The following is a 115343-nucleotide window of genomic DNA, read 5'->3' on the forward strand; positions in this document are numbered from 1 at the left end:
ACCATCATCGAGCGAGGTCAGATCGGTGAGACGTATCTGATCGGCGCCGACGGCGAGGTGAACAACCGGACCGTCGTCGAGACCATCCTGGAGCTGCTCGACCAACCCGCCGACGCCTTCGACTTCGTCACCGACCGACCCGGGCACGACCGGCGCTACGCCATCGACTCCACCCGCCTGCGCACCGAGTTGGGTTGGCGCCCACAATATGTGGACTTCCGAGCGGGGTTGTCGGCGACCATCGACTGGTACCGCGACCACCCCGACTGGTGGCAGCCGCACAAGCAGGCCGTCGAGCAGACCTACGCCACCACCGAGAAGGTCATCGGCTGAGGCCCTCGCACCACCCGACCCCTGAGGAGCCTCCGAGCCTGCGAGGATGCGTCACGAAGGGTCACTCCAGCGGAACCACCCGATCGAGGAAGTCCACCTGGTCGGCGACGACCTCTTCGAACGCGTCGCCGACATAGATGTCGAAGTGCCCCTCGGGATAGCGGATCAGCCGTGTCGTCGGGCCGCGCCGGGCGTAGCGCACCGTCTGCCGCGGCGGCGCCACCGAATCCTGATCACACACGCAGACGAGCACGGGGCAGGTGAGGTTCGCCAGGGCCCGGCCGGGGTGGTGACGTGCGATGGTCGGCACCACCCGCGCCGCGACCTCGTTGGTGAACGGATGGCCCTCCGGAACCAAGGGCAGGTAGCCCGGCACGACGTCCGGAGCCGTCATCAGCGCGGCGTCTCCGGGCTCGCCCGCCAGCGCGACCATCACCGGCTTGCGGCGCAACACCGCGGCCCCGAGGTCGGCGACAGCGCGTGCCGTCACCTTGACCGTGGTCATCGGGTCCATCGCGAGGACCGACGCCGTCCCGCTGGTGAACGGGCACTGCGAGATCACCGCCGCGATGTCGCCGTCACGGGCGGCCGCCACCATGACGTGCCCGCCGCCGAACGACGTACCCCACAGCACGACGCGCCGCTGGTCGACGTCGGGGATCGTGCGGGCGTAGGCGACTGCCGCGGCCCAGTCGTCGAGCTGGCGCCGGATGGACAGCAGCTGACGCGGTTCGCCGTCACTGGCGCCGAAATGCCGATAGTCGAAGACCAGGCAGGCGTAGCCGGCGTCGCAGAAACGTTCGGCGAACGCGTCGAGCCGCATCTCCTTGACCGCACCCAGACCGTGGGCCATCACCATGATCGGTGCAGGCCGGCCCGTGTCCGGCAGGTACAGCCATCCCCGGCATCGGTCGGGTCCCGACCTGAACTCCACATCCGCCCGCGTCACACGCCGACCGTATCCGCTGGATATGAGGCGGACAACACAGGATCCCCGGGGCCGATCCCCAGGATCGGCCCATACTGTGGAGCCATGCGAGTTCTCGTCAGCGGCGGCGCCGGCTACATCGGCTCCCACACCGTCATCCATCTCGTCGAGGCGGGCCACGACGTCGTGGTCGTCGACGACTTCAGCAACGCCAAACCCACGGTGATCGGCCGGCTCGAAGCATTGACCGGCACGTCGATCCCGGTGCATGCGATCGACCTCGCCGACGTCGACAAGACCGAACACCTCTTCGCCCACGAGCAGATCGACGCGGTCATCCATTTTGCCGGGTTCAAGGCCGTCGGCGAGTCGGTGAGCAAGCCGCTCGACTACTACCAGAACAACCTCGGATCGACGTTCGCACTTCTGCGCGCCATGGGCCGCCACGATGTGCGAACGCTCGTGTTCTCGTCGTCGGCGACGGTGTACGGGGCCGAGCCGAAGCTACCCATGACCGAGGATCTGCCGACGTCGGCGACCAACCCGTACGGCTGGACCAAGGTGATGATCGAGCAGGTGCTGCGCGATGTGGCGGCGAGTGACGACCGGTGGCGCATCGCCGCGCTGCGTTACTTCAACCCGGTGGGTGCGCATGCGAGCGGTGACATCGGCGAGGACCCCAGCGGCATTCCCAACAACCTGATGCCGTTCGTCGCGCAGGTGGCGGTCGGCCGCCGGGAGAAGCTGTCGGTGTTCGGCGACGACTACGACACCGCCGACGGCACCGGCGTGCGCGACTACATCCACGTCGACGATCTGGCCGCCGGGCACGTCGCCGCGCTCGACACCGTCAGCGCGGGCAAAGATCCCATGTCCGTGTGGAATCTCGGTACCGGACAGGGAGTTTCGGTCCTCGAGGTGATCAAGGCGTTCGAGCGGGCCAGCGGCCGGCCGATCCCGTATGAGATCGCCCCGCGCCGTGCCGGCGACATCGCCGCCTCCTATGCCGATCCGTCGCGGGCCAACGCCGACCTCGGCTGGCGCGCGACCAAGACGATCGACGACATGTGCGCCGACACCTGGCGGTGGCAGTCGAAGAACCCGAAGGGATTTCCGGACGCGTGATCGCTCGCCGCGTATCGAGATCACGCGCACCGGGTTTCGATACGCCACGGGCTCGCACGCTCGCACGAGGCTACTCAACCAGCGGTAGGGACGACCGGCCACCACCCGCTGATCGAGTAGCGGCGAACGAAGTGAGTCGCGTATCGAGATCCCGCACACCAGGTTTCGATACGCCACGGGCTCGCAAGCTCACACGAGGCCACTCAACCAGCGGCAGAGACGACCGGCCACCAACCGACGATCGAGTAGCAGCGAACGAAGTGAGTCGCGTATCGAGATCCCGCACACCAGGTTTCGATACGCCACGAGCTCGCAAGCTCGCACGAGGCTACTCAACCAGCGGTAGAGACGACCGGCCACCACCCGCTGATCGAGTAGCGGCGAACGAAGTGAGTCGCGTATCGAGATCACCCAGCTGCGGCGGGCTCGTTCACCCGATAGATCGTGACGTTGCCCTGCTGGAACACCGGCGTCAGGCCGGGCGCGCCGTTCTGACGCAACGCGAGGAACGGGTCGCCCTGGACGCCGTTCTCCGGGTCGGGCACCCCGTTCTGGAACTCCCAATAGCTCGGCGGGCTGTCAATCACGTAGTGCACGTTCATATCTCGCACGATGCCGTCGATGTACGGGTCTGCGCCGATCTGCGACACCCCCCAGAACAGGTCGCGCTGCCGCTGCGAGAAGTCATTGGCCCGGTAGAAGGGGAACATCGGGGTGACGCCGGTGGCGGGGTACAGCCACCCGGTGCCCTGGTCGAGGTTGTTGAGCACCAGCACGTCGTCGGCGTCGGGTTGATCTGCCAGCCAATCGTAGGCGGCAAGATCGTCGGGTCCGATGAACTTGCCGCCACGTTCCTTGGACGCGATCTGCGCATCGGCCGGGTAGCGCAGCACGCCGGCGCCCGCGATCAGCACCATCAGTACCGCAACCGCGGCGGGAAGAGCCCACTGACGGACTCGCGTCGTCGTCTGTGGGCGCCGGGCGACGCGATCCGCGACGGTGACCGCCAACGCGCCCAGCGCACAGCCGACGGCCGCCGCCGAGAACATGGCCACCACGAACGTCAGCCGATGCGGCGAGTTGTAGAAGTAGCCGCCGATCGCCCCGAGCGGGTACGACAGCACGCTGAGTGCAACCACCGAGTTCGCCGTGATGAGCACGAACACGAACCAAGCCGCGAGCCCGGCCCAGCACCGCATCCACGCGAGGACGCCGAGGCCCAGCACGGTGAGGAGGATCAGACCCCAGATCGGGTAGTGGTCTTCGAGCGGGATCGTGCCGTTGAACGCCGCCTGCCCGAGGCCGGTCAGCACACCGACACCTTCCTCGCGGAAGTCGAAGAACGGCAGTTCGTTGGTGTCGGCGACCTTGATGGTGCCGTACACGACGGGCGCGATGCCGACGACGGTGATCAGCCCCGCCACGGCGAGGGTCCCCAGGTCGCGCAACCGGCCGTAGGCCGGACGCCACAGGCCCTCGAGCAGCAGCCACAGGCCGATGATCACGCCGGCCAGGATCAGCCCCGACGGGTGTGTCGCGGTGACGCCGGACATCGCCGCGGCCGCCGCCAGCACCCGCCGACGATCGCGGACGCAACTGATCACCAGTACCGCGGCGATGGGGGCCATCGACACGCCCACCGCGTTCGGCACCGAAGTCAGCTGCACCTCGACGTAGGGCAGCGACGGGAACAACGCCGACACCGCGCCGGCCGCCCCGGCCAAGATCGCCGACCGTGACGTGCCGAAGCGGTGCCGCGCGAACCAGTACGCGAGCGACGCGACACCGAACGGGACAGTGATCGCCAGCACGGCAGGCGAATACGTGTTGTAGAGCTCGACCGGGTCGGCACCGGTGACCGGGAACAGGATGGCGCCCAACGCATGCCACGTGTTCGGGTAGTAGTTGAACCCGTGGGTGTCGTAGTTCATCAGTTCACCCATGCGCAGCGCCGAACCGATGCCGGTCTCGTCGATCCAGCGCAGTGAACTGGCGTGCCACAACGAATCCCACACCTGCGAGATGTTGCCCAGACCCGCGAAGGTGTTCTTGATCAGCGGTCGGATACAGGTGATGGCGATGATGACGGTGCCGATCCCAATCCCGGCCGCCATCGGGGCCGTCGAACGCCACCGCAACGGCGGATCGTCGTCAGGGGCCGGCGCGGGTGCCAGGCCGGCGAATCGTCGGCGAGCGAGGATCGCGGCGTAGGCCCATGAGAACAGCAGCGTGACCACCAGCGCGAGCAGCGCGGTGATGATGTTCCACTCGAAACCGATCGCGGAATAGAGCACCGTGAAGACGCTGACGACGGCGAAGGTGATCGGCGGTCCGGCCGCGATGGCGACCGGCCATGGCAGCACCATCCGGCGACCGACCAACGCGCCGGGCACCACCAGCATCAGGGCCGTCACCACGGTGACCCACGCCCCCAGCACCATCGCCCGCAACCTCCCGCGTCGTGTCGAACCCCGACGAGATTACCGGGCGGCGCCGTCTACGACGTAAGGCGCCGATCCGTCCGATGTCCAGCGACGACGATCGCCAGGCAGACCAGGGCGGCGAGGACGCCCACACCGAACATCATTGGATAGGTGATCGACGGGTACGTCTCGGACAGCCACGCGAGGATGACCGGCACGGCGAAACCGAGATAGGTCACGCTGTAGAACACCGCGGTCAGACCCGCGAGGTTGCGCGGACCCGCGATGCGCTGGACCTCCAGCAATCCCGCGATCATCGCCATGCCGTAGCCACATCCCAGGACGGTTGCCGCGAGCAGCGACATCCAGATCGTGAGCAGGTGGGCGGCGACCGCGGCGAGCGCCATCCCGACCGCGAGCATGATCAGTGCGAGGACCGGGCCGCGGGCGCGGCCAGGATCGTCGAACCGCCGGCCGAGTGACTGGACACCGAAGCCGGCGCCCAGGCCGAGCACGCAGCACAGCGCCGCGAACGCGATCGGTGCGCCGGAGGTGCGCGCCGACATCAGCGCCGGGATCACGGCGTACGCCGACGCCGCGGCGCCGAACACCCACGGAGCCACCGGGACGACCACCAGCAGGAACCGCCGGTTCGTCGCGCCGCGGACCCGCAGATCGTCGATGAGCCGCCCACGAGACGCCGCGACTTCCCGCGTCTCGGGCACCCGCTTGAGGGCGACCGTCGCGCCGACTGCCAGCACGATGTTGATCGCGTACGGGGTCACCGTCGGCCACGGGCCCCATTCGGCGACGACGCCCGCCACACCCGCACCGACGCCGAAACCGGCGGTCAGACTCATCGCCGCGCGGCGGGCGCCGACACCCGCGCGGTCGCCGTTGCGTCGGCTGATCTCGGCGAGCCAGCTGCCACCGACAGCCATCGCGAGACCGAGCGCGACTCCGCTCGCCACCCGGCCCGCAGTGAGCAAGCCGATCGAGTGGGGCCCGAGTGCCAGCAGCAATGACCCGAGGGCCGCGAACAGCGGGGCCGGCATCATCAGCAGCTTGCGGCCGTGGCGATCCGAGAGCGGTCCGCCGATCAGCAGCGCGGGGATGATGCCGAGCACGTAGGTGAACAGCAGACTGTCCACGGCCACCGCGGACAGATTCCCTTCCTGGCGGTACATCACCAGCAGCGGGGTGAACTCGTTGCCGCCCCAGGCCGCTGTGAACATCGCCGCCGCGACCGGTGTCCAGCTCGTGGCGCGCCCCACGGTTTCGGGAACGGTGGAGTGTTCGGTGACGTCGAGGGTCATGCCGGAGGTGTCCTTCGCAGGTCGTGCACGGCGGAGAGGTGGGCGGCGAGGGCGTCGGCGAATGCGTCGGCGTCGCCGCGCGCGAGCGCGTCGAGGAGTTCGCGGTGATCGTCGAGGATCCGCGACGGCACCGCGTCGTCGCGGCGCACGCTGGTCGTCGTCATCCGCCGGTGCCGCTCCCCCAGGCTGACGAAGAAGTCCGCGAGCAGCGGGTTGTCGCCGGCCGCGACGATCAGCTGATGGAATTCCGCGTCGATGCGGGAGAACTCCGCGACGTCGGCCGGGTCGGTGGCACGGTGGGCCGCCAGGTTGCGTTCGAGCCGCGCCACGAGCTCATCCCGGGAATCCGCGTCGTCGACGATGACCCGCACCGCGTGCACTTCCAGCAGGGTCCTGGCATCGACCACGTCGCGTGCCTCGCGGTCGGAGACCGGAACCACCAGGGCTCCCCGTTTGGGGTAGAGCCGCATCCAGCCCTCGGTCTCCAGTCGGAGGAATGCCTCGCGGACGGGAGTGCGACTCACATCACACTTCGTGGCGATGTCACCTTCACTGATCAGCTCACCGCCAGGGATCTCGTTTGTGAGAATTTGGCCTTTGACCTCGCGATATACGCGCTCAGCTGCCGATTCACCGGTTGCCCACGACATAGATACAAGTTGTACCTTATCGACCCGAGCGATCAATCGGGGGGCACCTTGCCCGGCTTGCGGAGACGGTGCGACACTGAGCGAGTTCCGCGCCCGGGAAAAACCGTGATCCGGGCCGTGACGGTTCGCTCTAGTGGCGGAGCTCACACCGCTCCGCTCCCAGGACCGGCAGTTGTAAGGGGCGCCCCACCGTCGTGGCGCCACCGTAGGCACCCGCTGTCCGACGCGGGTAATCCAGGAGGAACACCGTGGCCAGCACGGCAGACAACGTCCCCACCCACCGCCAGGCTCCGTTCAACGAGCCGAATCTCGACGAAGTGCCGATCACCGACGAGGAGATCTTCATGGCACACGTCGGCGGCAAACTGTCGGTGGAATTGCGTTCGCCCATCGACACCCAGCGCGATCTGTCGATCGCCTACACCCCGGGTGTGGCCCAGGTATCCCGCGCGATCGACAACGAGGCGGCACTGGTCAACAAGTACACGTGGACCGATCGGCTGGTGGCCGTCGTCTCCGACGGTTCGGCCGTGCTCGGCCTGGGCGACATCGGCCCGCGGGCCTCACTGCCGGTGATGGAGGGCAAGTCCGCCCTCTTCCGCACCTTCGCCGGGCTGAACTCGATCCCCATCGTCCTCGACACCCAGGACCCCGACGAGATCGTCGAGACACTGGTGCGCATGCGCCCCAGCTTCGGCGCGGTCAACCTCGAGGACATCTCCGCGCCGCGCTGCTTCGAGATCGAGCGCCGGGTCATCGAGGCGCTCGACTGCCCGGTGATGCACGACGACCAGCACGGCACCGCCATCGTGGTCCTGGCCGCACTCAAGGGCGCCATGGCACTGCAGAAGCGCGACCTGCGTGACCTCAAGGTCGTCATCTCCGGCGCCGGTGCCGCGGGTGTCGCCTGTGCCAACATCCTGGAACACGCCGGCGTGACCGACGTGGTGGTGCTGGACTCCAAGGGCATCGTCAGCTTCCACCGCGACGACCTGAGCGAGGTCAAGCAGGAACTGGCCGAGCGCACCAACCCGCGCAGCCTGGCCGGGGGACCGGCGGAGGCGCTGTCGGGGGCCGATGTGTTCCTCGGTGTGTCGGCAGGCAAGATCGACGAATCGCTGATCGCGTCGATGGCCGACGATTCGATCGTGTTCGCGCTGTCCAACCCCGATCCGGAGATCCACCCGGAGGTCGCGTCCAAGCACGCCGCGATCGTCGCGACCGGACGCAGCGACTTCCCGAATCAGATCAACAACGTGCTCGCCTTCCCCGGCGTTTTCGCAGGCGCCCTCGACGCCGGTGCCCGCCGTATCACCGAGCGCATGAAACTGGCTGCGGCGGAAGCCATCTTCTCGGTTGTGGCGGACGATCTGCGCGCCGACAAGATCGTGCCGAGCCCGCTCGACGGCCGGGTGGCCCCCGCCGTCGCGGCCGCGGTCGCCGAAGCCGCCAAGGCCGAGGGCGTCGCCTGAGTAACTCGCTGCTTGACTGAAATCGGCTCTGTCAGGCCGGTCCGAGGGGAATATCCCCTCGGCGACTCCTGACAGGGCCGATTTTCGTCATCGTGGAGCCGAATCGGTCGCCCGTGCGTCGAAGTCACATGAGACTCGACCTCACCGACGTCGCTGACGGTGTCTACAGCCGAGCGGAGTTGCTGGCACTCGACTATGACGATCCGACTCTGCGGCGCCTGGTCCGCAACGGCTTGTTGACTCAGCCGCGCCACGGTTGGTACGCGACTTCGGCAGCCGACCCCGACTGCGTGGAAGCAGCGCGCCGTGGAGGCTGCCTGAGTTGTGTGTCGGCGCTACGCGCACACGGCTTCTGGCTCCCGCCGGGCTACCACACCCTCCATGTGAGGGCGTCACGCCATAGTGGCACCAAGCGTCAGGATTTCTGTCGGTTGCCCGCCGGCCCACTGCCCGTACTCACCTCCATCGACGCGTTTCCGGTCGCCCTGGCCTGCGCGGCCCAATGCATGTCTGCCGAGGACTGGATCATCACCGCCGATTCGGTGCTCAACAAGTCGGGTATGACCGTCGACGAACTCCGCGCCGAGATGCCGCAGGTGAGCAAGAAGATCGAGAACATGCTGGCAAAATGCGATCCTCGTTCGCAGTCGGGCACGGAGTCCGCGGTCCGTCTACGCCTTCGTGCCCTCGGCTTTCACGTCGAGGTTCAACCCGCCATCGTCGCGGTCGGACATGTCGATCTCAAGGTCGGGCGCCTCCTCATCGAGTGCGACAGCAAACTGCACCACACCAGCCTGGAGAACTACCGCAAGGACAGGCGCCGCGACCGCAAGTCCCTGGGCCAGCAACTGCTCCCCATGCGACTGACCTACGACGACGTGATCTACGGGTGGGAGGAAACCCTGGCCGATATCCGGGCGATCACCGATCTCGATCGCCATAGGCTGCCCCGGCGACGAAAATCAGCGTCGTGAGAGGTCTCCGAGGGGAATATCCCCTCGGAGAGGCCTGAGCACGCAGATTTCAGTCACTCCCGGCCGCGCCACGTGCACAGACAGATCTCGTTGCCCTCGGCGTCGGCGAGTACGTACCATTCCGGCGCGAAGTCGTCGGAGACCAGGCTGCCGCCCGCACCGATCGCCGCAGCGATCCGTTCCTCCACCACGTCGTGGGGCACCCACAGGTCGACGTGCACCCGATTGCGTTCCGGGCGCGGCTCGTCCATCTGCTGGAACCACACCCCGGGCAGGATTCCCGCCGAATCGGAGATGTCCACCGACGTCTCCTCCGGCTCGTCGTCGTAACCGAGGACCGCCTTCCAGAACGGTCGGATCTTATCGATGTCGAGTGCGTCGATACCGAGTTCGAATCGAGCCGGTGGCGCCGCCGCGGGTTCGAGGTCCAGGTCACTCGCGATCGCCGAGATCTGATTCGCCAACGCCACATCGGCCTCGGTGAGCCGGTGTGCGCTGTGCGTGGTGAGCGCGAGGTGGACTGAGCCGTACCGCAGTTCGACGTCGGGATGGTGCCCGGCCGCCTCCGCGGCCTCGATGATCTTGGCGACGAAGTCACCACCCCGCACCATGTTCTTGGTGCGAAATGCGGCGTAGACGGTGTCGGCCATCACCCGCCACGGATCGGAGAGCGCCTCGGTCGCCGCGGCAGCGCTGACTGGTGTTCCACTGGATCCGGTCATGACTCGACCCTACGGACGCCGACCGATCCTGGGTACCCTCACGATGTGCTGCTACCGGTGCGGACCGCGCAAGGTGTGGCGGACGGGTCGATCGACCTGGCCTTCCGCCGGTGGAAGACGCCGCGGGTCAAGCCGGGCTCGACGTTCATCAGCTCTGCCGGGGTCATCGAGATCGTCACCGTCGACCCGGCCGACGCCGACGACATCTCCGACGACGACGCACGTCGAGCGGGATTCGCGTCACCTGCGGAGGTGATCTCGAAGCTCCGCAAGAACGACGACCCGATCTTCCGGGTCGGGTTGCGATGGGTGGGACCCGACCCCCGGATCGCGCTGCGGGCGGACGCCGACCTCTCCGACGACGATGTGGGCGATCTCGTCACACGGCTGGACCGCCTGGATGCCCGGGCCTCGTACGGACCGTGGACCCGGGCGACCCTCGACGTCATCGCACGACGCCCGGCGGTCGTGTCCACCGAGCTCGCCGCCGAACTCGGCAGGGAGCGTGCGGAATTCAAGCTGGACGTGCGCAAGTTGAAGAAGCTCGGACTGACCCACAGCCTGGACGTGGGCTACGAGTTGTCGCCGCGCGGGAGGGCGTTGCTGCTGCGGCTGGACGACGAGACCTCACGTCCGGATGATTGAGCCCGCCCGGCACCGCGCCGGGCCGGTTTGGTCGCTCACCACCCCGCTCGCTACACTCGTGTGCGCTGCCGCGCGCAGCACGCCGCCCTAGCTCAGTCGGTAGAGCAATTCACTCGTAATGAATAGGTCAGGGGTTCGATTCCCCTGGGCGGCTCCACCGTGTGCGTGTGGGTCATTCACGCGAAGGACACCCGCCATCCGCGCCCGAGCTTCGCCTAGAGTCGTGCCTCGTGAATACGAAGAAGATCATCGCGGGGGCCCTGATCGGCGGCGCAGCCATCATGGGGATCAGCGTCGGGGCCGGTCACGCAGAAGCGAAGATGGAGCCTGGGCTCTACAAGCACCAGGGTTACTGGCATCAGTTCCCGATCTTTCCCGAGTCGAATGTGAAGATCGTCGGGGACAAGATGTACTCCGACGTCTACGGGATCACGCCCATGCAAGGACCGTCGACCATCTTCCCACGCAAGAACGGCGGAACCGTATCCACCGCTGACAACCCGGTCGCGCTGTGGGCGGGTCGTACGGATTACACAAAGACGCCGTATGGATATCTGGGAAACACCTACACGTACGGAATCCCGAGCATCGGGTCAACCTTGACCAAGGTCGACTGAACAGTCCGACACGGCTGCTCTCGGCGCGACTACAGCGTGCTGATCGCGGCGAGCGCCGCCCGCGGATCCAGGCTGCCCGGCGCAAGCCCCTCGCGGATCAGACGAGCCGTCTCCACGTGGACGAGTTCGTTCGCCGGAGTCGGAACCCCGTGTAGGCGGCCCAACAGCACGATCTCACCCGTCAGATAGTCGATCTCGCTGTCGGGAGCACCCCGGGCGATGCTCTGCCAGGTGGAGCTCCCGATGCTGTCCTCACCGCTGTCGCGGCGCACGATCAGGTCGCCGCGTCGTTCGCGGTCGACCGCGTCGCTGACCACGTCGATGCCCGCGGCGACCAGCACTGCTTCTCCCTCGTCCCGCACGCGCCGCATCAGTTCGGCGGTGGCGTCGCCGTCACGCCGATAGGTGGCGTCGACACCGTTGCCCAGGTTGAGGACGAGCTTGCGGTACTTCCAGGCCATGATGTCGGCACGCGGCACGGATTCGAACCCGGCCGTTGCGAAGTCCGATGAGATCTCCGCGGCGACGTCGTCGGTCCCGACCGGGAAGCGGCCGATGTCGAGGATGCCCGGTGTCGCCGACGATCCCTGCACGACCACCCCTGGCTCGAGGTGCAGCGCGGGCAGCATCACGCAGATCGAGTATGTGTTCGGGAATCGCCGCAGGATCGCGGACTCGTTCGCCACGCCGTTCTGGGCCGACACGATCGGTGTCGTCAGTGGGGCGTGGGCCTGGAGGTCATCGAGTACGGCCGCCGTGTGCTGGGACTTCACGCAGATCAACACCACGGTGTCGGAGGTCCAGTCGATCTCCGACGCATGCGCCACCGCCGGGACGGCGAGCGTCTCGGCCCCCTCGGCGAGGTCCAAGGTGAGCCCGCGGTCGCGGATCGCGTCGAGGTGGTCCCCACGGGCGATCAGGGTCGTCGGAATCCCGGCCCGAAACAGCTGACCGCCGACGACGCCGCCGATCGCGCCGGCCCCGAAGATGACGAAACGCATGGTCACCAGAGTAGGGACACTCGCCCGAGGGTCGGGGTGTCGGCCGGTCAGGTCACCTGTCGAGGCAACTGGCGTCTGGCGTCACGAGCACCCGACCGTCACGGCGTGGACCGTGAACTCGCCCAGATACACCTGTCCCGTACGCGGTGTCACCTTCCACGGCGTGCGCCCGACGATCTGTGTCTCCGAGCCGTACCTGAAGGTCGACCCATCCGCCCGGCGATGGGTGTGGCACGACCCGTTGGTGTACGAGACCAGGCCTTGATAAGCCTTGTGCGGCAACAGCCCCTTGTAGATCATGCAGCCGCTCGGGGCGGTGTTCAGTGTCTTTCGTGGACCGAAGATGTCCCGAGTCACCAGCGTGACCGGCCCGACGTAGGGTTTGCCGTCCGCCCACGTCGCACACAGCCGCACCGATGGGGGCGCAGCGGCATCCGCCGAGCCGGCGCCCACCCAGACACCCACCGTCGTCATCGCCGCCACCACGATCATCACGAATCCGACGACCCGCACCCGCATGTGTTGCTCCGTCCCCCGCGGTCACCAACTGCCAGGATCGAGGCTAGCCGTTTCGAACCGACGGGTCCGCCGCGCCGGACACGTCGTCGTTCATCCGAACGACTCCACGACGCCACGCCCCCGGCGCCACCCCGACGTGCCGCTTGAAGGCCCGGTTGAACGCCGACTCCGACTGATATCCAACGGTATTCGCAGCGCTTGCGACCGTTGTCGCCCCGGACTGCAGTAGCCGGGCCGCGAGCTGGAGACGCCACCGCGACAGATACGTCATCGGCGGCACACCGACATAGGCGGTGAATCGATCGGCGAACGCCGACCGCGACATCCCGACGTCGCGGGCGAGCCGGTCGAGGGTCCACTGCTCGTCGAATCGGCCGTGCATGAGCCGGAGGGCGGCACCGACGTCCCGGTCACGCAGCCCGGCCACCCAACTCCGCGCCTCCGGTGGCAGCCCGTCGATGTGTGAACGAATCGCCTCCAGGAACATCAGCTCGGACAGCTTCGCCAGCATCGCCTCCTGACCGGCGTCCCGATCAGCACTTGCCGCGATCGCGGTGTCCAACAGCGAGGTCATCCACCCCCAGCTCCGACTGGACACCGGCGCCAGGATCATCCGGGGCAGTGAGTCCAGCAACGGATTGAAAGGCCCGCTGTCACAGGCGAGGTAGCCACAGACGATGCGACATCGCTCGGAATCGGCGTCCCCGTTGATGTCGATCACGAAGGGCAGCGCCTCAGTCACCGGACGGTAGTACTGCGACATGTCCGGCTGCCCCCGCATGCCCGGTGCCGACGACAGGATGTTCCCTTCCCCGGACGGGAAGATGACGATCTCCCCTGCCCGCATCAACGCTGCGGGCTCCGGTGCCTCGACGGCCTCCACCCAGCAACTACCCGACGTGAGGACATGGAATGCGATCAGATGCTCGGCGTCCGCAGCCACCTTCGCCGCGATCGCGGCGGTCGGCGGGCTCTGTGCGACGAACGGCGACCGCGCGTCGATGTCGTAGTACACCGCTCCGGTCATGCGCACCGCGAGCAGCACGTCGGACAACACGTCCATCACGCACCTCCGCCGACGCCGGGCGATCCCGGACGAACGGGCAAGACCCCCGGTAGCCAGGACATTCCGGCACGAACCCGATCTCCGTAGCGTCGCTTGCACACCGCGTCCCACGCCATTCTCCCACCGGCGGGCGCCCCGGAGAAGGAGCCGATCATGTCCACAGTCGAAGCAGGTGGCGGCACCGTCGCCGACGAACTACGCGCGGCCGTCCGAGGTCCGGTGATCGGTCCCGGCGATACCGACTACGACGACGTCCGCAAGGTCTACAACGGCGCCATCGACCGGCATCCCACCGCAGTCGTCCGAGTCGCCGACGTCGCCGACGTGATCACCTGCGTCGACTTCGCCCGCCGCCACGCGATGCCGCTCGCAGTCCGCGGCGGCGGCCATCACGGAGCCGGTTTCGGCGTCGCCGACGACGCCCTGGTCATCGACTTCCGGGATCGCCGATCGACCACCGTCGACCCGGTGGCAGCGACCGTACGGGTCGACGCCGGATGCACCTGGGGCGATGTCGACCACGCCACGGGCACGTTCGGGATGGCGACCCCGTCGGGATTCGTTTCCACCACGGGCGTAGCCGGACTCACTCTGGGAGGTGGCACCGGCTATCTCACACGGCATTTCGGACTTACCATCGACAACTTGCTGTCGGCTGACGTGGTCCTCGCCGACGGGACGTTCGTCCGGGCGAGCAGCGGATCGCATCCCGATCTGTTCTGGGCCCTGCGTGGGGGCGGCGGCAATTTCGGGGTGGTCACTTCGTTCACGTTCCGTTGCCACCGCGTGGGTGACGACGGTGAGATCATCGGCGGGCCGGTGCTCTACGACATCGCCGATGCCGACGAGGTGTTCGGCTGGTACCGCGAGATCCTCCCGTCGCTGCCCGACGAACTCAACGGGTGGATCGGTGTGCTCGAGGTCCCGTCCGCGGCACCGTTTCCCGAGGAGCTCTGGCGGCGTCGGGTCTGCGGGATCGTCTGGTGCTATTCGGGATCACGCGCGGATGCCGACGAGATCCTGAGGCCGGTCCGCGAGTTCGGATCGCCGCTGCTGTCGGGTATGGCGCCGATGCCCTACCGCGCACTGCAGCAGGCCTTCGACGGTCTGCTGCCGTCCGGGCTGCAGTGGTACTGGAAGGCCGACATCTACGAGGAGATCACCGACCACGCCATCGCCGTGCACCGGCAGTTCGGCGAGGACATCCCCACGCCACTGTCGACCATGCACCTCTACCCCATCAGCGGAGCAGCCGCCCGGGTCCCCGAGGACGCGACCGCCTTCGCCTTCCGGCGCGGCGGATGGAACGGGGTGATCGCCGGAATCGACCCGTCGCCGGCCAATCTGCCGAGGATCTCGGCGTGGGCCCGCGACTACTGGGCGCAGCTGCATCCCACCTCCGCCGGCGGCGGCTACGTCAACATGATGATGGACGAGGGCGACGAGCGTGTCCGGGCCGCCTATCGCGGCAACTATGAGCGCCTCGCCCAGGTCAAACGCCGCTATGACCCCACCAACCTGTTCCGGCTCAACCAGAACATCGCGCCCTGTTGACCGCTCGCTCCGCCGGGTCCCAGGCATCGGCTCCTATAGTGGAACCAGGGTCACCGGTCCGCGGCGTTGCCACCGGCAGCAGAGGAGAAGACGATGTCCGACTTCATCAACAAGATCAGAGAAGAAGCCAAGGCAGTCTCCGCCGCGATCGACCAGGAGCTGACGGTTCTCGAGGGGGTCGACGGCTACGATCCGCTGCGCGAGGAGGACGACACCTCCGACGAGCGGAGCGACCCCGGACCCGACACCGACGAGACCCCCTCCGACGACACCGAAGGCGGCGGGACCCCCGTCGAGGAGTAGAACGCGTGGTCGCCCGCCGGCTGCCCGACATCGCGGCACTCGACATCGTCGTCACCGTCGCCCGTCTCGGCAGCATGGGTGCGGCCGCCCGAGATCTCGGCATCAGCCAGCAGGCCGTCAGCGCACGGGTGCGCAGTGTCGAACGCGAACTCGGCGTGGAGATCTTCATCCGCTCGGCCGGCGGCGTCGACGTCACCGCCAACGGGATGGCCGTGCTCGAATGGGCCAACGCCCTGGTGGAACGCGCAGCGCAGTTCATGGCCGGCGTCGACTCCCTCGTCGACGCGCGGCATGCCACCCTGGTCGTGGCGGCGTCCAAGACGGTCGCCGAATATCTGGTCCCGCGCTGGATCACCACACTCACCCACCACAGCGACGTGCGGATCTCGGTGCGCCCGATGAACTCCGCCGAGGTCATCGACACCGTCCACCACGGCGACGCAGACCTCGGATTCATCGAGAGTCCTGGCCCGACAGGGGATCTCGACGATGCGCTGGTGGCCCGCGACGAACTGGTGGTGGTCGTGGCGCCGCCGCATCCGTGGGCCCGGGAACGCACGGTCACGGTCGACGAACTGGCCGCGACACCACTCATCCAACGGGAGCCCGGCTCCGGAACACGCGTCACGTACGAAGCCGCACTGGCTGATTCGGGTGCGATCCCGACCGAGCCGCTCATCGAGCTGCGGTCGGTGACCGCGATCCGGTCGTCGGTCCTGACGTCGTCGGGGGTGGCGGTGTTGTCCCGTCTGTCCGTCGACGACGACATCGAAGCAGGCCGGCTGGTGCGGGTGGAGGTGACCGGCCTGCGGATGATCCGGCCGCTGCGCGCCGTGTGGTCGTCGAACATCCGGCTGCGCGGGCCGGCGCGGGATCTGCTCGACATCGCCCGTCAGACCGGCCGCGCCACAACCGATCTCAACGCTTGAGATCAGGATTCTCGGCGTACACCTCTTCGATCAGCGACATGTCGAAGATCTGCTCGGGCTTGATCGAGTAGCCGGCCTTTTCGAGTGCGATGATGTTCTCCTCGATGAGTGCGTCGGACATCGTGAGCAGCCCGTTGGCGTCGGTCTCCTCCGACACGACGAGCTCGTTCTGTGCGATGGCCTCCTCGGTTTGCTCGGCCTCCTCGAGTCCGAGGTCGGCACCGTACTTGGTGACCGCGAGTCGTGCCGACCCCGCCGGGTCGGCCACGGCGTCGTACCAGCCCTGGATGTCGGCCTTGAGGAAGGCCTTCACCTTGTCGCGTTCGTTGTCGATGGTCTCCTGGCGCACCACGAGGGTCTCGGCGACCAGCGGGAGGTTGAAGTCGGCGAACAAGAAGTTGGTGTTCTCGAATCCGTTCAACCGCAGCATGATCGGCTCGTTGGTCACGTAGCTGACCCAGCCGTCGACGTCGCCGGTGGTCAGCGGCGTCGGATCGTATTGCACGGTGATCTTCTGCACGTCGGACTCTGTCATGCCGTTGGCGGTGAGCAACGCCTTGAAGACGTTCTCGTTGGATGCCTGAACGCCGATCTTGCGCCCGGCCATCTCCTGCGGAGTGCGGATCGGCCGTTCCGCCGACGACACGATGCAGAAGGGATTCTTCTGGAATGTCGCCGCCACGGTCATCAGCGCGGCTCCCTGCAGGATCACCGGCGCGGTGAGTTGCGGAGCGGTCATACCGATCCACACCTTGTTCGACGTCAATCCGGTCTCCACGCCGGTGCCGGCGCCACCACCGGTCAGCAGTTCCGGTGTCCCGAGGCCTTCCGCCTCGTAGTATCCGTTCTCGATCGCCCAGTATTCGCCCGCGAATTCGATGTTCTTCTGCCAGGACAGCTGAACCTTCGGATTCATCGACGATGCACCCGAACCCCCGGAATCACCGCTGCCGCTGCTGCACGCCGCGAGCGCCCCGGTGGCGCCGAGCGCTCCGATCGCGCCCCCGGCCGTCAGTGAGTACCGCAGGAAGGACCGCCGGTCGAATGTGGCGCGGCGCATCGAGTTGCTCATGTGTTCCCTTTCTTCTCCCCCCGGAATCCGATCCGGAAGATCAGTTCTGCTGCATGCCCATTCGGGTGAGCACGATGGTCTCGGCGACACCGACGAACGCGTAGACCACGATCGAAGCGACGGTGATCACCAGCACCGACGCCCACAGCTCGTCGTAGGCGGCGGCCGGAAGTGCCTGCTGCAGTGTCGCTCCCAGCCCTTCGTTGGTGCCGAGCCATTCCGCGACCGTGGCACCGACGATGGCGCCCGGGACGGACACCTTCGCCGCGCTGAACAGCGACGGCACCGCAGCCGGAATCGCCGCCATACGCAGCGCAGTCATCTTCGACCCGCCGTACACGGTGATGACGTCGTTGATCTGCCGTGGCGCGTTGGCCAGTCCGGTCATGATCATCACCAGGGCGGGGAAGAACACGACGATGCCACCCATCACCGCCACCACCGCCACACCGCGTCCGACGATGAGCGTGATGAGCGGTGTCATCGCCACCAGGGGCACCGACCGCAGCAGCATCGCGATCGGCATGAACGTCTGCGCGGCGGGACGTGACAGCACGAACAGCGCGGCGGTCGCGACGGCCGCGGTCATGCCGACGACGAAGCCGATCGCCGCGTCGGTCAACGTGATCCAGAGATTGTCGAGGATCTCCGCGCGTGATGCGGCGGCGTCCGGGTCGGTGAAGAGGTACCCGAAGACGTCGACCGGGGTACGACCGATGATCGGTCCGATGTCGGGGAAGGCGAGCAGGAACAGCCACCAGATCACCAAGATGAGGACGAACGACAGGAGAAGTGACCCGAGGAAACGGCCGATGCTCCACAGTCCCGCCGCGGTCATCGCAGCACCGCCAGCCCCGACGACCACCGCGTCGCAAAACGCGCCAGCACACTGATCACCGCGTAGCCGATGCCGGCGATCGCACCGCTGATCAACGCGATCGCCCAGACCTCGGGGATGTCGCCGCGTTGCTGGGCGACGATCATCGCCGGCCCGGCGCCGGTGTCGGGCATCGCGAGGAACTCGCCCAGGACCGCTCCGAGCACTGCCGCAGGTGCCGCGATCTTCACTGCCGCAAGGGTGTTGGGCAACGCCGACACCGACCGCACCCGCCACAGCTGCGCGAACCGGCCCCCGCCGTACACCTTGACCAGATCGAGGCTGCCGCGGTGCGGCGACCGCAGCCCGCTCAGGGTGCCGATCATGGTGGTGAAGAACACCGAGATCGCGGCGAGAAACACGATCATCGTCTGCACCTCGGCGAACGCCACCTGGATGATCGGCGCCACCGCGATGATCGGAGTGCAATAGGAGATGATCGCCAGCTGGGTGGCGAGCCCTTCGATCGGCGGGATCAGCACGACGAGGACGGCCAGTGCGATGGCCAGGCCGTTGCCCCAGAGGAACCCGCGCAGCGCGAGTTCGACCGTGGACGAGAAGTTGTCGACGTAGAACGCGGTGCCGGTGTCGGCGATGGTCGAGATGACCGCTCCCGGAGTGGGAATGGTGCCGCTGAACCACTCCAGCGCACCCGCGAGCCACCACAGGCCGACCAGGGCGGCGATGCCGATGAGCCCGGCGTACCAGCGGTTGGCACCGCCGAGGTCAGCCACGTGTGGCCTCGGCGGGCTGTCGGGGGCCGTCGTCGGCGTTGGTGCCGAACAGCAGCCCGGACAAGTGGTCGTGAATGGCGTGGAACTCCGGGGTGCGCATCATGTCGGGCACCCGGGGGCGCGGCAGGTCGATGGTGACCATCTCCACGACCTTGCCGGGCCGCGGGCTCATCACCGCGACGACGTCCGAGAGGAACACCGCCTCCGCGATGCCGTGCGTCACCATCAGCGTCGTTGCCGGTTTCTCGGTCCAGATGCGCAGCAGTTCCACGTTGAGCCGTTGCCGCGTCATGTCGTCGAGGGCGCCGAAGGGTTCGTCGAGCAGCAATGCGGTCGGTTTCACCACCAACGCCCGTGCGATCGAGACACGTTGCCGCATACCGCCGGACAGCGTCGCCGGCTTCGACTTCTCGAACCCCGACAGGCCGACGAGGTCGATCAGATCGGCGACCAGGTCGTCGTCGGCCGGCATACCGCCGACCTGCAACGGCAGCTTGATGTTCGCCTCCACCGATCGCCACGGCAGCAGCGCCGAATCCTGGAACGCGATCCCGAGCTGATGGTCGCCTTGCAGCTCGGACGGGGACTGCCCGTTCATCAGCGCGGTCCCCGACGTCGGCTCGTCGAGCCCGGCGAGAATCCGCAGCACCGTCGACTTGCCGCAGCCCGACGGACCGAGCAGCGACAGGAACGCGCCTTCGGATGTCGCGATGGTGACGTCGTCCAGTGCGGTCACCGACGATCCACCGCGCAGCGATCGGGTGGCGAAGGTCTTGGTCAGACCCGAGATGTCGATGCCGGTCCCCGGTGGCCGCGACTCGGCTGCACTCATGAAGCGTGAGGTTAGGAGCCGGGTGTTGCTTGCTGATTACCGCTGAATTATCAGTGACCGCATCCGAAGGATTGTTCGACAGACGGTCGGACCCGCGACCCACGCGGACCAATCTGAACACACCGTGTGTCAGTCCGCCTAGAGTGGCAGCCAGAGCACGTGGTGTGTGACAGATACAACAGGAGGCAGCCGCCAATGGCATCGATCCGCGACCATCTACAGACACTCTCGGACACGTTCGGTGCCATGCGTGTCCTGCAACGGGCGGGTGCGCTGGACTTCAAGAAGCCGCGCGAGGTCGTGAAGGCGGTCAAGCGCAACGAGACGGTGGGTGCACCGGCAGCCATCGTGATGCACGGCGCCGACGAGTACCCCGACGCACCGGCTCTCACGGACGAGCGCGGAACCCTCACCTTCGCCGAACTCGACCGGCAGTCCAACGCATTGGCAAACGAATTGCTCGCGGCGGGTGTCGCCCCGGGCAGCGTCATCGGCGTGATGGCCCGCGATCACCGCGGACTCATCACCGCCCTCAACGGCGCCGGGCGGGCCGGGTTGCGATTGGCGATGATGAACACCGGATTCGGTCAGACCCAGTTCACGGAAGTGGCTGCGCGCGAGAAGATCGCGGCGATGCTCTACGACGAGGAGTTCTCCGAGATCGTCGAGGGACTGCCGAGCGACGTGCCCCGCTACCTGTCGTGGGTCGACGGAGCACGTCCGGTGCCCGAGGGTGTGAAGGTGCTCGACGACGTGGTGACCAGCGGTGACACCAGCACGCCACCGGAACCGGAGAGCTGGGCGGGGCTGGTCATCCTCACCAGCGGCACCACCGGACTGCCGAAGGGTGCGCAGCGCGGCAAGGTCTCGCCGTTCACCAGCGCCCTGCTGCTCGACCGCATCCCCATCCCGGAACACGGCACGATGGTGATCGTCTCGCCGGTGTTCCACTCCACCGGTTTCGCGTTGTGGGGTGTGGGCACCGCCTTGGGCAACAAATCGGTGCTGATGCGTCGTTTCGACGCGGAGAAGACCCTCGCGGCGATCGCCGACAACCGCGCCGACATGCTCGTCGCGGTCCCCACCATGCTGCACCGGATGGTCGCGCTCGGGCCCGACGTGATCAAGAAGTACGACCTGTCATCGCTGAAGATCATCGTGATCGCGGGATCGGCGTTGTCGCCGACACTCTCCGAGGCGGTCCAGGACGCATTCGGCGACGTCCTCTACAACCTGTACGGCTCCACCGAGGTGGCGGTGGCATCGGTGGCGACCCCGAGTGAGTTGCGACAGGCACCCGGCACGGTCGGCCGAGCACCAGTGAGCAGCCACCTCGCCCTGTACGACGACAAGGACCAGCGCATCACCGAGAACGGTGTGCGCGGACGACTCTTCGTCAAGAACGGCGCACCGTTCGAGGGCTACACCGACGGCCGTCAGAAGCAGGTGATCGACGGCTACATGTCCACCGGCGACATGGCCAGATTCGACGAGAACGGCCTGATGTTCATCGAGGGCCGCGACGACGACATGATCGTGTCCGGTGGCGAGAACGTGTACCCCCTCGAGGTGGAGAACCTGCTCGCCGAACACCCCGACGTCGCCGACGTCGCGGTGGTGGGCGTCGAGGACGACGAATTCGGAACGCGCCTACGCGCTTTCATCGTCCGCAGTGAGGGCGCCGACCCGCAGATCGACGACCTCAAGAAGCACGTGAAGACGAACCTCGCGCGCTACAAGGTGCCCCGCGACGTCGTCTTCGTCGATGACCTCCCCCGCAACCCCACCGGCAAGCTGGTACGCCGCCTGCTGCCGACGGGACCGCTCACGTGAGATCACCCGCTCCCTAAGGTCCCCCCGGTCCCTGAGGTCCCCTCGGTCCCTGAGGAGCGAGCTTGCGAGCGTCACGAAGTGCGCCCGTGATGCCCCTTCGTGACGCCCCTCCGCAAGCTCCGGGGCTCCTCAGGGAGCGAGTGTGGGATGGCTCCTCAGGAAGCAGTGGCGACGCGCCGGTCGTTCATCGCCAACCCGATGGTCGCGACCATGGCGTCGACGGCGAACTTGGGCTTCACGTTCACATCCAGCGCGGTGCGGCAGTCCAGCACCGCCTCGACACAACGCAACAGCTGTTCGGGCGCGGCGTAGGCGGCCATCGGCACGGCGATGTCGTCGGTCTTGTCCGGATGCATCGCGGTCACCTGCGCACCGACCGCGAGGACCAGCGCATCCCGGAACAGCGCGGCCAGATCGACGAGCGCGCGGTCGAGCATGTCCCGCGAGACGCGGGTGGCCCGGGATTTCTGCCGCTTCTCCAGTTCCTTCAACGCGCCGGCCGTGCCGCGTGGCGCGCGTGCGGTGCCCTTACCGGTGCCGCCCGCGCCGAGGGCGGTCTTCATCTCCTCGGTCTCGGCTTCGTCGAGCTCGGCGCTGATCGCCTTGGCCGCGTCCTCGGCCGACCGCACCAGCGCCTCGGCCGCCGCATAGGCGGTGGAGTCGCGAGTCGCGGCCCGTGCCAAGCCGAGGGCTTTCTCGCGCTGGGCACGTGCCTCGTCGTCGGTGGCCAGTCGTTTGGCCCGACCCACATGGCCACCGCACACCCCCGCCGCCCAGGCCGCGCGCTCCGGGTCGATGCCGTCACGCTCGATGAGCACACGTTCGATGTCGGCGACCGCGGGCGTGGCGAGCGCGATGTGCCGGCAACGGGAGCGGAGTGTCACCGAGATGTCCTCGGGATCGACCGATGGCGCGCACAGCAGGAACACGGTGCGCGACGGCGGCTCCTCGACCGCTTTCAGCAATGCGTTGGCGGCCTGCTCGGTGAGCCGGTCGGCATCTTCGACGATGACGATCTGCCACCGCCCGGTGCCCGGCCTGCGCGCCGCCGCCTGCACCACGTCGCGGGCCTCCAGCACCGAGAGACTCAGCCCCTGCGGCACGACGTGACGCACGTCGGCGTGTGTCTGCGCCATCACGGTCACGCAGGCGCGGCACTCCCCGCAGCCGATCTCGTCGTCGGACTGACATTGCAGTCCGGCGGCGAAGCATGTGGCAGCCACCGAACGTCCACTGCCGGGCGGTCCGGTGAACAACCAGGCATGCGTCATCGAGGCACGCTGGGCGCCCTCGAACTGGTCGCTGCCGGTTCCGTCGTCCCTGGCGAACAGGGAGGTCGCGCCCGACGCACCCTCGTCGAGGCGTGCCGCGACACCGCGGGCAGCACGCGCCGCCGCACGCAGTTCGTCGGCGACCGCCGCCTGCCCGGTCAAACGATCGAAGACATTTGTCACACCGCCAGCGTAATGCGCAGTTCAGACACCGCCGGCGGACCGGCGCGTGTGTAACAACTGCAAGCAGCCAGCTACCGTTGTTACGTGATTGAACGTCGGTCCCGGTGGTCAAAGGCCCTGCATCTGGGCCGATGGCTGGTGCACACACCGTGGCCGATCCTTGCCCTCGACATGCTCCGCGCGAACGTCGTCGGGGCCCTGTTCACTTTCGCGTTCCTCCGGTTCGGGATGCCGCTCGAGGATTCCATCAGCCTCGACGAGATCACGGCACTGAACCAGGCGATCTTCGCGATCTATCTGGTCGGCGCGATGCTGGTCGGCGGCTTTCTCAGTATCCAGTTGTCCCTGCCGGTACTCGTCTGGCACCGACGACGCACGCGGCTCGACAACGAGAACGCCCGCCGCCGCGCGTTGAAGCTCCCGCTGGTGTTGTCGGTGGTGAACCTCGGGCTGTGGACCGTGGGCGGCGTGCTGTTCACGATGGTGAACTTCTCCGTCTCGCACAAGAATGCGTTCATCGTGGCCATGGCCAGCGCGGTCGGCGCGCTGGTGACCTGTGTGCTCTCGTATCTGCAGGCCGAGAAGGTGCTGCGGCCCATCACCGTCGCGGCGATGGCCAACGAACCCGATGCGGCAGTGGCCCCGAGTGTCACCGCCCGCATCGCGGTGTTCTGGGTGGTCAGCGTGGTCGCTCCGCTGGCGGTCATCATCGGGCTCATCATCTTGCAGCGGCTCGGCTGGATCGAGACGGACCCGGAGGGGTTGCAGCGCCCGATCCTGTGGATGTCGGGCGCGGCGCTGGCATTCAGCGTCATCGCCATCGTGCGCGTGGTCGCTGCGATCAACGACCCGATCAAGCAGTTGCGGAAAGCGCAGAGCGAGGTCAGTGCCGGCAACCTCAACGTGGCCGTCAAGATCTACGACGGCAGCGACCTCGGCCTGCTGCAGGCCGGCTTCAACGACATGGTGGCCGACCTGCGAGAACGACAGGACCTGCGCAATCTGTTCGGCCGGTACGTCGGCGAGGACGTCGCGCGGCGGGCCATCGAGACCGGCACCGAACTCGGCGGTGAGGAACGCTACGTCGGGGTGCTGTTCGTCGACATCGTCGGCTCCACGCGGCTGGCGGTGAACCGGCCGCCGCGTGAGGTGGTGGAACTGCTCAACGAGTTCTTCCGGGTGGTGGTGGCCGTGGTCGGACGCCATGGCGGGTTCGTCAACAAGTTCCAGGGTGACGCGGCGCTGGCGATCTTCGGCGCCCCCCTGGACCTCGACGACTTCGCCGGCCGGGCGCTCGCATCGGCCCGGGAGCTACGCACGGAGCTGTATCAGACCCTCGGTGACACCGACATCGGGATCGGGGTGTCGGCGGGCAAGGCGATCGCCGGCCACATCGGCTCGGAACAGCGACTCGAGTACACCGTCATCGGCGATCCCGTGAACGAGGCCGCGCGGCTCACCGAGCTCGCCAAGGACGAACCGACCCGCGTCCTGGGTTCGGCGCGTGCGGTGTTCCTCGCCTCCCAGACCGAGGCGGAGAACTGGGAGATCGGCGAGGGCGTCGAGCTGCGCGGTCGGGGAATCGAGACCCTCCTCGCGCGGCCACTTCTCGAGCCGATGGGTGTCTGACGAGGCCCGATCACACAATCTGGGTGATGCCCGGTTTCGTCGGCGACCGATACGTTCGGAACGTCACCGGTAACGACGACGGGATCGAGGAAGCATGAGCGACAGGAATTCGGTCATCGGAAACCCCCTTCCGCCCACCCGGACTCTGCCGTTCCCGCCCAAACAGTCGGGCAGCATCGCCGGGCGGACGATGCAGGAGTCCACCTACTCGCCGAAACCCCCGGAGCCCCACCTCCCCGACAACGCACCGAATGTCCTGGTGATCCTGATCGACGACGCCGGTCCGGCGCTGCCGTCGACGTTCGGCGGCAAGATCCGAACCGACACCCTGGATCGCGTGCGGGAGAACGGCATCGGGTTCAACCGCTTCCACACCACGGCGATGTGTTCGCCCACCCGGGCATCCCTGCTCACCGGCCGCAACCACCATCGCGTCGGCAACGGTCAGATCGCCGAGCTGGCCAACGACTGGGACGGATACTCGGGCCGCATCCCGAAGAGCAGTGCGACGATGCCCGAGGTGCTCCGCAACTACGGGTACGCGACGGCCGCCTGGGGCAAATGGCACAACACGCCCGCCGAGGAGACGACGAAGGCCGGCCCCTACGACAACTGGCCCACCGGCGTCGGCTTCGAGTACTTCTACGGCTTCCTCGCCGGCGAGGCCTCCCAGTACGAGCCGAACCTGGTCCGCAACACCACCTCGGTGCTGCCGCCCAAGACGCCCGAAGAGGGCTATCACCTCAGCGAGGACATCGCCGACGACGCGATCGGCTGGCTGCGCGATCACAAGGCGTTGTCACCGGACAAGCCGTTCTTCATGTATTGGGCGACGGGATGTCTGCACGGCCCGCATCACATCATGAAGGAGTGGGCCGACAAGTACGCCGGTAGGTTCGACGACGGGTGGGACGTCTATCGCGAGGAGTCGCTCGACGGCGCGAAGGCCGCCGGCTGGGTTCCGCAGGACACCGAACTGACGCCCCGCCCGGAGAGCCTGGCCGGATGGGACGAGATCCCCGAGCATCAGAAGCCCTTCCAGCGCAGGCTGATGGAGGTGGCCGCCGGCTTCGGCGAACACGCCGACGTCCAGGCAGGTCGACTGCTCGACGAGTTGGAACGGCTCGGCTACAGCGACGACACCGTCGTCGTCTACATCTGGGGCGACAACGGGTCGTCGGGGGAAGGCCAGAACGGGACCATCAGCGAGCTGCTGGCGCAGAACCAGATCCCCAGCACCGTCGACCAGCACATCGCCGCGCTCGACGAACTCGGCGGGCTGGATGTGCTCGGCTCCCCGGCGACGGACAACCAGTATCACGCGGCGTGGGCGTGGGCCGGTTCGTCCCCGTATCAGGGTATGAAGCTGCTCGCGTCCCACCTCGGGGGTACGCGCAATCCGATGGTCATCCAGTGGCCGGGCCGGATCGAGGCGGATCCCGATCCGCGCACGCACTTCACCCACGTCGTCGATCTCGCTCCGACGATCTACGAGATCCTCGGCATCTCGCACCCCGACACGGTCAACGGCATCCCCCAGGATCCGATCGACGGGACGAGTTTCGCGTATGCGATCGACGACAAAACGGCTGTGGAACCGCGTCGCACCCAGTACTTCGAGGTGATGGGGAGTCGTTCCATCTATGCCGACGGGTGGATGGCGTCGGCCCTCGGGCCACGGCTGCCCTGGGTGCCGGGGTCACCTCCCGGGATCACCACCTGGACGCCGGATCAGGACCGGTGGGAGCTCTACCATCTCGACGAGGACTGGAGCCAGGCCCATGATGTCGCCGAGCAGAACCCGGAGAAGCTCGCCGAGCTCAAGGAACTGTTCGCGATCGAGGCGGCGCGCAACGACGCCCTGCCGATCGGCGGCGGCCTGTGGGTGCTGACTCACCCCGATCAACGAATCACCCCACCGTATTCGGAATGGGAGATGAGTGGCGACACGGTGCGGGTACCGGAGTTCTGCGCACCCTCGCTCGGCAATCGTCCGAACACGGTCCGCATCGACCTCACCGTCGGGGATCGCGCGAACGGTGTGCTCTACAAGCTCGGCGGCGCCGGCGGCGGGCTCACGTGTTTCGTGCTCGACGGTGTGCTGACCTACGAATACAACCTGTTCCTCATCCAGCGGACCAGGATCGTCGCGGACACACCGCTCGAGGCCGGTGAGCACACCGTCGAGATCGCGACCGCCTATGTCGAGCCCAAGCCGGGTGGGCCACTCGCAGTGACCATCCGGGTCGACGGCACCGAGGTGGCGTCGGGGACCGTACCGGTCAGTGCCCCACTGCTGTTCAGCGCCAACGACTGCCTGGACATCGGCCGGGCCTACGGTGGTGCGGTGTCGCGTGCCTACGTCGACAAGATGCCGTTCGCGTTCGACGGCGCGATCGATCGGGTGCACATCGAGTACGTGGTTCCTGCGGGGTCATGAGGATGTTGCAGCACAGGGGGTTTCGATACGCCCTCCGCTAGCGCTCCGGGCTACTCAACCAGCGGGAAGGGGCGCCCCCCCACCCCACCCGTTGATCGAGTAGCCACGTGCGAGCGGCAGCGAGCCCGAGGCGTATCGAGATCCTTGGATCGAGTAGCCACGTGCGAGCGACAGCGAGCCCGAGGCGTATCGAGATCCTTGGATCGAGTAGCCACGTGCGAGCGACAGCGAGCCCGAGGCGTATCGAGATCACTCCGACTTCTTCGCCGTACTCTTCTTTGCCGCAGTCTTTTTCGCGGCGGTCTTTTTCGCGGCGGTCTTCTTGGCGGCGGTCTTCTTGGCAGCCTTCTTGGCCGGCGCCTTCTTGGCGGCCTTCTTCGCCGACTTCTTGGCCGGGCCACGAGCACGACGATCCGCCAGCAACTCCATCGCCCGCTCCGGGGTGATGGAGGCGACCTCGTCGCCCTTGCGAAGACTCGCGTTGGTCTCGCCGTCGGTGACGTACGGCCCGAAACGACCGTCCTTGATGACCATCGGCTTGTCCGACACCTGATCGTTCTTGCCGAGCTCACGCAGCGGCGGCGCGGCCGCCTGCCGGCCCCGTCGCTTGGGTTCGGAATAGATCTTCAGTGCCTCCTCGAGGGTGATGCCGAAGATCTGATCCTCACTGGTCAGCGAGCGAGAGTCGGTGCCCTTCTTCAGGTATGGGCCGTAGCGACCGTTCTGCGCGGTGATCTCCTCACCCGACTCCGGGTCCACACCGACCACGCGCGGCAGCGACAGCAGCTTGAGTGCGTCGTCGAGGGTGACCGTCGAGATGTCCATCGACTTGAACAGCGACCCGGTGCGTGGCTTCGGGCCGGCCTTCTTGGCCGTTTTCTTCGCGGTTTTTTTGGCTGCGGTCTTCTTGGCCGCGGTTTTCGTTGCGGTGCCGCCGCTTCCGGTGTCGTCGAGCGGCACGACGTCGCCGTCGCCGCCACTGCCGGAACCACCACCGTCGCGTGGCGTGGGTCCCGCCGGCACCGTCGCCGGAGCCTTGCCGTCGTCATCATCGTCGTCGGACGGCAGGATCTCGGTGACGTACGGACCGAAACGCCCTTCCTTGGCGACGATCTCGTTGCCGCTGACCGGATCGAACCCGAGCGAACGACCTTCCTGCGGAGTGGCGAACAACTTCTCCGCGACCGCCAGGGTCAGTTCGTCGGGGGTGATGTCGGCCGGCAGATTGGCGCGCTTGAGATCCGGTTCGGCGTCCGGCCCCGCGACGTTGCGTTCGAGGTACGGCCCGTAGCGCCCGACACGCACGAAGACCGGGCGGCCTTCCTCGTCGTCGAACAGCCGGATCGAATTGACCTCGCGCGCATCGATTTCCTCGAGGTTCACGCCGACCAGCTTCTTGAGGCCACCGAACTTCGCGATCTCCGACTTGACGCTCTCGGCGTCGGCCGCGGTGTCCCCGAAGTAGAAGTCGCTGAGCCACCGGGTGCGATTGGCCTGCCCGGTGGCGATCTGATCCAGGTCGTCTTCCAGGGTGGCGGTGAAGTCATAGTCGACGAGACTCTGGAAGTAGGCCTCCAGCAACCCGACGACGGCGAACGCGATCCACGACGGGACCAGCGCGTTGCCCTTCTTCACCACGTACCCGCGGTCCTGGATGGTGCCGATGATCGACGCGTAGGTCGACGGTCGGCCGATACCGAGTTCTTCGAGCACCTTGACCAGCGACGCCTCAGTGAACCGCGCCGGCGGGTTCGTAGAGTGACCGTCGGCGTCGAGTTCGGTCGCCGTGAGCTGCTGGCCCTCGGTCAGGTTGGGCAAGCGGTTCTCGGCATCGTCGGCCTGGCCGCCGGCCAGTTCGTCGACGGTCTCCACGTAGGCCGACAGGAAGCCGGGGAACGTGATGGTGCGACCCGACGCGGCGAACGTGCAGCGTTCGCCGGACGTTGCGGTGCCGGTGATCCGCAGGCTCATGGTGGTGCCCTTGGCGTCGGCCATCTGCGATGCCACGGTGCGCTGCCAGATCAGTTCGTACAGCCGGAACTCGTCGGCCTCCAGCTGGCCGCCGACCTGACCCGGGGTCCGGAAGGTCTCGCCCGCGGGACGGATCGCCTCGTGCGCCTCCTGGGCGTTCTTGACCTTGCGGTTGTACTGACGCGGCGTCGGATGGACGAACGACTCGCCGTACAGCTCACGCGCCTGGCTGCGCGCGGCGTTGATGGCCGACTCGGACAGCGACGTCGAGTCGGTACGCATGTAGGTGATGTAGCCGTTCTCGTAGAGCCGCTGCGCGATGCGCATGGTGCGGTCCGACGAGAAGCGCAGCTTGCGGCCGGCCTCCTGCTGCAGCGTCGACGTCATGAACGGGGCGTACGGGCGTCGGGTGTACGGCTTCTCCTCCACCGACGTGACGGTCATGTCGGCGCCGTCGAGGGCGGTGGCCAGGCTCGTGGCGCGCTCACCGTCGAGGACCAGCACCCCGTCGGTCTTCTTCAGCGCGCCCCGGGCGTCGAAGTCGCGGCCCGTGGCGACCTTGGCGTCGTCCACGGACACCAGTCGGGACGAGAAGGTCCGGGGGGTCGAGTCGCTGTCGGCGCCCGCATCCATGGTGGCGGCGATGTCCCAGTACTCGGCGGAGACGAACGCCATCCGCTCGCGTTCGCGGTCGACGATGATGCGGGTGGCGACCGACTGCACACGGCCCGCCGACAGCTTCGGCATGACCTTCTTCCACAGCACCGGCGACACCTCGTAGCCGTACAGGCGGTCGAGGATGCGGCGGGTCTCCTGCGCGTCCACCAGGTCGATGTCGAGGTCGCGGGGGTTCTCGGCGGCGGCCTGGATGGCCGACTCGGTGATCTCGTGGAACACCATCCGCTTGACCGGGATCTTCGGCTTCAGGGTCTCCAGCAGGTGCCAGGCGATCGCCTCCCCCTCGCGGTCACCGTCGGTGGCGAGGTAGAGCTCGTCGACATCCTTCATCAGCGACCGGAGCTCGGTGACCGTCGACTTCTTGTCCGCCGACACCACGTAGAGCGGCTCGAAGTTGTCGTCGACGTTCACGCCCAGACGGGCCCACGGCTGACCTTTGTACTTCGCGGGCACGTCGGCCGCGCCGCGCGGCAGGTCACGGATGTGGCCACGGGAGGACTCCACGACGTAGTTCGCCCCGAGGTACCCCGCGATCTTGCGGGCCTTGGTCGGCGACTCGACGATGACGAGTCGTCGGGTCGAGCTCCCCGTGGTGGGAGTTGCGGTGCTGGTATCGGCCACCGGGCGTCCTTACTGTGCTTCGCTCTTGCGTCGGAGGAGGGAACGGCCTCGTCGAACGTACGGCGCTCGATGAGGTTTGTACCTTATATATAGCGTCGTCTGCACACTCAGATTCCCTTCGCAAAGGGCCAGTGTGACAAATTGATCAGAAGAAGTCAGAAAATCCCAGGTCAGCGGGGTGCGTCGGAACCGTATGTCCGACGCCTGGTGCGTTGGTCGAGTGCCTCGATGTTCCGGTACAGACTGGTGGTCCAGTACATGTCCAGCGGGAGAATGACCGCAATCACGACGATCAATCCGATCATCAGGTTGCGGTACCCCGTCTGATCCCAGACCAGTCCGGCGGCCAGCACACCGAGAGCGGCCACCGCCCCCATCACCTGCATCTGCGAGCGTTGCCGCTTCCGCAGGTTGTCCAGGGACCGTCCTCCCAGATAGGCGCGGCCGAGACGAACCGCCGCCTCGGCCACCGAGCGGTCGGCGGGAACGACGCCGTGCAGAAGTGCGGAGACGGCCTCGGAGCGGCCGGAGTCGTCCAGCGCGAAAAGGGTGCCGGTGAGTCGCCGATGTTGATCGCTGCCGCGATAGGCGAGGTAGGCGCCGAAGGGGATCCCGGCAATGATTCCGCCAGCGGCAGCGATCATCGGCCGATTGCCGTTCATCCAGGTCAGCAACCCGAAGATCACGCCGAAGATGGTGGCGTTGATGAGACCCTGCACCCATGGCGGAGCCAGCATCACGCGGAATCGCATGGTCGATGAGTATTCCGCACGCTGGGGATCGTGGTAGTTCGAGCGCCTGATATTCGACCGAACGGATGGCTCTCAGAACCCGACGACCGCCGGCCAATGCGCAGCCGCTTCGGGCGTGGCGGGCGGCTCCCCGATGTACTCCAGCAGATGGGTGAGCCGCCGCTTGCCCGCGATGCGCAGGGCGTGGGCGCGCCCGTGCGTGCCGACCAGCGTCGGCGCCACACCCACCCGCATCAACGCTGTCGCCAGTGCCGGATGAGTGTCAGGGGCGTGCGGGTCGAGGCCCAGCAGGAACCGGTCGCCGTCACGCTCACCGGCCGCGATCGTCCACAGGCGGAGCGCCCGGGGTGACGGCACCCACCCGGTGGGCATGGACTTCACGGCTCCGGACGACCAGCGTCGGTGCAGGTCGTCGAGCTCGTGGCTGTGCGTGGTCCGCGCGATCGGGTTGCCCTCGTCGGTGTACACGACCTCGGCGGCGGCTCCGGTGGCCGTGATCTCGTCCACGAGGGCCTCGGCGCGCCAGACCTGGGTCACGACCACTGAGACCCGCGTACCGGAATCTGAGCGGGATGCCTGGCCGTGGGCGGCCAACAGCCCGGAGAGATCGTCGTACGCGGGTTGGTCGATCTGTGCCGAGAAAAACGACAACTGGCCCACACACCGAGGTTACTGTGTACCTCCCCGCGCGCGGCGGTACACAGAACCCTCGACTGATTCCGGCCAAAAGTACTCAGCCAAAAAGTTGCTCCCGGTCACCGCTGTGGTGACCGGGAGCAACTGCGCTCAAGCGTGCTTCGCAGCTTGCAGGAGCCGACTCCTAGACGGCGCGAACGCCAGTGGCCTGCGGGCCCTTGGTTCCCTGGCCGACCTCGAACTCGACGCGCTGGTTCTCCTCGAGGGTGCGGAAGCCCGACCCCTGGATCTCGGAGTAGTGGACGAACACGTCGTCGGACCCCTCATCAGGCGCGATGAAGCCGAAGCCCTTTTCCGCGTTGAACCACTTCACAGTTCCCTGTGCCATTACTGCAATCCTTTACTGACATTCCAACAGACGCGACACGACGGTCTCGTGTCGTGGTCGGTTCCGACCGCCATACCTCGTTCTCGGCGGTGAGTTTCCAACAGGAGCCCCCGCAAACCAGCCTCAGTACCACGGCCACAACACGATCTCGGGAGATCACCGGGGTTCCGGCGGCTCACGAAAGCTGCGACCGTCCAATAGTCAATCACGTTCGGGGCCCGCGCGATAGTCACCCCAACCAACGTGGTTGTTAAAGGCGTGATTTTCCCCGTCCCGACATCCGGCAGTAACATCGAGGCCTACGCCGCCGACCGGCGCGCAACGATTGACTTACCAAAAATGCAGAAAATCACCTTCGGGTCCGAGCTGCTCCGCCGCAGCATGGCAGGAACCGACCCGACCACATCCCCCCTCACCCACATGTCCGTGATCGACTCACGGACAGCGACTTTCGCGGATTGGCCGTCGTGGATGCCGCCGGAGCTGACGGCGGCGTTCGAGGATTCGGGAATCGACAAGCCCTGGGCACATCAAGTCGATGCCGCGCAACTGGCATTCGACGGACAACACGTCGCCCTCTGCACCGGAACCGCATCCGGGAAATCCCTGGCCTATCAAATACCCATTTTGACCACGCTGTTGAAGGATCCGAATTCGACGGCGTTGTATCTTTCGCCGACGAAGGCCCTGGGGGCCGACCAGATCCGTTCGGTCGCATCGGTACTCAGCGCATCGCCCGCGGGGCCGTCGGACGCGGCGGCAGGTGTTCAACGGCAGTTCACCCATCTGCAACCGTGCGCGTACGACGGCGACACCGATGTGGAGATCCGGCAGTGGGCTCGAGCACACTCCCGGTGGATCTTCACCAACCCGGACATGCTCCACATCGGCATCCTGTCCGGGCATGCGCGGTGGCGGCACTTCTTTCGTCATCTGCGCTACATCGTCGTCGACGAGGCCCACCACTACCGCGGGGTCTTCGGCTCACACACCGCGCTCGTGTTGCGCCGATTGCTGCGCATCGCACGCTCGGCCGGCGGGAATCCCGTGGTGATCGGGACGAGCGCGACGATGGCGGCGCCGGCCGAGGCCCTCACCCGCCTGATCGGCGAGCCCGCGGTCGCGGTCACCGAGGACTGTTCGCCCCGGGGTGAGCGGACGGTGGCCCTCTGGGAGCCTGACTTCCTGCCGGCGGTGACCGGGGAGAACGGGGCACCGATACGCCGGTCGGCGGGCGCCGAATCGGCGCGTCTGCTCGCCGATTTCGTCGTCGAGGGGGCACGCACCCTGTGCTTCCAGCGCAGTCGTCGCGGCGTGGAACTGACCGCCCGGCAGGCCCGGCAGTTGTTGGCGCAGACGGCACCCGAGCTCGTCGACCGGGTGGCCGCCTACCGTGCCGGGTACCTCGCCGACGACCGTCGCCGCCTGGAGAAGGCGATCTCCGACGGCGAGCTCGTCGGCGTCGCGACAACCAACGCGCTGGAACTCGGCGTCGACATCAGCGGACTCGACGCGGTCATCGTCGGCGGGTACCCCGGGACCGTCGCATCGTTCTGGCAGCAGGCTGGACGAGCAGGACGCCAACGGACATCCGGGGATTCGTTGGTGGTGCTCGTGGCCCGCGACGACCCGCTCGACACCTATCTCGTGCATCATCCCGAGGCGCTGCTCGGGCGCCCGGTCGAGGCGACGGTGACCGATCCGACCAACCCGTACATCCTCAAGCCGCATCTCCTGTGCGCCGCGGCGGAGTACCCGTTGCGCGAGAGCGAGATCGAGGCGTGGGATGCCGGCGAGGCGGTCGCGGAGCTGACGGCGGCGGGCATGCTCAAGAAGCGCAAGGCCGGCTGGTATGTGGCGGCAGGTATCGAACCGCACGCCGACATCGACATCCGCGGCGGCATCGGCGGTCAGGTCCTCATCGTCGACAGCACGACGTCGCAGTTGCTCGGCACCGTCGATTCCGGGCGTGCGATGTCGACGGTGCATCCCGGTGCGCTGCACATCCATCAAGGCGACTCCTACGTGGTCGACGAGCTCGACCTGACCGACGGTCTGGCCCTTGCCCATCCGGAGGAACCCGATTGGACGACGTCAGCTCGGGAACTCACCGACATCACGATCACCGACGTGGTGGCGCGCAGTGAGCACGGCGACCTGACCGTGTCCCTGGTGGACGTGGACGTGACCCATCAGGTCATCGGGTACCTGCGGACGATGCTCTCCGGGGAGGTGCTCGATGCGGTGGAACTCGACATGCCGCCGCAGACGCTGAGCACCCGCGCGGTGATGTACACGCTCACCCCGGAGTCGCTGGAGGATGCCGGGGTCACCATCGGCGACTTCCCCGGTGCCTTGCACGCCGCGGAGCACGCCATGATCGGACTGCTGCCGTTGGTCGCGTCGTGCGATCGCTGGGACATCGGTGGGCTCTCGACCAACCAGCACCCCGACACCGGACTCCCGACGGTGTTCGTCTACGACGGCTACATGGGTGGCGCCGGGTTCGCCGACCGGGGATTCGCCACATTCGGAACCTGGGTCGCCGCCACCCGCGACGCGGTGGCGAGCTGCCGGTGCGAGAGCGGCTGTCCGTCCTGCGTGCAGTCTCCGAAGTGCGGTAACGGTAACGATCCGCTCGACAAAGATGGGGCGATCCGGGTTCTCGGTTTACTCGGTCGGCGATACTCGGAAGATGACTGACGACCGCGCAGACGGCGACGCGGCCTTCGGGCACACGATCACCTCCGTGCGCCCGGCGTGGTTCCTGCTCGCACGTCCGACCCAGAACGCCGACGACCTGCCGGCCACCATCGGTGAGCAGGACGTGTTCTTCGACGACGCGACCGCGATGGACGCCCTCGACCTGCACTACGCGTGGTGCGCGGCGCAACGCGGCGGCTATCACGCCGAGGCCGTGCGTGGCGCGCAGTGGTATCTCCAGAGCGCGATGATCGGACCGCAGGTAACGCCGGGACTCGGCCAGGTGTACCTGGCGTCATCGGATCCGCTGGGTGGTCGTCGGGCGGTCGGTGGCGGCTTTCTCACCGAGGGCGAACTGATCCACTGGACCGCCTTCGTCCGGGCGGCGACCCGCTACATGCCGGCCGGGCCGACGTCGGCGCCCTTCGAGCTGGCCTACCTCGGCGACGACGGCGTCGACTTCGGACACATCTGGTTCTCGCCGCTGCAGTCCCGGCGCGTGTTCCCCCAGCGGATCGTGGTCGACCCCGACAACTGACAGTCGACAACTGACTGCTGCGGTAGGTCAGCCGTTCTGGCTGCGGTAGGCGCTCACCACGGGCTCGAGTTCGGCGGGGGTGGCGCCGTGCATGATCACCGTCATCCGTTCGCATGACTCGATGTCCACCTCAGCAGCATTCTGTAAGCTCATCCGGGTGTCGGGGTTCGAAGTAGACACTGACGGCGCGGAACTACTTGAAGCGGGGCGACTGCTTGCTACCGGGTCGACAGCATTGGTCGAGGCAATCAGGGTGCTCTGTTGCAGCACCCTGTTCTTGGAGCGGCCACGAGGGCGGTACGCGAATCTCAACGTCTACACTGTGCGCGGCGACGAGTGGGTTATCGCCTTCTCGACATTGAACAGATTGGTCAACGCGCTCGGGCCGTGTCAATGGATCGCTCTGACAGGCCGCGATCTTATGGACAACATGCCGCCGGGCGTCAACTTGGGAATTGACATCCAGGACGACCATTCGTTCTCGGTGCCATCGGCCTTGATCGCGGCGCAAACGTTCACTCGAAACGGAGAAGGCCTTTGAGCGTCGATACCTTCAGAGTACTTCTTGAGCAGGTCACGGCCGCATCGATCGGCATCAAGTCCACACTCGACGACATGAAGACCATCTCGATCGACAAGATCGACGGGCCTTCCGGTCAGTATGGACACGACGGCCTCGCATCCTCGTTCCAGTCCTTTTGCGACCGGTGGGACGGAGGAGTAAAGGACCTCATCTCAGACGCCGAGGGCTTGGCTGACGCACTCGATCTGGCGATTGCGAACTACGCCCGGCAGGACCAGGCCAGCGCCAGAGCCCTGGGCATACCGATCGTCGAGTAGAAGGTGTTCCGTGGCTGAACTCGGCGAAACAAGTGACCCGAAAGCGCTGATCCCTGGCGATGCGGATGCGATCGATGAGAATGCCGTTGCGATCGGTGGTCGGGGCAATTCAATGGCATTGGCGGGTTTGGCCTTGCGCGGCATTAACACTGGTGACTATTGGGACGGAGAAGGCGCCGAGGCTTTTCGAGAGGTCTTCAAGCAGGAACCGGTCAAGTGGCTTGAGGCTGCGGATGCATTCATCAACACGGGGCGAACGCTCGGCCAGTATGCCGGCGTCGTTCGATGGGCGCAGTCCGAAGCTCAGGGTGCGATCGACATGTACGACGAAGCGCAACGTGCGACGGCTCAGGCCGTCACCGACTACAACAATGCTGTCATCAGTGCGAACGCTTCGAACACTGCGAACGCCGCCGCTGGCAGTCCGGTACGGGTGACCGTGCCGCCGTTTGACGATCCCGGTATCGAGGGGCGAGCTGCCGCTCAGGCAAAGCTGACCCATGCTCGTCAGCAGTTGCGAGACGCGGGCGACACAGCGGCAGACAACGTCCGAAGTCAGCTGGAGAAAGCCCCGGAGGGGCCGGAGAAGCGTAGCGGAATCTGGGACTACATCAAAGAGTTCGGCGGCGGACTCGGCGACTGGGTGACCGGGTCGTGGGACGCGCTGAAGACGATTTTCACCACCAACCCCATCGATAGTGCGACGGGCATCTGGAACGCCATCTCGCAAGATCCGAAGCAGTTCGGCAAAGACCTCATCGATTGGGACACATGGGCGGAGAACCCGGCGCGCGCTGCTGGGCGTGTGGTCCCGGACGCCATTCTGACTGTCGCGACAGCTGGTGCGGGCAGCGTCGCACGACGCGGAGCTGTCGAGTCCGTCGAAGCCGGCGCAGACGTCGCGGATTCCGCTTCACACGCCGTGCCTAATGGGCCCACGCTTCAGATGAAGTACAAGGACACGTGGACTGATGCACAACGAGCCGAGATGGACCGAAAGATCGACTCCTTCAACGAGAAGGTGAAGGAGTCGGGGTTCGAAAGACAGCCAGGCCCATTTGTGCGGGATCCGAAGGTACGCGAGGAATTCTTGGAGTCGCAGGGGTTGACGCGTCCACCCACTGGACTGCAGGTAGACCATGTGCGTGACCTCCAGGCGGGTGGTGTGGACGAAGTATCCAACTTGCAGTTGCTCGACGGTAGCGTCAACACCAGCTTCGGATCGCAACTGCGCAACCTGATGAGCCAGCAACCGCCAGGTACGGTGTTTGGCGCAGTGGAGATGCTGCGAGAGTAGTGCCGTTTGTGTCGCTGCCGCCGGTTAGACTCGCGGCGTCGGAAGGGTCAGCAATTATGGAATGGACATTCGAACGCCTGTCACGAAGCCTCTGGCAGCCGAGCTTAGTCGGCTCGTACTTTGCGGATCGCGGTCTGTGTGGGGTTTCGGGGAATAGCGGCCTGCTGCGGTTTCATGACAGTGATTCCGGGCTGATTGCTCAGCGCTTTGTCGATGGCGCTTTCGGAGGCCGTGGCGTCCGAGCCGATGTTTTTGCATTCGACTGGCGGGCAAGACAGTTCGCGATCAGTACTTGCTTCGACGCTGACGGCAATTACACAGGCGGGGGGCAGCCGGGCATGATCGTCGCGCTCGATCCGTTCGATATGGTGACGGAACCATGGGGCCTGACGATTGACAAGTTCGAGTCCGCGCTGACCCTCAGCGCCGTACAAGATCAACTGAATCCCGAGTTGTTCCAGAGTTGGCGAGACAGTCATCAGGTCGAACCGTTGACGTTGACGACCTGCGCAGGGGTCGGTATGCCGGGGTTCTACGGGGGAATACTCGAGGTCGAAAACCTGGAGCTGAACAACATCGAGGTCTACTTGTCCTTCATTGAGCAGCTGTGGACGCGAGCAGTCGAGCAGCAGCCTGGTGAACCCGCGCCGAAGTTGAATCTCTGAGCCATGCCGACAAAGCCCACGACGAAGCAGTGGAAAGACCTCAACGCGGAACTCATCCCGCAGGTCGCGGAGTGGCTCGATCGTCATGACTCTGCCCTCACTGATAAAGGGAGGAAATTCGCCCTGCGGGCTACGCAGAAGGCGAACCTCGCGGGAGGAGCAGGAACACGAACACTCTTCGAGCCGGTGCTGCTGGTGGCGACCGCTACCGAGCCGACTGACGTCGACGACCTGTTCGCAGTGTGCGACCGGATTCCCTTCACCGGGGACTACTTTCAGTGGGACTATGTGCGCGCCACGTACGCAGCTGCGTACCGCATCTTCACACGCCGCGGCGATCCCGAGCGTGCGCAGCATCCGTTGCAGATGCTCTCTTTCCCCGAGAACGGCGAGCAACTCGCCGACCCCTTCGCATCCGGCCTTCAGGCAATCGTCAACAGGGCGAACGGTAGCGTTCTTGGACGTAGTGCCGACTATCCGCGGCCGGCAACGACGACTCCAGCTCTGCAGCACCTTCTCGGCGCAGTTCGTGAGTGGAACATCATGTGGAGCTACGGCATTTCGCCCGACTGGACGCGGGACAAGATAGACACGGAGCTTGTCCAAGCCCTCGCCGCCGCGTCTAGCTTTGTGCACACAGCCTGACCCGTTTGGTGTTGCGTGGCAGATATGTCCTTACGCGCGAAGTCACCGTTTGCCTAGAGCTTGATGCCGTCAGTAGCGTGCTCCGACAGCCATTCACGACGATTCACGGCATCGTCAGACGTCTGCGCTCTGAGAGTTTCCGATGTCGGCCCCCCGAGCAGGCATGTTCTCTTGGGGCCAACCACGACAAGGAAGATCAGTCAGGTCGAGACGTAGGCCTTACACGCTGTCAGCCGCCTTGCCGGAGGTAGGCGCTCACCACGGGCTCAAGTTCCGCGGGGGTGGCGCCGTGCATGATCACCGCGTCGGCGCCGTGGTCGAACTCGCCGCGGATGCGCTCGGCACACCTGTCGGGTGAGCCGGTCGCGGCGGGTTCCAGCCATTCGTCGGGGATCAGACCGGCGATGTGTTCGATCTGTTCCGCCGTGGCCTTGTGGTCGATGCCGCCGGGCACCGACGTGACCACCGGGTCGTCCCGGAACCGCTTGAGCACGGCCGGATCCCAGTCGTTGGTGCGGACCAACAAGTCGCCGTATCCCTGCAGATACGTGGCCAGCCGACCCACGGTCTTCTTCAACCGCAGTTCCTCCGGCAGATGATCACCGACCGTCGCGAAGCACGACCAGACCCGCACCTCGTCGGGGTCGCGGCCCGCCTCCTCGGCCGCCCGCTTGACGGTCGCCACGCTGCGCCGGACGGTCTCGGGTGTGAAGAACGTGTGCAGGATGACGTCATCGAACCGCCGACCTCCGAGTGCGAGTGTCTGCGGGCCGAACGCCACCAGCGCCAACCGGATGTCCTCGTCGAAATCCGAGTCCAGGTACAGCAGGTCGTACGTGCCGATCGGACCGTCATGACCGAAGATCATCTCCCCTCGCCACAGCCGGCGCATGACCTGCGCGAAGTCCTCCATCTGTGCGGTGGTGACGGCGGGCACGCCGAAGGCCTGGTACATCGCCGCGATGCCGCGGCCGAGCCCGAGCGTGAACCGGCCGCGGGAGAGTCGGTGCATGGTGGTCGCCCACGATGCGGTGATCAGGGGGTGACGGGTGTTGTGGTTGGTTGCCGCCGTCGCGATCTGCATCCGCTCGCTCACCGCGCACGCGGCACCGGTGAGCGACGCCGCCTCCTTGACGTTCCATCGTTCGGAGATGAACGCGGTCCCCAGGCCGAGCGCCTCCCCCTGCCGGGTCTCCTCCACGAGGGACGCCGGCCCGTCGCCGCCCGCACCCGCCAACAGGTAGTACCCGAGTTCGTCCAGCGATCGAGCCTCTGCCACGCCACACCCCTGTTCTGCACTCCGGACGATTCCGCGTCGAGCGGTTGCGAAATCTCTGCTGATCACGAACGGTAGATGTCGAGCGGACGGCGGACAAGAGCGCGACGGACGGGCTTTGCTGGGCGGGCCGCGTTCACTGCACCGGACCCGCCCGCGCCGAGGCCCGGGCATCGCGTATCCCGAACGGACCGAGGTGCACCGGCACCGCGACAGCGACCACCACGTCGATTCCGTCGACGCGGCAGTGCTCGAGCCGCGCACCGACGCGTTGGGCGTCGGCGATCGCCCGCGCCGCGACACACGGATCGGACTCGGCCATCACATGCTGCCGGGCTGCGGCCAACGCGGCCAGGTCCGCCGCCGATTGCGCCCGATGGCGTGCCACCACGGCACCCCCGACGTACAGCACCGCCGCTGCGATCGCCGTGACCGCCGCGATGGCGAAGGCGCCGAGAACCGTTGCGAAACCCCGGTCGTCGCACCATCGTCGCATCAGGGCGGTTCCTCGGCCTCGATGTCGTCGTCGCCCGTGACAACCCGATCCGCCTCGCTGTCCCCCGTGGCCTCACTTTCCGGTTCTTTCGCCGCCACGGCACGTGCGGACAGTTCGATCGCGGGCAGCAGGGGAACGTCGTCCCGCACCTCCGCAACCACCTGTGAACCACTGTCTTGCAGACTGATCCGCGCGTCGTCGCCTGCGATCCGAGTGGCCACCTGCACCGCCGAGGCGTCGCCGATGGCCGCAAGCCTGGCCGCCTCCCGGGCCGCGTCGGTACAGCGAACCTGGACGGTGGTGCCCGCGACCGCACCCACTCCGATGACGACGGTGGTGACGATGGCCGCGATCGAGTAGGCGCCCTCGACGGTGACCATTCCGTGGTCGTCGACGCAGGATCGCTTGATATCGGCAATGATTCGTCGCATACTGCCCACGTGATCGATCTCAGCCCACCGACGTGTTGAGCGCTTTGCCGATGATCCCGGTGAGGCCGCTGACGATGTTGTCGCCGGTCACGACCGTGTAGAGGATCGCCCCGAACGCGGCGGCAGCTATTGTGCCGATGGCATATTCGGCGGTGCTCATCCCCTCGTCGTCGGTGATGAGCCTCAGAAGTTCTGCCGACGTCCGCTCGACCGGTCGGCGAAACATGGTGTACATCATGAGTTCTGACCTCCTCTGGACGCCCCCTGCGTCCTCTGGTTCTTTTGACGCATCAGCGGCCGGTTCGGATCCACCTCGGTGGAAATCGGCTGTCGCGGATGGGCGTCACCCACCGAGTACCGATCCGGCCAGACCCAGAACCACGGGCACGATGCCCAGGCACACGAATGCCGGGAGAAAGCACAATCCCAGCGGCGCACTGATCGCGACGCCGGCCCGTTCGGTGGCAGCGAGAGCGTCGTCGTGAGCTTGGCGACGGATGCCGTCCGCGAGCTCGGTGAGACCGCCGGCCAACGACGACCCGGCCCGCGCCGACCGGCGGGCCAACGTGGCCAAGGCGTCGAACCGCTCGACATCGATGTCCTCGCGTCGGGCGGACTCCTCGACTGCCCCTGTCGCCTCGAATCGTCGCCACGCATAGTCGGCGTCCGCGCCGAGGGCGAGAAGATCGGCTGTCACGGTGAGCGGCCGGGCGAGTCCGGGCGGTGCCGCCTCTGCCACGAGGGCGGCGGCCGGGCCCACCGGCAGGCCGGCGCGGAGACATACCGCGAAGAGGTCGATCGCCGATGCGACCGCGAACGGATCGTCAGGCGATCGACTGGATGCGGCGGGCTGCGACGGATCGGGTACCGCACTGACCCGGTGCAGCGTCCACGCCGGCCCCGGTAGCAGCCACAACGCCACCGCGATCAACGTCGCCGCAGACACGGTCCAGGTGTTCATCGGGTCGCCGCGCGGTCGGTGATGCGTTGCGACCAGGCCCATCCCGCTATCGACAGGACTGTTCCCAGATTCAGCAGGATACCGCCGACACCGCCGCCGAGCAGCACAGTCAGGGGGTCGGCGCCCATCATCTGACCGAGGATCACGCCGATGACGGGCAGGCCGGCGAGCACCGTGGCGGTGGCGCGCGGACCCGCGAGTCCCGCCCGCGTTCGCGCCGCGAACTGTTGGCGCGCCAACAGATCCGACCGTGCCGACTCCAGCAGCTCGATCATCGGGAGTCCGTGTCGGTCGGCCATCTGCCAGGACACCGCGATGCGGTGCCACGCGAGGTCGTGCCCGGCTCGTGCATCGACCACGACGTCACCGCCGAGTTCGGCGCGGCTCGCCATTGCCGCCAAACCGTCGGCCACGGCGTCGGAATGCCCGTCGCTGGAACGTATCTCCGCTGCAGCGGATGCGCACGCCCGCGGCGGAGTCGCGCCGACCGAGAGTTCGGCGATCATCACCGACAATGCTCGTAGCAGGTCGGCGACCTCACGGTCGTGCCGACGGGATCGCCTGGTACGACGCAGATGCCACATCACAGCCGCCGACATCATCGACGTCGACAATGCGGCCGCCACCCCGGCGGCGACCAGCGCCGCGACCGGCACGAAACCGGCGATCAGGGTTCGGACCGGCACTATCCGGCCACGCCGGTGTGGCCCCCCGAGACGGGCCAGGCGGTTCTCCGCACGCGTCGACGGCCACCACAGCACGCCGAGTGCGACGGCGAGAAGCACCGACGTCACCGCGATCGCCTCCGGATCAGGTCGGTCAGGCCGTCGGCCTCGTCGGTGAATCCGTTGCCGCGAAACCACACCGGCCGGATTCCGACGAGTCCGTCGACGCCGCGCGCGACCATGCCGATCTCGGCCAGTCCACGCGTGCCACCGGGGGTCCGATCGACGCCGAGCACCACCTGCACCGCCGCGGCGAGCTGACTGTGCAACGCGGACCGTTCCATGCCCCCGAGAGCGGCGAGCGCCTCCATGCGCGCGGGTACCTCGGCCGTCGAGTTCGCATGCAGGGTGCCCGCGCACCCGTCGTGCCCGGTGTTGAGCGCGGTCAGCAGGTCGATCACCTCGGCGCCGCGCACCTCACCGACGACGATCCGGTCCGGCCGCATCCGCAGGGCCTGCCGGACGAGTGCTCGTACCGGGACTTCCCCCGCGCCTTCGACGTTCGCCGTGCGCGCCACGAGCCGCACGACGTGCGGGTGCGGGGGATCCAGTTCGAGGGCGTCCTCGACGCAGAGGATTCGTTCGGTCTGGGCCATCTCCCCGATGAGCGAACCCAGCAGCGTGGTCTTTCCGGACCCGGTGCCCCCGACGATCAGGAATGCCAGACGCGCATGCAGAATCCCGCGCAGCACATCCACGACCTCGGTGGGGATGGCGCCGAGGGACACCAGTTCGCCGAAGTCGCGGGTCGCGGTGCGAAGAATCCGCAGGGAGATGCACGTGCCGTCGGTGGCCACCGGCGGAATCACCGCATGCAGGCGCACGGTGTGCCCACGACGTCCGACGCCGCTGAGCTGCCCATCGACCCAGGGCTGGGCGTCGTCCAGACGCTTGCCCGCGTTGAGCGCGAGCCGACCCGCAAGTCGTCGCACCGCCGCCTCACCGGTGAACCGGACATCGGTGCGCTGCAGTCCAGTTCCCCGGTCCACCCACACGTGGTCGGGCCCGACGACCAGGATGTCGGCGATGTCGGGTTCGGCCAGCAGATGCTCGAGCTTCCCCGCGCCGATCAGTTCGGTCTGTAGGAACCGCAGTGCGGCAAGAAGATCGGTGTCGCCGAGCATGCCACGGGACTCGACGCGGATCGCGTCGGCGATGACGGCGGGAGTGGGTTCGGCGGCGTCGGCGGCGAGCCGGTCACGGACACGTTCGAGGAGCGCGTCGTCGGCGGTCATGTGGCCGACCGTTGTGCGGGGTCGACGGCCTGATGTACGGCGCGCGCCGCTCGGGCGAGGGGGCTGCGCGGCGACAACTCCAGCGGTCCGGCATCGGTGCGCCCGGGAAGGCCGGGGTCGGGTCGATACGCAACGACCAGCGGCAGCCCGACCGCGTCCGCTATGTGCGCGGCACGGAGGCCACTGGGTGCGGGTCCGCGCACCGCGAGTCCCGCGGGGACGGCCGACGGCAGCACCCGCGTGACGACCGAGCGAACCGACGCGACCGCGGGCACCGTGGCCGTGGTGACCAGGACGACGAGATCCACGCTGTCGAGGACCGCCTCGGTCACCGATCCCGTTGCTCGGGGAAGGTCGATGACGACGGTGTCGCCGTCCGCGCGACCGGCATCGATTGTGGCGATCACGGCGTCGGCGGTGATCGGCTGGACATCGTCACGGCGCGGTGCCAACACCGACAGCCGATCATGCACCTTGGGCAGTGCGTCGTGGAGCGACTGCGCACGCATCGTCCCACCCGCGACGGTGAGATCCTGCCAGCGCAATCCCGACCGGTCCTCGATGCCGAGGGTGAGATCGATCCCGGCGCCGAGGTCGTCGACGTCGAGCAACAACACCCGTGACCGGTCCGCTGCGACGAGCGCGACGGCGGCGGCGAGGGTGGTCGCGCCCGCGCCGCCGTGCCCACCGACCAGCGCCACGGCGGTGGACGAGCCCACCTGGGGGACACGGAAATCGGTGAGAAACCCCACCAGATCCGATTCCTCTGCGGGCAGGGACACGACGTACTCCGCGCCCAGCGTCATCGCCGACCGCCACGTGTCCGGCGGGGGCTCGCCCGCGGTCACCATCACGATGCCCGAGCGCCGTGGCGGGGCGGTCTCACCGAGGACGGTCAGTGCGTCGCCGTCGACCGCAACCGCTGTGGCCCGCAACCATTCCCGACGACATTCGGTGGGCGAGGCGGGCACGATCCGGTAGCCGGCCGCGGCCGCGCACCGCGCCACGTCATCATGCAGCTCGGGCCCCACGAGCGAGAGGAGTTCATCGGTCACCGGGCCATCGTGTCCGTTGGTCCCGGCCTTTCTGGGCCCGCGGCCGAAACAGTCGACGATCTGTGCAGTACTGGCGCGGTTGGGGACAACCGAGCCGAGACGTTCAGCCGGTGAACGGCGGCACGTACTCGCACGGGACCCGCACCGGGTGGGCGGGGTCGAGCGCGTTGAGCACCATGAACGCGGCCCGCCGCGACCCGGCGATCGCCATGTGTTCGCTGTGGTCCTGTTCGCAACCGTCCTGCACTACGATGTTGCGGACGCTCTCACCGTCTCGCCCGTCGACCTGACCGGCCGTGTACGGCACCACGAACTCGTCGTAGCGGGTCGAGATGTTGGTGTAGTCGATGCCCGGAACATAGGGGCTTCCACCGCTCCAGATCATCCGGTTCATCGGCGATCCCGCGGCCATCTGGCCACATCCTGCGCAGATCGGCAGGTCCGCGCCACCCAGCAGTCGCTCGGTGAACTCGGTGAACGGGGCACCCTCGAACGATCCCCGCCACAGCGGTGCGAGCGAGACGTACTTGCTGACCTTCGGTGCGCCACCGAGTTGCTTGAGGTAGTAGGTGGGCATATAGGTCCCCTGCGAATGCCCGACGAGATCGACGGTGTCTGCGCCGGTGGCGTCGAGCACCCGGTCGACGAATCGCGACAGCTGTGCCGCGCTGGCCTCCATCCGGGTCATCCCGCCGATCGCCGAGATCGGCCAGGGCGCACCGGGCAGCGCGCCATAGGTGAGCGCGAAGACGCAGTAGCCACGATTGGCGAGCATGGCGACGTAGGCGCCCCAGTTGGTCTGCTGCGACCCGCCGGTGCCGTGGACCAGGACGACGGGACGCGGATGTCGCGGCGTCGGTCGGCAGCCGAAGTCGTTGGACCCGGGCAGGGAGCCGCCGGGGTCGGCCAGCTCGGCGGGAATACCGGCGAAGAAGTTGTATGTCTCGGGCAGGGGTGCGCGCGGGGCGGCGTCGGCGTTCGGGGCGGTTGACGCCGCCAGAACACACACGATGGTGGCCACGAGAGTGGCCGCCCATCCCACTCGCGTGCGGATACGTCGTGTGAATGACATGCCAGGCCTCCCCTTCGACGACTTCGTCGAACCTTCTTCGAAACCTAGCAACAGTGTGGGTCGATCGTCCCGGTTTCGGGCGCAACCCATTGCTGCGATCCAGGTGGGAAGCCAGAAAAGGCTGTAGACAGAGGACGACCCCGGCCAGGGGGGGAGGAGGCCGGGGTCATCGCGTTTCAGCCCCGGGGGGTCGGGCTGAAAGGCACCGGTATCAACCGGTTAAGGCCGACTATACACACGGGTTTTCGACGATTGCAACTACAATCATCGAGGCGCGGAGATCACATTTTCATATCGCTGCCTGGGCTTTCACGCTGCATTAACGTTGCATCGACACCTATCGGTCGCTCGGTGCGGAACGCTAGTCTGACGGTGTGACGGACACCTCGTCGACCGGCCGCCGCCGACCGGACTCGACCGCACCATCCGCCGCAGGACGCCGAGTCGCCGCATTCTTCGACCTCGACAAGACGGTCATCGCGAAGTCCAGCGCCCTGGCGTTCACCCGGCCCTTCTTCGCCGAAGGCCTCATCAACCGACGGTCGGTGCTCAAGTCCAGCTACGCACAGTTCCTCTTCCTCGTGACCGCGGCCGACCACGACCAGGTGGAGAACCTGCGTCGACACGTCACCGAGATGTGCCGCGGCTGGGATGTCGAGCAGGTGCGGTCGATCGTCGAGGAGACCCTGGACGACGTCGTGAACCCGCTGGTGTTCGCCGAAGCCGCCGAGCTCATCGCCGACCACCAGGCCCGAGGTCACGACGTCGTCCTGGTCTCCGCATCCGGCCGCGAGATGGTCGAACCGATCGGTCGGATGCTCGGCGTCGACCACGTCGCCGCGAGCGCGATGGAGGTCGTCGACGGCCACTACACCGGAAATCTCGAATTTTATTGCTACGGAACCGAGAAGGCGACCGCGGTCGCCGGTCTGGCCGAGGCCTACGGCTACGACCTCGCGTCGTGCTTCGCCTACTCCGATTCGATCACCGATCTACCCATGCTCGAGGCGGTCGGTCACCCGAATGCGGTGAACCCGGATCGGCAACTGCGCCGGCGGGCCGTCGAGGCCGGATGGCCGGTCCTCGGATTCCACCGGCCGGTGCCACTGCGCGCCCGCATCCCCACACCGTCGTCGAGGATGGCCGCCGCCTTGGCGCTGGGCGCCGGGGTGGCCGCCGTCAGCGGTGTCGGCGTGCACTCGATTCTGCAGCGCAGGCAGCGCACGCGGAGCGCCTGAGGCCGCCCGACGGCTCCAACAGATGTTGGTCCGAAAGACCCTTGATGTGACTGCGGTCACGGTGTACAAAAGGGGTTACGGAATCCCGGAAGGCAACGTCCGCCCCGGAAGAGAAGGAGCGGACCCCCACGCCGGGCACTTCCCAGCACGGGCGGCAAGCACCCACGCGGAGCGCGCCGCATAAGGCAAAAGCGTTGTGCGCCTGCGACATCGTAGGTCGGCACGGGCAAGCCGGTAACCACAGCGGGCCGTAGAACGGGACACGAAGGATCCCTGCTGGGCCCGGACGAATCGATCCGGTGGACGCGAACACCCTGAGTTCGCCAGACGGAACGAATCGATCCGAACAAGCCCGAACCATTGCGCGGCACCGCAATTCGATGTTGGTTCATACCGGGGCGTACCGACCGGCACTCGTTCCCTCGCCGAGGCGATCCCACAACCCACCCAGCACGCTTGGTAACTTGCGTCCGTGCTTACGCGGGCGGCAGCCTGGCCGGATCACCGGCCGGACGGCCGCCCGCAGTGCGTTGTATGGCCTTCCCCAATGCGGTTCGTCCCCCTGAAATCAGTTCTTCCCCTTGATACTTCAGGAGGACGAACTGATTTCCAGGGGACGAACGAGCTGAGTGGCCAACAAGCCGAGTGGCCACCGTCAACCCGCGCGGGCGGCGTCCGCGATGGAGCGGGCCTCAGCGGCCCCCGCTTCCAGCGCCTCGCAGCACAGCACGATCCAGCCGCCGACACCCTCCGGCGAACCGTCGGCGAACGCGGCCGACAGCTTCCGGTACTCGTCGTGACGGCGTAGCCAGGTCACCTCCGGTACGCCCAGATTGTGTGGGTCGAGTCCGGTGGAGGTACAGACCAGGCGCGACGCCGCGCGCGCCACCACACCGTTGGCCGTCGGGAACGCCGCCACCCCCAACAACTCGCCGTGGACCACAGCAGCGAGAACCGGGGCCGGCGCCGAGGTGGCCCCGGTGATCAGCTGACCGAGCAGGTCGAGACGTCCGGCGACGCCCGGCGAGGCGCTGGGGCGACCGAGCTGATCCGGATCGTCGACGAGATCGGCCGCGGCGAGCATGTGCAGTCGGGCGAACGCCTGCGCCGGGGCCCGGCGGAACACGCTCGTCAACTGTTCGAGGGCGTCGCCGTCGAGCGCCTGGGCGACCCGCATCGACCCGGCCAGCACCGGATCATCGAAGTCGCCATCGCGCCGCAACTCGACGCTGCCACCGTCGATCGCCGCCGACGAGCGACCGGCACGCCAGGACGCCTCGGTGGCGGTCTTGTCCCAGCCGCGGAGATTGGCGGGATGACGATGCACTGCGCTCAGCGCATCCCGCGCCCGGTCGGCGGCATCGGCGACGCCAGGGAGCTCCAACAGTGGTGCCAGCGGATCCGAACTCACGTCTACCCACGATAATGAGCGTGCCGCTCGTCGTGCCCATCGGACCACTCGTCGCGGATGTCCGATGGTCCGGCCGATCGGCACCTGCAACACGGTTCCAACGTGACTACCCTCACAATCAGAACTGGCATGCATGCACGTCACGCCAATGTCGTCGAGAGTGAAAGGCACACCTGACCGATGTCTCCCGCCACCACCACTTCTGCGCAGGGCTACCCGCCGTCGGAGGAATTCGCTGCCCAGGCCAACGCCACCGCCGAGATGTATGACCGCGCGGACGCCGATCGTCTGGAATTCTGGGCCGAGCAGGCCCGCCGCCTGGACTGGGACACCGACTTCGGTCAGGTGCTGGACTGGTCGGACGCGCCGTTCGCGAAGTGGTTCATCGGCGGCAAGCTGAATGTCGCCGTCAACTGTGTGGACCGGCATGTGGCCGCCGGCAAGGGCGACCGGGTCGCGATCCACTGGGTGGGCGAACCCGGCGACACCCGCGACCTCACCTACACGCAGCTGCAGGCCGAAGTATCCAAGGCGGCAAACTATTTCACCGCCATCGGCCTGGTCGCCGGGGACCGGGTCGCGATCTACATGCCGATGGTTCCCGAGGCGATCGTGTCGATGCTCGCGTGTGCCCGCCTCGGGTTGACCCACTCGGTGGTGTTCGCCGGATTCTCCTCGGGCGCACTGCGTTCCCGCGTCGATGACGCCGCGGCCAAGCTGGTCATCACCACCGACGGCCAGTACCGCCGCGGTAAGCCCGCACCACTGAAGGCCGCCGTCGACGAAGCGCTCGGCACCGGCGACGACGCCGCCGAGTCGGTGGAGAAGGTCCTGGTGGTGCGCCGCACCAACCACGACCCGGATCTGAACTGGGTCGAGGGTCGCGATGTGTGGTGGGACGACACCGTCGACGAGCAGTCCGACACCCACGAGCCCGAGGCGTTCGACGCCGAGCACCCACTCTTCCTGCTCTACACGTCCGGCACCACCGGCAAGCCCAAGGGCATCGTGCACTCGTCGGGCGGATACCTCACGCAGGCGTCCTACACCTTCCACAACGTGTTCGATCACAAGGAAGGCCGCGACGTGTTCTGGTGCGGCGCCGACATCGGCTGGGTGACCGGCCACTCCTACCTCGTCTACGGCCCGCTGTCCAACGGCGCCACCGAAGTCGTGTACGAGGGAACTCCCAACTCCCCCAACGAACATCGGCATTTCGAGATCATCGAGAAGTACGGCGTGACGATCTACTACATCGCGCCGACGCTGATCCGCACGTTCATGAAGTGGGGCCGCGAGATCCCCGACGCCCACGACCTGAGCTCGGTGCGGCTGCTCGGGTCGGTCGGTGAGCCGATCAACCCCGAGGCGTGGAAGTGGTACCGCGAGGTCATCGGCGGCGACACCGCACCCATCGTCGACACCTGGTGGCAGACCGAGACCGGCGCCATCATGATCTCCCCGCTGCCCGGCGTGACCGCCGCCAAACCGGGTTCGGCGATGAAGCCGTTGCCCGGCATCTCCGCGAACATCGTCGACGATCAGGGCAAACCGGTCGCCCACGGTGAGCAGGGCTACCTGGTGCTCGACGAGCCGTGGCCATCGATGCTGCGCGGCATCTGGGGCGACGAGGACCGCTACCGCGACACCTACTGGTCACGCTTCGCCGAGCAGGGCTGGTACTTCGCCGGCGACGGCGCCCGCTACGACGACGACGGCGCACTCTGGGTCCTCGGACGCGTCGACGACGTCATGAACATCTCCGGTCACCGCATCTCCACCGCCGAGGTCGAGAGCGCACTGGTCGGGCATTCCGGGGTCGCCGAGGCCGCCGTCATCGGCGCCGCCGACGAGACCACCGGCCAAGGCATCGTCGCGTTCGTCATCCTGCGCGAAGGCGTGGAGAACACCGGCGAGGCACTCGTCAAGGAACTGCGTGAACAGGTGTCGATCGAGATCTCGCCGATCGCCAAGCCCCGCGAGATCAACGTCGTGCCCGAGCTGCCCAAGACCCGATCCGGCAAGATCATGCGACGCCTGCTCAAAGACGTCGCCGAAGGCCGCGAACTCGGCGACACCTCCACCCTCGTCGACCCGTCCGTCTTCGAGGCCATCCGCAAGAAGAAGGGCTAGACGGCGGCGGCGAGCTCAGGCACCCCACTCGCCTGACGGCGGCGACCCGAGGCTCCCAACCCGCCCGACGGCGGTAAGCCGAGGCACCCAACCCGCCTGACGGCGGTCGAGTGGGCGCTGTTTTCCGTTGAGTGGGCGCTCCCCCCTCGTGAGCTGCGCACATTCGACAAGAAATGGCGCCCACTCGACGGAAAACAGCGCCCACTCGACACGAGACATCTCCCCGCCAAGCGCTAAGCCGACTTTGGCATGGCAACATGATCTCGACACCGAGGTACGGAGGATTCTGTGAGCCGCAACGAGCCCGGCCCAACCACCCAGGACGCCGGATCGGCCCCGTCGATCCCGCTGTCGGATCCCACGCACGGCCGCAACGGCGAACCGTCCATCGGGAACCTGGTCAAGGACGCGTCCGCGAACGTCTCGACGCTGTTCCGGTCCGAGGTCGCACTGGCGAAGGCCGAACTCGTCGGCGAGGCGAAGAAGGCCGGCGCCGGGACCGGACTGCTGGTCGTCGCCGGTGTGATGGCGCTCTACTCCAGCTTCTTCTTTTTCTTCTTCCTCGCCGAGTTGCTCGACAACTGGATGCCGCGGTGGCTGGCGTTCCTGATCGTCTTCCTCATCCTGGTGTTCATCACCATCGTGATGGCCGTCGTGGGCTACCTGTTCTTCCGGCGCGTCCGCGGACCGAAGAAGACGATCGCCAGCGTCAAGGAAGTGCCGACGGTGCTGCCCGGTGGCCACTCGGGGTCGTCGGCGAGCCCGGCGAAGCGCACTGCCGACGGCGAGCACCCGGAGCTGCCGCGCGCGCACGATCCCGCCAAGGGATGAGTGTTGGCCGGACCGCCTGATCCGTCGAGCGTCCGCGTCTCCGGCGACTGGCATCACTTCGACGTCCGCGCGAACGGCCTGCGTTTCCACGCGGTGGAGGCGCCCGGGCGGCGGCCGGCCGATCGACCACTCGTCCTGTTGCTGCACGGGTTCGGTGAGTTCTGGTGGAGCTGGCGGCACCAGATCCCCGCACTCACCGACGCCGGATTCCGCGCCGTCGCCGTCGACCTGCGGGGATACGGGGACTCCGACAAACCCCCGCGCGGCTACGACGGCTGGACCCTCGCCGGCGACACCAATGGCCTCATCCGGGCGCTTGGGCACTCCGACGCCACACTCGTCGGGCACGCGGACGGCGGGTTGGTCTGCTGGGCGACCGCGACGCTCCATCCGCGCGTGGTCAGCCGGGTCGCGGTGATCGCGTCCCCGCATCCCCGCGCGCTGCGCCGGACCGTCATCCGGGATCGGCGTCAACGCACCGCCTTCCTCCCCGGGTTCCTGCACAATCAGCTCCCGAGGTTGGGCGAACGACGTCTGGCGCAACGCGACGGGGCCTACATCGCCCAGTACTTCGCCGAACGCGCCGCACCGTCATGGCAGGGCACCAGCGACTACGCCGAGGCCGTCGAACTCAACCGGTCGGCGATACAGATCCCCTATGTCGCACACTCCAGTCTCGAGTACCGGCGCTGGGCGTTCCGGTCGCAGTTCCGCCCGGACGGGTCCCGGTTCATGGACCTGATGAATCAACGGCTGCACATTCCGGTACTGGCACTCCGCGGCGGCGACGACCCCTACATCCTCGATCACGTGATGGCCGCCAGTCATCGGTGGTCGGCGCACCTGGAGTACCGGGAGATCGACGACGCCGCGCACTTCGTCCACCAGGAACAACCCGGTGCGGTGACCGAACGCCTGCTGGACCTGTTGTCGGCCGAATCGATCTAGCGCCCCGCTCGGCCCTGATCAGGCGTGCACGCACGTCTGGGTGCTGACCCGCGCCGACCGCGCCTCGGAGTCGGTGAAGTTCTGCCGCACCTGCTCGGCGGTCAGCACGAAACCGGTCTGGTCGGTGGTGTCCTCGGCCGCGCCGAACACCACGCCGACCACCTCACCGGCGGAGTTGATCATGGGTCCGCCCGAGTTGCCCTGCCGGATCACCCCGCGAACGGTGTACACCTCACGCAGGATCTGCCCGGTGCGATAGATGTCGGGACCGGACAGGTTGATCTTGTCGCGCACACGGACGGCGCTGACCGCAAACGGTCCGGCCTCCGGGTAGCCGAGCACGATCGCGTCCTCACCGGTCGCGGCCTGCCGCTCGGCGAAATCCAACGCCGGCGCGGTCAGTCCCGGGACGTCGAGCACCGCGACGTCGTTGTCGCTGTCGAACAACACCACCCGCGCGGGCAGTTGCTGACCGGCGGGTGAGGTGACGGTGAGCCGCCGGGTCCCGGCGACGACGTGCGCGTTGGTCATCACCCGCTCGGGCGAGATCACGAAACCGCTGCCTTCGAGTGCCTGCCGACAGCTCGGTGCCGTTCCTTCGATCTTGACCACGCTCGGCCGGGTCTGGTTGACCACCGGAAGCTGGCTCACCCGCGGATCGGGCGGACCGACCTCCGCGACCGGAGTGCGCCCGAACGGACCGATGACCTGTGGCAGACCCGAGTTGTCGAGGAGTGCACTGAAGTCCTTGGGGAGGTCTCGCAACCATTGCGGCGCGACCTCGTCGACGCCGCTGAGGACCTTGGACCCGCGGACTGCGGTGGACACCTGGGTCTCCGACGAACTGCTCAGCGGGATCGCGAGCAACCACGCAGCGATCAGCACCGCGACGACCTGCAGGCCGGAACCGATGATGCTGTCGACCCGACGCACCCCGCGTGAGCGGATGCCGCTGCGCGCCGCGCGACCGAGGATCATGCCCGATACCTCGCCGATGATGATCAAACCGACCAGCAACAGCACCCCGACCAGGAGCCGGGTCGTGCGGTCGTCGAAGTTCGAGATGACATGCGGCGCGAGCAGGATGCCTGCGATGGCACCGAGCACGACACCCAGGAAGGCCAACGCAGACGCGACGGCACCCTGGCGAAACCCGCTGGCCGCGGCGAGCAGGGCGATCACCACGACGATGAGATCCACCCACCCCGATCCGGTCACCGCACCCCGCCTTCGTCGCCGTCGCGGCGCATGGATGCGGGCAGGACGGCCGACGGCCCGATCGTCTGGGGGCTACCGGCCGCCTCGATCGCCTCGTCGAGTGGTCGGACGTCGTCCTTGTCCCACGGCACATCCCAGCCGGCGACCTCGCTCATCGCAGCGATCAGGCCGCCGGTGAAACCCCACACGAGCAGCCCGTCCACCATGAACGCGGGGCCACGGTAGGCACGCGCACCGAGCACGCTGCGCTGCACCTGAAACCGGTTCTCCGGTGCTAGGAGCGACCGCAGGTTGACCCGCGCCACCCGCGCCGTCTCCCCCGTGTCGACGACGCGAACCTCGCCGGGCTCGCGCCAATGGGCCAGCACCGGGGTCACGTCGAAGCTCGACACCGGCACCGGGAACGACGGCAGGTTGGCGATGATGTCGACACCTTCGGGGACGAGGCCGGTCTCCTCTGCCGCCTCACGTAGCGCGGTGCCGACCGGGAACTCGTCGCCGGGGTCGAGGCCACCGCCCGGGAACGCGACCTGCCCGCTGTGCTGGCGCAACGTCGGCGCCCGTTCGGTGAGCAGGATCTCGGCGTCGGGGGGAAGGCCGCCGGGGTGGTCAAACGCCTCGTGCCAGGAACCACCGACCAATACCAGCACCGCCGCGTCACGGCGGTTCCGGTCGAGCAACGACGCCCAGCGGGTTCGGTCGCCGCCCCGACGCAGGACCGCCTCGGTGACGGCGGTGACGTCATCGGTGAGGCGACGCATCCACGGCGGGATCTGTTCGGTGGGAACCAGTGGTCCGAGGGTCGGGCCGCCGGCGTGGTCGGCGCTCATGTCGTCACCCCGCTCATGTCGTCACCCCGAGGTATTGCTGCACGGCGTCGGCGATCTCGTCCGGCTGGTGGAACACCTGCGGCAGGACCTTCGCGACCGTGCCGTCGGCGCGGACGAGGATGGTCGACGGGAACACCCGGGGCGCCCCGAGCGCTGCGGCGATCGCGGCGTCGGTGTCCAGCACCGACGGCAGCCGGACGTCGTTCTCGTGCAGGAAACGCAACGCCATGTACGGGTTCTGCGCACCTTCCTGGGCGTGGACGGCGAGTACGTTCACCTGGTCGCCGGCGCGCTCGGCGTAGTCGTCGACCACGGGCAGTTCCCGACGGCACGGCAGGCACCACACCGCCCACATGTTGATCACGGTCGGGCGGCCGGCGGTGCCGGTGCCGACGTCGTAGTCGGCGCCGTCGGCCAGGCATGGGACGGTCACGCCGGCCAGCGCGGCCTGCGGTCCGGCGGGCAGGCCCGTCTCCGGGCACGGCGGCAACGCGGCGTCTATACGGGCTTGCGCCAACTGCGCGTCGTCGACGGGGGCGTCGGTCACGTTCACCCCGGTCGCCGTCGGCGGTGCTTCGGTGCCGCTGCCGCCGTCGTCTCCGCGTGGCCAGATCGCCACCACCAGCGCGAGGATGACGACGGTGAAGACGATGGTCCACCGCGCAGCGGCGGGAAACCGGCCTTCGCGACGCGGGCCGGGCGGTGGGTTGTCGGAATCGTCCTCGGCAGGGCTCGACTCCGCACTCGTCGGGGTCTGATTCACTGCGCCGACAGCCCCGCCAGATCGAGGAGGTGTTCGGTCTCGGGGCCCTTGACCAGCTTCGCCGCCTCGGCCTTGTCCATCGGCCCGGTGCCCGCCGCCGGGCAATCCTTGGCGAGGATGCAGACCCCGCATGCCGGTTTCCGGGCATGGCAGACGCGGCGGCCGTGGAAGATGACGCGATGGGAGAGGTCGGTCCACTCTTTGCGTTCGATGAGTTCCCCGACGGCGTGTTCGATCTTGACCGGGTCGGTGTGTTCGGTCCATTCCCACCGCTGCACCAGCCGGGCGAAGTGGGTGTCGACAGTGATACCCGGCACACCGAAGGCGTTGCCGAGCACCACGTTGGCGGTCTTGCGCCCGAATCCGGGCAGCGCGACAAGCTCTTTCAAGGTGCCCGGCACTTCTCCGTCGAACCGCTCCACCAGGGCCTGCCCGAGCCCGATGATCGAGTTCGCCTTGTTCCGGTAGAAGCCGGTCGAGCGGATCATCTCCTCGAGCTCGGTGCGGTCGGCCTCCGCGTACGACCGGGCGCTCGGATAGCGCGCGAACAACGCGGGCGTGACCTGGTTCACCCGCACGTCGGTGCACTGGGCCGACAGGATAGTGGCCACCGAGAGTTCCAGGGGCGTCGTGAAATCCAGCTCGCAGTACACGTGCGGGAACGCGACCTTCAGGGTCCGGTCCATGCGGCGTGCACGACGCACCAACCCGAGACGGGTCTCGACCTTCCGACGCCGCCCGGTGCCGTCGCGCACCGTCGTCCGCGGTTCCGGCGCCCGGGCGGCGTCGGCGGTCTTGCGTGCACTCACGCATCTCAGGTTAGCCACGTCGTCCCAGAGGAGCCCATGGAGTAGGTGAGGGAGGTCTGTGAACGACCGGTCCGCAGCAAGCTTCGCCTTGGTAACAAGTCAGTGAAGCCGGTCTCTCTGGTTGGCGGGACGCAGATCGAATTGTGTTTACTGGTCCCCATGCAAGGTCTCGCCGCGCTGCTGTTCCCGGCTGTGCTGATGCTCTTCGCACTCGCGATGGAGAAGGTTCAGGCCCGTATCGACCGCCTCGCGGTCTCCCGGGATCACGTGGAAGAGTTCCTGGAGTCGGCCGACGCAGCTCAGGTGGACACGCTGGCCAAGGAGGGTTTTCCGGCCGCGCTCGACGAGTTCCGCAGTCGCCGGACCCGTCCGGAGACAGCCGACACGGACGTCGACGACGTGTTCTCGCCGTCCCCGCAGCGCGCCAGTTGAGCGTGGGTTCACAACAGCGCTCGACAGACACCACTCATCCGACTCGCCGCAATGGTCCGGCCAGTGACCCATTCAACACATATGCTGGGGGCGAGAGTAGCGTTGCACGAGGCAACATGGCTGCCGCCGGTAGGAGAATTGTTTCCGGCGCGTGGTTGCCAGGCGAGTGTGGTTAGGACGAGAAAGGTTCCTTAGGTGGAGGACGTACTGGCGCGGGCGGGCATATTCCAGGGTGTCGAGCCCTCCGCCGTCGCAGCGCTGACCAAGCAGCTTCAACCCGTTGATTTCCCCCGCGGGCACGTGATCTTCCACGAGGGAGAACCCGGCGATCGGCTGTACATCATCCTGTCCGGCAAGGTGAAGGTCGGACGTCGCTCCCCTGACGGTCGGGAGAACCTGCTCACGATCATGGGCCCGTCGGACATGTTCGGCGAGCTGTCCATCTTCGACCCCGGCCCGCGTACGTCGTCGGCGACCACTGTGACCGAGGTGCGTGCCGTCTCGATGGACCGCGACGCCCTGCGCGCCTGGATCAAGGACCGTCCCGAGATCGCCGAACAGCTGCTGCGGGTTCTCGCCCGCCGCCTGCGCCGCACCAACAACAACCTCGCCGACCTCATCTTCACCGATGTCCCCGGACGCGTCGCCAAGCAGTTGCTGCAGCTCGCGCAGCGTTTCGGCACCCAGGAGGGCGGGGCGCTGCGCGTCACGCACGACCTCACCCAGGAAGAGATCGCCCAGCTCGTCGGTGCGTCACGCGAGACGGTCAACAAGGCCCTCGCCGACTTCGCACAGCGCGGCTGGCTGCGCTTGGAGGGCAAGAGCGTCCTCATCGCCGATTCCGAGCGTTTGGCGCGTCGCGCGCGCTGACCTGTTTCCGGTGGTCGAGTAGCCGCGAACGTTTTCCGGTGGTCGAGTAGCCGCGAACGTTTTCCGGTGGTCGAGTAGCCGCGAACGTTTTCCGGTGGTCGAGTAGCCGCGAACGTTTTCCGGTGGTCGAGTAGCCGCGAACGTAGTGAGTGGCGTATCGAGACCACGTGCGGTGATCTCGATACGCCTCCTCGCTGCCGCTCGTCGGCTACTCGATCGGCGAAGGGGGTCGGCTACTCGATCGGCGAAGGGGGTCGGCTACTCGATCGGCGAAGGGGCAGGCCGCGAACCTTCGGGTCAGCGCTCCCGCAAGTACTCCAGCTGCGCCTTGACCGACATCCGGGCCGCCGGCCACAGCTTCTTGTCGACATCCGCGTACACCTTGCGGACAACCTTCATCGGCTTGGCCTTGTCGGCCGACACACCGAGTGCATCGAGGGCGGCGACGATCTGGTCGATGCGCTCCTCGCGGTGTGCCTTGTAGTACCGGGCGACCGGCCCGACCTTGGGATGGTCGGGGCCGTGGGCCGGCAGCAGCACCGCGTCCTCGCCCTCGACGATGATCCGGTTCAACGAATTCATGTAGTCGCGCAACGTGCCGTCGGTGGGGTCGATGACCGTGGTGCCGCTTCCGAGGATGGTGTCGCCGGACAGCAGCGCGCGTTGCCCATCGCAGTCCACGAGGAAGCTCAACGAATCGCCGGTGTGTCCGGGTGTGTGCATCACGGTGATCCGCAGGCCCGCCGCCTCGATGACCTCCCGGTCGGCAAGCGTCGACGCTCCGTGGGTGAACTTGGCCGACCGGGCCCGCACCGGCGCATCGACCCGTCTACGCAGCCGCTTGATGGCCCCGGTGTGGTCGAAGTGGCGGTGGGTGATCAGTACGAGCGCGATCCCCGGCTGCTCCGCGATCCGCTTGACATGCCCCTTCTTGTTCGGCGGCCCCGGGTCGACGATGACGCACTCGGGATGGCCGGGTGCACGCAGTATCCAGGTGTTGGTCCCGTCGAGCTCCATCGAGCCCGGGTTGTTGCACAGCAACACCGATGCGAACGGAGTCACCTCACGGACGACCCCGTACGCCGGGTGAATCGGAGTGCTTCCCGCGCTGTCGTTCTCGGCGGTGTCGTTCTCGGGACTTTCCTTCTGGGCGCTTCGGTCCACACTGTCGGTCACACCGTCCGACACTACCCAGGCGGGGACACCATCAGTGGTTCAGGTCACGCCGACCGCTCGTCGACGTCGTCGGCCACCTCGTCGACGACCTTCGGCACGAACTCCGTCTGCAGGCTCTTGAGCAACGCGGCGCCCTGCGTCACGACACCGGTCATCACCTCGTTGACGCCCTCGGCACCGTTGAACACCGTGAGGTTCGACGAGCCGAGGCCCTTCGCGATCTCGCCGACCAACGCGGGCAGCTGCTCGATGATCTGCTGATCAAGCGCGATGCGGTTGTTCTTGGCGGCGGCCGCCGACTGGATCTCGACCGCCCGCGCATCGGCCTCCGCGATGATCTGCGTGCGCCGCGCCTCGGCCTCGGCCGGTTTGACCACCTCGGAGATCAGTTGCTGTTCGCGTAGTTCGGCCTCCGCCTGCGCCAGCACCGACTGCTCCCGGATGATCTCCTGGTTCACGCGCGCCTCGGCGAGCGGCCCGGCCTGTGCGGCCTCGGCATCGGCCTTGTCGGTCTCCGCCTTGATCTGCGCACGCTTGATCGCGGTCTCGCGTTCGTAGTCGGCCTGGTTGCGCAAGGACTCCTGCTGCGCCTTCGCCGACTCCTGATCGGCGCGTGCCCGCTCGACGGCGGCCTCACGCTGCACCTTCGCGATGTTCGGGGCGGCGAGCGCGGTGATGTAGCCGGAGTCCATGTCGTCGATCGACTGGATCTGGAACGAGTCGACGACGAGACCGATCGACCCCATCTCCCGCTTGGATGCCTCGAGCACCTGACGCGCCAGGGTGTCGCGTTCGCGGATGATCTGTTCCACGGTCATCGACCCGACGATCGAGCGCAGATGGCCGGAGAAGATCTGGCCCGTGAGCTGATTCATCTCGTTCTCCTGCTCCGAGATGAACCGTTGCCCCGCGTTGACGATCGACGCGACGTCGCCACCGACCTTGTGGGCGATGACCGCGCGGACATCGAGCTGGATGCCCTGGGTGGTCACACACACCTCACGGATCTGGGCCTCGTGCATCGCCATCGACAGGAACCGCACCTTGCGGAACAGCGGGATCACCCACCGGCCGTGGCCGACGACGACGTCGAACGGCGCGCCCTCCTGGGTCTTCTTACCCGAGATGAGCATCGCCTCATCGGGTTCGGGAACGTGGTAGCCGAGCATGGGGCCTCCTGAATCGCGTCTGCCGCACGACGTCTCGTCGCACAAGCCAGTCATCACATGTTTGACGCGTGATCCTACGGCTCGGTTCCCGAGTTCATCCGTTCGGACGACGCAGCCACCACCATCGCAGCCGTGCTCAGGCCGGCATCGGCACCCACGGTTCGACGACGACGATGCGTCCGGGACGGACCTCCACCACGAGCACGGTCGCATCGACCACGATCGGCACGGCGGCGACCGCGAGAAAACGCTCGGTGCCACCGGCGAGCGACAACTCGACCTCGCCGAGCGAGTCGCCTCCGCCGACAGCGATCGTCACCACGCCCGTCGTCCCGATCATCATGACCCGCCCCCTGTTCCGTCCGGCCTCAACGCTACCGGCCGGTCGTGACGGTCAGCCCGGTCGATCGGTGAGCACGTACGCGGCCGCGAGCACACTGATCGCTCCCGCAGAGAGCACCAGGACCGGATATCCGAACAGCCCGACGACGACACCGGCGAGCGCACCCGCCACCGCACCGGCCAGACTCATCGCGGTGTCCGAGATGCCCTGCACGCGCGGACGCAGGGCCAGTGGGACGCTCTCGGTGAGCAGGGTCGACCCCGCCACCGTCGTCGCCGACCACCCGAGCCCGAGCAGGACCAGACCCACGACGAGCCCGGACTGGTTGTGCTGCAACGTGAAACCGACGACGCATGAGGCCAGCAGCAGACCTTGTCCGACGACGATGGTCGGGACACGACCGAGCCGGTCGGTCAGCACCCCCATCACCGGGGCCAGGGCGTACATGCCGGCGATGTGCGCACTGATCGAGAGACCGACGAGCGTCAGACTGGCCCCGCCGTGGGACATGTGGACCGGAGTCAGCGCCATCACCGCAACCATGACGGCGTGCGCGGACACGACGGCGATCACCGCGTTGCGCGCCTCGGCGGTCTGCCGGATCGTCCGCCATCCCTGTGCCAGTGAGGGTTTCGCACGGTCCTCGGACGCCGCATCGTCGGCGGCCAGAACCAACGGGTCGGGGCGCAACCCCGCCCACAGCACCGCTGCCGCGGTCAGGCTGCCGACCCCGCCGATCACGAACGGACCGGCCAGCTCGTGGATGTGCGCGAGGTCGGCGAGGTCGGCGCCGAGCGGCAGCAGGGCAGGTCCGGCGACCGCGCCGACCATCGTCGTCCACACCACCAACGACAGATCTCGGCCTCGGGTCCGCGGTTCGGCGAGGTCGGTTGCGGCGAAACGGGATTGCAGACTCACCGCGGTGCCACTGCCGACGCCGGCCATCCCGACGAGCATCAACGGGAACCAGCCCAGGTCGACGGCGATCGCCACCACGGCCGCGCCTGCGGCGGCGATCACGAAGCCGGTGGCGAGCGCCGGCCGCCGCCCGGAGCGCTGCGCCAGCCCGGCCAGCGGCAGACCGGCAGCCGCGGCGCCGAGCGTGAGCACCGTGGTGGGCAATCCGGCCAATGATTCGGTTCCGGAGAGTCGCTCACCGAGAATCGCGCCGAGCGCGAGGGAGGCGCCCATGGCCAGCCCGCCGAGAACCTGCGCGAGGCACAACAGCGCGATCGTGCGGCGTTGCACGCGACGCTGTGTGTCGGCGCCGGCCGACGTCCGGTCGGGCGCGATTCGTTCGGTCATCTGCCCAGCCTGACCCGTCGACGACGTTCACACCAGTGGCATCAATGCCGGTATACCCTGATTTCATGCCAGCCGAGTCGGACGTCCACCGAGTGGTCGTACTGGTCACCGACGGATTGGTCCTCATGGACATGGCGGCTCCCGTGCAGATGTTCGGGCACATCGGGCCGCCCCGTTATTCGCTGACCACCTGCGCCGAGAGTCCCGGTTTGGTGACCACGTGTGCCGGGGTCTCGATCCACGTCGAGCACGGACTCGACGCCCTCGACGACGCGGATACCGTGGTGATCCCCGGCTATCACGACGCGGCGCGGCGTACGCCGTCGGCCGCGGTCGTGGAGGCACTGATCCGGGCGAATCGTCGAGGCACGCGGCTCGTGTCGATCTGCGTGGGGGCCTTCACTCTTGCCGAGACGGGACTGCTCGACGGCCGGCGCGCGACCACGCACTGGCTGGATGCGGACGCGATGGCGACACGGTATCCGCGGATCGAGGTCGACGCGTCGGTGCTCTACGTCGACGACGGCGATGTGCTCACCAGCGCCGGTCTGGCTGCGGGCATCGACCTGTGCCTGCACCTGGTCGAACGCGATCATGGCGGCGACGTCGCGCGAGATTTCGCCCGACGGACCGTCGTGGCGTTCCACCGGCCGGGTGGCCAGGCCCAGTTCATGCCGCCCGGCCACAGCCTGCACGACGAGGCGGTCGACGAGATCTCCCGTGACCGAACGCGACTGAAGGCGCAGGCCACCTCATCGACGGGGAGCCCCGCGCTGGCCGCGACCACCGCGTGGGCGGTCCGGAACCTCGACCGGACCCTGACGACCCGCGATCTGGCCGCCCATGCGTCGATGTCACTGCGTACGTTCAACCGTCGGTTCGTCGACACCTACGGGATGGGCCCGGGCGCATGGCTCACCGGGCAGCGTGTGCGTGCAGCGGCAGCGCTCCTGGAGCGCACTGATGACCCGGTGGATCAGGTCGCGGCCGCAGTGGGACTCGGACCGGAGTCGCTACGCACCCATTTCCACAAACGTATGTCGTTGTCGCCCAGCGCCTACCGCAGCAATTTCCGGCCTCGCTCGCACTGACCGTCACACTCGGTCGGCGACGAGGTCATAGCCGAGTCTGGCGACCATCACGACGACCACCGCGAGCAGCACCCACCGGACGAACACGCTGCCGCGGCCGATGGCCATCCGGGCGCCGATCTGCGCGCCCGCGATGTTGGCGACCGCCAGGCCGAGTCCCAGCAGCCACAGCACGTTTCCCTGCCACGCGAACACCGCCAGCGCCCCCAGATTGGTGCCGGTGTTGATCACCTTGGCCATCGCCGAGCTCTCCAGGAACCCGGTTCCGACCAGTGCGGTGAGGCTGATGATGAGGAATGTGCCCGTGCCGGGCCCCATCACCCCGTCGTAGAACGCGATGACCACCCCGGCCATGACCAGGCCGAGCAGCACCGACCACCGCGGCCGAGCGATCGCGAGACCCGAGCCGAACCCGGGATTGAGCGCGACGAACAACCCGACGGCGACGAGCAGGCACAGGACGACCGGAGTGAACACCTCGGCGGGCAGTCGGCTCGCCGTGAAGGCGCCGAGACCTGCGAACACGACCGCGCTGACGAACACGGGCATCAGCCGTCGGAGGTCGACCGTCAGCCGACGGGCATAGGCGAACGCCGCCGACGCGGTCCCGAAGACCGCCGCCAGTTTGTTGGTGCCCAGAGCGGTGGCCGGCGCGAGCCCCGGATACGCGATCATCACCGCCGGGATCAAAACGAGGCCACCACCGCCGACGACGGCGTCCACCCACCCGGCCGCCGCGGCCGCGGTCAGCAGTAGCGCGATGTCCATCTACCGCAGGGTCGCGGTCAGGACACCTCGACGATCAGCTCGACCTCGACCGACGATCCGAGCGGCAGCTCCGCCACGCCGACCGCCGACCGCGCATGCACTCCGGCATCGCCGAAGATCTCGCCGAGCAGATCGGAGGCGCCGTTGATGACGGCGGGCTGGCCGGTGAACCCGTGTGCGGAGGCCACGAACCCGACGACCTTGACGACCCGGACGATCGCGTCGATACCGACGAGCCCGTCGACGGCCGCCAGGGCGTTCAACGCGCACTGGCGCGCGGCTCGATTGGCCTGCTCCGGCTTCACGACGCCCTCGGCCCCTTCGTGCACCTTGCCGGGCACCTCGAGCTTGCCGTCGATGATGGGCAGCTGACCTGCGGTGTAGACGAGATTGCCGGTGCGGACGGCGGGGACATAGCTGCCGGCCGGGGCAACCACCTCAGGCAGCGTGATGCCCAACTCGACCAACCGCTGCGACCACGACGTTGCCATCGCCTAGCCCTTCGGACGCTTCAGGTACGCGACGTGCTGCTCACCGGTCGGGCCGGGCAGGACAGTCACCAGCTCCCAGCCGTCGGCACCCCACTGATCGAGGATCTGCTTGGTGGCGTGCGTCAGCAACGGCACCGTCGCGTATTCCCATGCGGTCGTTTCACTCATGGTCTAGAGACTAGTGGGTACGCCGTTGTCGATATGGTGATGCAGTGGTGAACGTGACACCGCCCGACGATTCCGGGCACACCAACGAATGGCCGCAGGCCGCCGGACGGGCACGACTGCACTTCGTGTCGGGCAAGGGCGGCACCGGCAAGACCACTGTCGCGGCGGCTCTGGCGCTCGCCCTCGCCGCCGACGGCAAGAAGGTGCTGTTGGTGGAATGCGAAGGGCGCCAGAGCATCGCGCAACTCTTCGACATCCCGCCGCTGCCGCCCACCGACACCCGCATCGCGACCGCATCCGGCGGCGGTGAGGTGTCGGCGCTGGCCATCGACATCGAACACGCCCTGCTCGAATACCTCGACATGTTCTACAACCTCGGCTTCGCCGGCCGGGCGATGAAGCGGATCGGGGCGATCGACTTCGTGACGACGATCGCGCCGGGTCTGCGTGACGTCCTGCTGACCGGCAAGATCAAGGAACGCATCATCCACACCGACAAACAGGGGCGACGCGTCTACGACGCGGTGGTGGTGGACTCCCCGCCGACCGGTCGGATCGGGAGCTTCCTCGACGTGACGAAGGCGATGGCGGACCTGGCGAAGACCGGCCCGATCCGCAGCCAGAGCGACGGCGTGGTGAAGCTGTTGCACTCCGAGGACACCGTCGTCCACCTGGTCACCCTGCTCGAGGCCATGCCCATCCAGGAGACCATCGAGGCCGTCGACGAACTGCACGCCAAGGGGCTCACCGTCGCCACCCTGCTCATCAACCGGGTCAGTCCGACGCACCTACCCGTCGGCTCGATCGACGACATCGCCGAAGGCCGCATCGATGCGCCGCGGGTGGTCGAGCACCTGTCCGGGGCCGGCCTCGCCCTCTCCGACAACGACCTGTCCGGACTGCTCACCGAGACGATCGAGCACGCGACCCGACTGCAGGCGCAACAGGTCGCGAAGGCCCAGCTCGACGAAGCCGAGTTGCCCATCCTCGAGCTCCCCGCGCTGGGCGACGGCGTCGATCTCGGGTCGATCTACGAGCTCGCCAACCTCTTGCAGAAGGCAGGTGCCTGACGATGCCGCTCGACCTGAAGATGGGTTCGGTGCTCACCGACCCGGGCACGCGCGTGGTGATCTGCTGCGGCGCGGGCGGCGTCGGCAAGACCACCACGGCCGCGGCGATGGCGATGTACGCCGCCGAACACGGCCGGAAGGTCGCGGTGCTCACCATCGACCCGGCGCGACGACTCGCGCAGTCGCTGGGGATGTCGGAACTCACCAACGATCCGCAGCCGGTGGATCTCGGTTCGCTCGGGGAGGGCGGTCCGGGGTCGCTCGACGCGATGATGCTCGACATGCGCCGCACCTTCGACGAGATGGTGCTCGAATACTCGTCGCCGGATCGCGCCGCCGCGATCATGGAGAACTCCTTTTATCAGACGATGGCGTCGTCGTTCTCCGGCACGCAGGAGTACATGGCGATGGAGAAGCTCGGGAAGCTGATCGAGGAGGACCGGTGGGACCTCATCGTCGTCGACACCCCGCCGTCGCGGAACGCCCTCGACTTCCTCGACGCACCGCAGCGGCTTGGCTCGTTCCTGTCCGGACGTCTGATGAAGATGCTCGTCGGCGGGGGCCGGGGCGTCGGGCGGATGGTGACCGGCGCGATGAGCCTGGCGATGCGTGGCGTCTCCACCATCATCGGCGGTGACATGCTGCGCGACGTCGCGACCTTCGTGCAGTCGCTGGACTCGATGTTCGGCGGGTTCCAGGACCGAGCCAGCAAGACCTATGAGCTGCTCAAACAGCCGGGCACCCAGTTCGCGGTGATCGCCGCCGCCGAGCCGGACGCCCTGCGCGAGGCGGCGTTCTTCGTCGATCGGCTGTCGGAGGAGAAGATGCCGCTCGCGGGTCTGATCCTCAACCGCACCCATCCGAACCTGACGGCGATCTCGGAGTCGTCGGCGCGGGCCGCACTCGAGCACATCGACGACGAACTCACCCGCGGGGTGCTGGAGATCCACGCCGAGCGTGCGTCGACCGGCAAACGTGAGCTCCACCTGCTGCAACGATTCACCGCCGCACATCCAGCGGTGCCGATCGTCGGTGTGCCGTCCCTGCCGTTCGAGGTCGCCGACGTCGTCGCACTACGTGCGGTCGCCGAACAGATCACCGGGCGCGGCTGAGCGTCCAACGGTCGGTTGCGCGGTCTCGATACGCCTCCTCGCTGCCGCTCGTCGGCTACTCGACCAGCGGTCGGGGGACGGCCGGATCGAGGGGCGACCACAACCGCTGATCGAGTAGCGACGTGCGAGCCTGCGAGCCCGACGCGTATCGAGATCCCGCCTCCGCAACGACAATGGCCGACCCATTCGGGTCGGCCATGCCTGGTGTTCGTCCGTGTCAGGTCACACCGCGTCGGCGCGTTGCCGACGACGCTGGGCCTCGAAGAACTGGGCCCACGAGGTGACCTCGGGATGCTGCCGGAGCAACGCCCGCCGCTGACGCTCGGTCATTCCGCCCCAGACGCCGAACTCGACGCGATTGTCGAGGGCATCGGCGCCGCATTCGAGCTGCACCGGGCAGTGCCGGCAGATGGTCGCGGCCTTGCGCTGCGCCGCACCTCGGACGAACAGGTCATCGGGGTCTCCGCCCCGGCATCGAGCTTGTGACACCCACATCAATCGAGCATCGTCTCCGGTGGACACTGCCGCCATCGCCATTCCGCCGACCCCTGTCTGTCGTTGCGTCTCGCCGGACCCACCGGCGTTTCCGCACCGGTCCGGCGGTCCTGACCCGAATGCGCTCACCTCGTCGTGCGACCGACCTGTGTTCACCGGCGCGCTGGCCACGGTTCACATTCGCTGGACCATTGTTAAGTGAGTCACATTCTGCACTCAATTTAAGGATCTGTGCATGACGGCGCAAGCCCTGGAGCAAAGAAAATGGCACCATCGTCCAAACCTTCCGCGTCTGTGCAGGTCAGAAGCGTGAGAAGGGAACCGGCGCCATCGTGACCTTCCCGTTGCGCGCGCTCAGACGTTCTCGCGGCATGCGCACGTATCCTGTCCGTGTGCCGAAGTCGAAGAAGCTGTGGTCGCTGGGCGGCGCCTGCCTGTTGGCCGGCGTCCTCGTGGCCGGATTGTTGTACCCGGTGGCCAGCGGACTGGGCGTGGTGTCCAACCGCGCCGCCGCCGCGGTGGAGAACGTGTCCTCCGAGTTGCTCAACGGCACGCTGCCGGAGGTCACCACCATGACCGACGCAGCCGGCAACCCGATCGCGCGGCTCTTCGATCAGTACCGCTATCAGGTCGGCTACAACGACATCTCCCCCGACATGATCCGGGCGATCATCTCGATCGAGGACCGGCGCTTTCTCGAGCACGACGGCGTCGACTGGCGAGGCACCATCCGCGCCGCCCTGACCAACTCGTCGTCGGGCGAGGTGCAGCAGGGTGCGTCCACGATCGACCAGCAATACATCAAGAACTATCAACTCCTGGTGCTGGCGCGGACCGAGGCCGATCGCCAGGCCGCCATCGAGGTCACCCCGGCGCGCAAGCTGCGCGAGGTCCGGATGGCCCTGACGATGGAACAGTCGCTCATCGACCAGGCCAAGCGCGACAAGGGACTCGACGACGCCGCCGCCAAGCAGGAGGCCAAGAAGCAGATCGTCACCCGCTACCTGAACGTGGTGCCGTTCGGCAACAACTCGTACGGCATCGAGGCCGCCGCACAGACCTATTTCGCCAAGCCGGCGAAGGAGCTGAACGTCGCCGAATCCGCCATGCTCGCCGGCATGGTGCAGTCGAGTTCCGCACTCGATCCGTACACCAATCCCGAGGCGGCGACGAACCGACGCAACACCGTGCTCGACACGATGATCGAGAACTTCCCGGAGCGTCGGGAGGAACTCGTCGCGGCCAAAGAGGCTCCGCTCGGCGTGATCCCCGAGCCCCGAACGCCGACCCAGGGCTGCATCGGCGCCGACGCCAACGGCTTCTTCTGCGACTACGCGCTGCAGTTCCTCGCCGAGAACGGGATCTCGCGTGACTCGGTGATGCGCGGCGGCTACATCATCCGCACCACGCTCGACCCGCAGGTCCAGCGGTCCACCATCCGCGCGGTCCGCACGCAGGCGTCACCCGACGCCGAGGGTGTCGCGAACGTCATGAGCACGATCCGGCCGGGCAAGCAATCGCACGACGTCCTCTCGATGGCGTCGAGCCGTCGCTACGGGCTGAATCTGAGGGCCGGCCAGACGGTGCAGCCACAGCCGTTCTCCATGGTCGGTGACGGCGCCGGTTCGGTGTTCAAGATCTTCACCACCGCGGCGGCGATGGAGAAGGGCCTCGGTGTCGCGTCGAACCTCCCCGTGCCCGGGTCCGTCGCCGTCCAGGGCATGGGCAACAGCAGCACCCCCGGCTGTCCGGAGAACGCCTACTGCGTGCGAAATGCCGGACGCTACCCGGGTTCGCTGACGGTGACCCAGGCCCTGGCTCAGTCACCGAACACCGCATTCGTGCAGCTGCTGCAGCAGACCGGGGTGAAGCCGACCGTCGACATGGCCGTCCGTCTGGGTCTGCGTTCCTACACCGTGCCGGGCTCGTCCGGCTACGGCGAGAAGAGCATGGCGCAGTACGTCAAGGACGGGAACTTCGGTTCGTTCACCCTTGGTCCGCTGCCGGTCAACGGCCTGGAGCTGTCGAACGTCGGGGCCACGCTCGCGTCCGGCGGCATGTGGTGCCCGCCGAATCCGATCGCGTCGATCAGCCGGATCAAGCGGGACGCCTACGGCAACCCGGTGATGACGGAGAACGACGAGCCCGCACTGACCGCGATCCCGTTCGACCCGCCGAAGTGTGAACAGGTCGTCGAGGAGGGCCTGGCGAACACCCTGGCGGTTGCGATGGGCCAGGATCACCTGGGCGCCGGCACCGCTGCCGGTGCGGCCGGATCGGCCGGCTGGACACTGCCGATGTCGGGTAAGACCGGCACCACCGAGGCCCACCGTTCGTCGGCGTTCATCGGGTTCACCAATCAGATCGCCGGTTCGTCCTACGTCTACAACGACGGACCCAACCCGACCGAGATCTGCAGCAGCCCGCTGCGCCAGTGCTACGACGGCACCTTGTTCGGCGGTATGGAGCCGGCGCGCACCTGGTTCGAGGCCGTCCAGCCGGTGGCCACCAAGTTCGGGCCCGTCCGGTTGCCACCGACCGATCCGCGGTACATGCGCGGCACCGACAGCGGCCGCATTCCACGCGTCACCGGGCAACCCGCGAGTGCCGCGACCTCACGTCTGCAGGCCGAGGGCTTCGAGGTCAACCAACTCGACGTCGACAGCAATCGTCCCCAGGGCACGGTGGTGTTCACCGCACCGTCGGATTCGGCGATGCCCGGCAGCGTGGTGACCATCTACGTCAGCAACGGCCGCCGCGGCGACGACGACAACCCCGGTCCCACGGAGACGACCGTGCAGGTTCCGGGTGTCGGGCCGGTGGTCATCCAACTTCCGGGGTGACCGGCGGGTAGGGGGCGAAACCCGGAGGCGGACCACGCCGGGATCTGCGTATCCTGGGTGAATGGTCCACCTCGACAACGCCCTCACCCGCCGCGTCGCGGCCACCCGGACAGTCGGGGGCCTGGCCGGCCTGGCGGCCGCGGGCCTCTTCTACTCGACGGTGATCGAACGCAACGCGTTCACGTTGCGGCACAACACACTCGCGGTGCTGGAACCGGGTGCGGCACCGCTGCGCGTCCTACACCTCAGCGATCTGCACATGACGCCCAACCAACGGCTCAAGCAGGCCTGGGTGTCGGAGCTCGAAGCCCTCGAACCCGATCTGGTCGTCAACACCGGCGACAACCTCGCCCATCCGCAGGCGGTCCCGGCAGTGATCCAATCTCTGGGTGGTCTGCTGTCGCGCCCCGGACTGTTCGTGTTCGGGTCGAACGACTACTTCGGTCCCAAGCCGAAGAACCCGTTCCAGTACTTCAAGACCGACCACACCCGCACCTTCGGTGAGCCGTTGCCGTGGCAGGATCTACGCGCGGCGTTCATCGAACGCGGGTGGCTCGACGCGACCCACACCGTCCGCGAACTCGAGGTCGGCGGGGTGCGGGTGGTCGCGGCCGGCGTCGATGACCCGCACATCGAGCGGGACCGCTACGACACGGTCGCGGGCCGTCCCAATCCGCTTGCCCATCTGCGTCTCGGTCTCACCCACTCGCCCGAGCCGCGGGTGCTGGACCGTTTCGCCGCCGATGGTTACGACCTGGTGATGGCCGGCCACACCCACGGCGGCCAGCTGTGCCTGCCGCTCGTGGGTGCGCTGGTCACGAATTGCGACCTGGACCGGTCGCGGGTCAAGGGCGTCTCCAACTGGGGATCGTCGATGAAGCTGCACGTCAGCGCCGGTCTCGGCACTTCGCCGTATGCGCCGGCACGGTTCTGCTGCCGCCCGGAGGCCAGTCTGTTGACCCTCACGCCGGTGTCCCACGGGGACGCCGCCTTCGCCGAGGATCATTCGCTGCCGCAGCTGGCCACCGAGATCACGTGACCACCTCGTCGATCGCCGGGATCAGAGTGCTGGCGGTCGACACCTTCGGCACCGTCACCGACTGGTTCACGGGCATCTCGTCGGCGGTTCGGACGACGATCCCCGAAGTCGATGCCGGCGACTTCGCCCGGGAATGGCGACGCCGCTACGCGCCGATCCTGGCTCGCGTGGAATCCGGCGAGCTGCGTTGGCGGCCGCTCGACGATCTGCAGACCGACACCCTGCACGACGTCGCGAAGATCTTCGACGTGGCACTCACCGATGACGCAACCGAGACTCTCGTTCGCGCATGGCGGACCATCCCCGGTTGGCCCGACGCGGCACCCGGCATACGTCGCCTCAAACGGGACTTCATCGTCTGCGCGCTCAGCAACGGCACGGTGGCCCTGCTGACCGACATGGCCAAGCACAACGGCTTCGACTGGGACGTCATCGGCGGCTCCGACCTGTGGCGCCACTACAAACCGGCCCGCGAAACCTATTGCGGCCTGGCCGATCTGCTCGAGGTCGAACCGGGACAGGTGATGATGGTCGCCACCCATCAGAGCGACCTGGATGCCGCCCGGAGCTTCGGTCTGCGAACGGCTTTCGTCGAGCGACCGCTGGAGTGGGGCCCCGACGCGGGGCCGGATCGCAAGGACGACACCGGTTCACCCGAGAACGACATCCACGCGACGGATCTCACCGATCTCGCCGAACAACTGGGCTGCTGGTGTCCTGCGTCAATCACCCACAACGGATGATGTGAAGCCCTCCTGCCGCGGCGACGATGCGGGGTGACATCATCCGAGAGAAAGCGCAGGGTCATGACCACTCAACAGTCCGAGCACCGGGTGCAGCAGGGGTTTGCCGCCTTCGGCACCATCGGGGCCGCCATCCTGCTGCTCGTCGGCGGCATCATCGAACTGCTCCAGGGCATCTCGGCGGTGGCCGAAGACGAATTGTTCGTCGTCGGACCCGAGTACGTCTACAAGATGGATCTGACCACCTGGGGATGGATCCACATCGTCGTCTCCATCATCGCGATCGCGATCGCGGTGGGCATGTTCACCGGCGCCGCCTGGGCCCGAGTCGGGGCCATCTGCATCGCGTCACTGTCGATCATCCTGAACTTCCTGTGGCTGCCCTACTTCCCGTGGTGGTCGATCCTGGTGATCGCCGTCGACATCGTCATCATCTGGGCAGTGGCGACCTGGCGGAACGTCTGAGCCGACCGCTCCGGAGCGACCCACCGACCGCGGTCTGATGATTGGCGCCCCCGACGATCGGGTATCCGTGTGATGTACGCGAGGTATCCGAGATCGATGGGAGCACAACATGGCGCAGTACCGAGTGGTCAATGCCGACGGCGATGTCATCGAGTCGAAGGAGTTCGCCGACGCGACCGGCGCGTACGACTGGTTGAAGACCGTCGAGGCGCCCGACGACCAGTTGGGCGTTGCAATGCAGGTCCTCGACGACGGGGAGTGGAAGAACTTCGAGGTCGCCGACGGCGGCACCAACACGAATCCCTCCGCCGACGCCTGAACGCGCCGGCACAGCATCGCGATCACCGGGTGTGATCCGTCACCGGCGGATCACACCCGGTGAACGTTTCCATGAGACCGTGACAGCGCAGCGTTAGCACCGTGCGAGTCCGTACCTCGACGATCGGGGCATCCGATTGATCGAGGAAGAATGATGATCGACACGACTTCCCGGGTGACCGAACTCGGCACCATTCTCGGGATCTGGGCGCACCCCGACGACGAGGCCTACCTGGCCGGCGGCATGATGGCCATCGCCAGACGAGCCGGGTCGCGAGTGGTGTGTGTGACCGCCACCCGTGGCGAGCTCGGCACCGCCGACAACCTGCGATGGCCCAAGCTCCGACTGGCGAGGACCCGAACCGACGAGCTGGCCCGCTGTCTGGCTGTCCTCGGCGTCACCGAACATCATTGGCTCGCCTACCGTGACGGTGGTTGCGCCGCGGCTGACGAGGGCGCTGCGGTGGCGCAATTGTGCGAGATCATCGACGACGTCCGGCCGGACACGATCCTGACGTTCGGGCCGGACGGATTCACCGGCCACCCGGACCACCGCACCGTCTCGTCCTGGGCGACTGCGGCTTTCGCGCGCACGGCCGCACCCGGAACACGACTCATGTATGCGGCGGTGTCGGAGAACCGCAACGCCCGCTGGGGCGAACTCAACGAGCGGCTCGGCGTCTACCTACCCGGCTTTCCGGTGGTGCATCCCTCCGAGAGCCTCGCCGTGGACCTGCCCCTCGACGACGACGTCGTCGACCTGAAGGTCCGGGCACTGGCGGCGCAGGAGACCCAGACATCCGCTCTCATCGAGGAACTGGGGATGCGCAGTACGCGGCGTGGATCGCCGAGGAGACATATGTCGATCACCGGGTGTACGGGTCCGGCACGATCTCCGATCTGCCGGTCACGAGTGTCGCAGATGCCGATCGATGGATTCGCGGGCAGCACGTAGCACTTCAGTACGGTCGGTGACTTCTTGCGGCGATCCGGTTTTCGGCAGTGTGGTTCTCTGCTCCGCGCCGGCCACGGTCGGGGCATCGGGTGCGGCGTCGGCGGCGTCGGAGAGCAGGGATGCGGTGGTCGCGTCACCGAGGTCGCGCAGGAGTCCGGCCAGGTTGCGCAGTGTGGTCCACAGATGGGTCCAATTACCGGTCCTGGTGAAGTAGTCGATCACGTCGCGGTATCCCCGCAGGGCCTCGTCGGTGCGCCCGGACGCGGCGCGCGCGGACTGCAACCCCACTGACGCCACGCCGACGAGAAACGTTGCGCCACACTGCTCGGCGAGGTCGATCGCCACGAGGTAATGCGCCTGGGCGGCATCGCCGTCACCGGCACATCCCGCGATCTCTCCGTCCACGTAGGCCGCCCAGGACCGCATCGACGGTGCCACGGCCTGCGCGGCACCGCGTTCGTTCAGTCGCTTCGCTCCGGCCAGGTCACCTGAGTAGGCCCGTGCCAGCGCGGCGATACCCAGGAGATCCCGTCCACCGATCAAGGCCGATGCGGCGAGGGCGTGTTCGATGCAGGCGTCCCACGCCCCGCGCGCAAGATCGACCACCGACAGCACCGCGAGTGCGACCCATTTGTCGACACCGTCCGCTGCCGCCAGCGCCGACTCCGCGAGCCGCGCGGCGCGCGCGAAGTCACCCTGGTGGTAGGTGGTCTCGGCGGCGGCGGCGAGCACCACCCCGGCGCGTGGATGCCCGGCCAGCGCCGGGTCGTCCGCGAGTTCCAGGGTCCACTGCCGTAGCTCCATCAGGTCGCGGTAAGCGATGGCGTCGTACAGGGGGCACACCATGGCGGCGGCGTCGTCGATCACCGAGGTGTTGCGAACCGACTGCCACGCGGCCCGCAGGTTGGCCAGTTCGCGCCGAACCATCTGGTCGCCGACGCTCTCCTGATCCGACGCGATGAGCCGTCCGATGGTTCTGCACTGTTCGACGGCCCAGTGCCGCAGGCGTTCGGTGGCCGGCCCGAGCTCATTCGCCGCGTCGAGGCGGTCGATCCCGTACGCCCGCAACGTCTCCAGCATGCGGTACCGCGTCGGGCCGTCGAAGGACACCTCCAGCATCGATGTCTCGACCAGCCTCGCGAGCACCTCGTCGGCGCCTGCCGACAGGTTGAGGTCGCCTGCCAGCTGTTCCGCTGTCTGCAGGCTCACCCCGTCGGGAAAGACCGAGAGCTGCCGGAACAACGCGCGCTCGTTCTCTCCGAGCAGGTCATAGGACCATGCCACCGTCGCACGCAGGGTCCGGTGGCGTGCGTCGACAGTGGGACGACCGCCCCCGAGCAGATCAAGCGACCGGTCCAGTCGAGCGGACAGATCGTCGAGGGAGAACGACGACAATCGCCCCGCCGCGAGTTCGATGGCCAGGGGCATCCCGTCGAGGCGCGCGACGATGTCGGCGATGGTACGAGCCTGCCCGGATGTCGGTGTGGCACCGCGACGTACCCGCTGCGCACGTTCGATGAACAACTGAACCGACGGCGCACCCGTGGGATCCTCGTCGGGTCTCGGCAGGGACAGCGGCGCGAGTCGCACCACGTACTCGACCGGAAGGCCCAGCGCCTCCCTGCTCGTGGTGAGAACCGTTGTCTCGGGACATGTCTCGAGTACTCGGGACACCACGTCACGCACCGGATCGAGCAGATGCTCGCAGTTGTCGACGACCAGCAATGCGGGTTGTTGCCCGAGTACTGCGAGACATGCGGAGAGCACGTCGCCACGCTCCACCTTCACGTTCAATGCCTCCGCCAACGCGTAGGGAATGGATGCCGGGTCGGTGACCGACGCCAACAGGAGGACTGCGGCATCGGTTCTATGGGCGACGATTTCCCTTGCCACACTGGTCTTGCCGATCCCACCCGGTCCGACGATGCTCACCAACCGCTCCCGGCCGAGCAAGGTCTGCAGGCTGTTCACCTGCGCGGCCCGACCAATCAGTCGCGGATGTGTCCGCACCTGCGGCCTCGGCTGCGGCTCGACGGAACCGGCAGCCGCCGAGATGATCTCGTGCTCGGCCTCGCGCAGGGCGGGCGATGGGTCGAGACCGGTGTCGTCGACCAGCCGCCGCCGGAACGCTCGCGCCGCCTCCAACGCCGCGGGCACATCACCGGTCGCCGCCAGCGCACGCATGTGAAGGATCGCGGTCGGCTCGCGGAGGGGTTCGGCCGCGGCGGACGCCGCAGCGCGGGACAGCACGTCGGAGGCCCGGCCTGCCGCGATGCCAGCGGCGACCAACTCGTCACCGATGTCACGTCGTAGCAGTTCGTATCCTGTTGCGGCGGTGGCGATCGGCCCGACATCGAGGAGGTCGGTCAGCACGGGTCCCCGCCAGAGATCGTCCGCGACCCGCAGCACCGCAAAGGCTTCGGCCGGATTCGCGCGAGCGGACTCGAGCGCGGCACGGGCCTGCGTCACGTCGAGTTCGTCGCGGGCGAGCACCAGCCGGTAGCCCGACGGCAGGGTCTCCAGGCGGTGGGCGGCCGCACCGAGTTGTCCACGCAGCCGAGAGACGTGATTCTGCAGGGCTTGTCGCCCCGATTCCGGTAGGTCTGCGGGCCAGAGTGCATCGAGGAGTTCCCCGACGGGCACGACGTGCCCCTCCGCCGCCGCCAGCATCGCGAGGACTGCTCGACGCTTCGGGCCGACGACGTCGATCACGTCGTCGTCGATGATCACGCGAAGGGGACCCAGCAGCCCGACGTGCAGCGACCCGATGCCTTCGCCTGCCATCACGCCCCACTTCTCAGCGATCCACTGACCAGGGCGAATGTCCTGGTGCGAGTCTGACGATAGCGGATGGCAGCGCCATGACAGGGGCGGTGCGCATCGTTGTGTTCCGTCGCCACCCACAACGACCGGCGACGAGAAAGGAGAAGGACATGGACCCCGACAAGGTGCATGAGTTCATGAATCAAGTGGTTGCCGACATGGCGGCGACCGATGCCGCCGGATCGGTCGTCATCGGTGAGCGTCTCGGCCTCTACCGCTCACTCGCCGACGGCGCCGCCACCCCGGCCGAATTCGCCGCGCGGACGGGATGTCACGAGCGGTATCTCACCGAATGGCTGCGCGGCCAGGCGGCCGGCGGCTATGTCAGCTACGACCCGCCGTCGGGCCGGTTCTCGCTGACCGCGGAACAGGCTTTCTGCCTGGCCGATCCGGACGGACCGAACGTGCCGGCGGCGTTCCTCACCGCGATGGGAACGCTGCGCGCGGAACCGAAGATCACCGAGGCGTTCCGCACCGGCGCCGGAGTCGGATGGCATGAGCACCACGAGGACGTCTTCGTCGGTTGCGACGCCTTCTATCGCCCCGGCTACGTCGCCGACCTCGTGCCGACCTGGATTCCGGCCCTCGACGGTGTCGAGCAGAAGCTGCTGGCAGGCGCGCGAGTTGCCGACATCGGCTGTGGCCTCGGATCGTCCACCCGGCTGATGGCCGCGGCGTACCCGATGAGCACTTTCGTCGGTTTCGACTACCACACCGAGTCGATCACGCTGGCGCGCAAACGAACCGCCGATGCCGGACTCGCCAGCCAGGTGAGCTTCGAGATCGCCACGGCACAGGAGTTCACCGGCGACGGCTACGACCTGATCGCGATGTTCGACTGCCTCCACGACATGGGCGATCCGCTCGGCGCGGCCCACCGCGTGCGGGAGGCGCTCGCGCCCGACGGCACGTGGCTGCTGGTGGAGCCGTACGCATCCGATGTCGTCGAGGAGAATTTCAACCCGGCCGGTCGGCTGTTCTACAGCGCATCGACCTTCCTGTGCCTGCCCAACAGCCTGTCCCAGCCGGGCGGATACACGCTCGGGGCCCAAGCCGGGGAGAGTGCGGTCCGCGAGATCGCCACCGACGCCGGATTCACCCGTTTCCGCCAGGCAGCGCAGACCGGTTTCAACGCGGTGTACGAGATCCGTCCCTGACCGCTCAGACGAGGAAGCCCTGACCGGGTAATCCCTGGTCAGGGCCTCTTCTGCAATCTCAACCTTGCGTCGGGGTGGCGGGATTCGAACCCACGACCTCTTCGTCCCGAACGAAGCGCGCTACCAAGCTGCGCCACACCCCGTGTGTAGCCTGCGATAGCTTACCCCCACGCCCCCTGTGGGGCTAAATCGGCTGGTCAGCGGGCCATCCACGGCATCACACCGTGACGAAGCCGTGACGTCCCGTATGCACGAATTCAGAGTTCCGTCGACCTCTGCCCACTACAGTTGCTTTCCGACACATGGGCCTCAGATTCATCACAAGTATCGGAAGGAAACCGCCATGAGCACGCCTGATCAGGAGATCGACTACGGCGTCAAGGAAGGCTTTGCGTTCGGCATCTCCATCGTCGCGGCCGCGCTGCTGTTCGTCGCCGGTCTCGTCGCTGTGTTCCAGGGGATCTCCGCGCTCGCCAATGACGAGTTGTTCGTCGTCGGCGCCGAATACGTCTATCAGTTCGATCTCACCACGTGGGGCTGGATACACCTGATCATCGGCATCCTGGCGATCGTCGTCGCCGGCGGTCTCGCCGTCGGCGCCGACTGGGCCCGGATCTCGGCGATCGTCATCGCGTCGATCTCGATCATCGCCCAGTTCCTGTGGCTGCCCTACTACCCGCTGTGGGCGATCCTGATCATCGCGCTCGACCTCATCGTTATCTGGGCGGTCGCGACCTGGAAGCCGTCGAACGTCGACTGACCGCCCCCCGCTGATCGAGTAGCGGCGCACCGCACGAGATCTCGATACGGCTCCTCGCTGCCGCTCGTCACCTACTCGATCACCGAGGGGAAGACCCGCGCCCCAACCGCTACTCGATCACCGAGGGGAAGACCCGCGCCCCAACCGCTGATCGAGTAGCGAGGAGAAGACCCGCGCCCCAACCGCTGATCGAGTAGCGGGCGAGCGACAGCGAGCACGCGTATCGAGATCCCGTGCGCCGACCCACGAGGAGAAGACCCATCCGACAACGGTGTGTCTCCGAATGGCCAGCGTTCATCCACTGACCGAACGGAGCCGCAAGATGCGCATCACCCGCACGATCCGACCCCTGTTCACCGTGCTCGTCACCATCGGCCTCGCCATCGGCGCGCTGGTCGCCGGCAGCGGCGCGGCGTCGGCCGCCCCGCTGCAGCCGATCCCGAAACTCGACACCGAGCGGTATCTCGGTTCGTGGTGGCAACTCGCGGCGATCCCGGCGTTCTTCAATCTGAACTGCGCCAAGGACACCAAGGCCAACTACACGGTGATCGATGCGACGACCATCGGCGTGGAGAACACCTGCACCACGTTCACCGGCCAGACCAACGGGGTCAAGGGCAAGGCCGACGTCGTCGACCCGGTGACCAACGCCCAGCTGTCGGTGTCGTTCCCGCAGGTCCCCGTGAGCATCAATCCGGGTGGCGCACCGAACTACATCGTCACCTGGGTCGGCGAGGGTGACACCCCGACCGATCCGTACGAATTCGCGATCGTCGGCGACCCGTCACGGCTGTCCGGTTTCGTGCTCTCCCGCGAGCCGGTCGTGTCCACGGCGACGCTGAAGATGCTGCGCGGCGAGGTCGAGAAGGCCGGGTTCAACTCATGCATCTTCCTGGTCTCCCCGACGACCGGGGGCCGCACCGACTACTCGCCGCTCTGCACGATCTGACCCTGCTCGGCCCGTAGGCTGGCCGGGTGAGCATCGACCCCGAGGCGCGACGCGCGCAGCTCGTCGAGAGCGCGTACCGCATCGCCGATGACATGCTCTTCCCGGCCGCCGCGGAGGTCGACCGCACCGGGGCCATCCCGGACTCGCACTGGACCGCGATCGCCGACGCCGGGCTGTTCGGCATCGCGGCTCCGGTGGAGTCCGGCGGCCCCGGCCTCGAGCTGTATCAGGTGCTCGAGATCCAGGAGGTGATGGCGAGCGGATGCCTGCCCACCGTGTTCGCCTGGCTGCAGCATCACGGCGTGGTGATCTCGCTGGCCGGCACCTCGAACGCCCAGCTGCGCGACGAACTGCTCGCGCCGACGATGACCGGCGAGCTGCGTGCCGGGGTCGCCTACGCGGGCGCGGTGCCGACCCCACCGCGCATGCGCGCCACGCGGGTCGACGGCGGGTGGCGACTGAACGGGTACGCGCCCTTCGTCAGCGGGTGGGGCGTCATCGATCTGCTCCAGATCTCCGCCCGCGATGTCGACTCCGACGATGTGATCGCCGCGATCCTGCCGGTCGACCAGCCGTCGTCGGAGATCGCGATGACTCCCCTGCATCTCGGTGTCGCGGATGCGACCCGAACGGTGGCGCTCGCGGTGGACGACCTGGTGGTGCCCGATGACCGGATCGTCAGCCGGATCGGCCACGATGATTTCTTCGCCACCCAGAAAATCGGGCTCCGGATCAACGGCACGCTGCCACTGGGCATCGTGCGGCGGTGCACCGCGATCCTCGACGAGATCGGGCACTCGACCGCGGCGCGGGGACTGCGGGAACGAGGCAGCGCGGTACGCGTCCGCCTCGATGCCGCGATCACCGACCACGACGCCCTCATCGACGCGCGCGCCGCCGGTGCCCAACTCGCCGTCGATGCCGCAGCGGCCCTCATCGCGGCCGATGGCGGGCGCGGACTGCTCCGCGGCGCTCACCCCGAACGGCTGGCCCGCGAGGCGATGTTCACCTTGGTCGCGGCGAGTCGCCCGCAGTTGAAAGATCTTCTCGTCGAACAGTTCAGCGCGCGGCCCGACGCGCATACTCTCTGAGGAACATCGCCTCGACGATCGCCATGTTCTCGATCTCGCCCGGATCGACGCTCTCGTTCGGCGCGTGGATGAGGCACGACGGCTCCTCCACACCGAGCAGCATGATCTCCGCCTCGGGGTAGGTTTCGGCGAAGACGTTGCACAGCGGGATCGACCCACCCTGGCCCATCAGCAGAACCTCGGAACCATAGGTTCGCTGCATCGCGTCGACCATCGTGTCGTACCCCGGCCCCGACGTCGTCCCGGAGAACGGCGAGCCGGAGGCCTCCGGCTCGATCGTGACCCGGACGTTCCATGGGGCCACCGAGGTGAGATGGTCGACCAGCGCCTGCTGAGCCACTTTGGCGTCCATGCCCGGCGGCACCCGCAGGTTGATGCGCGCACGGGCCCGGGGCTGCACCGCCGCCGACGACCCGACGACCGGCGGGCAGTCGATGCCGAGCACGGTCGCTGCCGGCCGCGCCCACACCATGTCCGCCACTTTCCCGGAGCCGATGACGTCGACACCGTCGAGTACGCCGGCGTCCCTGCGGAAAGCGTCGACCGGGTACTCGACACCGTCGAAGGTCTCCGTGGAATCCAGACCGCGGACCGTCGTGTTGCCGTTCTCGTCACGCAGGGAGGCCAGCATGGCGATCAAGGCGGCGAGTGCATCCGGCGCAGCACCGCCGAACATGCCCGAATGCATTGCCGAGGCAAGGGTTTCGACGGTCACGATCACATTGGCGACACCACGCAGGCTGGTCGTCAGACTCGGCCGCCCGATCTCGAAGTTGCCCGAATCGGCCACGATGATGGCGTCGGCGCGCAGCAGGTCGGGGTTGCGGGGGACGAAGTCCTCCATCCCGCCACTGCCCTGCTCCTCCGAGCCCTCGCCGACGATCTTCACGTTGACCGGCAGGTCACCCCCGAGGGCGCGCAATGCGGTGAGGTGTACCGCGATGTTGCCCTTGCAGTCGGCGGCGCCGCGCCCGTACCAGCGACCATTGCGTTCGGTGAGTTCCCATACCGGCGAATCCCATTCGTCGGCCCCGAGCGGCGGCTGCACGTCGTGGTGGAAGTACAGCAGGACCGTCGGCGCGTCGTCGGGACCCGCCAGATGCCCGGTCACCGCCTTGCTGCCGTCGGCGGTGACGTGGGACTCGACGTCGTCGAAGCCGAGCTCGCCGAAGGTGTCGAGGAGCCAGTCGACCATCCGGTCGCAGCCCTCGGGCGGTGTCCCGGTGGGATCGTAGACGGATTCGAAGGCCACCATCTCGGCGAGTTCGGACTGCGCCTGCGGCATCAGACCCTGGACCCGTTCGCGGAGAGCATCGTCGGTCATGTGCGCCTCTCGGTGTCGGACTCTCGTGGCGGAGCTGTCCACCACACCTTGTCACGACTCAGACGAGGTCGCGTGTCTCGATCCGGCCGCTGCGGATGGCGTCGAGCATCATGGCGTGGTCGCGCTCGTTGAGATCGGCGTAGGCGAGCGAGAAGTCGGCGATCGCGTCGGGAAAGGCCTTCGCCCCGGCGAGGTAGTCGGCGATGTCGAGGCGACTGCCGGTGCGCGCGTGCGCCTGTGCGAGCGTGCGACCACACAGTCGCGCGTAGAGTTTCATCTCCTCCTCGGTGAGCGCCTCGATGACCACCGACCCCTTGCCGTCCCGCAACTGCCGGACGTAGAAGTCCCGCTTCTCGCCGTTCTCGTCCAAGCCGGAGGTCCAGCCCAGGAAGAGGTCGCTGGCGGCCTGCAGCAACCGTTGACCCTCGACGACGCGCTGACCCTGGTTCGGGTATTGCTGCGTGGGGATGAAGTCGTCCAGCACCGACCTCTGCGCCTCTTTGACCTGCAGGAACAATGGATCGTCATTGCGGGCGCCGTGGAACAGCACGACCCAGCACCGCGTGCCGACACTGCCGACCCCGACCACTTTTCGCGCGACGTCCACCATCGCGAACTGGTCGAACAACGCCCGGATGTGGTCGGGCAACATCGAACGGTAGTCCCGCAGCCGCTGATCGACTCGGTCGGCCAGGACGTCGGCGTGTGGACCGTTGAAGATCTCGCTGACCGGGACCAGCAGTGGCGGGTCGCTGCGGAACCGGACCGTGCCGTCGTCTCCGATGGTGCAGAGCTTGCTCACCGATCGCACGCTGTTGCGATGCTGCGCCTTACGGAGTCCCCGCACCGCGCGTTCCTCCCGCGACGTGTCGAGCACGGAACCGATCTCGGTGATCATCTCCTGGGTGTCGACACGCGCGTACCAGCAGTCCATCGTCGACTGCTGCACGCTCGCAGCGATCCACTTCCGGTAGGACTTGGCGACTTCCCGCGCATGCTTGCGGGTGGCCTTCTCGCCGAACCCGTTCTGTCGTCCGGCGACCACGAAACTCGCCGCCAGTCGCTTGACATCCCACTCGAACGGCCCCGGCGCGGTCTCGTCGAAGTCGTTGAGGTCGAAGATCATCCGCCGTTCGGGCGTGTTGAACACCCCGAAGTTGCTCAGGTGCGCATCGCCACACAGCTGGGTCATCACCCCCGAGTGGGCGGTGGCCGCGAGGTCGGCGGACATCACCGCTGCCGCACCGCGGTAGAACGTGAAGGGCGTCGCCGACATCCGGGCGTGGCGGACCGGAATCAGTTCGGCCACACGCGATTGCGCCTGGGCGAGCAGGATGTCGATCGGGTCGGCGCGGTGCGCCGGATTGGGGCCGGTCGCCAGATCGTCCATGGCCATCGTCATCGCGGTCCTCCTGGTCAGGTGACGACGCGCGACGACGGCGGCGGCATTGCTGCGCCACACCGGGGTGAACGTCGGGGTGTCCTGGGTGAACCGAATTCTTGCACCCCGACCGGCGGTCCGCAGCCGGATCCGCCGATCAGGCGCTGTCGCGGTGCTGCAGATGATGCAGGACGACGTCGTCGTGCAGTCGTTGCGCCCCGGTGGAGCGGTCGAACCGAGGATGGAGGAGATCCGCCGGCCGCGACGCGGGTCGCTGGATGCGGATCGCGATCGGCGAGAGGACGAGGATCAGGAGCGCGAGAAGGATGAGAGCTGTCATGACAGAAAGTATGTTCTCGAAAACTTCACGCCATAAGTGGCTTGATTGACAATGCTCGCAAATTTTCTGCCATAGTGGTGACGTGCTTTCCAAGGTGGCCGTGCTGCTCTATCGCAAGGTCGCGCTGTTCGAGTTCGGCGTGATCAACGAGGTGTTCGGCCTCGATCGCACCGACGACGGGGTCCCGCCGTTCGAGTTCCTGATCGCGTCGCCCGAGCCCGGGGTCGCACTGAGCATCGGACATGGAGCGTCCGTGGTGCCGCCACACTCGCTCGACGACTGCCTCGACGCGGATCTGGTCGCGATCCCCGGTGGCAGTGTCGGCCCGGATTTCCCACCCGAGGTGCTCAAGACCCTGAACACCGTCGTCGACAACGGTGGCCGCGTGCTCACCGTGTGCTCGGGGGCGTTCGCCGCCGCGGCGGCCGGCCTCCTCGACGGCCGCCGGTGCACCACGCACTGGCGATTCGGTGCCGAACTGGCGCGGATGTATCCGAAGGCGATCGTCGACACCGATGTGCTGTTCGTCGACGACGGTCCGATCACCACCAGCGCCGGAACCGCTGCCGGGATCGACGCCGCGCTGCACCTGGTGCGCGAGGAGTTCGGACCCGAGGTCGCCAACAAGATCGCTCGGCGCATGGTCGTGCCGCCGCATCGCGACGGTGGTCAGCGACAGTTCGTCGAGGCGCCGATACCCGCGTGCGAATCCGACGGGTTCGCCGCCGTGCTGGATTGGATGGTGGAACACCTCGATTCCGACATCACGGTCGACGAACTGGCGGACCGGATGCACATGTCGACGCGCACCTTTGCGCGGCGGTTCGTCGACGAGGTCGGGGTGTCACCCCACCGCTGGCTCACCGAACAGCGCGTGCTGCACGCGCGTCGACTTCTGGAGACGACCACGTTGCCGGTCGAGGACGTCGCGGCCCGCGTCGGGTTCGCCTCGGCGACTCTGCTCCGCCATCACTTCAACATCGCCGTCGGGGTGACACCGACCGCGTATCGTCGTCGCTTCGCGGCGCGCTGATCAGCACCGCCGATCTCGCCGATCGTTCGCGACGTTCAGGCCTCCGCGGCGCGCTCCTCCGCGGCGGCGTACGACTCGGCAAATGACACACGGGGTGTCGTCGCCGCGTGGACGACCGCCATGGCCACGTAGGTGAGGGTGGCCAGCGCGAAGATCGCGGCGAGGACGAGTGCGGCGATCTGCACCACTGTGTGGAGAACCCCGTCGCCGGCCGCGGCCGCCAGGGCAGCGGCAACCGACAGGGTGACGCCGAGCAGCGCCCACGCGGCGCTACGAATCCGGGGACCGACCACCGATGCGTAGAAGAGTCGCTGGTAGATGGCGAGTTCGAACTCGTCCACCGACGCCAGGCGGACCTCGTCGCCCCCGGCGAGCTCTCGCAGTTCCCGGGCGAGTGCGGCGTCGCGCTGCAGCGTCGCGGTCTCGCCCTGTCGATATCTGACGAACGCGACGACCGCGATGGCCGCCGCGAGCAGTCCCAACCCCACTACCACTGCCCAACTGTCCACGCTGACACGCTACATGCGGCCGCCGTGGCGGAGTGTGCCCGGTCACATTGGTGGGTGCGGGGGGGGTCTCGATACGCCTCGGGCTCGCAAGCTCGCACGTGGCTACTCGACCAGCGGGAGGACCCCCGATCCCTGAGGAGATCCGGAGCCTGCGAAGGATCGTCACGAAGGGCTATCGCACGAACGCTCGAAATGACAACGCCGACACGACCGGGGCTGTCGGTCGTGTCGGCGTTGCGCGGGGCAGGTCAGACGGACTGGGCCTGCCACATCCAGTGGAGCTGCTCGAGCTTGGAGGCGATCTCGATGAGGAGATCCTGGCTCACCGGGTCGGTCTTCTCGGTGGCGTCGATCCGCTCGCGAAGACCGGCGATGACGGCCTGGAGGTTGTCGATGACCGCCGTGACGACGTCGCTGTCCTTGGTCCAGCCTTCACCAAAGCCCTTGGTGTTGGCCGTCTTCGCGACGGTCTCGGCGCGGCCGTCCGGGCTGACACCGATCGCGGTGGCGCGCTCGGCCGCAGCGTCGGTGAACTCACGGCTCACCGAGACGAGCTCGTCGAGCTCGAGGTGTACCGATCGGAACTGGCGCCCGATGACGTTCCAGTGCGCCTGCTTCGCGATCAGCGTCAGGTCGATGAGATCGACGACGGTGTCCTGCAGGGCCTTTCCGGTGACGGCCTTCTGTTCCTCGGTGAGGGTGCTGGTGATGGGTGTGCTGGTGGTCATCGAAAACCACTCCTTTCGTTGCGTGGGCTGTACGCGACGGTGTGGGTCAGACCCGCACCGTGATGTTGTGTTGGATGTTCCCCTTGGTCGCCTTCGAATACGGGCAGAAGGCGTGCGCGTTCTCGGTCAGCTCCTTGGCCTTGGCCTCGTCGACGCCGGGGATGTACGTCTCGATCGTGGCGACGAGCCCGAATCCACCGTCGGACTCGTCTTTGCCGATCCCGACGGTGACCGTGACCGTCGAGTCATCGGGGACCGGCGAGCCGGCCTGTTTCGAGGTGGCGCGCAGCGCCCCGAGGAAGCACGCGGCATAACCGGCCGAGAACAGTTCCTCCGGATTGCTGCCGTCTCCACTGCCGCCCATCTCCTTCGGCGGCTGGAGGTCGAGATCGATCTGGCCGGACTGCGACACGACCTGTCCGTCGCGGCCGCCTCCGGTCGCGGTGGAAGCGATGGTGTAGACGGGATCGATTGTTGCCATGTGATGTCTCCTCAGGTAGCTCAATCAGGCGATGGTCACGCCGATGCTTCACGTCTTCGGATCTACTGTCTTTTCAACGACTTCGATGGTTCGATGATTCCTCCGAGAACAGTCTCCTTGGTCACATCCTCTCTATACGGACGCTGAACCCGCTTCGGCAAGTGACGAATTCAGACACTTCGGGCACCGTCCCCAGAAGATCACCTCCGCCTCCTCGACTCGATAACCATGATCACGATCAGGCACCAGGCACGCGGTTTCTCCTACAGCGCAATCGATGTCGAGTATCTCGCCACATCCCCGGCAGATGAGGTGATGGTGATTGTCGCCGGTCCGGGTTTCGTAGCGGACAGGCGAACCCGCCGGCTCGATTCGGCGCAGCAGTCCACGATTGGTGCATGCACGCAGAACGTCGTACACGGTCTGCGTCGAGACCCCGCCCAGGTGCTCCCGCACCCCGGTTGCGACGAAATCGGCCGTCGAGTGCGGATGCGCATCGAGGATCTCGAGCACCGCCAGGCGTGGCGCGGTGACCCGCATCCCCGCCTCGCGGAGCCGTCGATGGAACTGATGGCTGTCCGACATGACTCCACCATAACGTCTTTTCTGGAACTAGTCCAGAAATTGGAGAGCTTCCAGAACCGTTAGGTGAGCCTGACCTGCGCGCTCGGTTCGCGCGGTCGGTGGGTGTCGCCTATGCTCGACTGCACGAGGCCGTATGTAGCAGCGGGTCAGAGTCCCGCTGTTCGCGTCCGCGATGTCCTCTCTCTCAGGTGTCGCGTCGAAAAGCGCATGCGGGCTCATCGTCACGAGAGAGATTGCCATGTCCGACATCAAAACCGTCACCGACGACCGCTCCGAGGGCGCAGCGGAGATGACCGAGCTCCACCGCGAGCGCGCCATGGGTGGATTGGGAACCGAGACCACCGACCGCGAGGTGCGCCGCATCAGCCTGGCCGACTTCGATGCCCGGCGGGGACAGATCGCCGACGAGCTCTGGTCCGCGGCAACCGATATCGGGTTCTTCCAGGTCGTCGACCACGGGATCGACCTGGCCGAGGTGAACCATGCGTTCGAGATGTCGGCGAAGTTCTTCGCCCTGCCGACGGAGACGAAGGCGCAGTATCCGCTCAAGAAGGGGCAGAACGCGGGCTGGGAGTACATGAGCCAGGTCCGCCCGTCGGTCGGCACCCCGGACCAGAAGGAGTCCTACCAGCTCACCCGACCACGGATGGACGGGCTCTGGCCGAGCGAGGACGAGCTGGCCGGATTCCGCGCCACCATCGAGGATTTCGAGCACAAGTGCTGGCGTCTCGCGATGGATCTGCTGAGTTGCTTCGCCGACAAACTCGGCCTCGACCGGGACTTCTTCACCCGCGCACACGACCCGTCTTCGAGCACCTACCAGAGCACCCTGCGGCTGCTGCACTACTACGCGTTCCCCGACGAACTGCTGGACGAGGACACCGCCTGGCGGGCCGGCGCACACACCGATTTCGATGCCCTGACGCTGCTGTTCCAGCGCTCTGGCCAAGGTGGGCTCCAGGTGTTGCCGGGCGCCGAGGCGCAGGGCCAGGCGTGGACGCCGGTGGAGCCCTCTGACGACGCGATCACCTGCAACATCGGCGACATGCTGATGCGCTGGTCCGACGACCGACTGCCGTCGAACTTCCACCGCGTGCGAGCGCCGCGTCGCGGCGAGTACAGCGGACCGCGCTACACGATCGCCTACTTCGCGCAGGCGAACACCGACGTCCTCATCGAGAGCGCCGCCGGCACCTACCCACCCATCACCGCAGCCGACTACATCGCGCAGCGCGTCGCGGCCAACTACGGCAAGTAGGTGCACACCGTGACCACCCCTGTCCGTACCGACCTGTCCACATCCCCGGCCTTCGCCGACGTCACGGTGTACACCGGGGGCGCCTGGCTCACTCATCAGGATGTCCATGTCGCCGACGGGGTGGTCACGGCCATCACCGACGCGGCCCACCCGGGCGACGGCAACGGCTACCTGATCCCCGGTTTCGTCAACACCCACACTCACCTGCAGCAGTCGTTGATGCGCGGTATCGCCGAGTGCACGCCGCTACTCGAATGGCTTCTCGCGGTAGGCGAAGAGTCGGTGGCGATCACCCCGCAGCGGGCCTATCTCGCCGCGGTCGCCGCGTCGCTGGAGGCACTGCGGTCGGGCACCACCACCGTCGTCGAGCACATGTGGCCGCATCCGTCCCCGGAGGTGCACGGCGCGGTCGTCCAAGCGTTGCGCGACACCGGAATCCGGGCAGTGCTCGGCCGGGGCGTCGCCGACCGACCCGATGCCACCCGGAAGTGGGGATTCGAGCCCCGGTTGATGCAGCCACTCGGTGACGTCCTCGATCACGTCGACCACCTACGTGCCCAGGTCGCCGATTCCCGCATCTCGATGGCGCTGGCCGTCCCCAACCCGCGGTCGGTGACCGAGCACGGGATGACGACACTGCGCGAGTTCGCCCAGAGCGGCGACCTCCCGGTCTCCATCCACCTGCTCGAGACCCCCACCGACGACCGGATGTGCCTCGAACACGCCGGCGTCGGCGCCGTGGAGTACCTGGACGGCAACGGATTCCTGTGGGACCGCGTGCTCGCGGTGCACTGTGTGGAGCTCGACGACGTCGGGCAACAGATCCTCACCGATCGCGGTGTGGCGATCTCGCACAACCCGTTGTCGAACATGCGGCTCGGCAGTGGGGTCGCCCCAGTCCCGGCGATGCTGGACCGGGGCATGATGGTCGGGCTCGGGGTCGACGGCGCGGCCAGCAACGACACCCAGGACATGCTGGAGACATTGCGGATCGCGGCCTATGTGCAACGGGCGGTGCACAAGCGGGCAGATCTGCTGGGCTTCGGCGAGATGCTCGACATCGCCTGCGGCGGCGCGAACGTCGCGCTCGGCCTGCCCGAGGTGATCGGCGGGGTGTGCACCGGGGTTCCCGCGGACCTGACGCTCATCCGGTTCGACCGCGACTACGCGACCCTGCCGGTCCGCGATCCGGGAGCGTCCCTGCTCACCGCGGGCTCGCCGCGGATCGTGGACACCGTGATGGTCGGCGGCGAGGTGGTGGTCGCCGACGGCCGGAGCACGCGCATCGACGAGGCCGAGTTCACGAAGGAGCTTCTCGCGCTCGGGAATTCTTCCGCCGGTTGAGTAGCGACGCGCGAACGCAGTGAGCCCGACGCGTATCGAAACCTACCGCGCGCGGAACATCTTCGTCGGGCGCATGCGCGTCGAATCGGGCAACCACTGATTCACGCCGCGCCGCACCGTGAACAGCCCCGCGATGATCAGCAACCCGAACTGCAGCCAGGCGATCACCGGCATCGCCGACCACACCTCCGGGTACTCGAAGAGCAGATCGATGCCGATCGGGATGCAGAGCAGGTTGATCACCACTGCGGCGAGGAAGAAGTTGCGGCAGGTGCGACTGTGCTGCGTCGCGGCGGCGACCAGCAACGCGTACTCGGCCGCTAGGAACACCACGATCATGACCAGCATGAACGGCGGGAAGAAGCCGGCCAGCGAGTCGACCTGTTCCTCGGGGCTCGCATTGTTGGGGTCGGCGACCACACCCTCGAGCAGCCGTACCCGCAGTAGGTCGGTGATCATCCCGAGGTTGACGAAGCCGTAGACCACGCTGACCAGTCCGGCGACCGCGGCACCCCACCACGCCACCCGCGCGTGCAGGCTCAACGCCACCGGGGGCGGGCCGGGATCACCGGGCGGGGGCGGGTACAGATTCGCGTCGTCGCGGTCGCGGGAACTGCGCTCGATGGCCGCCAGGTCCTCGGCGTCGAGTTCGGCCTGCGTCGGGATCCGATCCGGGTCGTCAGGGTCGGTCATGTGCCCGATTGTCCCACGGCCCTCACCGGGCGATCTTCAGCATCCGCCCGACGGTCGCCTGCCACAGAGTGCCGTCGCGCGCGATCGTCCCCGTCAGCTCCAGCGGTTCGTCGATCGGGCCGTCGCCGACCTTCAGCGTCCGGACCCGCTTGCCGGTGGCGAAATCGGTGGCCACGTAGTAGATCGGGCCGACCTGCTGGATCGAACCGGGAACGTAGGGTCCGTATCCCAGGGCGTGGATCAGGCCGTCGGCGCGCGACAGCCGCGGCAGCGTCGAGATGCGGTCGGAGTTCTCCCAGACCCGACGACAGCCCTGCTCGGACACGTCGATACGGGTCGAGCCGCCGGTGAACGGCGCGGTGGCGGGCACGCTCGGGCCGGTCACCGCCATCGGCGGGTACTGGTAGCCGTAGGTGCTGGGGATGACCAGGGAATCGCCCCAGGCCATGATCGAGTTCTCGGTGCCCTGTCCCGATGTGCCGAAGGCGGGCATCCGGCACACGGTGGCGCCTGTGTCGCTGTCGTAGACGATCAGATCGGGCCGATCGGCGTTGTCCACGATGGCCACCCACGCATCGCCGCCGGGCCCGAAATAGGTCGGCGTGGTTCCCGATCCCCAGGTCAGCTGGCCGGGTCGGCGCGCGTCGCCCCGGTCGTAGGTGCGTCGCCACACCGTGCGCGGCACACCGTCGTCGGCGGCCGTCATCTCGTAGAGTGCGTGCGTCGTCAGCACCGACGCGCTGTCGCCGCGCATGGTCAGCCCGTTGCCGAGTTCCTCACCGGCGGGCAGGCGCACCGACCGGACCCGCTTGGCCGCGTCCACCGTGCCCACGACGCCCCGGGTGGTCGCGAACCACACCCGTCCCCGTTCGTCGGGGGCGAGCCCGGTGATCGCGTCCCCCGCGGGGATGTGCCTGCTGACGTCGATCCGGTCATCGACGTACACCTGCCAACCGTCCGCGGTCCGCCGATGCGCCACCCGCAGGATCGCGCCCGAGCCGTCGGCGACGACGACCCGATCGCGACCGTCGAGATAGCCGTACACGCCGCCGAGCAATCCGCCCTTGGCCAGTTGCAGCCGAGCAAGCGTCGCCGCCGTGGCCGGGTCGAACAGCGTCACCGTCGGCACCACGACATCCGGCGGCGACGTCCCGACGAACTGTGTGCACAACGACACCGGCATCCCGTCACGTCCGACGAACGTTGCAGCGCACGCACCGCCGGGCACCGATGATGCCGCCAGATGTGCCTGCCGCCCCGGTCCCGGGAACGGCGTCGAATCGGTCGAGGCGAGGTCGCCGTGCATCAGGCTCGTTCCGGGAGGGCCCAGCGCGCCTTGAGCCTGCGCCGGCGCCGCCACCAGGCACAACGCTGCGGCTGCCACCGCCCCGACCACTACACCGACAACCGCCCCACGACGCATCCACCCCACCGGGTCATCCCATCACGTCGCCGCGGCTACGCGAGCCCGAACCGGGCTTTCTACTCCCGCTGAGAAAAAACTGAGAAATCCGCGTAGTGCGCTACGCGTGCCGACGACTCGTCCCCGGGCGGTCCACACCGAGATATCCCTCGCGTGGAACCGACCGGGGACGATCGGGCCGTGACTACCGGTTGAACTCGCCCAGCAGGAAGTTGGTCGCCGGCAACAGTGTGGTCAGCATGGGCAGCGCATGGTTGACGACCAGGCCCGGGAAGATCGGCGGGATCTCATTGGTCACCATTGCCACGTCGGCACCCTGGGCACGCCAGTCCTGATACAACTGCTTGACCTGGCCGTACGGAATGACATCGTCACTGATGGCACCCTCGAGCAACACCGGCGCATTCGGCTTCAGCCGACCGATCCGCTGATCGGCCACCGCCTTCTTCGCAATGGGTGTCCGATCGATGACCGCCGACAACGACTCGCCGGTCCGCGTCCACCGAGTCGTGCTCTGGAACCCGAAGGCGAGTCCCGTGTCGCCGATGCACTGGGTCGCCACCTGCGACAGCACCCGCCGGCCTTCCTGCGTGGTCTCGCGGTCGAGCACCGGCCGCAGGGCGGGGTAACGCGCCGTCAGGCCGTTGATCGCGTACCCGATGCCGCCGACGATGAAGGTGCCGTCGATGCCCTTCGTCACCTTCGCCAGATCGGCGGGCGGTGCACCCGCGTACGTGGCCCGCACGTTCAATTCGGGTGCGTATGTCTCGGCCATCTCGGCGGCGGATGCGGCCGCGCCGCCTCCCTGCGAATAGCCCGAGAATCCAACGGGCGCATCAGCCGGGGCGCCGGACAGACGCAACGCCGCACGGGCACCGTCGAGCATCGCGGCGCCGGACTCGCGACGGTTCACATAGGTGTGGACGCCCGGGGTACCCATGCCGATGTAATCGGTGATGAACACCCGCACACCGTTGATCAGCATCAGATTGAGCTCGAGAGCCGTGTAGTTCACCGCGATACTGGGTTTGGTGGGATCGATGGCCAGCGGGAAGTTCATCATCTTCGATCCGGCGCACTGATCACCTTGGCCCACGGTTCCGGGGCCCAGCACCACGGTCGGGCGCTGCCCGCCGCCCTGCCAGGGCGCCGTCGGCTCGACGAGCGTGCCGGTCACCGGAGCGGGTGTTCCGTCCTGGTACTCGGATGTGTACATGACCCGGGTCGCCGTGCCCGGCCATTGATTGCCGACACCGGGAATCTGGAGCAGCAGCGGGCTGGCTTCGCTGCGGATGACCGATCCGGGCTCGGAAGCGAATCGCGCGGGCGGTGTGTAGAAATCGCCTGCGGCGCCGGCTGTCGGAGCCATGGCCACCAGGCCGGCCCCGACGAGCACCATCCCGGTCGCCGTGGCAACCAGGCGCCGAACCGTTCCGGGTCGGCGCCGACCCAAAGAAATGTTCCCCCAGTTTTGTCTCATGAATCAGTAAGCTACCGCACAGTAACCTGGACGCGTGACCGGGGTCATGGCTTTCGCCAATCTCAATCAGTGAGGAGTGCCTCGACTGCCGCCGACACGATCTCGTCGACGTCGAGAGCGACGTCGAGGGTCAGACCCGGCTCGTCGGCGGCCAGGGGTTCGAGATCGTCGAACTGTGAGGCCAGCAGACCTGTCGGCATGAAATGCCCGGTCCGGTCCGCCTGTCGTCGGCCGATGAGTTCCCGTGACCCGGACAGATGCAGGAACCAGGTCGTCGGCGCGGCGGCGCGCAGTCGGTCGCGGTAGGCGCGTTTGAGGGCAGAGCACGCCACCACCCCTCCCCTGGGCTCGGCAAGCCTGCGCCCGACATCGTCGAGCCATGGCCATCGGTCCGTGTCGTCGAGCGGGTGGCCCGCCTTCATCTTCGCGACGTTCGCGGGCGGATGCAGATCGTCGGCGTCGATGAACTCGACGGCCAGGCGTTGCGCCAGAACCCGACCGACGGTCGACTTGCCCGAACCCGAAACGCCCATCACGACAACAGGTGTCGTGATGGGCGTGGTCACCAGGAAACCTCAGACCAGCAGTTCGGCGATCTGGATCGTGTTGAGCGCAGCGCCCTTTCGGAGGTTGTCGCCGCTGACGAACAGTGCGAGACCACGTCCGTCCGGAACACCCGGATCCTGCCGGATTCGGCCGACGAGCGAGTTGTCCTTGCCGGCCGCCGCCAGCGGGGTCGGCACGTCGGAGAGTTCCACTCCCGCTGCAGCGCCGAGGATCTCCTGCGCCTGCTGCACCGACATCGGGTTGGCGAACTCGGCGTTGATGGACAACGAGTGTCCGGTGAACACCGGCACGCGCACGCAGGTGCCGCTCACCAGCAGCTCCGGCAGCCCCAGGATCTTGCGGGATTCGTTGCGCAGCTTCTGATCTTCATCGGTCTCGCCGGAACCATCGTCGACCAGCGAGCCGGCCATCGCGAGCACGTTGAACGCGATCGGCGCGACATACTTGTCCGGCGCCGGGAAGTCGACGGAACTGCCGTCGTAGACCAACTTTTCGGCGTCTCCGACCACGGCGCGGGTCTGCGATGCGAGTTCCTCGACACCGGCGAGTCCGCTACCGGACACCGCCTGGTAGCTCGAAACGATCAGGCGCTGCAGCCCGGCCGCGTCGTGCAGCGGCTTGAGCACCGGCATCGCGGCCATCGTGGTGCAGTTCGGGTTCGCGATGATGCCCTTGGGCGGGTTCTTCGCGAGCTCACCGTTGACCTCCGAGACCACCAGCGGCACATCGGGATCCTTGCGCCACGCCGACGAGTTGTCGATGACGGTAGCGCCGGCGGCCGCGAATCGCGGTGCCTGCTCCTTGGACATGGTCCCGCCGGCCGAGAACAGCGCGATGTCGAGTCCCGAGGGGTCTGCGGTGGCCGCGTCCTCGACGACGATCTCGCCGTCGCCCCACGGCAGCTTCTTGCCCGCCGACCGCGACGACGCGAAGAAACGCACTTCGTCGGCGGGGAACTTGCGCTCGGCCAACAGGGCTCGCATGACGCCACCGACCTGACCGGTCGCGCCCACAACTCCGATGGTGGTCATGTCTATCGCCCCGTTCCGCCGTAGACGACGGCTTCCTCGTCGCCACCGAGATCGAAGGCGGCGTGCAGAGCCCGCACTGCGTCATCGAGTTCGGTGTCGCGGCACAGCACCGAGATGCGGATCTCCGAGGTGGAGATGAGCTCGATGTTGATGCCCGCGTTGCTCAGCGACTCGCAGAAGGTGGCGGTGACGCCGGGATGGCTCTTCATGCCCGCACCGACGAGCGACACCTTGCCGATGTGGTCGTCGTAGAGCAGATCGGTGAAGCCGATCTCGTCCTTGAGCTTGGTGAGCTTCTCCACGCCGAGCGGGCCGAGCTCGCGCGGCAGGGTGAAGGTGATGTCGGTCTTGCCGGTGTCCACCTTGGACACGTTCTGCAGGACCATGTCGATGTTGATCTCGGCGTCGGCGACCGCGCGGAAGACCTTGGCCGCGTAGCCGGGCTTGTCGTCGAGACCGACCACGGTGATCTTGGCTTCGCTGCGGTCATGGGCGACGCCGGTGAGAATGGCTTCTTCCACGGGAATGTCCTCCATCGATCCGGCCACCAGTGTGCCGGGTTTTGTCGAGTACGACGAGCGCACATGAACAGGGGTGTTGTAGCGGCGCGCGTACTCCACGCAACGCAGCATCAACACCTTTGCGCCGCAGGCGGCGAGTTCGAGCATCTCCTCGAAGGAGACGGTTTCGAGACGCTTGGCATCGGGCACAATGCGCGGGTCGGCGGAGTAGACACCGTCGACGTCGGTGTAGATCTCGCAGACATCGGCCTTGAGAGCCGCCGCGAGCGCCACCGCCGTGGTGTCGGACCCACCGCGCCCGAGCGTGGTGATGTCCTTGGTGTCCTGCGCCACGCCCTGAAAGCCCGCGACCAGAACGATCTTGCCTTCGTCGAGCGCGCTGCGGACGCGGCCCGGCGTGACGTCGATGATCTTCGCCGAGCCGTGGCTGCTGGTGGTGATGACACCGGCCTGCGAACCGGTGAACGACTGCGCCTGCGCGCCGAGCGAGCTGATCGCCATCGCGACCAGAGCGTTGGAGATGCGCTCACCCGAGGTGAGGAGCATGTCCATCTCCCGCGGCGGCGGGGTCGGGTTGACCTGCTGCGCGAGATCCAGGAGTTCATCGGTGGTGTCGCCCATGGCGGAGACCACCACGACGACATCGTTGCCCTGCTTCTTGGTCTCGACGATGCGCTCGGCGACTCGGCGGATCCGCTCGGCCGTAGCGACCGAGGAACCGCCGTATTTCTGCACAACGAGTGCCACGTCGACCACCTTTCGGGGGTTGTCGGAAAGTGCATCGCCCCAGTTCGGGGTCGCTCGACGTTGAGCGTCGGGGCGAACCTTAGCGGGGATCACCTTACCGTCGGTGACCTTCTTGCCCGAATCGGCCACCGGCGGCGCGGTGACGGTGGCCACATTTTCGCGGGCCTGGAGGACGTGGTTCGACGGCGATTTCCTCGGGCCGGATGTGACCGGTTCTCCTCCGCCCGGCGGGTGTGGTGGTCGCAACTACACGCGTCGCCCTACCATCGCTGAGGTGGCCACCGGAACCGACGTCGGTGCATCCGCACGCGACGGGCGCGCGCCGCGGCGCACCCGGACTGCACCTGCCGAGCCAGCCACCGTCGGCGCAAGGATCCGCGACCTGAGCGCGCGCCCGGCGGTGCGCGCGTGGGTCGAACCCATCGTCGTCTTCCTGGTGATCCGCGCCATCGGTATCGCGATGCTCGCGCGATTCGCCCAGCTGCGGGAGACCACACTCGGGGATTCCCTCGGGCTCTGGGACGGCCAGTGGATGATCGCGATCGCCGAGTACGGCTACCGCCACGTTCCGTTCACCCAGACCGACGCTCGAGGACTGCATACCCCCGACACCGCCTACGCCTTCTTTCCCGGCTACCCGATGCTGGTCGGCGCGGTGGCGAAACTTCCGCTCATCACTCCGTACGGGGCGGCGATCACGGTCAACGTGGTCCTCGGCTGTGTGGCGGCCGTGGGCGCCGCCCGGATCGGCGCGATCTGCGCCCGGATGATGGCCGATCGGTCGCCGATCGGGCCGGCCGATCCGCGGCGGACCGGACTGTTGCTCGCCGCACTGTTCGCCGCCACCCCGATGTCGGTGGTCCTCAACATGGCCTACACCGAGGCGCTGTTCTGCGCACTGGCGGCGTGGGCTCTGGTCGGTGTTCTCGAACGACGGTGGCTGCTCGCGGGGATCTGCGCGCTCCTGGCCGGGGCGAGCCGGCCGACCGCGGTGGTGGTGATCGGCGTGGTCATGCTGGCCGCGATCCTCGCGCGGCGGGACGGATGGCGGGCCTGGGCTGCGGTGGCCATCAGTCCGCTCGGCTACCTCGGCTACCTGGCGGTGGTGTGGGCCCACACCGGGTCACCGACCGGGTGGTTCCGCATCCAGACCGAGGGCTGGGGCACCGAGTTCGACATGGGCCGGGCCACGTTCGACTTCGTCAACGATGCACTGGTGCATTCGGGCGAGGTCGCCCCGGTCGCGACGGCGTGGATCATCATCGCCACGCTGGGGATGTTGGTGGTGGCGGTGTGGTCGCGGATGCCATGGCCGGTGCTGTTGTACGGCGTGTTGGTGGTCGCCTCGATCGCATTGTCCAGCGGGCTGATGATGTCGCGGGCCCGGCTGCTGCTGCCGGCCTTCGTGCTGCTCATTCCGCTTGCGATGGTGATGGCCCGGTGGCGTCGAGGAGTTGCCATCGCGACGCTGGTGCCGATCGTCATGGGCAGCGCCTGGTTCGGCGCGCACATGCTGACGGTGTATCCGCACGCGATGTGATCGGCGTCGGTGACCAGGATCAGCATCCTCAGGCGACGCCGAGGGGATAAACCCCTCGGATGGCCCTCACGGTGCGGTTTTCAGTCACCGTTCGCGTGGCCTTGCGCTTCGAACCCGTCACACAGGTAGGCGATGCCGTCGTCGAGTCGGGCTCGCGGATCGACCAGCCGTGCGGCTGCCGTCGTCTGCGACAGTGCGGAGAGGTGCGGTGCGAGATCCTTGGATCGTCCGCCGATCAGGTCCGCCAACCCGTCGGGGCCCTCGGACGGCTTCTCCGCGCGGAGCAGGTCGTCGCTGACCGCGACCAGCGCGACGCCGTGCACGTGACTCCACACCGTGAGTGCCATCCCGGTGGCCTCGACGAGGTCGACACCGAGGTCGAGGAAGCCGGCCGCGAACCAGTCCAGGCAGCGCAGTGATTCGTCGCCGAAACTGTGCCGCGGCGACGAGTAGGCCAGGACCACCCAGGGGTGGCGCTGATACAACTCCCAGTCGATGTCGACCACGACCTGCACCCGGTCCCGCCATGTCCACGGTCTCGTGTCGGTGACCGGATAGGGGAAGCGGCGGCCGATCTCCTCGGACATCTCCTGCAGCAACGCGTCCTTGTCGTCGACGTGACGGTACAGGGACATGGCACCCACGCCGAGATCGTCGGCGATCCGGCGCATCGACAACGCACCGATGCCGTCACGGTCGGCCACCGCGATCGCCGCATCGACGATCGCCTCCAGGGTCAGCCTCAGGCCTGCAGAGCCCCTGTCGGCAGGCGCCACCCGCTACTCCTCTCGTCGATCGTCCGCACGCACCGGACCTGCGGGAATATTTCGGTTGCGTACAGCGTACCCATGTCCGTACCGTCGATGCGTACGGCGTACGCGGCCTCGATGCCACCGCCGTCGAAGCATCGTCCACACCACAAGCCAGGAGAGCCGTCATGTCCGTCGTCACACCATCGCCCGATCAGCACCGGTCCCCCGCCGGCGCCGATCGACGCATGTGGTGGGGACTCGCGGTGCTGACCCTGCCGGTGCTGCTGGTCTCGATGGACTTCTCGGTGCTCTATCTGGCGATCCCCGCGATCACCGACGCACTCACCCCGACCGCCGCCGAACAACTGTGGATCCTCGACATCTACGGGTTCCTGATCGCCGGCCTGCTCATCACCATGGGCAACGTCGGCGACCGCATCGGCCGACGCCGCGTCCTGTTGGCCGGCGCCGCCCTGTTCGGCGTCGCGTCCGTCGTGGCCGCCTTCGCCCCGAACGCCGCGGTCCTGATCGCGGCCCGTGCGCTGATGGGCGTCGGCGGCGCGACCCTGCTGCCGTCGAGCCTGTCCCTGATCGCCAACATGTTCCCCGACGCCCGCCAGCGGGCCAAGGCAATCGGGGTGTGGACGGCCGCGTTCGCCGGCGGCAGCGCGATCGGGCCGGTCGTCGGCGGTCTGCTGCTGCACCAGTTCTGGTGGGGCGTCGTCTTCCTGATCAACGTCCCCGTGCTGGCCGTCCTGTTCGTCGCCGGCCCGCGGCTGGTCCCCGAGTACCGGGCGCCCAACGTCGCACCGTTCGACGTCCTCGGCGTCGTCCTGTCGCTGCTCGGCATCCTGCCGGTCGTATACGCGGTCAAGACGGTCGCCGCCGACGGCCTCGACGCATCGATCGTCGTCATCGGCTTGTTCGGGGTGGCGATGCTGGCGATGTTCCTGGCGCACCAGCTCCGGACGCCCGCACCGCTGCTGGATCTGTCCCTGTTCCGCAATCCGCAGTTCAGTGCGGCGGTGTCCGCCGCGCTGGTCGGCATGATGGCGCTCGGCGGAATGTCCTATCTGACCGGCGTCTACCTGCAGTCCGCACGCGGGCTCGACGTGCTGACCGCGGCGTTGGCCGGACTGCCGATGGCGGTCGCGGTGGCGGTGTTCTCCATCGGCGCCTCGCGGGTGGTGTCGATGGTCGGCCTGCGGTTCGCGTTCGTGGGGGCGGTGTCGTCCGCGGCGCTGGGCAACCTGGGCCTGTTGCTTCTGTCGACGACCAGTCCGCTGTGGATCTACCTGCTGTTCACGTCGATCGCGGGTGTCGGCTACGGCATCGTGTTCAGCCTGGTCTCCGACGTCGTCGTCGGATCGGTGCCCGTCGAACGGTCGGGTGCGGCCTCCGGGATCTCGGAGACGAGTTTCGAACTCGGCACCGCGATGGGGCTGGCACTGCTCGGCTCACTGGCCACGGTGGTGTTCCGGGCGCGTTCGGAGGGCTGGAGCTTCGGCGACACACTGGGTGACACATTGCGCCGGGCACTCGAGATGGGTGAGAGCGGAACCGAACTGGCCGGCGCCGCACGCAGCGCCTTCGTCGACGGAGTGCACGCCGCGTCGCTCGCGAGTGCCATCGCACTGACCGTGCTCGCGATCGTGCTGACCGTGGTCCTGCGGCCCCGGCCGATCGCCGCGACGCCGACCACACCGTCGGAACCGGCACTACCCTTGGCCGCGTGCACGAACTCATCGCAGGACGACGCAGTGTCCGCGGGTACGACGCCGACGCCACCATCTCCGCCGACGTCCTGACCGAGATCCTCGAGGCGGGCCGGTGGGCGCCGACGTGGGGTCGGATGCAGCCGGTCCGCTTCATCGTCGGCGTGCGGGGCGACGCGACGTTCACCGGCCTCACCGAGATCCTGACCCGCGGCAACGCGGGCTGGGCGCCGGCGTCGGCGGCGCTCGTCCTGGTCTGCACGACCACCCAGGCCGACGACGAGAAGGCCCGCACCTACTCGGCCGTGGACGTGGGATTGGCTGTGTCACAGATGATCCTGCAGGCCGCGTCGTCCGGCTACAACGGGCATCCGATGGCCGGATTCGACCCGGACGCCGCGCGGGAGCGGTTCGCCATCCCCGACGATCACCGGCCCCTCGTCCTGCTGGGCATCGGGCGTATCGCCGATCCGTCGACCGTGGCGCCCGAGATCCGAGAACGCGACGAGCGGCCACGCACCCGCCTCCCGCTGCGCGAGGTGGCCTTCGCCGAGCGCTGGGGAAACCCCCGAGCGCCCGACGATCCGACGGTCGGCGAGCAGGGCTGACACGCTCACCGACGCGTCAGCCGACAGACCGACGCCATTTGATCGCCGCTCGGTGCGGGGAGTACAGTCCAGCACATGCAGCGTGCACTCCTTCTCGGTTGCCGCGGCGGGGTCTGATTCGACCGGCCCTCCGTCGCGGGGCCTTCACGCGCCGGTCATCTTCCCCCGATTCCCACCCACGGAGAATGACCATCATGGCAGCAGCAGACTCTTTCACCTCTGGCACGAGCCGCATCGTCGAGCCCGCCGGACCCATCCCCGCCGGCCAGCCGGTCTGGAACACCCAGCGCAGTTCGGCGATGCCGGTACACCGCTACCGGCAGTTCGCCGACGAGGTCGAGAACGTGTCGGTCCCCGACCGCACCTGGCCCGACAAGACCATCACCACCGCACCGCTCTGGTGCGCCGTGGATCTGCGCGACGGCAACCAGGCGCTGATCGACCCGATGAGCCCCGCCCGCAAGCGGCGCATGTTCGAACTCCTCGTCCGTATGGGCTACAAGGAGATCGAGGTCGGCTTCCCGTCGGCCAGCCAGACCGACTACGACTTCGTCCGCGAGATCATCGAGGACGGCGCCATCCCCGACGACGTCACCATCCAGGTCCTCACCCAGTGCCGACCGGAACTGATCGAGCGCACCTTCGACGCGTGCCGCGGCGCCAACAAGGCGATCGTCCACTTCTACAACTCCACGTCGGTGCTGCAGCGCCGCGTGGTGTTCCGCGCCGACAAGGACGCGATCACCAAGATCGCCACGGATGCCGCGCACAAGGTCCTCGAAGAGCAGCAGAAGTACCCGGACACCCAGTGGCGTTACGAGTACTCGCCGGAGTCCTACACCGGTACCGAGCTGAGCTATGCCAAAGAGGTGTGCGACGCCGTCACCGAGATCATCGCTCCCACACCGGAGAACCCGATGATCCTCAATCTGCCGGCGACGGTCGAGATGGCCACGCCGAACGTCTACGCCGACTCGATCGAGTGGATGCACCGCAACCTGGCGCGCCGTGACTCGATCATCCTGAGCCTGCACCCGCACAACGACCGCGGAACCGCGGTCGCGGCAGCCGAACTCGGCTACCAGGCCGGTGCCGACCGCATCGAGGGCTGCCTGTTCGGCAACGGTGAGCGGACCGGCAACGTCTGTCTGGTCACCCTGGGCATGAACCTGTTCAGCCGGGGTGTGGATCCGCAGATCACCTTCTCCGACATCGACGAGATCCGACGGACCGTCGAGTACTGCAATCAGCTCAACGTCCCCGAACGCCACCCCTATGGCGGCGACCTGGTGTACACCGCCTTCTCCGGCAGCCACCAGGACGCGATCAACAAGGGCCTCGACGCGATGAAGTACGACGCCGACGCGGCCGACCAGGACATGGACGACATCCTGTGGCAGGTGCCGTATCTGCCGATCGACCCGAAGGACGTCGGTCGCACCTACGAGGCCGTGATCCGCGTGAACAGCCAGTCCGGCAAGGGTGGCGTCGCCTACATCATGAAGGCCGACCACGGCATGAACCTGCCGCGCCGGCTGCAGATCGAGTTCAGCAAGGAGATCCAGAAGATCACCGACGGCGAGGGCGGTGAGGTCAACCCGAAGGAGATGTGGGACGTCTTCGCCGAGGAATACCTCAACCCGATCCGGCCGCTGGAGCGGATGCGCCAGAAGGTGGACGCCGCCGAGATCGACGGCGGCGAGGACAACATCACCGCGGTGGTCAAGGTGGACGGAACCGAACGCGAGATCGCCGGCTCCGGAAACGGGCCCCTCGCAGCGTTCGTCGACGCGCTGTCGACGGTGGGCTTCGACGTCCGGGTCCTCGACTACAGCGAGCATGCGCTGACCTCCGGTGGCGACGCCAGCGCGGCGGCCTACGTGGAGACCGAGGTCAACGGCGAGACGGTCTGGGGTGTCGGCGTGGCATCGTCGATCACGACGGCCAGCCTGCGCGCCGTGGTCTCTGCGGTCAACCGCGCCCACCGCGTCGCCGGAGCCGATCTCACGGCCGACGACGGGGCGACGGCGCCGCGCACCTGGGCGCCGTAACCCACGCACTCCCTCCCTCGCACACGGCCGCAGCCCCGGCCGTGCACGGACTCACGATCACCGGACGACCTCCGCGTGCATCGTGTCAGAGACTGGGCCGGAACCCACGCTCGGCGGGCGATCCCTGCCACGGGGTTCCGGCCCATTCTCATGGCTCATACCCGGGTGTCGGATCAATCATCCGTACCGGATGACTCCATCTCCCGCCTGCTCGGTCGACAATGAACCACGCCACGGCAGACGTGGATCGTTCTCGACGCGAGGAGAACCGATGGGCGAACCGACCGGGCCGGAGCTGACCGAATTGGGCCCCATCGACTATGTCGTCGTCGAACTCCCCGATGGCGCAACGTCTCTCACCGTCGACATGGCCGATCAGATCCGGGTGTCGGTCGAGAGCGGGACGCTTCGACTGCTCGATCTCCTGATCATCGAGCGCGCCGAGTCGGGCGAACTCGCAGTCACCGAGTTCGAGGACCTCCCCGATCCGCGGCTGCACAACATGGATGCGGAGCTCGTGGAGATCCTCGCCGCCGAGGATGTGGAGAACCTGTCCAGCGCGATCACGCCCGGACGCCGCGCCGCGGTGATCGTCTGGGAGTACCTGAGCGCGGCATCGTTCGCAGCCGCGGCACGCGCCTCGGGCGGAAAGTTGGTCGCGCAGGGGCGCATTCCGACACAGGCCATCGTCGCGACGTTGCGCGCGGACGACGAACCCGATCGCTGAGGGTCGGAGCACCGGGACCCGGCGTGCACCTCAGATGAGGTGTCGTTCCCTGGCCCGGTCAACGGCGTCGCGACGCGTGGTGACCCCGAGCTTGCGGTAGATCGACTGCTGGTGGGTCTTGACGGTGTTCACCGACACGAACAGATCCGCGGCTATCTCCGCCGCCTTGTACATCGTCGGCAGATAGCGCAGCACCATCAGTTCGCGGTCGGTCAACGACTCGATGGGCAGCAATGGGGTCGCCGCCACTCCGGGCTGCTCGCCTCCACACGCGGCCAGCAGGTCGCGGACGAAAGCCTGATCACCGTCGGTCACCCGGAGCAGTCGTGTCAGCAGTACACCGACCACCGGACCCGCCACGACGAACGGACGGATCTGCCCCACCGGCGCGGCCAGCCGGACCGCGGACGCCAGATGCTCGAGCGCCGCGGAGTCCCGATGCAGCCGCGCCGACGCCACCGCCGCCAGGACCTCGGCCTCGGTCGCCTGGAGTCGGTACGGCGCAAAGCCTGCCGTGATGCCGAGGGCCTCGATCGCGTCGGCCGGGTTGTTCGCGGCGAGGTGCGCCTTGGCCAGGACGATGCGGTTCAGCGCGGTGGCGTACGGCGCCGGCAGCGCTCGGTCGCTGCCGACCGCGATCACCGCCTCCGCGTCGCCGGAGACCACCTGCACCTCGGCAGCCATCGCGTCGTACAGGCCGGCGAGTAACCCCGGTAGCGTGGTCGACGACCGCCGGGCGGCGTCCAGTCGCCGAAACTCGGTACGCGCGGCGAAGACGTCACCCCGCACGACCGCAATGCCGACCGCTGCCGCCTCGATGATCAGCCACGCAGCCGTGTCCGACCCGTGGGCCACGGCACGACGCCCCATGTCGACGGCACGATCTGCCGCCTCCAGGTCGTTGCACTCGAGGTACATCAGCGCGCGAGCGGCGTAGAGCGCCAACGTCTGTGGTTGACGTGCCCAGCCCCGGCGTTCTGCGAGCACGCCGATGGCGGCGGTCCGCACGGCGGCCTCGGGCAGGTCGCCGCGTACCAGGTCCGTCAGGGCCAGGTAGGTATCGGCCGCCATCGCCACCAGACTCACCCCCACCTCTTCGGCGCCGGCCCGACTGACCACGAGTTCCCTTGCTGCCGTGTCGATCTCACCGCTATGAAACAGGCCGATGGCCCGGTTGTTGCGCGCCATGATCGCATAGGCGGGCGCTGCGGGGATCGCCGTGCGGGGCGCTTGCGACACCAGCGTGAGGATGTCGTCGCACCGATCGACGACGTCGGACAGGCGGCTGGTGCGGGCAGTGACCATGCGGATCAAGGCGATCAGGATTCGCGAGCCGATGGTCGACGGCTCATCCGCGCCCAGAACCCGCGCGGCGTCCTCCGCATTGCGATCCATCGCGACGAAGTCGCCGCGGTGATAGCAGAGTATCGCGGCCGCAACCAGCGTGTCCGTGGTCGGCCGCGCCTCCGCCTCGACGGCAGCCGGCTCGAGCGCAGCGGCCAGCGCCGATGCCTGGGTCGACAGCACCAGCGGCGCAGCCACGCTGCCGAGCAGTTCGGTCATCGCCGGCCAATCGCGTGCCCGACCGTAGTGGCGCACCGCTGCCACCGGGTCGTCGTTCGCGGCAAACCAGTCCGCCGCCCGACGGTGGAGTTCGGCTGCGGCGTCCGGGTTCTCGGCGTCCAGCCGGTCCATCAGCAGCTCACGGAACAGCGGGTGGTAGGCGTACCAGTCGGGCCGGTCAGACAGCCGGACCGTCAGCACGTTGTTCGCGACGAGATCGTCGAGCACCCGGCGGCTGTCGGCGCGTCCGGCCAGCGCGCGGGCGAGCGGGGCACTGACGGTGTCGACGATGCTCGTGGCGAGCAGGAACCGCCGATCCGACGGTGCGAGCTCCTCGAGCACCTCCTCCAGCAGGTATGCCGCCACGAGTTCGTTCTGTCCGGTCACGCGATGAGTGACATCGCCGGAGGTGCCGCGGCCACTCAGTACCGCGAGCCGCAGCCCGGTCGGCCAGCCCTGGGTCCGGTCGAGAAGCGCATCGATGTCGTCGTCGGGCAGGTCGACACCCGCGCGGTCGCAGAACTCGGCGACGTCGTCACGGGTGAATTGCAGTTCGTCCGTGGTGATCTCGGTGAGCCGACCGTCGAGCCGCAGTTTCTGCAGGCGCAGGGCCGTCGCCGTCCGGGTGATGACGATCAGTCGCAGCGTCGGGGGCTGGCGGCGGATCAGGCGCCGGATGCTGCTCAGCACCTCCGGTGCAGCGATGCGGTGGACGTCGTCGAGGACCAAGGTGATCGGTGTGGGCGAGTCCGCGAGTCCGTCGATGATCCGGTCGACCTCGGGCTCGGCGAATCCCGATGCCGGCGCGATGTCCCGCAGTCCACTCGGCTCCGACAGCGCGTCGGCCGCGGCGAGGGCGCCGAGCACGTCGTTCCAGAACGCCCGCAGGCCATCGGCATCGTCGACGGTCAGCCATGCGGTGGCACCGGCAGGACGATGAGCGCCGGCCCAGCCCGCAACGGCCAGCGTCTTGCCGTACCCGGCGCCGGCGGACACCACCGCGACCCCACCAGGCGGACATCGATCCAGCGCGGCACCCACCCGCGACAGATGGACATACCCGGGAGGCAGGACGGGTCGCGACGCGCGCAGCCGCAGGCTCGGCGCCAACCGTCCGCTCGTCGAGTTCACCCGGTACCCACCTAGCAGCGTCCCCGACCCGATTCGGGAGATCTCCGAGAATGATAACGGCCCGGCGACCTTCGGGCGGTCGGTCATCCGGCTCGGAGGACGACAGTGTCGCGTACGTCTGTCACCATCGAGGACAGCAAGTGGCTGCAGGATGAATTCTCCGGGAGGTGTGCTCATGCCGATGCGACACGGACGGATCAGCCGGAGGGCGGTCATCGGTCATCCGGTGGTTCGATCGCCCGCCCCCACCGACTCCGCGGCACTTCTGGCCCAGGGCGTTGCGCGACGAAAGGACCGTGACGGTCGCGCCGCCGACCGCTCGGATCAGTGACCCCGGATCACCCAGCGCTCGGACTCTCCTCAGCGACTGCCGCTTCCGCCACCTCCCGACGCGCCGGCCGCATCGCGATCTCCAGCGCGGCGAGCACCAGGCAGGTGATCACCACGGTCCAGATCACCACCAGCCCGGTGGGATACGACCAGAACATCAAGATGAGCGCCGCACCCACGACGACCGCGATCCGCACCGGTATCCGCGCCTGATACAACGCGAGTTCGAACGCGTTGGGGTCACGCTGCTTCCGCCGGGCATCGAGGGCACCGACACCGCCGGTGAAGCCGCGCCGGACGGCCTTCGCCGACCGGGACCCACCCGCGAAGAACACCACGATCGCCACCACCAGCGCCAGAACCGCCACCGCACGCAACGCCAGCCGCAACGGGTTGACGACGGTGTCGAAGATGACGCGGGCGGCATCCGGCGCGAGGACATCGGCCGGGATCTCGCTCATGTACACCGCGCGTCCGATGAGCAGCCCGATCGCCAGTAGCAGCATCGCGACCACGATCGAGATGGCGACGGCCGCTGTCATCCGCAGACGTCGCCCGGCGCCGATCACCAACACCGCGCCGATCGCGGCGGCCAGTGCCAGCCAGGGCAGGACGTCGGCGATGTTGTCGAGGGCACCCACCCACCGCTGCGCGTCGGCGAGTTGCGGGGACTGGAATACGACGAAGTCCTTGTCGACCTCGGGAATGTTGGCGGCGAACGCGAATCCGCGATCGGTGAGCTGTTGCTTGACCTGGTCGATGACGGGTCCGAGCTGGATGCTGATGGAACCGTCGGAATCGATCTCGATGGCCCCGCGCTCGGTGTCGCCGGTCAGCGCAGCCACCACCGACCGGTGGGCGGCACGGTTGGCCGTCACCCAGAGTTCGCGGAACTGGTCGGATTCCACGAATCGGCTGACCGTCTGCTGGATGAACGATTCCGCCTGATTCGCCAGGACGGGCGCCAACCCGACCACGGTCTGATCGATGCGTGGCCGCTCGGCGGGGGTGAGGTCGACCAGCTGCTGCAGTGCCTGCTCGGTGATCTGCTGGATGTCGACCTGCGCGTTGATCTCGTCGGTGATGGCGTCGGTGACCTGCTCCTGCACGGCCGGCTCGGATGCCAGTGGCGCCACCGTCGTCAGGTAGTGCTCAGTGTCGAGTAGTTCGCCGCGGACGTACCTCGTCGTCACCGACAGCAACGTGAGCACGGCACACAGCACGACGAGGCTGACGGCCACGATGCGCCGCCACAGCATTTTCCGTTCCGGCCGCACGGACCGCGCGGCGACCTCGGCCCGGAGGCGCTCGAGTTCGGCGCGCTCGTCCGCATCGAGTGGACGAGGGTCACTCGCCTCCGCCGGACGGATGTCATCACCTTCGGTCGGTCCGCTCACCCCATGCCTCCGATCTTCTCGACGCCGCCGCGAATCTTCGCACGGCGCGGCGGGACTCGTCGGCGAACTCCCCGACCGTGGCACAAGTCGACACCTGCGGCATCATCCGGTCCGGATGAAATCACCAGGCGGCGGTGAACTCACCCGTTCCAGGTGAGCCGCACGCGGCGGTCGTGACGCATGATGTCCCCAACCGTTGAGATGTGGGCCGCACCGTGGAGGCGTGCCGCGAAGGGAGAGATGACATGTGGGATTCGTTCTGGGACTTCATCTGGTACACCGTGGTGATCTTCATCTTCGTGGCCTACCTGATGATGCTCTTCTGGATCATCGCCGACCTGTTCCGGGACCGGGATCTGTCGGGTTGGTGGAAGGCCGTCTGGATGGTGTTTCTCATCTTCGTTCCGTGGGTGACGGCGCTGGTGTACCTGATCGCACGCGGACCGGGCATGTCGCGTCGGGCCGAGGCGACGCGCGTCGAGATGCAGCAGCAGTCCGACGACTACATCCGCTCGGTGGCGGGGAAGTCGTCGGCCGAACAGATCGCCGACGCGAAGTCCCTTCTCGATACCGGCGTCATCGATGAGCAGGAGTACGCGGCACTCAAGGCGAAGGCGCTGCGCTGACGTCAGCCGACCGGCATGACGCGCTCGAGAAATCCCAGGACGTCGTCCATGCCGCCGTCGGCGCGCAGGTCGGTGTGATCGCTGTTGATGGTCTCGAACTCGTAATCTGTTCCGGCCTTGCGGAATTCGGACAACAGTCGGTACGTCATCGGGATCGGTACGGTGACGTCACGCAGGCCGTGGACGATCAGGATCGGGCCGCCCTGGTCGGCTGCCGGCACCTCCATGTAGCTGCGTAGGGCCGATCGGAACGCGTCGTCGCCGAGCGATTTCGAGACCAGTTTGTCCGGTCGTGCGCCGTCGAGGATCGACTCCCACTCCGGACCACACGATTCGCCGACCTCCGCGACGACCTGCTTGCCGAACGAGGACAGGTACGACGTGACGTCGACGTCGCGCTGATTGGCCGACAGCCCGGCGAGGATCGCCGCGAACGGCCCCGACATCGCCCGCGGCAGCAGGGGGATGCCGGGCCGCATCAGTGGGATCAGGTCTTCGAAGTTCGATGCGGGCGCGAGCGCCGCGATGCCCCGGAAATCGAGTTCCGGCGCATATGTCTGCGCGTGGTGACCGGCCGCCAACGCGGCGTGCCCGCCCTGCGACGACCCGGCCGCGGCCCAACTCCGCGACAACCCGATGATCACGCCGCGCGCCGCCCGGACCATGTCGATGACGGCGGTGGCCTCCGATCGGCTGTGGAGATACGCGTGCGGTCCCAGCGAGTCGGGTCCGAGGCCGATGTAGTCGGTCGCCACCACTGCGTATCCCGCCCCGGTGAGTGCCTCGACGACGGGGGCGGTCGATCGGATCAGGTCGGTGGAGTCGGCCAGTCCGCATTCGTCCCCGAGCCCGGACGTCCCGTGCGCCCAGGAGATCACCGGCCAGCCGCCGTCCGGCCGAGGGCCGTCGGGCAGTCGCACGATCCCGCCGGCCGGGACGACCGCGCCACGCGAGTCCGTCGTCAGATAGGTGAGCCGGTACACCCCGTCGAGGCCACCCCAGTCCCCCACCTGCGAGATCGCAATGGCACGGCCCGGGCTGTCGGTGGCCGTGCCCGCCCGTGCAGGCGAGTCCACCAGGCCGGCGACCAGCGCGACAACGATCGAGAGCAGTCCGACGACGACTCCGTACCGGCGGGATCGCACCGTGTGGCGCCTCCGTTCGGGACAGGAGCTGGCGGGCTGGTCAAACCGCCACCTTACCGTCGGGTTCGCACTCCGCCCGACGTGACGTCGGGCGCCGTCCGAGAAAGCTCGAGACCGCCCCCTCCCCTGAGACGCACACCACGAGTACCCTCACGCCGAGACGCCGGGCACATCCGGATGACGGCAAAACGAGGTGATGGCATGAAGACACGACTGACCTGCCCGTGCGGCGAGGCGATGAAGGGCACCGACGAGGACGAACTGGTGGAGAAGGTGCGCGAGCACCTCAAGGAGAACCATCCGGGCCACGACTACAGCCGGGACGAGATCCTCTTCATGGCCTTCTGACCGCGCCTGGCACTCACGTGCAGGCGACGCCCGCCGCGGCGACGAGTTGCTCGACCACGGCGCGCACCGCCGAACGCGGCGACGGCCGCACCAGCGCCTCGTACACCCGTGCCGCACGAACGCCCTTGAGCTCGAGGCGCTTCACCCCCGGGTGACGCACCGCGAATCGCGGTATCAGCGCGATCCCGTGATCGGCGGCCACGATCGACTGGATCGTGGCGAAGTCGAGCATGCGTTGCGTCACCCGCGGCGCCACACCGGTCACCGCTGAGATCGACAGCAGCACGTCGTCGACCGGGAACCCGCCCTCCACGCTGATCCAGTCGCAGTCGGCGAGATCGGCAACCTCCAACTCGCCGCGTCCGGCGAACTCCGACGTCGCCGCGACCACGACGTCCACGGGTTCACGCATCAGTTCCACCACGTCGACGCGTGGCGACCGGACCGATGCGGTGCGTTCGTCCCGGTGCGTGACCACGATGTCGAAGTCGGCCAGCGCAGGGACGGCGTCGGGATAGCCGACGTCCAGTTCGGAGGCGTGCACGTCGATCCCGGACGCACCGATCCGATCGAGCACCCCCGGCAGCAGCAGGGCCGCACCCGACGGGAACATCGCCAGCCGCACCGATGCCCGCCCCGACCGGTAGGTCTCCATCTCCTCGTGGGCGCGATCGACCGCGGCGATCACCTCGTCTGCTCGCAGCACGAGCGCACGACCCGCGTCGGTGAGGCGGATGCGCCGACCCTCCTGCTGGAGAAGCCCGACACCCGCCTCCCTGGCCAGCACCTTGAGCTGCTGGGACACTGCCGACGGCGTCATGTGCATGGCGTCGGCGACCGCTCCGACCGAGCCGCGGTCGGCGAACTCGCGCAGCAACCGCAGCCGCTTCACATCCACGCCCACACGCTACTGCGCTCCGAGTCCCGCGCCCTCGGGAATGAAACGGACCGCGGTTTCAGTTAACGAGGCATGAAGAAGATCGGTTTCCTCTCGTTCGGTCATTGGTCCGATTCGTACGGATCGCAGGTGCGGTCCGGGTCGGATGCGCTGTTGCAGTCCGTCGACCTCGCGGTCGCCGCAGAGGAGCTGGGCGCCGACGGCGCGTACTTCCGGGTGCACCACTTCGCGCGTCAGCTCGCCTCGCCGTTCCCGTTGTTGTCGGCGATCGGCGCCAAGACCGACCGCATCGAAATAGGGACCGGCGTCATCGACATGCGCTACGAGAACCCGCTGTACATGGCCGAGGACGCCGGCGCGGCGGACCTCATCTCGGGCGGACGGCTGCAGCTCGGCATCAGCCGCGGATCGCCCGAGCAGGTCATCGACGGCTACAAATACTTCGGCTACGTGCCGCCGGAGGACGCCACCGACGCCGACATGGCCCGGCAGCACGCCGACGTCTTCTTGAAGGTCATCACCGGAAGTGGCTTCGCACAACCCAATCCGCGGCCGATGTTCCCCAACCCGCCCGGCCTGTTGCCGATCGAACCGCAATCACCCGGCCTGCGCGAGCGCGTCTGGTGGGGCGCCGGCACCCGGGCGACCGCGGAATGGACTGCGCAGCAAGGCATGAACCTGATGAGCTCGACACTGCTCACCGAGGACACCGGCATCCCGTTCCACAAGCTGCAGGCCGAGCAGATCCAGCGCTTCCGCGACGCCTGGGACGAGGCCGGCCATCCGCGTGAACCGCGGGTATCGGTGAGCCGCAGCATCTTCGCCATCGTCGACGACCGAGACCGCGCCTACTTCGGTCGCGGCGGCACCGAGGACGACCAGGTCGGGGTCATCGACAACTCGGTCGCACGGTTCGGCCGGAGCTACGCCGACGAGCCGGACAAACTCATCGAGCAACTCCGCGAGGACCAGGCGATCGCGGCCGCCGACACCCTGCTGCTGACCGTCCCCAATCAGCTCGGCGTGGAGTACAACGCCCATGTGATCGAGTCGATCCTCACCCACGTCGCGCCGGCGCTCGGCTGGCGATGACCGCAATCAGTTAAGCTTCTCTACATCGAATCTGCACAACAATTCGATTGTCGTGAACAGATTCGATCGGCACGCTGATCCTCGTGACCATCCGCGATCGACTCCTCGGACTCTGCGTGGTCGTGCTGTGGGGATTGAACTTCATCGCCATCCGACTCAGCCTCGACCACTTCCCGCCATTCTTCACAGCTGCACTGCGCTTCGCGGTGATGGCGATTCCGGTGATCGTCTTCGTCCGGTTCCCGAAGGTCCGGATGACGTGGTTTCTGCTGTACGCCATCGGATTCGGGTTCGTCCAGTTCGCGTTCCTGTTCCTCGCGATGGATCTCGGCATGCCGACCGGCCTGGCGTCACTGGTGTTGCAGACCTCGGCGCCGTTCACCGTGCTGCTCGGTGTGGTCTTCCTGCGCGAGCGCATGAGCCTGCTGCAGGTGATCGGGATCGCGGTGGCCGTCGGCGGCATGGTGACGATCGGGATCTCCCGCGCCGGTGAGGCGTCGGTCGGCGCCGCCGCGATCGTCCCGATGCTGCTCACCGTCGCCGCCGGCCTCGGCTGGGCATTCGGCAACATCGGCTCGCGGCTCGCGGTGCAGGGCGGCGACTCCGACCGCGACGACCCGCTGCGGATGACCCTGTGGATGTCGGTCGTCCCGCCGATCCCCTTCGCCCTAATGAGTCTGGTGTTCGACGGACCGACCGCGGGCATCGAGGCGCTGTCCACGGTCGCCTCGCACACCGGCCTGCTGGCGATCGCCGGGCTCGCCTACACGGTCGTGCTCGGGACGGTCGTCGGATCCGGGCTGTGGATTCACCTCATGTCGCGGTATCCGGCGAGTCGGGTGGCCCCGATGTCGCTGCTGGTGCCCATCGTCGGGATCACCGCAGCGTGGGCGATCCTCGGCGAGGTGCCCACGTGGGTCGAGCTGCTGGGTGCGGCCACGGTGATCGCCGGCTGCGCGGCCGGAGTGCTGGCCTCGCCAGGGTCGTCGGCGCGCCGCTCAGCGAAACGCGTACGCCAGCGCGGCGCCGATCCGGTCGACGGCGGCGCGCGCGTCAGGGCTGGTCAGCGTCATGTTGGCGAACCCGTGGATGAGGCCGCCGGCTCGATCGAGCGTCACCGGAACGCCCGCCTGGCGCAGCCGGTCGGCGTACTCGATGCCCTCGTCGCGGAGCGGATCGAACCCGGCGACGATCACGTACGCGGGCGCGAGTCCGGAGATGTCGTCGGCCAGCAGCGGTGAGACGCGCGGGTCGGTGCGCTGCTCGACGTCGGGGACGTAGTCGTCGGTGAACGAGTCGACGTCCGCGTCGGTCAGGTACAGGCCGGACGCGAACTCGAGGCGCGACGGCCTCTTGCTCGACACGTCGACGACCGGGTAGATGAGCATCTGCAGGCACGGTGTGACGTCGTCGTCGCGGACCTGCTGGGCGACGACCGCGGAAAGGTTGCCGCCGGCGCTGTCACCTGCCACCGCGACCCGGTCAGGTGCCACACCCCAGTGCGGCGCCTTGTCGACGGCGAACCGCCAGGCCGCGACCGCGTCGTCGACGGCTGCCGGGAACCGGTGTTCGGGGGCCAGCCGATAGTCGACGGAGAGGATGTCGGCGCCGGTCGACAGGGCGAGCCTGCGCACCAGGTTGTCGTGGCTGACCCGGTCCCCGAGGACGAAACCGCCGCCGTGGAAGAACACGACCACGCCGACCGAGTCCACCCGGGCTCGGTAGCGGGTGGCCGGGATCGGGCCGCCCGGACCGTCGATGAGCAGGTCTTCCTCGACGGCCATCGGCGGCAGTTTCTCCGCGAGGGTGACCGCGTTGGCGAGGACGTCGGCGCGCGCCCGGGCGATCGGCTTGCCGGTGAGCGCGAACGCCGGAACCTTGTCGGCGATCAGTCCCGTCAGCGCCATCTCCGGCGACAACCGGTCGCCGTCGGCGTTGACCCGCCCCCACTGGCCGGCGAACCGCAGCACCGCCGGCGGGATGTGCCCGGCGGACCGCATCAGTCCGCGTTGCATGCGGGCGAGGAACGAGGGCGACGTCGCTGTGGCCTGACTCACGCCCGCGAGCGTACCGCCGACGCACGATCTGCCTGCCGTGGGGCGCTTGTGTCAGACTCGTGCCATGTCCGACGGCACCCGTGTCCCGCTGCGCACCACCCTCGCGTTGTCTGCAGCGTCGGCGGCACGCTGGGCGTCGCGAACCGCAGGTCGTGGCAAGGGATCGATGATCGGCGGCCTGGTCGCGGCGAAGATCGACCCGAACATCATGGATCGGCTGGCCGCCGGTAAGCGCACCGCACTGGTCACCGGGACGAACGGCAAATCCACGACGACCCGGATGACGGCCGCGGCGCTCTCCGAACTCGGCGAGGTGGCCACGCAGGCCGACGGCGCGAACATGGACGCCGGCATCATCGCGACGCTGACACTGCACCGGGCGGCGCAGATCTGCGCGCTCGAGGTCGACGAGCTGCACGTGCCCCACGTCAGCGACGCCGTCGACCCCGAGGTTCTGGTGATGCTCAACCTCTCCCGCGATCAGCTCGATCGCGTCGGAGAGATCAACATGATCGAACGCCGTCTGCGGGAGGGCATTTCCCGCCATCCGTCGATGACGATCGTCGCCAACTGCGACGACGTGCTGGTCACGTCCGCGGCGTTCGATGCGTCGGAGGTGGTGTGGGTCGCGGCGGGTGCGAGTTGGGTGGGTGACTCGGTGAGCTGTCCGCGTACCGGCGAGCCCATCATCCGTTCCGGCGTCGATTGGTATTCCAGCGGCGACGAGGGTTTCCGCCGCCCCACCCCCGATTGGTGGTTCGACGACGAGAACATCCATGGCCCAGACGGTTTCGTCGCGCCGATGACGTTGTCGGTGCCGGGCCGGGCGAACCGCGGCAACGCGACCCAGGCCGTCGCCGCTGCCGTCGCGATGGGCGCCGACCCGGCGAAAGCCGTTGCGGCGGTGGGCACCGTCGGCGAGGTGGCCGGCCGTTACGGCACCCATCAGGTGGGCAATCACTCGGTGCGGACGCTGCTGGCGAAGAACCCTGCCGGCTGGCAGGAGGCGCTGTCGATGATCGACCAGGACGCCGACGGATTGGTGATCGCAGTCAACGGACAGGTCCCCGACGGCGAGGACCTGTCCTGGTTGTGGGATGTGCGGTTCGAGGCGTTCGAGACCATGAAGGTGGTGGCGGCCGGGGAAAGAGCCGCGGATCTGTCGGTCCGCCTGCTCTATGCCGGCGCCGAACACACCACGATCCCGGAACCGATGAAGGCCATCGCATCCTGCCCACCGGGCCGGGTGGAGGTGCTCGCCAATTACACCGCATTCCGCGATCTCGGCGTGGCACTCGAACGCGCGGAGCGTGCCCGCGGCGCCGACCTGAAGGGGGCCGGGTCATGAGCGAATCCACCCTGCGCATCGGTCTGGTGTTGCCCGACGTGATGGGCACCTACGGCGACGGCGGTAATGCGCTGGTGTTGCGTCAGCGCGCGTTGATGCGCGGCATCGACGCCGAGATCGTCCAGATCACCCTCGACGACGACGTACCCGACTCACTCGACGTCTACACCCTCGGCGGTGCCGAGGATTATGCGCAGCGCCTGGCCACCCGACACCTCACCCGGTACCCGGGGCTGCAGCGCGCGGCGGCTGCCGGCCGCCCGGTGCTGGCGATCTGCGCAGCGATCCAGGTTCTCGGCCATTGGTACGAGACATCGGCGGGC

Annotated in this window: 111 protein-coding genes, 2 tRNA genes and 1 pseudogene (2 of these 114 cut by a window edge); 54 read left to right on the forward strand and 60 right to left on the reverse strand. The window is 67.5% G+C overall.

The annotated features are described in order from the left end of the window. Window positions 1–333, forward strand: partial view of a dTDP-glucose 4,6-dehydratase gene (rfbB, locus tag V1Y59_RS15075; RefSeq protein WP_330505779.1) — the final stretch only. It extends 672 nt beyond the left edge of the window; only the last 333 of its 1005 coding nucleotides appear in the window; the start codon falls outside the window, past its left edge; its stop codon occupies window positions 331–333. Between the two features lie 61 nt (window positions 334–394). Here rfbB and V1Y59_RS15080 read toward each other — a convergent pair whose 3' ends face one another. After that, the gene (locus V1Y59_RS15080) at window positions 395–1282 is read right to left on the reverse strand and encodes an alpha/beta hydrolase (protein WP_330505780.1); all 888 of its coding nucleotides are present in this window, start codon (window positions 1280–1282) and stop codon (window positions 395–397) included. A gap of 84 nt (window positions 1283–1366) precedes the next feature. Between V1Y59_RS15080 and galE the strand changes: the two genes are divergently transcribed. Beyond that, window positions 1367–2386 (forward strand): UDP-glucose 4-epimerase GalE, encoded by a 1020-nt coding sequence (gene galE / locus V1Y59_RS15085; protein WP_330505781.1) that lies wholly within the window; start codon window positions 1367–1369, stop codon window positions 2384–2386. A 407-nt stretch (window positions 2387–2793) separates the two neighbouring features. On the opposite strand, the gene V1Y59_RS15090 is transcribed toward galE, so the two are convergent. The 3 genes from V1Y59_RS15090 to V1Y59_RS15100 are packed head-to-tail and all read right to left on the reverse strand — an operon-like array spanning window position 2794 to window position 6775. Next, a complete protein-coding gene (locus tag V1Y59_RS15090) occupies window positions 2794–4827 on the reverse strand; it encodes a DUF6541 family protein (RefSeq protein ID WP_330505782.1) in 2034 nt (677 codons plus the stop codon). A 56-nt stretch (window positions 4828–4883) separates the two neighbouring features. Further along, window positions 4884–6125: an MFS transporter gene (locus tag V1Y59_RS15095; RefSeq protein ID WP_431309181.1), complete on the reverse strand. Its 1242-nt coding sequence runs from the start codon at window positions 6123–6125 to the stop codon at window positions 4884–4886. After that, window positions 6122–6775 carry a GntR family transcriptional regulator gene (locus V1Y59_RS15100; protein WP_330505783.1) on the reverse strand — a complete coding sequence of 218 codons (654 nt, stop codon included), beginning with the start codon at window positions 6773–6775 and terminating at the stop codon, window positions 6122–6124. The genes V1Y59_RS15095 and V1Y59_RS15100 overlap by 4 nt, the downstream gene beginning before the upstream one ends. A 248-nt stretch (window positions 6776–7023) precedes the next feature. On the opposite strand from V1Y59_RS15100, the gene V1Y59_RS15105 reads away from it, so the two are divergent. Continuing rightward, a complete protein-coding gene (locus V1Y59_RS15105) occupies window positions 7024–8247 on the forward strand; it encodes an NAD(P)-dependent malic enzyme (protein ID WP_330505784.1) in 1224 nt (407 codons plus the stop codon). A gap of 128 nt (window positions 8248–8375) precedes the next feature. Continuing rightward, on the forward strand, window positions 8376–9221 hold the full coding sequence (locus tag V1Y59_RS15110) for a hypothetical protein (RefSeq protein WP_330505785.1): 846 nt from the start codon (window positions 8376–8378) through the stop codon (window positions 9219–9221). 53 nt (window positions 9222–9274) lie between these two features. On the opposite strand, the gene V1Y59_RS15115 is transcribed toward V1Y59_RS15110, so the two are convergent. Next, complete coding sequence (locus V1Y59_RS15115) at window positions 9275–9943, reverse strand: 4a-hydroxytetrahydrobiopterin dehydratase (RefSeq protein ID WP_330505786.1); 669 nt, start codon at window positions 9941–9943, stop codon at window positions 9275–9277. A gap of 45 nt (window positions 9944–9988) precedes the next feature. Here V1Y59_RS15115 and V1Y59_RS15120 point away from each other — a divergent pair, with 45 nt between their 5' ends. The 3 genes from V1Y59_RS15120 to V1Y59_RS15130 all read left to right on the forward strand — a co-directional run bounded on the left by V1Y59_RS15120 (window position 9989) and on the right by V1Y59_RS15130 (window position 11205). After that, entirely contained in the window at window positions 9989–10588 is a 600-nt protein-coding gene (locus tag V1Y59_RS15120) for a hypothetical protein (protein WP_330505787.1), read from the forward strand. Window positions 10589–10669: 81 nt separating this feature from the next. Further along, window positions 10670–10745 (forward strand) — tRNA-Thr (locus tag V1Y59_RS15125). A 73-nt stretch (window positions 10746–10818) separates the two neighbouring features. Continuing rightward, the gene (locus V1Y59_RS15130; protein ID WP_330505788.1) at window positions 10819–11205 is read left to right on the forward strand and encodes a hypothetical protein; all 387 of its coding nucleotides are present in this window, start codon (window positions 10819–10821) and stop codon (window positions 11203–11205) included. Window positions 11206–11234: 29 nt separating this feature from the next. Here the strand turns inward: V1Y59_RS15130 and V1Y59_RS15135 are convergent, their stop codons facing one another. From V1Y59_RS15135 to V1Y59_RS15145, 3 genes are all read right to left on the reverse strand, one after another. Continuing rightward, window positions 11235–12206, reverse strand: coding sequence for a ketopantoate reductase family protein (locus V1Y59_RS15135; RefSeq protein WP_330505789.1), 972 nt, complete (start codon window positions 12204–12206; stop codon window positions 11235–11237). A gap of 81 nt (window positions 12207–12287) precedes the next feature. Beyond that, a complete protein-coding gene (locus V1Y59_RS15140; protein ID WP_330505790.1) occupies window positions 12288–12725 on the reverse strand; it encodes a hypothetical protein in 438 nt (145 codons plus the stop codon). Window positions 12726–12768: 43 nt separating this feature from the next. After that, window positions 12769–13788 carry an AraC family transcriptional regulator gene (locus V1Y59_RS15145; protein ID WP_330505791.1) on the reverse strand — a complete coding sequence of 340 codons (1020 nt, stop codon included), beginning with the start codon at window positions 13786–13788 and terminating at the stop codon, window positions 12769–12771. A 156-nt stretch (window positions 13789–13944) separates the two neighbouring features. On the opposite strand from V1Y59_RS15145, the gene V1Y59_RS15150 reads away from it, so the two are divergent. From V1Y59_RS15150 to V1Y59_RS15160, 3 genes are all read left to right on the forward strand, one after another. Continuing rightward, a complete protein-coding gene (locus V1Y59_RS15150) occupies window positions 13945–15345 on the forward strand; it encodes an FAD-binding oxidoreductase (protein WP_330505792.1) in 1401 nt (466 codons plus the stop codon). A 93-nt stretch (window positions 15346–15438) separates the two neighbouring features. Beyond that, window positions 15439–15648, forward strand: coding sequence for a hypothetical protein (locus V1Y59_RS15155; protein WP_330505793.1), 210 nt, complete (start codon window positions 15439–15441; stop codon window positions 15646–15648). A 5-nt stretch (window positions 15649–15653) separates the two neighbouring features. Then, window positions 15654–16577, forward strand: a complete 924-nt coding sequence (locus V1Y59_RS15160; protein WP_330505794.1) for a LysR family transcriptional regulator — start codon at window positions 15654–15656, stop codon at window positions 16575–16577. Here the strand turns inward: V1Y59_RS15160 and V1Y59_RS15165 are convergent. From V1Y59_RS15165 to V1Y59_RS15180, 4 genes are read right to left on the reverse strand one after another with little or no spacing between them, the layout of a single operon-like run. Next, window positions 16567–17649, reverse strand: coding sequence for an ABC transporter substrate-binding protein (locus tag V1Y59_RS15165; RefSeq protein ID WP_330505795.1), 1083 nt, complete (start codon window positions 17647–17649; stop codon window positions 16567–16569). The genes V1Y59_RS15160 and V1Y59_RS15165 overlap by 11 nt on opposite strands. A gap of 40 nt (window positions 17650–17689) precedes the next feature. Further along, window positions 17690–18487: an ABC transporter permease gene (locus V1Y59_RS15170; RefSeq protein WP_330505796.1), complete on the reverse strand. Its 798-nt coding sequence runs from the start codon at window positions 18485–18487 to the stop codon at window positions 17690–17692. Further along, window positions 18484–19260, reverse strand: coding sequence for an ABC transporter permease (locus V1Y59_RS15175; RefSeq protein WP_330505797.1), 777 nt, complete (start codon window positions 19258–19260; stop codon window positions 18484–18486). The genes V1Y59_RS15170 and V1Y59_RS15175 overlap by 4 nt, the downstream gene beginning before the upstream one ends. Further along, window positions 19253–20092, reverse strand: coding sequence for an ABC transporter ATP-binding protein (locus V1Y59_RS15180; protein WP_330505798.1), 840 nt, complete (start codon window positions 20090–20092; stop codon window positions 19253–19255). The genes V1Y59_RS15175 and V1Y59_RS15180 overlap by 8 nt, the downstream gene beginning before the upstream one ends. Before the next feature lie 195 nt (window positions 20093–20287). Between V1Y59_RS15180 and V1Y59_RS15185 the strand changes: the two genes are divergently transcribed. After that, window positions 20288–21925: an acyl-CoA synthetase gene (locus tag V1Y59_RS15185; RefSeq protein ID WP_330505799.1), complete on the forward strand. Its 1638-nt coding sequence runs from the start codon at window positions 20288–20290 to the stop codon at window positions 21923–21925. A gap of 155 nt (window positions 21926–22080) precedes the next feature. Here V1Y59_RS15185 and V1Y59_RS15190 read toward each other — a convergent pair whose 3' ends face one another. Continuing rightward, on the reverse strand, window positions 22081–23379 hold the full coding sequence (locus V1Y59_RS15190) for a DNA polymerase III subunit delta' (protein WP_330505800.1): 1299 nt from the start codon (window positions 23377–23379) through the stop codon (window positions 22081–22083). 171 nt (window positions 23380–23550) lie between these two features. Here V1Y59_RS15190 and V1Y59_RS15195 point away from each other — a divergent pair, with 171 nt between their 5' ends. Continuing rightward, window positions 23551–25008, forward strand: coding sequence for an adenylate/guanylate cyclase domain-containing protein (locus V1Y59_RS15195; protein ID WP_330505888.1), 1458 nt, complete (start codon window positions 23551–23553; stop codon window positions 25006–25008). 94 nt (window positions 25009–25102) lie between these two features. Continuing rightward, complete coding sequence (locus V1Y59_RS15200) at window positions 25103–27448, forward strand: arylsulfatase (RefSeq protein WP_330505801.1); 2346 nt, start codon at window positions 25103–25105, stop codon at window positions 27446–27448. Window positions 27449–27697: 249 nt separating this feature from the next. Here the strand turns inward: V1Y59_RS15200 and topA are convergent, their stop codons facing one another. From topA to V1Y59_RS15220, 4 genes are all read right to left on the reverse strand, one after another. Beyond that, on the reverse strand, window positions 27698–30718 hold the full coding sequence (topA, locus tag V1Y59_RS15205) for a type I DNA topoisomerase (RefSeq protein ID WP_330505802.1): 3021 nt from the start codon (window positions 30716–30718) through the stop codon (window positions 27698–27700). Window positions 30719–30888: 170 nt separating this feature from the next. Then, the gene (locus V1Y59_RS15210) at window positions 30889–31470 is read right to left on the reverse strand and encodes a hypothetical protein (protein WP_330505803.1); all 582 of its coding nucleotides are present in this window, start codon (window positions 31468–31470) and stop codon (window positions 30889–30891) included. Window positions 31471–31542: 72 nt separating this feature from the next. Continuing rightward, window positions 31543–32130: a hypothetical protein gene (locus V1Y59_RS15215; RefSeq protein WP_330505804.1), complete on the reverse strand. Its 588-nt coding sequence runs from the start codon at window positions 32128–32130 to the stop codon at window positions 31543–31545. A 160-nt stretch (window positions 32131–32290) separates the two neighbouring features. Beyond that, window positions 32291–32494 (reverse strand): cold-shock protein, encoded by a 204-nt coding sequence (locus V1Y59_RS15220; RefSeq protein ID WP_004022110.1) that lies wholly within the window; start codon window positions 32492–32494, stop codon window positions 32291–32293. A gap of 339 nt (window positions 32495–32833) precedes the next feature. Here V1Y59_RS15220 and V1Y59_RS15225 point away from each other — a divergent pair, with 339 nt between their 5' ends. The 7 genes from V1Y59_RS15225 (at window position 32834) to V1Y59_RS15255 (ending at window position 39182) form a co-directional block, all read left to right on the forward strand. Beyond that, window positions 32834–35197, forward strand: a complete 2364-nt coding sequence (locus tag V1Y59_RS15225) for a DEAD/DEAH box helicase (protein ID WP_330505805.1) — start codon at window positions 32834–32836, stop codon at window positions 35195–35197. Next, window positions 35190–35735 carry a hypothetical protein gene (locus tag V1Y59_RS15230; protein ID WP_330505806.1) on the forward strand — a complete coding sequence of 182 codons (546 nt, stop codon included), beginning with the start codon at window positions 35190–35192 and terminating at the stop codon, window positions 35733–35735. Before V1Y59_RS15225 ends, V1Y59_RS15230 begins: the two co-directional genes overlap by 8 nt. Window positions 35736–35856: 121 nt before the next feature. After that, window positions 35857–36276, forward strand: a complete 420-nt coding sequence (locus V1Y59_RS15235) for a hypothetical protein (protein WP_330505807.1) — start codon at window positions 35857–35859, stop codon at window positions 36274–36276. After that, the gene (locus V1Y59_RS15240) at window positions 36273–36575 is read left to right on the forward strand and encodes a WXG100 family type VII secretion target (protein ID WP_330505808.1); all 303 of its coding nucleotides are present in this window, start codon (window positions 36273–36275) and stop codon (window positions 36573–36575) included. The genes V1Y59_RS15235 and V1Y59_RS15240 overlap by 4 nt, the downstream gene beginning before the upstream one ends. A 10-nt stretch (window positions 36576–36585) precedes the next feature. Further along, window positions 36586–37872 carry an HNH endonuclease gene (locus V1Y59_RS15245; RefSeq protein ID WP_330505809.1) on the forward strand — a complete coding sequence of 429 codons (1287 nt, stop codon included), beginning with the start codon at window positions 36586–36588 and terminating at the stop codon, window positions 37870–37872. A gap of 56 nt (window positions 37873–37928) precedes the next feature. Continuing rightward, a complete protein-coding gene (locus V1Y59_RS15250; protein WP_330505810.1) occupies window positions 37929–38537 on the forward strand; it encodes a hypothetical protein in 609 nt (202 codons plus the stop codon). Window positions 38538–38540: 3 nt separating this feature from the next. Next, window positions 38541–39182 carry a hypothetical protein gene (locus tag V1Y59_RS15255; RefSeq protein WP_330505811.1) on the forward strand — a complete coding sequence of 214 codons (642 nt, stop codon included), beginning with the start codon at window positions 38541–38543 and terminating at the stop codon, window positions 39180–39182. Between the two features lie 229 nt (window positions 39183–39411). Here V1Y59_RS15255 and V1Y59_RS15260 read toward each other — a convergent pair whose 3' ends face one another. The 9 genes from V1Y59_RS15260 to V1Y59_RS15300 form a co-directional block, all read right to left on the reverse strand. Then, window positions 39412–40461 carry a TIGR03857 family LLM class F420-dependent oxidoreductase gene (locus tag V1Y59_RS15260; protein WP_330505812.1) on the reverse strand — a complete coding sequence of 350 codons (1050 nt, stop codon included), beginning with the start codon at window positions 40459–40461 and terminating at the stop codon, window positions 39412–39414. A gap of 133 nt (window positions 40462–40594) precedes the next feature. Beyond that, window positions 40595–40954: an Rv3654c family TadE-like protein gene (locus V1Y59_RS15265; protein WP_330505813.1), complete on the reverse strand. Its 360-nt coding sequence runs from the start codon at window positions 40952–40954 to the stop codon at window positions 40595–40597. Next, the gene (locus tag V1Y59_RS15270; protein ID WP_330505814.1) at window positions 40954–41385 is read right to left on the reverse strand and encodes a TadE family type IV pilus minor pilin; all 432 of its coding nucleotides are present in this window, start codon (window positions 41383–41385) and stop codon (window positions 40954–40956) included. The genes V1Y59_RS15265 and V1Y59_RS15270 overlap by 1 nt, the downstream gene beginning before the upstream one ends. Before the next feature lie 19 nt (window positions 41386–41404). Then, the gene (locus tag V1Y59_RS15275) at window positions 41405–41620 is read right to left on the reverse strand and encodes a DUF4244 domain-containing protein (protein WP_431309185.1); all 216 of its coding nucleotides are present in this window, start codon (window positions 41618–41620) and stop codon (window positions 41405–41407) included. Between the two features lie 108 nt (window positions 41621–41728). Further along, window positions 41729–42346 (reverse strand): type II secretion system F family protein, encoded by a 618-nt coding sequence (locus V1Y59_RS15280; RefSeq protein ID WP_330505816.1) that lies wholly within the window; start codon window positions 42344–42346, stop codon window positions 41729–41731. After that, a complete protein-coding gene (locus V1Y59_RS15285) occupies window positions 42343–43140 on the reverse strand; it encodes a type II secretion system F family protein (RefSeq protein ID WP_330505817.1) in 798 nt (265 codons plus the stop codon). Before V1Y59_RS15285 ends, V1Y59_RS15280 begins: the two co-directional genes overlap by 4 nt. Beyond that, window positions 43137–44306, reverse strand: coding sequence for a TadA family conjugal transfer-associated ATPase (locus tag V1Y59_RS15290; RefSeq protein ID WP_330505818.1), 1170 nt, complete (start codon window positions 44304–44306; stop codon window positions 43137–43139). The genes V1Y59_RS15285 and V1Y59_RS15290 overlap by 4 nt, the downstream gene beginning before the upstream one ends. Continuing rightward, window positions 44303–45361: a septum site-determining protein Ssd gene (ssd, locus tag V1Y59_RS15295; RefSeq protein ID WP_330505819.1), complete on the reverse strand. Its 1059-nt coding sequence runs from the start codon at window positions 45359–45361 to the stop codon at window positions 44303–44305. The genes V1Y59_RS15290 and ssd overlap by 4 nt, the downstream gene beginning before the upstream one ends. Before the next feature lie 103 nt (window positions 45362–45464). Beyond that, a complete protein-coding gene (locus tag V1Y59_RS15300) occupies window positions 45465–46433 on the reverse strand; it encodes an esterase/lipase family protein (protein WP_330505820.1) in 969 nt (322 codons plus the stop codon). Window positions 46434–46807: 374 nt separating this feature from the next. Between V1Y59_RS15300 and V1Y59_RS15305 the strand changes: the two genes are divergently transcribed. Continuing rightward, a complete protein-coding gene (locus V1Y59_RS15305) occupies window positions 46808–47671 on the forward strand; it encodes an HAD family hydrolase (RefSeq protein WP_330505821.1) in 864 nt (287 codons plus the stop codon). A gap of 655 nt (window positions 47672–48326) precedes the next feature. Here the strand turns inward: V1Y59_RS15305 and V1Y59_RS15310 are convergent. Continuing rightward, window positions 48327–49082: a Fic family protein gene (locus tag V1Y59_RS15310; RefSeq protein WP_330505822.1), complete on the reverse strand. Its 756-nt coding sequence runs from the start codon at window positions 49080–49082 to the stop codon at window positions 48327–48329. 180 nt (window positions 49083–49262) lie between these two features. Here V1Y59_RS15310 and acs point away from each other — a divergent pair, with 180 nt between their 5' ends. From acs to V1Y59_RS15325, 3 genes are all read left to right on the forward strand, one after another. Next, on the forward strand, window positions 49263–51215 hold the full coding sequence (gene acs / locus V1Y59_RS15315) for an acetate--CoA ligase (protein ID WP_330505823.1): 1953 nt from the start codon (window positions 49263–49265) through the stop codon (window positions 51213–51215). Between the two features lie 288 nt (window positions 51216–51503). Next, on the forward strand, window positions 51504–52046 hold the full coding sequence (locus V1Y59_RS15320) for a phage holin family protein (RefSeq protein ID WP_330505824.1): 543 nt from the start codon (window positions 51504–51506) through the stop codon (window positions 52044–52046). A gap of 3 nt (window positions 52047–52049) precedes the next feature. Beyond that, the gene (locus tag V1Y59_RS15325) at window positions 52050–52994 is read left to right on the forward strand and encodes an alpha/beta fold hydrolase (RefSeq protein ID WP_330505825.1); all 945 of its coding nucleotides are present in this window, start codon (window positions 52050–52052) and stop codon (window positions 52992–52994) included. 18 nt (window positions 52995–53012) lie between these two features. Here the strand turns inward: V1Y59_RS15325 and V1Y59_RS15330 are convergent, their stop codons facing one another. From V1Y59_RS15330 to nth, 4 genes are read right to left on the reverse strand one after another with little or no spacing between them, the layout of a single operon-like run. Further along, window positions 53013–54212, reverse strand: coding sequence for a MarP family serine protease (locus V1Y59_RS15330; protein ID WP_330505826.1), 1200 nt, complete (start codon window positions 54210–54212; stop codon window positions 53013–53015). After that, window positions 54209–55042: an NUDIX hydrolase gene (locus tag V1Y59_RS15335; protein ID WP_330505827.1), complete on the reverse strand. Its 834-nt coding sequence runs from the start codon at window positions 55040–55042 to the stop codon at window positions 54209–54211. Before V1Y59_RS15335 ends, V1Y59_RS15330 begins: the two co-directional genes overlap by 4 nt. A gap of 13 nt (window positions 55043–55055) precedes the next feature. Then, window positions 55056–55805, reverse strand: coding sequence for a TlpA family protein disulfide reductase (locus V1Y59_RS15340; protein ID WP_330505828.1), 750 nt, complete (start codon window positions 55803–55805; stop codon window positions 55056–55058). Next, the gene (nth, locus tag V1Y59_RS15345; protein WP_330505829.1) at window positions 55802–56614 is read right to left on the reverse strand and encodes an endonuclease III; all 813 of its coding nucleotides are present in this window, start codon (window positions 56612–56614) and stop codon (window positions 55802–55804) included. Before nth ends, V1Y59_RS15340 begins: the two co-directional genes overlap by 4 nt. Window positions 56615–56773: 159 nt before the next feature. Here nth and V1Y59_RS15350 point away from each other — a divergent pair, with 159 nt between their 5' ends. Continuing rightward, the gene (locus V1Y59_RS15350; RefSeq protein WP_330505830.1) at window positions 56774–57046 is read left to right on the forward strand and encodes a hypothetical protein; all 273 of its coding nucleotides are present in this window, start codon (window positions 56774–56776) and stop codon (window positions 57044–57046) included. Window positions 57047–57241: 195 nt separating this feature from the next. Beyond that, window positions 57242–57916, forward strand: coding sequence for a Crp/Fnr family transcriptional regulator (locus tag V1Y59_RS15355; RefSeq protein ID WP_006330855.1), 675 nt, complete (start codon window positions 57242–57244; stop codon window positions 57914–57916). A gap of 297 nt (window positions 57917–58213) precedes the next feature. Here V1Y59_RS15355 and V1Y59_RS15360 read toward each other — a convergent pair whose 3' ends face one another. The 4 genes from V1Y59_RS15360 to V1Y59_RS15375 form a co-directional block, all read right to left on the reverse strand. Next, the gene (locus V1Y59_RS15360; protein WP_330505889.1) at window positions 58214–59008 is read right to left on the reverse strand and encodes an MBL fold metallo-hydrolase; all 795 of its coding nucleotides are present in this window, start codon (window positions 59006–59008) and stop codon (window positions 58214–58216) included. A 128-nt stretch (window positions 59009–59136) separates the two neighbouring features. Further along, window positions 59137–60261 carry an SPFH domain-containing protein gene (locus V1Y59_RS15365; RefSeq protein ID WP_330505831.1) on the reverse strand — a complete coding sequence of 375 codons (1125 nt, stop codon included), beginning with the start codon at window positions 60259–60261 and terminating at the stop codon, window positions 59137–59139. A gap of 136 nt (window positions 60262–60397) precedes the next feature. Then, window positions 60398–60601: a hypothetical protein gene (locus V1Y59_RS15370; protein ID WP_330505890.1), complete on the reverse strand. Its 204-nt coding sequence runs from the start codon at window positions 60599–60601 to the stop codon at window positions 60398–60400. 54 nt (window positions 60602–60655) lie between these two features. Beyond that, entirely contained in the window at window positions 60656–61909 is a 1254-nt protein-coding gene (locus V1Y59_RS15375) for an MFS transporter (RefSeq protein ID WP_330505832.1), read from the reverse strand. A 65-nt stretch (window positions 61910–61974) separates the two neighbouring features. On the opposite strand from V1Y59_RS15375, the gene V1Y59_RS15380 reads away from it, so the two are divergent. Further along, entirely contained in the window at window positions 61975–63000 is a 1026-nt protein-coding gene (locus tag V1Y59_RS15380) for a GlxA family transcriptional regulator (protein WP_330505833.1), read from the forward strand. A 3-nt stretch (window positions 63001–63003) separates the two neighbouring features. Here the strand turns inward: V1Y59_RS15380 and V1Y59_RS15385 are convergent, their stop codons facing one another. Genes V1Y59_RS15385 through sp36 form a run of 3 tightly spaced genes read right to left on the reverse strand, consistent with a single transcriptional unit; the run spans window position 63004 to window position 64427 of the window. Further along, entirely contained in the window at window positions 63004–63768 is a 765-nt protein-coding gene (locus tag V1Y59_RS15385) for a TSUP family transporter (protein ID WP_330505834.1), read from the reverse strand. Between the two features lie 17 nt (window positions 63769–63785). Next, window positions 63786–64259 (reverse strand): RidA family protein, encoded by a 474-nt coding sequence (locus V1Y59_RS15390; protein WP_330505835.1) that lies wholly within the window; start codon window positions 64257–64259, stop codon window positions 63786–63788. 3 nt (window positions 64260–64262) lie between these two features. After that, entirely contained in the window at window positions 64263–64427 is a 165-nt protein-coding gene (sp36, locus tag V1Y59_RS15395) for a Sp36 family protein (protein WP_330433309.1), read from the reverse strand. Window positions 64428–64471: 44 nt separating this feature from the next. Between sp36 and bagA the strand changes: the two genes are divergently transcribed. Both bagA and bagB read left to right on the forward strand, forming a co-directional pair. Next, window positions 64472–65497: an ATPase BagA gene (bagA, locus tag V1Y59_RS15400; RefSeq protein ID WP_330505836.1), complete on the forward strand. Its 1026-nt coding sequence runs from the start codon at window positions 64472–64474 to the stop codon at window positions 65495–65497. A 2-nt stretch (window positions 65498–65499) separates the two neighbouring features. Continuing rightward, window positions 65500–66609: an ArsA family ATPase gene (gene bagB, locus V1Y59_RS15405; protein ID WP_330505837.1), complete on the forward strand. Its 1110-nt coding sequence runs from the start codon at window positions 65500–65502 to the stop codon at window positions 66607–66609. 222 nt (window positions 66610–66831) lie between these two features. On the opposite strand, the gene V1Y59_RS15410 is transcribed toward bagB, so the two are convergent. Next, the gene (locus tag V1Y59_RS15410) at window positions 66832–67146 is read right to left on the reverse strand and encodes a WhiB family transcriptional regulator (protein ID WP_330505838.1); all 315 of its coding nucleotides are present in this window, start codon (window positions 67144–67146) and stop codon (window positions 66832–66834) included. A gap of 329 nt (window positions 67147–67475) precedes the next feature. On the opposite strand from V1Y59_RS15410, the gene V1Y59_RS15415 reads away from it, so the two are divergent. The 6 genes from V1Y59_RS15415 (at window position 67476) to V1Y59_RS15440 (ending at window position 73467) form a co-directional block, all read left to right on the forward strand. Next, on the forward strand, window positions 67476–69947 hold the full coding sequence (locus V1Y59_RS15415) for a penicillin-binding protein (protein ID WP_330505839.1): 2472 nt from the start codon (window positions 67476–67478) through the stop codon (window positions 69945–69947). Between the two features lie 61 nt (window positions 69948–70008). Next, entirely contained in the window at window positions 70009–70986 is a 978-nt protein-coding gene (locus V1Y59_RS15420; protein WP_330505840.1) for a metallophosphoesterase, read from the forward strand. Continuing rightward, window positions 70983–71729 (forward strand): haloacid dehalogenase type II, encoded by a 747-nt coding sequence (locus V1Y59_RS15425; protein ID WP_330505841.1) that lies wholly within the window; start codon window positions 70983–70985, stop codon window positions 71727–71729. Before V1Y59_RS15420 ends, V1Y59_RS15425 begins: the two co-directional genes overlap by 4 nt. A 63-nt stretch (window positions 71730–71792) precedes the next feature. Continuing rightward, window positions 71793–72194, forward strand: coding sequence for a DUF7144 family membrane protein (locus V1Y59_RS15430; RefSeq protein WP_330505842.1), 402 nt, complete (start codon window positions 71793–71795; stop codon window positions 72192–72194). Between the two features lie 109 nt (window positions 72195–72303). Then, window positions 72304–72513 carry a hypothetical protein gene (locus tag V1Y59_RS15435; protein WP_330505843.1) on the forward strand — a complete coding sequence of 70 codons (210 nt, stop codon included), beginning with the start codon at window positions 72304–72306 and terminating at the stop codon, window positions 72511–72513. 150 nt (window positions 72514–72663) lie between these two features. Further along, entirely contained in the window at window positions 72664–73467 is an 804-nt protein-coding gene (locus tag V1Y59_RS15440; RefSeq protein WP_330505844.1) for a PIG-L family deacetylase, read from the forward strand. Here the strand turns inward: V1Y59_RS15440 and V1Y59_RS15445 are convergent. Further along, the gene (locus V1Y59_RS15445) at window positions 73420–76251 is read right to left on the reverse strand and encodes an AfsR/SARP family transcriptional regulator (RefSeq protein WP_330505891.1); all 2832 of its coding nucleotides are present in this window, start codon (window positions 76249–76251) and stop codon (window positions 73420–73422) included. The two genes, V1Y59_RS15440 and V1Y59_RS15445, sit on opposite strands and share 48 nt — an antisense overlap. A 149-nt stretch (window positions 76252–76400) precedes the next feature. Here V1Y59_RS15445 and V1Y59_RS15450 point away from each other — a divergent pair, with 149 nt between their 5' ends. Continuing rightward, window positions 76401–77447, forward strand: a complete 1047-nt coding sequence (locus V1Y59_RS15450) for a class I SAM-dependent methyltransferase (protein WP_330505845.1) — start codon at window positions 76401–76403, stop codon at window positions 77445–77447. Window positions 77448–77516: 69 nt separating this feature from the next. On the opposite strand, the gene V1Y59_RS15455 is transcribed toward V1Y59_RS15450, so the two are convergent. Beyond that, window positions 77517–77590: transfer RNA gene (locus V1Y59_RS15455), tRNA-Pro, on the reverse strand. A 200-nt stretch (window positions 77591–77790) separates the two neighbouring features. Here V1Y59_RS15455 and V1Y59_RS15460 point away from each other — a divergent pair. The 3 genes from V1Y59_RS15460 to V1Y59_RS15470 all read left to right on the forward strand — a co-directional run bounded on the left by V1Y59_RS15460 (window position 77791) and on the right by V1Y59_RS15470 (window position 80247). Beyond that, entirely contained in the window at window positions 77791–78207 is a 417-nt protein-coding gene (locus tag V1Y59_RS15460) for a DUF7144 family membrane protein (RefSeq protein WP_330505846.1), read from the forward strand. 322 nt (window positions 78208–78529) lie between these two features. Beyond that, window positions 78530–79156: a lipocalin family protein gene (locus V1Y59_RS15465; RefSeq protein WP_330433748.1), complete on the forward strand. Its 627-nt coding sequence runs from the start codon at window positions 78530–78532 to the stop codon at window positions 79154–79156. Between the two features lie 32 nt (window positions 79157–79188). Beyond that, window positions 79189–80247, forward strand: a complete 1059-nt coding sequence (locus tag V1Y59_RS15470; RefSeq protein ID WP_431309186.1) for an acyl-CoA dehydrogenase family protein — start codon at window positions 79189–79191, stop codon at window positions 80245–80247. Here V1Y59_RS15470 and V1Y59_RS15475 read toward each other — a convergent pair. The 3 genes from V1Y59_RS15475 to V1Y59_RS15485 form a co-directional block, all read right to left on the reverse strand. After that, window positions 80216–81571 carry a dipeptidase gene (locus V1Y59_RS15475; protein ID WP_330505848.1) on the reverse strand — a complete coding sequence of 452 codons (1356 nt, stop codon included), beginning with the start codon at window positions 81569–81571 and terminating at the stop codon, window positions 80216–80218. The two genes, V1Y59_RS15470 and V1Y59_RS15475, sit on opposite strands and share 32 nt — an antisense overlap. A 58-nt stretch (window positions 81572–81629) precedes the next feature. Next, window positions 81630–82973, reverse strand: a complete 1344-nt coding sequence (locus V1Y59_RS15480; RefSeq protein WP_330505849.1) for a DUF2252 domain-containing protein — start codon at window positions 82971–82973, stop codon at window positions 81630–81632. Window positions 82974–83109: 136 nt separating this feature from the next. After that, entirely contained in the window at window positions 83110–83292 is a 183-nt protein-coding gene (locus V1Y59_RS15485) for a hypothetical protein (RefSeq protein ID WP_330505850.1), read from the reverse strand. Window positions 83293–83374: 82 nt separating this feature from the next. Between V1Y59_RS15485 and V1Y59_RS15490 the strand changes: the two genes are divergently transcribed. Then, window positions 83375–84325 (forward strand): GlxA family transcriptional regulator, encoded by a 951-nt coding sequence (locus V1Y59_RS15490; protein WP_330505851.1) that lies wholly within the window; start codon window positions 83375–83377, stop codon window positions 84323–84325. Between the two features lie 35 nt (window positions 84326–84360). Here V1Y59_RS15490 and V1Y59_RS15495 read toward each other — a convergent pair whose 3' ends face one another. The 4 genes from V1Y59_RS15495 to V1Y59_RS15510 all read right to left on the reverse strand — a co-directional run bounded on the left by V1Y59_RS15495 (window position 84361) and on the right by V1Y59_RS15510 (window position 86628). After that, window positions 84361–84834, reverse strand: coding sequence for a hypothetical protein (locus V1Y59_RS15495; RefSeq protein WP_330505852.1), 474 nt, complete (start codon window positions 84832–84834; stop codon window positions 84361–84363). A 248-nt stretch (window positions 84835–85082) separates the two neighbouring features. Then, window positions 85083–85562, reverse strand: coding sequence for a Dps family protein (locus V1Y59_RS15500; protein WP_330505853.1), 480 nt, complete (start codon window positions 85560–85562; stop codon window positions 85083–85085). 46 nt (window positions 85563–85608) lie between these two features. Beyond that, window positions 85609–86043 (reverse strand): organic hydroperoxide resistance protein, encoded by a 435-nt coding sequence (locus V1Y59_RS15505; protein WP_330505854.1) that lies wholly within the window; start codon window positions 86041–86043, stop codon window positions 85609–85611. Window positions 86044–86175: 132 nt separating this feature from the next. Next, window positions 86176–86628, reverse strand: coding sequence for a Fur family transcriptional regulator (locus V1Y59_RS15510; protein WP_330505855.1), 453 nt, complete (start codon window positions 86626–86628; stop codon window positions 86176–86178). 238 nt (window positions 86629–86866) lie between these two features. On the opposite strand from V1Y59_RS15510, the gene V1Y59_RS15515 reads away from it, so the two are divergent. Both V1Y59_RS15515 and V1Y59_RS15520 read left to right on the forward strand, forming a co-directional pair. Further along, on the forward strand, window positions 86867–87886 hold the full coding sequence (locus V1Y59_RS15515; protein ID WP_330505856.1) for an isopenicillin N synthase family dioxygenase: 1020 nt from the start codon (window positions 86867–86869) through the stop codon (window positions 87884–87886). A gap of 9 nt (window positions 87887–87895) precedes the next feature. Continuing rightward, the gene (locus V1Y59_RS15520) at window positions 87896–89230 is read left to right on the forward strand and encodes an amidohydrolase family protein (RefSeq protein ID WP_330505857.1); all 1335 of its coding nucleotides are present in this window, start codon (window positions 87896–87898) and stop codon (window positions 89228–89230) included. 42 nt (window positions 89231–89272) lie between these two features. Here V1Y59_RS15520 and V1Y59_RS15525 read toward each other — a convergent pair whose 3' ends face one another. The 6 genes from V1Y59_RS15525 to V1Y59_RS15550 all read right to left on the reverse strand — a co-directional run bounded on the left by V1Y59_RS15525 (window position 89273) and on the right by V1Y59_RS15550 (window position 95692). Next, entirely contained in the window at window positions 89273–89923 is a 651-nt protein-coding gene (locus V1Y59_RS15525) for a hypothetical protein (protein WP_330505858.1), read from the reverse strand. A 22-nt stretch (window positions 89924–89945) separates the two neighbouring features. Beyond that, window positions 89946–91346, reverse strand: coding sequence for a hypothetical protein (locus V1Y59_RS15530; RefSeq protein WP_330505859.1), 1401 nt, complete (start codon window positions 91344–91346; stop codon window positions 89946–89948). A gap of 184 nt (window positions 91347–91530) precedes the next feature. After that, the gene (locus tag V1Y59_RS15535; protein ID WP_431309182.1) at window positions 91531–92826 is read right to left on the reverse strand and encodes a lipase family protein; all 1296 of its coding nucleotides are present in this window, start codon (window positions 92824–92826) and stop codon (window positions 91531–91533) included. 62 nt (window positions 92827–92888) lie between these two features. Then, window positions 92889–93380 (reverse strand): gluconokinase, encoded by a 492-nt coding sequence (locus tag V1Y59_RS15540; protein ID WP_330505892.1) that lies wholly within the window; start codon window positions 93378–93380, stop codon window positions 92889–92891. A 21-nt stretch (window positions 93381–93401) separates the two neighbouring features. Then, window positions 93402–94424, reverse strand: coding sequence for an aspartate-semialdehyde dehydrogenase (locus tag V1Y59_RS15545; RefSeq protein ID WP_330505861.1), 1023 nt, complete (start codon window positions 94422–94424; stop codon window positions 93402–93404). Window positions 94425–94426: 2 nt separating this feature from the next. Then, window positions 94427–95692, reverse strand: coding sequence for an aspartate kinase (locus V1Y59_RS15550; protein WP_330433752.1), 1266 nt, complete (start codon window positions 95690–95692; stop codon window positions 94427–94429). Window positions 95693–95966: 274 nt separating this feature from the next. On the opposite strand from V1Y59_RS15550, the gene V1Y59_RS15555 reads away from it, so the two are divergent. After that, window positions 95967–97232, forward strand: coding sequence for a hypothetical protein (locus V1Y59_RS15555; protein ID WP_431309183.1), 1266 nt, complete (start codon window positions 95967–95969; stop codon window positions 97230–97232). 80 nt (window positions 97233–97312) lie between these two features. On the opposite strand, the gene V1Y59_RS15560 is transcribed toward V1Y59_RS15555, so the two are convergent. After that, entirely contained in the window at window positions 97313–98008 is a 696-nt protein-coding gene (locus tag V1Y59_RS15560) for a TetR/AcrR family transcriptional regulator (protein WP_330505862.1), read from the reverse strand. Window positions 98009–98169: 161 nt separating this feature from the next. Here V1Y59_RS15560 and V1Y59_RS15565 point away from each other — a divergent pair, with 161 nt between their 5' ends. From V1Y59_RS15565 to V1Y59_RS15580, 4 genes are all read left to right on the forward strand, one after another. Then, window positions 98170–99792, forward strand: a complete 1623-nt coding sequence (locus V1Y59_RS15565) for an MFS transporter (RefSeq protein WP_330505863.1) — start codon at window positions 98170–98172, stop codon at window positions 99790–99792. Beyond that, window positions 99717–100307, forward strand: coding sequence for a nitroreductase family protein (locus tag V1Y59_RS15570; protein WP_330505864.1), 591 nt, complete (start codon window positions 99717–99719; stop codon window positions 100305–100307). Before V1Y59_RS15565 ends, V1Y59_RS15570 begins: the two co-directional genes overlap by 76 nt. Window positions 100308–100501: 194 nt before the next feature. After that, window positions 100502–102358, forward strand: coding sequence for a 2-isopropylmalate synthase (gene leuA / locus V1Y59_RS15575; RefSeq protein WP_330505865.1), 1857 nt, complete (start codon window positions 100502–100504; stop codon window positions 102356–102358). A gap of 271 nt (window positions 102359–102629) precedes the next feature. Further along, entirely contained in the window at window positions 102630–103085 is a 456-nt protein-coding gene (locus V1Y59_RS15580) for a DUF6325 family protein (RefSeq protein ID WP_330505866.1), read from the forward strand. A 30-nt stretch (window positions 103086–103115) separates the two neighbouring features. Here the strand turns inward: V1Y59_RS15580 and V1Y59_RS15585 are convergent, their stop codons facing one another. Then, window positions 103116–105779 (reverse strand): winged helix-turn-helix domain-containing protein, encoded by a 2664-nt coding sequence (locus V1Y59_RS15585; RefSeq protein ID WP_330505867.1) that lies wholly within the window; start codon window positions 105777–105779, stop codon window positions 103116–103118. A gap of 175 nt (window positions 105780–105954) precedes the next feature. Between V1Y59_RS15585 and V1Y59_RS15590 the strand changes: the two genes are divergently transcribed. After that, window positions 105955–106110: a hypothetical protein gene (locus V1Y59_RS15590; protein ID WP_330505868.1), complete on the forward strand. Its 156-nt coding sequence runs from the start codon at window positions 105955–105957 to the stop codon at window positions 106108–106110. A gap of 7 nt (window positions 106111–106117) precedes the next feature. Here V1Y59_RS15590 and V1Y59_RS15595 read toward each other — a convergent pair whose 3' ends face one another. Next, window positions 106118–107506 carry a hypothetical protein gene (locus tag V1Y59_RS15595; protein ID WP_330505869.1) on the reverse strand — a complete coding sequence of 463 codons (1389 nt, stop codon included), beginning with the start codon at window positions 107504–107506 and terminating at the stop codon, window positions 106118–106120. 245 nt (window positions 107507–107751) lie between these two features. On the opposite strand from V1Y59_RS15595, the gene V1Y59_RS15600 reads away from it, so the two are divergent. After that, entirely contained in the window at window positions 107752–108132 is a 381-nt protein-coding gene (locus tag V1Y59_RS15600) for an SHOCT domain-containing protein (protein WP_330505870.1), read from the forward strand. A gap of 2 nt (window positions 108133–108134) precedes the next feature. On the opposite strand, the gene V1Y59_RS15605 is transcribed toward V1Y59_RS15600, so the two are convergent. Continuing rightward, on the reverse strand, window positions 108135–109277 hold the full coding sequence (locus tag V1Y59_RS15605) for an alpha/beta hydrolase family protein (protein ID WP_330505871.1): 1143 nt from the start codon (window positions 109275–109277) through the stop codon (window positions 108135–108137). Between the two features lie 201 nt (window positions 109278–109478). Here V1Y59_RS15605 and V1Y59_RS15610 point away from each other — a divergent pair, with 201 nt between their 5' ends. Further along, on the forward strand, window positions 109479–109625 hold the full coding sequence (locus V1Y59_RS15610; protein WP_330433350.1) for a DUF1059 domain-containing protein: 147 nt from the start codon (window positions 109479–109481) through the stop codon (window positions 109623–109625). Window positions 109626–109638: 13 nt separating this feature from the next. Here V1Y59_RS15610 and V1Y59_RS15615 read toward each other — a convergent pair whose 3' ends face one another. Then, window positions 109639–110523, reverse strand: a complete 885-nt coding sequence (locus V1Y59_RS15615; RefSeq protein WP_330505872.1) for a LysR family transcriptional regulator — start codon at window positions 110521–110523, stop codon at window positions 109639–109641. A 72-nt stretch (window positions 110524–110595) separates the two neighbouring features. Here V1Y59_RS15615 and V1Y59_RS15620 point away from each other — a divergent pair, with 72 nt between their 5' ends. After that, window positions 110596–111615, forward strand: a complete 1020-nt coding sequence (locus tag V1Y59_RS15620; protein WP_330505873.1) for an LLM class flavin-dependent oxidoreductase — start codon at window positions 110596–110598, stop codon at window positions 111613–111615. Between the two features lie 83 nt (window positions 111616–111698). After that, on the forward strand, window positions 111699–112856 hold the full coding sequence (locus V1Y59_RS15625; RefSeq protein WP_330505874.1) for an EamA family transporter: 1158 nt from the start codon (window positions 111699–111701) through the stop codon (window positions 112854–112856). Here V1Y59_RS15625 and V1Y59_RS15630 read toward each other — a convergent pair. Beyond that, a pseudogene (locus V1Y59_RS15630) lies at window positions 112752–113630 on the reverse strand (alpha/beta hydrolase); the annotation flags it as partial. The gene V1Y59_RS15625 and the pseudogene V1Y59_RS15630 overlap by 105 nt on opposite strands. A 106-nt stretch (window positions 113631–113736) precedes the next feature. On the opposite strand from V1Y59_RS15630, the gene V1Y59_RS15635 reads away from it, so the two are divergent. Both V1Y59_RS15635 and V1Y59_RS15640 read left to right on the forward strand, forming a co-directional pair. Continuing rightward, complete coding sequence (locus V1Y59_RS15635) at window positions 113737–115020, forward strand: MurT ligase domain-containing protein (RefSeq protein ID WP_330505875.1); 1284 nt, start codon at window positions 113737–113739, stop codon at window positions 115018–115020. Then, window positions 115017–115343, forward strand: partial view of a type 1 glutamine amidotransferase gene (locus tag V1Y59_RS15640; protein ID WP_330505876.1) — the 5' portion only. It continues 396 nt past the right edge of the window; only the first 327 of its 723 coding nucleotides appear in the window; the start codon lies at window positions 115017–115019; its stop codon lies off the right edge, out of view. Before V1Y59_RS15635 ends, V1Y59_RS15640 begins: the two co-directional genes overlap by 4 nt.

The organism is Gordonia prachuapensis (assembly GCF_036350515.1).
GTDB lineage: Bacteria > Actinomycetota > Actinomycetes > Mycobacteriales > Mycobacteriaceae > Gordonia > Gordonia prachuapensis.

Excerpts from the sequence above, each read along its gene's own strand:
- galE (WP_330505781.1), top strand. The coding sequence starts at position 1,367 with ATGCGAGTTCTCGTCAGCGGCGGCGCCGGCTACATCGGCTCCCACACC.
- V1Y59_RS15090 (WP_330505782.1), bottom strand. The coding sequence starts at position 4,827 with ATGGTGCTGGGGGCGTGGGTCACCGTGGTGACGGCCCTGATGCTGGTG.
- V1Y59_RS15095 (WP_431309181.1), bottom strand. The coding sequence starts at position 6,125 with ATGACCCTCGACGTCACCGAACACTCCACCGTTCCCGAAACCGTGGGG.
- V1Y59_RS15100 (WP_330505783.1), bottom strand. The coding sequence starts at position 6,775 with ATGTCGTGGGCAACCGGTGAATCGGCAGCTGAGCGCGTATATCGCGAG.
- V1Y59_RS15110 (WP_330505785.1), top strand. The coding sequence starts at position 8,376 with ATGAGACTCGACCTCACCGACGTCGCTGACGGTGTCTACAGCCGAGCG.
- V1Y59_RS15115 (WP_330505786.1), bottom strand. The coding sequence starts at position 9,943 with ATGACCGGATCCAGTGGAACACCAGTCAGCGCTGCCGCGGCGACCGAG.
- V1Y59_RS15135 (WP_330505789.1), bottom strand. The coding sequence starts at position 12,206 with ATGCGTTTCGTCATCTTCGGGGCCGGCGCGATCGGCGGCGTCGTCGGC.
- V1Y59_RS15140 (WP_330505790.1), bottom strand. The coding sequence starts at position 12,725 with ATGCGGGTGCGGGTCGTCGGATTCGTGATGATCGTGGTGGCGGCGATG.
- V1Y59_RS15145 (WP_330505791.1), bottom strand. The coding sequence starts at position 13,788 with ATGGACGTGTTGTCCGACGTGCTGCTCGCGGTGCGCATGACCGGAGCG.
- V1Y59_RS15150 (WP_330505792.1), top strand. The coding sequence starts at position 13,945 with ATGTCCACAGTCGAAGCAGGTGGCGGCACCGTCGCCGACGAACTACGC.
- V1Y59_RS15155 (WP_330505793.1), top strand. The coding sequence starts at position 15,439 with ATGTCCGACTTCATCAACAAGATCAGAGAAGAAGCCAAGGCAGTCTCC.
- V1Y59_RS15165 (WP_330505795.1), bottom strand. The coding sequence starts at position 17,649 with ATGAGCAACTCGATGCGCCGCGCCACATTCGACCGGCGGTCCTTCCTG.
- V1Y59_RS15170 (WP_330505796.1), bottom strand. The coding sequence starts at position 18,487 with ATGACCGCGGCGGGACTGTGGAGCATCGGCCGTTTCCTCGGGTCACTT.
- V1Y59_RS15180 (WP_330505798.1), bottom strand. The coding sequence starts at position 20,092 with ATGAGTGCAGCCGAGTCGCGGCCACCGGGGACCGGCATCGACATCTCG.
- V1Y59_RS15185 (WP_330505799.1), top strand. The coding sequence starts at position 20,288 with ATGGCATCGATCCGCGACCATCTACAGACACTCTCGGACACGTTCGGT.
- V1Y59_RS15195 (WP_330505888.1), top strand. The coding sequence starts at position 23,551 with ATGCTCCGCGCGAACGTCGTCGGGGCCCTGTTCACTTTCGCGTTCCTC.
- V1Y59_RS15200 (WP_330505801.1), top strand. The coding sequence starts at position 25,103 with ATGAGCGACAGGAATTCGGTCATCGGAAACCCCCTTCCGCCCACCCGG.
- V1Y59_RS15210 (WP_330505803.1), bottom strand. The coding sequence starts at position 31,470 with ATGCGATTCCGCGTGATGCTGGCTCCGCCATGGGTGCAGGGTCTCATC.
- V1Y59_RS15220 (WP_004022110.1), bottom strand. The coding sequence starts at position 32,494 with ATGGCACAGGGAACTGTGAAGTGGTTCAACGCGGAAAAGGGCTTCGGC.
- V1Y59_RS15225 (WP_330505805.1), top strand. The coding sequence starts at position 32,834 with ATGCAGAAAATCACCTTCGGGTCCGAGCTGCTCCGCCGCAGCATGGCA.
- V1Y59_RS15230 (WP_330505806.1), top strand. The coding sequence starts at position 35,190 with ATGACTGACGACCGCGCAGACGGCGACGCGGCCTTCGGGCACACGATC.
- V1Y59_RS15235 (WP_330505807.1), top strand. The coding sequence starts at position 35,857 with ATGTCCACCTCAGCAGCATTCTGTAAGCTCATCCGGGTGTCGGGGTTC.
- V1Y59_RS15250 (WP_330505810.1), top strand. The coding sequence starts at position 37,929 with ATGGAATGGACATTCGAACGCCTGTCACGAAGCCTCTGGCAGCCGAGC.
- V1Y59_RS15255 (WP_330505811.1), top strand. The coding sequence starts at position 38,541 with ATGCCGACAAAGCCCACGACGAAGCAGTGGAAAGACCTCAACGCGGAA.
- V1Y59_RS15265 (WP_330505813.1), bottom strand. The coding sequence starts at position 40,954 with ATGCGACGATGGTGCGACGACCGGGGTTTCGCAACGGTTCTCGGCGCC.
- V1Y59_RS15270 (WP_330505814.1), bottom strand. The coding sequence starts at position 41,385 with ATGCGACGAATCATTGCCGATATCAAGCGATCCTGCGTCGACGACCAC.
- V1Y59_RS15275 (WP_431309185.1), bottom strand. The coding sequence starts at position 41,620 with ATGTACACCATGTTTCGCCGACCGGTCGAGCGGACGTCGGCAGAACTT.
- V1Y59_RS15280 (WP_330505816.1), bottom strand. The coding sequence starts at position 42,346 with ATGAACACCTGGACCGTGTCTGCGGCGACGTTGATCGCGGTGGCGTTG.
- V1Y59_RS15290 (WP_330505818.1), bottom strand. The coding sequence starts at position 44,306 with ATGACCGCCGACGACGCGCTCCTCGAACGTGTCCGTGACCGGCTCGCC.
- V1Y59_RS15300 (WP_330505820.1), bottom strand. The coding sequence starts at position 46,433 with ATGTCATTCACACGACGTATCCGCACGCGAGTGGGATGGGCGGCCACT.
- acs (WP_330505823.1), top strand. The coding sequence starts at position 49,263 with ATGTCTCCCGCCACCACCACTTCTGCGCAGGGCTACCCGCCGTCGGAG.
- V1Y59_RS15335 (WP_330505827.1), bottom strand. The coding sequence starts at position 55,042 with ATGAGCGCCGACCACGCCGGCGGCCCGACCCTCGGACCACTGGTTCCC.
- V1Y59_RS15350 (WP_330505830.1), top strand. The coding sequence starts at position 56,774 with ATGCAAGGTCTCGCCGCGCTGCTGTTCCCGGCTGTGCTGATGCTCTTC.
- V1Y59_RS15365 (WP_330505831.1), bottom strand. The coding sequence starts at position 60,261 with ATGCTCGGCTACCACGTTCCCGAACCCGATGAGGCGATGCTCATCTCG.
- V1Y59_RS15370 (WP_330505890.1), bottom strand. The coding sequence starts at position 60,601 with ATGATCGGGACGACGGGCGTGGTGACGATCGCTGTCGGCGGAGGCGAC.
- V1Y59_RS15375 (WP_330505832.1), bottom strand. The coding sequence starts at position 61,909 with ATGACCGAACGAATCGCGCCCGACCGGACGTCGGCCGGCGCCGACACA.
- V1Y59_RS15380 (WP_330505833.1), top strand. The coding sequence starts at position 61,975 with ATGCCAGCCGAGTCGGACGTCCACCGAGTGGTCGTACTGGTCACCGAC.
- V1Y59_RS15385 (WP_330505834.1), bottom strand. The coding sequence starts at position 63,768 with ATGGACATCGCGCTACTGCTGACCGCGGCCGCGGCGGCCGGGTGGGTG.
- V1Y59_RS15390 (WP_330505835.1), bottom strand. The coding sequence starts at position 64,259 with ATGGCAACGTCGTGGTCGCAGCGGTTGGTCGAGTTGGGCATCACGCTG.
- sp36 (WP_330433309.1), bottom strand. The coding sequence starts at position 64,427 with ATGAGTGAAACGACCGCATGGGAATACGCGACGGTGCCGTTGCTGACG.
- bagB (WP_330505837.1), top strand. The coding sequence starts at position 65,500 with ATGCCGCTCGACCTGAAGATGGGTTCGGTGCTCACCGACCCGGGCACG.
- V1Y59_RS15410 (WP_330505838.1), bottom strand. The coding sequence starts at position 67,146 with ATGGCGATGGCGGCAGTGTCCACCGGAGACGATGCTCGATTGATGTGG.
- V1Y59_RS15415 (WP_330505839.1), top strand. The coding sequence starts at position 67,476 with ATGCGCACGTATCCTGTCCGTGTGCCGAAGTCGAAGAAGCTGTGGTCG.
- V1Y59_RS15420 (WP_330505840.1), top strand. The coding sequence starts at position 70,009 with ATGGTCCACCTCGACAACGCCCTCACCCGCCGCGTCGCGGCCACCCGG.
- V1Y59_RS15430 (WP_330505842.1), top strand. The coding sequence starts at position 71,793 with ATGACCACTCAACAGTCCGAGCACCGGGTGCAGCAGGGGTTTGCCGCC.
- V1Y59_RS15435 (WP_330505843.1), top strand. The coding sequence starts at position 72,304 with ATGGCGCAGTACCGAGTGGTCAATGCCGACGGCGATGTCATCGAGTCG.
- V1Y59_RS15440 (WP_330505844.1), top strand. The coding sequence starts at position 72,664 with ATGATGATCGACACGACTTCCCGGGTGACCGAACTCGGCACCATTCTC.
- V1Y59_RS15445 (WP_330505891.1), bottom strand. The coding sequence starts at position 76,251 with ATGGCAGGCGAAGGCATCGGGTCGCTGCACGTCGGGCTGCTGGGTCCC.
- V1Y59_RS15450 (WP_330505845.1), top strand. The coding sequence starts at position 76,401 with ATGGACCCCGACAAGGTGCATGAGTTCATGAATCAAGTGGTTGCCGAC.
- V1Y59_RS15460 (WP_330505846.1), top strand. The coding sequence starts at position 77,791 with ATGAGCACGCCTGATCAGGAGATCGACTACGGCGTCAAGGAAGGCTTT.
- V1Y59_RS15465 (WP_330433748.1), top strand. The coding sequence starts at position 78,530 with ATGCGCATCACCCGCACGATCCGACCCCTGTTCACCGTGCTCGTCACC.
- V1Y59_RS15475 (WP_330505848.1), bottom strand. The coding sequence starts at position 81,571 with ATGACCGACGATGCTCTCCGCGAACGGGTCCAGGGTCTGATGCCGCAG.
- V1Y59_RS15480 (WP_330505849.1), bottom strand. The coding sequence starts at position 82,973 with ATGACGATGGCCATGGACGATCTGGCGACCGGCCCCAATCCGGCGCAC.
- V1Y59_RS15485 (WP_330505850.1), bottom strand. The coding sequence starts at position 83,292 with ATGACAGCTCTCATCCTTCTCGCGCTCCTGATCCTCGTCCTCTCGCCG.
- V1Y59_RS15500 (WP_330505853.1), bottom strand. The coding sequence starts at position 85,562 with ATGACCACCAGCACACCCATCACCAGCACCCTCACCGAGGAACAGAAG.
- V1Y59_RS15505 (WP_330505854.1), bottom strand. The coding sequence starts at position 86,043 with ATGGCAACAATCGATCCCGTCTACACCATCGCTTCCACCGCGACCGGA.
- V1Y59_RS15510 (WP_330505855.1), bottom strand. The coding sequence starts at position 86,628 with ATGTCGGACAGCCATCAGTTCCATCGACGGCTCCGCGAGGCGGGGATG.
- V1Y59_RS15515 (WP_330505856.1), top strand. The coding sequence starts at position 86,867 with ATGTCCGACATCAAAACCGTCACCGACGACCGCTCCGAGGGCGCAGCG.
- V1Y59_RS15525 (WP_330505858.1), bottom strand. The coding sequence starts at position 89,923 with ATGACCGACCCTGACGACCCGGATCGGATCCCGACGCAGGCCGAACTC.
- V1Y59_RS15530 (WP_330505859.1), bottom strand. The coding sequence starts at position 91,346 with ATGCGTCGTGGGGCGGTTGTCGGTGTAGTGGTCGGGGCGGTGGCAGCC.
- V1Y59_RS15535 (WP_431309182.1), bottom strand. The coding sequence starts at position 92,826 with ATGAGACAAAACTGGGGGAACATTTCTTTGGGTCGGCGCCGACCCGGA.
- V1Y59_RS15545 (WP_330505861.1), bottom strand. The coding sequence starts at position 94,424 with ATGACCACCATCGGAGTTGTGGGCGCGACCGGTCAGGTCGGTGGCGTC.
- V1Y59_RS15565 (WP_330505863.1), top strand. The coding sequence starts at position 98,170 with ATGTCCGTCGTCACACCATCGCCCGATCAGCACCGGTCCCCCGCCGGC.
- leuA (WP_330505865.1), top strand. The coding sequence starts at position 100,502 with ATGGCAGCAGCAGACTCTTTCACCTCTGGCACGAGCCGCATCGTCGAG.
- V1Y59_RS15580 (WP_330505866.1), top strand. The coding sequence starts at position 102,630 with ATGGGCGAACCGACCGGGCCGGAGCTGACCGAATTGGGCCCCATCGAC.
- V1Y59_RS15590 (WP_330505868.1), top strand. The coding sequence starts at position 105,955 with ATGCCGATGCGACACGGACGGATCAGCCGGAGGGCGGTCATCGGTCAT.
- V1Y59_RS15600 (WP_330505870.1), top strand. The coding sequence starts at position 107,752 with ATGTGGGATTCGTTCTGGGACTTCATCTGGTACACCGTGGTGATCTTC.
- V1Y59_RS15610 (WP_330433350.1), top strand. The coding sequence starts at position 109,479 with ATGAAGACACGACTGACCTGCCCGTGCGGCGAGGCGATGAAGGGCACC.
- V1Y59_RS15620 (WP_330505873.1), top strand. The coding sequence starts at position 110,596 with ATGAAGAAGATCGGTTTCCTCTCGTTCGGTCATTGGTCCGATTCGTAC.
- V1Y59_RS15635 (WP_330505875.1), top strand. The coding sequence starts at position 113,737 with ATGTCCGACGGCACCCGTGTCCCGCTGCGCACCACCCTCGCGTTGTCT.